Annotated in this window: 105 protein-coding genes, 2 tRNA genes, 3 rRNA genes and 8 pseudogenes (2 of these 118 only partly in view); 81 read left to right on the top strand and 37 right to left on the bottom strand. The window is 65.0% G+C overall.

Annotated elements, in window-relative coordinates; all coding sequences use genetic code 11:
• A protein-coding gene (locus tag ACX9NE_RS06925) for an alpha/beta fold hydrolase (protein WP_459360955.1) crosses the window boundary here: on the bottom strand, window positions 1-120 show its beginning. It extends 876 nt beyond the left edge of the window; the window shows 120 of its 996 coding nt (coding positions 1-120); it begins with the start codon at window positions 118-120; its stop codon lies beyond the left edge, outside the window.
• Between the two features lie 101 nt (window positions 121-221).
• Window positions 222-662, bottom strand: a complete 441-nt coding sequence (locus tag ACX9NE_RS06930) for a hypothetical protein (RefSeq protein WP_459360956.1) — start codon at window positions 660-662, stop codon at window positions 222-224.
• Between the two features lie 472 nt (window positions 663-1,134).
• On the opposite strand from ACX9NE_RS06930, the gene ACX9NE_RS06935 reads away from it, so the two are divergent.
• Entirely contained in the window at window positions 1,135-3,228 is a 2,094-nt protein-coding gene (locus tag ACX9NE_RS06935) for a PE family protein (RefSeq protein WP_459360957.1), read from the top strand.
• A 105-nt stretch (window positions 3,229-3,333) separates the two neighbouring features.
• Here ACX9NE_RS06935 and ACX9NE_RS06940 read toward each other — a convergent pair whose 3' ends face one another.
• Together ACX9NE_RS06940 and ACX9NE_RS06945 are read right to left on the bottom strand one after the other, a co-directional pair.
• Complete coding sequence (locus ACX9NE_RS06940) at window positions 3,334-3,522, bottom strand: DUF732 domain-containing protein (RefSeq protein WP_459360958.1); 189 nt, start codon at window positions 3,520-3,522, stop codon at window positions 3,334-3,336.
• Between the two features lie 373 nt (window positions 3,523-3,895).
• Window positions 3,896-4,417: an Rv2253/PknI dimerization domain-containing protein gene (locus ACX9NE_RS06945; RefSeq protein ID WP_459360959.1), complete on the bottom strand. Its 522-nt coding sequence runs from the start codon at window positions 4,415-4,417 to the stop codon at window positions 3,896-3,898.
• Window positions 4,418-4,550: 133 nt separating this feature from the next.
• Here ACX9NE_RS06945 and ACX9NE_RS06950 point away from each other — a divergent pair, with 133 nt between their 5' ends.
• Window positions 4,551-5,444: a DMT family transporter gene (locus ACX9NE_RS06950; RefSeq protein ID WP_459360960.1), complete on the top strand. Its 894-nt coding sequence runs from the start codon at window positions 4,551-4,553 to the stop codon at window positions 5,442-5,444.
• Between the two features lie 14 nt (window positions 5,445-5,458).
• Window positions 5,459-6,310 (top strand): virginiamycin B lyase family protein, encoded by an 852-nt coding sequence (locus ACX9NE_RS06955; protein WP_459360961.1) that lies wholly within the window; start codon window positions 5,459-5,461, stop codon window positions 6,308-6,310.
• An 18-nt stretch (window positions 6,311-6,328) separates the two neighbouring features.
• On the opposite strand, the gene ACX9NE_RS06960 is transcribed toward ACX9NE_RS06955, so the two are convergent.
• Window positions 6,329-6,401: transfer RNA gene (locus ACX9NE_RS06960), tRNA-Arg, on the bottom strand.
• Between the two features lie 115 nt (window positions 6,402-6,516).
• Between ACX9NE_RS06960 and argS the strand changes: the two genes are divergently transcribed.
• The 21 genes from argS (at window position 6,517) to ACX9NE_RS07065 (ending at window position 28,110) form a co-directional block, all read left to right on the top strand.
• Window positions 6,517-8,169, top strand: coding sequence for an arginine--tRNA ligase (gene argS / locus ACX9NE_RS06965; protein ID WP_459360962.1), 1,653 nt, complete (start codon window positions 6,517-6,519; stop codon window positions 8,167-8,169).
• 44 nt (window positions 8,170-8,213) lie between these two features.
• A complete protein-coding gene (gene lysA, locus ACX9NE_RS06970; protein ID WP_459360963.1) occupies window positions 8,214-9,584 on the top strand; it encodes a diaminopimelate decarboxylase in 1,371 nt (456 codons plus the stop codon).
• Window positions 9,585-9,586: 2 nt separating this feature from the next.
• Window positions 9,587-10,921 carry a homoserine dehydrogenase gene (locus tag ACX9NE_RS06975; protein ID WP_459360964.1) on the top strand — a complete coding sequence of 445 codons (1,335 nt, stop codon included), beginning with the start codon at window positions 9,587-9,589 and terminating at the stop codon, window positions 10,919-10,921.
• Window positions 10,918-12,000, top strand: a complete 1,083-nt coding sequence (gene thrC / locus ACX9NE_RS06980) for a threonine synthase (protein ID WP_459360965.1) — start codon at window positions 10,918-10,920, stop codon at window positions 11,998-12,000. Before ACX9NE_RS06975 ends, thrC begins: the two co-directional genes overlap by 4 nt.
• Window positions 12,000-12,959 (top strand): homoserine kinase, encoded by a 960-nt coding sequence (gene thrB / locus ACX9NE_RS06985; RefSeq protein WP_459360966.1) that lies wholly within the window; start codon window positions 12,000-12,002, stop codon window positions 12,957-12,959. The genes thrC and thrB overlap by 1 nt, the downstream gene beginning before the upstream one ends.
• Window positions 12,960-13,231: 272 nt before the next feature.
• Window positions 13,232-15,130, top strand: a complete 1,899-nt coding sequence (gene rho / locus ACX9NE_RS06990; protein WP_459360967.1) for a transcription termination factor Rho — start codon at window positions 13,232-13,234, stop codon at window positions 15,128-15,130.
• A gap of 118 nt (window positions 15,131-15,248) precedes the next feature.
• Window positions 15,249-15,500, top strand: coding sequence for a 50S ribosomal protein L31 (gene rpmE / locus ACX9NE_RS06995; protein ID WP_459360968.1), 252 nt, complete (start codon window positions 15,249-15,251; stop codon window positions 15,498-15,500).
• An 88-nt stretch (window positions 15,501-15,588) separates the two neighbouring features.
• Window positions 15,589-16,665, top strand: coding sequence for a peptide chain release factor 1 (gene prfA, locus ACX9NE_RS07000; RefSeq protein ID WP_459360969.1), 1,077 nt, complete (start codon window positions 15,589-15,591; stop codon window positions 16,663-16,665).
• A complete protein-coding gene (gene prmC, locus ACX9NE_RS07005; protein ID WP_459360970.1) occupies window positions 16,662-17,507 on the top strand; it encodes a peptide chain release factor N(5)-glutamine methyltransferase in 846 nt (281 codons plus the stop codon). The genes prfA and prmC overlap by 4 nt, the downstream gene beginning before the upstream one ends.
• On the top strand, window positions 17,507-18,160 hold the full coding sequence (locus tag ACX9NE_RS07010; RefSeq protein WP_459360971.1) for an L-threonylcarbamoyladenylate synthase: 654 nt from the start codon (window positions 17,507-17,509) through the stop codon (window positions 18,158-18,160). Before prmC ends, ACX9NE_RS07010 begins: the two co-directional genes overlap by 1 nt.
• 101 nt (window positions 18,161-18,261) lie before the next feature.
• Window positions 18,262-19,470: a UDP-N-acetylglucosamine--decaprenyl-phosphate N-acetylglucosaminephosphotransferase gene (rfe, locus tag ACX9NE_RS07015; protein WP_459361113.1), complete on the top strand. Its 1,209-nt coding sequence runs from the start codon at window positions 18,262-18,264 to the stop codon at window positions 19,468-19,470.
• 227 nt (window positions 19,471-19,697) lie between these two features.
• On the top strand, window positions 19,698-20,192 hold the full coding sequence (locus ACX9NE_RS07020) for an ATP synthase subunit I (RefSeq protein WP_459360972.1): 495 nt from the start codon (window positions 19,698-19,700) through the stop codon (window positions 20,190-20,192).
• Window positions 20,185-20,937, top strand: coding sequence for a F0F1 ATP synthase subunit A (gene atpB / locus ACX9NE_RS07025; protein WP_459360973.1), 753 nt, complete (start codon window positions 20,185-20,187; stop codon window positions 20,935-20,937). Before ACX9NE_RS07020 ends, atpB begins: the two co-directional genes overlap by 8 nt.
• A gap of 45 nt (window positions 20,938-20,982) precedes the next feature.
• Entirely contained in the window at window positions 20,983-21,228 is a 246-nt protein-coding gene (locus tag ACX9NE_RS07030; RefSeq protein ID WP_003406686.1) for a F0F1 ATP synthase subunit C, read from the top strand.
• 9 nt (window positions 21,229-21,237) lie between these two features.
• On the top strand, window positions 21,238-21,783 hold the full coding sequence (locus ACX9NE_RS07035) for a F0F1 ATP synthase subunit B (protein ID WP_459360974.1): 546 nt from the start codon (window positions 21,238-21,240) through the stop codon (window positions 21,781-21,783).
• Window positions 21,784-21,790: 7 nt separating this feature from the next.
• Window positions 21,791-23,131, top strand: a complete 1,341-nt coding sequence (locus ACX9NE_RS07040) for a F0F1 ATP synthase subunit B/delta (RefSeq protein WP_459360975.1) — start codon at window positions 21,791-21,793, stop codon at window positions 23,129-23,131.
• 57 nt (window positions 23,132-23,188) lie between these two features.
• On the top strand, window positions 23,189-24,856 hold the full coding sequence (gene atpA / locus ACX9NE_RS07045) for a F0F1 ATP synthase subunit alpha (protein WP_459360976.1): 1,668 nt from the start codon (window positions 23,189-23,191) through the stop codon (window positions 24,854-24,856).
• 6 nt (window positions 24,857-24,862) lie between these two features.
• Window positions 24,863-25,774, top strand: coding sequence for a F0F1 ATP synthase subunit gamma (locus ACX9NE_RS07050; protein WP_459360977.1), 912 nt, complete (start codon window positions 24,863-24,865; stop codon window positions 25,772-25,774).
• Window positions 25,775-25,797: 23 nt separating this feature from the next.
• Window positions 25,798-27,255: a F0F1 ATP synthase subunit beta gene (gene atpD / locus ACX9NE_RS07055; protein WP_459360978.1), complete on the top strand. Its 1,458-nt coding sequence runs from the start codon at window positions 25,798-25,800 to the stop codon at window positions 27,253-27,255.
• 37 nt (window positions 27,256-27,292) lie between these two features.
• Entirely contained in the window at window positions 27,293-27,658 is a 366-nt protein-coding gene (locus ACX9NE_RS07060; protein WP_459360979.1) for a F0F1 ATP synthase subunit epsilon, read from the top strand.
• Between the two features lie 8 nt (window positions 27,659-27,666).
• A complete protein-coding gene (locus ACX9NE_RS07065) occupies window positions 27,667-28,110 on the top strand; it encodes a DUF2550 domain-containing protein (protein ID WP_459360980.1) in 444 nt (147 codons plus the stop codon).
• A gap of 3 nt (window positions 28,111-28,113) precedes the next feature.
• Here ACX9NE_RS07065 and ACX9NE_RS07070 read toward each other — a convergent pair whose 3' ends face one another.
• Complete coding sequence (locus ACX9NE_RS07070) at window positions 28,114-28,695, bottom strand: cob(I)yrinic acid a,c-diamide adenosyltransferase (RefSeq protein WP_459360981.1); 582 nt, start codon at window positions 28,693-28,695, stop codon at window positions 28,114-28,116.
• 83 nt (window positions 28,696-28,778) lie between these two features.
• Here ACX9NE_RS07070 and murA point away from each other — a divergent pair, with 83 nt between their 5' ends.
• The 4 genes from murA to rrf all read left to right on the top strand — a co-directional run bounded on the left by murA (window position 28,779) and on the right by rrf (window position 35,443).
• Window positions 28,779-30,032, top strand: a complete 1,254-nt coding sequence (murA, locus tag ACX9NE_RS07075) for a UDP-N-acetylglucosamine 1-carboxyvinyltransferase (protein ID WP_459360982.1) — start codon at window positions 28,779-28,781, stop codon at window positions 30,030-30,032.
• Between the two features lie 301 nt (window positions 30,033-30,333).
• Window positions 30,334-31,863, top strand: a 16S ribosomal RNA gene (locus ACX9NE_RS07080).
• A 272-nt stretch (window positions 31,864-32,135) separates the two neighbouring features.
• Window positions 32,136-35,243, top strand: a 23S ribosomal RNA gene (locus ACX9NE_RS07085).
• 86 nt (window positions 35,244-35,329) lie between these two features.
• Window positions 35,330-35,443, top strand: a 5S ribosomal RNA gene (gene rrf / locus ACX9NE_RS07090).
• The 16S, 23S and 5S rRNA genes sit together here, the layout of an rRNA operon.
• 143 nt (window positions 35,444-35,586) lie before the next feature.
• On the opposite strand, the gene ACX9NE_RS07095 is transcribed toward rrf, so the two are convergent.
• The 3 genes from ACX9NE_RS07095 to ACX9NE_RS07105 form a co-directional block, all read right to left on the bottom strand.
• The gene (locus tag ACX9NE_RS07095; RefSeq protein WP_459360983.1) at window positions 35,587-36,129 is read right to left on the bottom strand and encodes a methylated-DNA--[protein]-cysteine S-methyltransferase; all 543 of its coding nucleotides are present in this window, start codon (window positions 36,127-36,129) and stop codon (window positions 35,587-35,589) included.
• Window positions 36,126-37,610, bottom strand: a complete 1,485-nt coding sequence (locus ACX9NE_RS07100; protein WP_459360984.1) for an AlkA N-terminal domain-containing protein — start codon at window positions 37,608-37,610, stop codon at window positions 36,126-36,128. Before ACX9NE_RS07100 ends, ACX9NE_RS07095 begins: the two co-directional genes overlap by 4 nt.
• A 63-nt stretch (window positions 37,611-37,673) precedes the next feature.
• Complete coding sequence (locus ACX9NE_RS07105; RefSeq protein WP_459360985.1) at window positions 37,674-39,311, bottom strand: adenylate/guanylate cyclase domain-containing protein; 1,638 nt, start codon at window positions 39,309-39,311, stop codon at window positions 37,674-37,676.
• Window positions 39,312-39,445: 134 nt separating this feature from the next.
• Here ACX9NE_RS07105 and nucS point away from each other — a divergent pair, with 134 nt between their 5' ends.
• The gene (nucS, locus tag ACX9NE_RS07110) at window positions 39,446-40,108 is read left to right on the top strand and encodes an endonuclease NucS (RefSeq protein ID WP_459360986.1); all 663 of its coding nucleotides are present in this window, start codon (window positions 39,446-39,448) and stop codon (window positions 40,106-40,108) included.
• A gap of 1 nt (window position 40,109) precedes the next feature.
• Complete coding sequence (locus ACX9NE_RS07115; protein ID WP_459360987.1) at window positions 40,110-40,391, top strand: hypothetical protein; 282 nt, start codon at window positions 40,110-40,112, stop codon at window positions 40,389-40,391.
• On the opposite strand, the gene mce is transcribed toward ACX9NE_RS07115, so the two are convergent.
• Window positions 40,388-40,846: a methylmalonyl-CoA epimerase gene (mce, locus tag ACX9NE_RS07120; protein WP_459360988.1), complete on the bottom strand. Its 459-nt coding sequence runs from the start codon at window positions 40,844-40,846 to the stop codon at window positions 40,388-40,390. The genes ACX9NE_RS07115 and mce overlap by 4 nt on opposite strands.
• 79 nt (window positions 40,847-40,925) lie before the next feature.
• Between mce and ACX9NE_RS07125 the strand changes: the two genes are divergently transcribed.
• Both ACX9NE_RS07125 and ACX9NE_RS07130 read left to right on the top strand, forming a co-directional pair.
• Complete coding sequence (locus ACX9NE_RS07125) at window positions 40,926-42,119, top strand: acetyl-CoA C-acetyltransferase (protein ID WP_459360989.1); 1,194 nt, start codon at window positions 40,926-40,928, stop codon at window positions 42,117-42,119.
• 167 nt (window positions 42,120-42,286) lie between these two features.
• Window positions 42,287-43,219: a tetratricopeptide repeat protein gene (locus ACX9NE_RS07130; protein ID WP_459360990.1), complete on the top strand. Its 933-nt coding sequence runs from the start codon at window positions 42,287-42,289 to the stop codon at window positions 43,217-43,219.
• 34 nt (window positions 43,220-43,253) lie between these two features.
• Here ACX9NE_RS07130 and ACX9NE_RS07135 read toward each other — a convergent pair whose 3' ends face one another.
• The 3 genes from ACX9NE_RS07135 to ACX9NE_RS07145 form a co-directional block, all read right to left on the bottom strand.
• The gene (locus tag ACX9NE_RS07135) at window positions 43,254-44,777 is read right to left on the bottom strand and encodes a PE family protein (protein WP_459360991.1); all 1,524 of its coding nucleotides are present in this window, start codon (window positions 44,775-44,777) and stop codon (window positions 43,254-43,256) included.
• A gap of 142 nt (window positions 44,778-44,919) precedes the next feature.
• Window positions 44,920-47,115, bottom strand: a complete 2,196-nt coding sequence (gene glgB / locus ACX9NE_RS07140; protein WP_459360992.1) for a 1,4-alpha-glucan branching protein GlgB — start codon at window positions 47,113-47,115, stop codon at window positions 44,920-44,922.
• A 6-nt stretch (window positions 47,116-47,121) separates the two neighbouring features.
• On the bottom strand, window positions 47,122-49,197 hold the full coding sequence (locus ACX9NE_RS07145; RefSeq protein WP_459360993.1) for an alpha-1,4-glucan--maltose-1-phosphate maltosyltransferase: 2,076 nt from the start codon (window positions 49,195-49,197) through the stop codon (window positions 47,122-47,124).
• 257 nt (window positions 49,198-49,454) lie between these two features.
• Between ACX9NE_RS07145 and ACX9NE_RS07150 the strand changes: the two genes are divergently transcribed.
• Entirely contained in the window at window positions 49,455-52,037 is a 2,583-nt protein-coding gene (locus ACX9NE_RS07150; protein WP_459360994.1) for a glycosyltransferase family 1 protein, read from the top strand.
• Window positions 52,038-52,073: 36 nt separating this feature from the next.
• On the opposite strand, the gene ACX9NE_RS07155 is transcribed toward ACX9NE_RS07150, so the two are convergent.
• Together ACX9NE_RS07155 and ACX9NE_RS07160 are read right to left on the bottom strand one after the other, a co-directional pair.
• A complete protein-coding gene (locus ACX9NE_RS07155) occupies window positions 52,074-54,074 on the bottom strand; it encodes an ATP-dependent DNA helicase (RefSeq protein WP_459360995.1) in 2,001 nt (666 codons plus the stop codon).
• A gap of 15 nt (window positions 54,075-54,089) precedes the next feature.
• The gene (locus ACX9NE_RS07160) at window positions 54,090-55,388 is read right to left on the bottom strand and encodes a nicotinate phosphoribosyltransferase (RefSeq protein WP_459360996.1); all 1,299 of its coding nucleotides are present in this window, start codon (window positions 55,386-55,388) and stop codon (window positions 54,090-54,092) included.
• Window positions 55,389-55,442: 54 nt separating this feature from the next.
• Here ACX9NE_RS07160 and clpS point away from each other — a divergent pair, with 54 nt between their 5' ends.
• From clpS to rdgB, 11 genes are all read left to right on the top strand, one after another.
• Window positions 55,443-55,748 (top strand): ATP-dependent Clp protease adapter ClpS, encoded by a 306-nt coding sequence (gene clpS, locus ACX9NE_RS07165; RefSeq protein ID WP_459360997.1) that lies wholly within the window; start codon window positions 55,443-55,445, stop codon window positions 55,746-55,748.
• Between the two features lie 25 nt (window positions 55,749-55,773).
• Window positions 55,774-56,361 carry an oxidative stress transcriptional regulator AosR gene (gene aosR / locus ACX9NE_RS07170; RefSeq protein ID WP_459360998.1) on the top strand — a complete coding sequence of 196 codons (588 nt, stop codon included), beginning with the start codon at window positions 55,774-55,776 and terminating at the stop codon, window positions 56,359-56,361.
• Window positions 56,358-57,389, top strand: coding sequence for a P1 family peptidase (locus tag ACX9NE_RS07175; protein ID WP_459360999.1), 1,032 nt, complete (start codon window positions 56,358-56,360; stop codon window positions 57,387-57,389). The genes aosR and ACX9NE_RS07175 overlap by 4 nt, the downstream gene beginning before the upstream one ends.
• Window positions 57,390-57,393: 4 nt before the next feature.
• Window positions 57,394-57,840 carry a M67 family metallopeptidase gene (locus ACX9NE_RS07180; protein WP_459361000.1) on the top strand — a complete coding sequence of 149 codons (447 nt, stop codon included), beginning with the start codon at window positions 57,394-57,396 and terminating at the stop codon, window positions 57,838-57,840.
• On the top strand, window positions 57,837-58,118 hold the full coding sequence (locus ACX9NE_RS07185; RefSeq protein WP_459361001.1) for a MoaD/ThiS family protein: 282 nt from the start codon (window positions 57,837-57,839) through the stop codon (window positions 58,116-58,118). The genes ACX9NE_RS07180 and ACX9NE_RS07185 overlap by 4 nt, the downstream gene beginning before the upstream one ends.
• Before the next feature lie 73 nt (window positions 58,119-58,191).
• Window positions 58,192-58,851, top strand: coding sequence for a rhomboid family intramembrane serine protease (locus ACX9NE_RS07190; protein WP_459361002.1), 660 nt, complete (start codon window positions 58,192-58,194; stop codon window positions 58,849-58,851).
• Window positions 58,848-59,663, top strand: coding sequence for a glutamate racemase (murI, locus tag ACX9NE_RS07195; RefSeq protein ID WP_459361003.1), 816 nt, complete (start codon window positions 58,848-58,850; stop codon window positions 59,661-59,663). Before ACX9NE_RS07190 ends, murI begins: the two co-directional genes overlap by 4 nt.
• Before the next feature lie 70 nt (window positions 59,664-59,733).
• Window positions 59,734-60,510 carry a cyclic nucleotide-degrading phosphodiesterase gene (locus tag ACX9NE_RS07200; protein ID WP_459361004.1) on the top strand — a complete coding sequence of 259 codons (777 nt, stop codon included), beginning with the start codon at window positions 59,734-59,736 and terminating at the stop codon, window positions 60,508-60,510.
• A gap of 223 nt (window positions 60,511-60,733) precedes the next feature.
• On the top strand, window positions 60,734-61,513 hold the full coding sequence (rph, locus tag ACX9NE_RS07205) for a ribonuclease PH (protein ID WP_459361005.1): 780 nt from the start codon (window positions 60,734-60,736) through the stop codon (window positions 61,511-61,513).
• Between the two features lie 296 nt (window positions 61,514-61,809).
• Window positions 61,810-62,409 carry a DUF4395 domain-containing protein gene (locus ACX9NE_RS07210; RefSeq protein ID WP_459361006.1) on the top strand — a complete coding sequence of 200 codons (600 nt, stop codon included), beginning with the start codon at window positions 61,810-61,812 and terminating at the stop codon, window positions 62,407-62,409.
• Between the two features lie 182 nt (window positions 62,410-62,591).
• Entirely contained in the window at window positions 62,592-63,194 is a 603-nt protein-coding gene (rdgB, locus tag ACX9NE_RS07215; protein WP_459361007.1) for an RdgB/HAM1 family non-canonical purine NTP pyrophosphatase, read from the top strand.
• A 4-nt stretch (window positions 63,195-63,198) separates the two neighbouring features.
• Here the strand turns inward: rdgB and ACX9NE_RS07220 are convergent, their stop codons facing one another.
• Together ACX9NE_RS07220 and ACX9NE_RS07225 are read right to left on the bottom strand one after the other, a co-directional pair.
• On the bottom strand, window positions 63,199-63,549 hold the full coding sequence (locus tag ACX9NE_RS07220; RefSeq protein WP_459361008.1) for a DUF3817 domain-containing protein: 351 nt from the start codon (window positions 63,547-63,549) through the stop codon (window positions 63,199-63,201).
• Window positions 63,546-63,929 (bottom strand): hypothetical protein, encoded by a 384-nt coding sequence (locus tag ACX9NE_RS07225; protein ID WP_459361009.1) that lies wholly within the window; start codon window positions 63,927-63,929, stop codon window positions 63,546-63,548. The genes ACX9NE_RS07220 and ACX9NE_RS07225 overlap by 4 nt, the downstream gene beginning before the upstream one ends.
• Before the next feature lie 118 nt (window positions 63,930-64,047).
• Here ACX9NE_RS07225 and ACX9NE_RS07230 point away from each other — a divergent pair.
• The 3 genes and pseudogenes from ACX9NE_RS07230 to ACX9NE_RS07240 form a co-directional block, all read left to right on the top strand.
• Window positions 64,048-64,130: transfer RNA gene (locus tag ACX9NE_RS07230), tRNA-Leu, on the top strand.
• Between the two features lie 87 nt (window positions 64,131-64,217).
• Window positions 64,218-64,458 (top strand): annotated as a pseudogene (locus ACX9NE_RS07235) (hypothetical protein); the annotation flags it as partial.
• Window positions 64,456-64,899, top strand: a pseudogene (locus ACX9NE_RS07240) (fatty acid desaturase family protein); the annotation flags it as partial. The pseudogenes ACX9NE_RS07235 and ACX9NE_RS07240, both read left to right, overlap by 3 nt.
• Here the strand turns inward: ACX9NE_RS07240 and ACX9NE_RS07245 are convergent.
• Window positions 64,896-65,114, bottom strand: coding sequence for a DUF3072 domain-containing protein (locus tag ACX9NE_RS07245; RefSeq protein ID WP_459361010.1), 219 nt, complete (start codon window positions 65,112-65,114; stop codon window positions 64,896-64,898). The pseudogene ACX9NE_RS07240 and the gene ACX9NE_RS07245 overlap by 4 nt on opposite strands.
• 122 nt (window positions 65,115-65,236) lie before the next feature.
• On the opposite strand from ACX9NE_RS07245, the gene ACX9NE_RS07250 reads away from it, so the two are divergent.
• Together ACX9NE_RS07250 and ACX9NE_RS07255 are read left to right on the top strand one after the other, a co-directional pair.
• Window positions 65,237-65,857, top strand: a complete 621-nt coding sequence (locus ACX9NE_RS07250; protein ID WP_459361011.1) for a TIGR03085 family metal-binding protein — start codon at window positions 65,237-65,239, stop codon at window positions 65,855-65,857.
• A 78-nt stretch (window positions 65,858-65,935) separates the two neighbouring features.
• A pseudogene (locus ACX9NE_RS07255) lies at window positions 65,936-66,220 on the top strand (aminoglycoside phosphotransferase); the annotation flags it as partial.
• Here ACX9NE_RS07255 and ACX9NE_RS07260 read toward each other — a convergent pair.
• Together ACX9NE_RS07260 and ACX9NE_RS07265 are read right to left on the bottom strand one after the other, a co-directional pair.
• A complete protein-coding gene (locus tag ACX9NE_RS07260; RefSeq protein WP_459361012.1) occupies window positions 66,221-66,928 on the bottom strand; it encodes a TetR/AcrR family transcriptional regulator in 708 nt (235 codons plus the stop codon). It abuts the pseudogene before it with no gap.
• A gap of 12 nt (window positions 66,929-66,940) precedes the next feature.
• A complete protein-coding gene (locus ACX9NE_RS07265; RefSeq protein WP_459361013.1) occupies window positions 66,941-67,375 on the bottom strand; it encodes a hypothetical protein in 435 nt (144 codons plus the stop codon).
• Window positions 67,376-67,533: 158 nt separating this feature from the next.
• On the opposite strand from ACX9NE_RS07265, the gene ACX9NE_RS07270 reads away from it, so the two are divergent.
• Window positions 67,534-67,896, top strand: a complete 363-nt coding sequence (locus ACX9NE_RS07270) for a ClpX C4-type zinc finger protein (protein ID WP_459361014.1) — start codon at window positions 67,534-67,536, stop codon at window positions 67,894-67,896.
• Between the two features lie 4 nt (window positions 67,897-67,900).
• Here the strand turns inward: ACX9NE_RS07270 and ACX9NE_RS07275 are convergent, their stop codons facing one another.
• Complete coding sequence (locus ACX9NE_RS07275) at window positions 67,901-69,070, bottom strand: acyl-CoA dehydrogenase family protein (RefSeq protein ID WP_459361015.1); 1,170 nt, start codon at window positions 69,068-69,070, stop codon at window positions 67,901-67,903.
• Window positions 69,071-69,189: 119 nt separating this feature from the next.
• Here ACX9NE_RS07275 and fabG point away from each other — a divergent pair, with 119 nt between their 5' ends.
• From fabG to ACX9NE_RS07305, 6 genes and pseudogenes are all read left to right on the top strand, one after another.
• Window positions 69,190-69,924, top strand: coding sequence for a 3-oxoacyl-ACP reductase FabG (fabG, locus tag ACX9NE_RS07280; RefSeq protein WP_459361114.1), 735 nt, complete (start codon window positions 69,190-69,192; stop codon window positions 69,922-69,924).
• Between the two features lie 127 nt (window positions 69,925-70,051).
• A complete protein-coding gene (locus tag ACX9NE_RS07285; RefSeq protein ID WP_459361016.1) occupies window positions 70,052-71,272 on the top strand; it encodes a CoA transferase in 1,221 nt (406 codons plus the stop codon).
• Window positions 71,269-72,462 carry an acyl-CoA dehydrogenase family protein gene (locus ACX9NE_RS07290; protein ID WP_459361017.1) on the top strand — a complete coding sequence of 398 codons (1,194 nt, stop codon included), beginning with the start codon at window positions 71,269-71,271 and terminating at the stop codon, window positions 72,460-72,462. Before ACX9NE_RS07285 ends, ACX9NE_RS07290 begins: the two co-directional genes overlap by 4 nt.
• Window positions 72,463-72,466: 4 nt before the next feature.
• Window positions 72,467-73,159 carry a GntR family transcriptional regulator gene (locus ACX9NE_RS07295; RefSeq protein ID WP_459361018.1) on the top strand — a complete coding sequence of 231 codons (693 nt, stop codon included), beginning with the start codon at window positions 72,467-72,469 and terminating at the stop codon, window positions 73,157-73,159.
• A 33-nt stretch (window positions 73,160-73,192) separates the two neighbouring features.
• Window positions 73,193-74,549 (top strand): annotated as a pseudogene (locus tag ACX9NE_RS07300) (HNH endonuclease signature motif containing protein).
• Window positions 74,550-74,624: 75 nt separating this feature from the next.
• Window positions 74,625-74,990, top strand: coding sequence for a hypothetical protein (locus tag ACX9NE_RS07305; protein WP_459361019.1), 366 nt, complete (start codon window positions 74,625-74,627; stop codon window positions 74,988-74,990).
• A 309-nt stretch (window positions 74,991-75,299) separates the two neighbouring features.
• Here ACX9NE_RS07305 and ACX9NE_RS07310 read toward each other — a convergent pair whose 3' ends face one another.
• The 3 genes from ACX9NE_RS07310 to ACX9NE_RS07320 all read right to left on the bottom strand — a co-directional run bounded on the left by ACX9NE_RS07310 (window position 75,300) and on the right by ACX9NE_RS07320 (window position 77,020).
• Entirely contained in the window at window positions 75,300-76,067 is a 768-nt protein-coding gene (locus tag ACX9NE_RS07310; RefSeq protein ID WP_459361020.1) for a TetR/AcrR family transcriptional regulator, read from the bottom strand.
• Between the two features lie 420 nt (window positions 76,068-76,487).
• Window positions 76,488-76,724 carry a microaggregate-binding protein 1 gene (gene mbp1, locus ACX9NE_RS07315; protein ID WP_459361021.1) on the bottom strand — a complete coding sequence of 79 codons (237 nt, stop codon included), beginning with the start codon at window positions 76,722-76,724 and terminating at the stop codon, window positions 76,488-76,490.
• Window positions 76,725-76,771: 47 nt separating this feature from the next.
• Window positions 76,772-77,020, bottom strand: a complete 249-nt coding sequence (locus tag ACX9NE_RS07320) for a hypothetical protein (protein WP_459361022.1) — start codon at window positions 77,018-77,020, stop codon at window positions 76,772-76,774.
• A 154-nt stretch (window positions 77,021-77,174) separates the two neighbouring features.
• Between ACX9NE_RS07320 and ACX9NE_RS07325 the strand changes: the two genes are divergently transcribed.
• From ACX9NE_RS07325 to ACX9NE_RS07340, 4 genes and pseudogenes are all read left to right on the top strand, one after another.
• Complete coding sequence (locus ACX9NE_RS07325) at window positions 77,175-77,447, top strand: GlsB/YeaQ/YmgE family stress response membrane protein (RefSeq protein ID WP_459361023.1); 273 nt, start codon at window positions 77,175-77,177, stop codon at window positions 77,445-77,447.
• 48 nt (window positions 77,448-77,495) lie between these two features.
• Window positions 77,496-77,669: pseudogene (locus ACX9NE_RS07330) on the top strand (enoyl-CoA hydratase); the annotation flags it as partial.
• A 300-nt stretch (window positions 77,670-77,969) separates the two neighbouring features.
• Window positions 77,970-78,401, top strand: coding sequence for an MmpS family transport accessory protein (locus ACX9NE_RS07335; RefSeq protein ID WP_459361024.1), 432 nt, complete (start codon window positions 77,970-77,972; stop codon window positions 78,399-78,401).
• Complete coding sequence (locus ACX9NE_RS07340; protein WP_459361025.1) at window positions 78,398-81,319, top strand: MMPL/RND family transporter; 2,922 nt, start codon at window positions 78,398-78,400, stop codon at window positions 81,317-81,319. The genes ACX9NE_RS07335 and ACX9NE_RS07340 overlap by 4 nt, the downstream gene beginning before the upstream one ends.
• 142 nt (window positions 81,320-81,461) lie before the next feature.
• Here the strand turns inward: ACX9NE_RS07340 and ACX9NE_RS07345 are convergent, their stop codons facing one another.
• Together ACX9NE_RS07345 and ACX9NE_RS07350 are read right to left on the bottom strand one after the other, a co-directional pair.
• Complete coding sequence (locus tag ACX9NE_RS07345; protein ID WP_459361026.1) at window positions 81,462-81,626, bottom strand: hypothetical protein; 165 nt, start codon at window positions 81,624-81,626, stop codon at window positions 81,462-81,464.
• 11 nt (window positions 81,627-81,637) lie between these two features.
• Complete coding sequence (locus tag ACX9NE_RS07350) at window positions 81,638-83,095, bottom strand: NAD(P)/FAD-dependent oxidoreductase (RefSeq protein ID WP_459361027.1); 1,458 nt, start codon at window positions 83,093-83,095, stop codon at window positions 81,638-81,640.
• A gap of 352 nt (window positions 83,096-83,447) precedes the next feature.
• Here ACX9NE_RS07350 and trxA point away from each other — a divergent pair, with 352 nt between their 5' ends.
• A complete protein-coding gene (trxA, locus tag ACX9NE_RS07355; RefSeq protein WP_459361028.1) occupies window positions 83,448-83,822 on the top strand; it encodes a thioredoxin in 375 nt (124 codons plus the stop codon).
• 9 nt (window positions 83,823-83,831) lie between these two features.
• Here the strand turns inward: trxA and ACX9NE_RS07360 are convergent, their stop codons facing one another.
• Window positions 83,832-85,046 carry a CaiB/BaiF CoA transferase family protein gene (locus tag ACX9NE_RS07360; protein ID WP_459361115.1) on the bottom strand — a complete coding sequence of 405 codons (1,215 nt, stop codon included), beginning with the start codon at window positions 85,044-85,046 and terminating at the stop codon, window positions 83,832-83,834.
• A 269-nt stretch (window positions 85,047-85,315) separates the two neighbouring features.
• On the opposite strand from ACX9NE_RS07360, the gene ACX9NE_RS07365 reads away from it, so the two are divergent.
• The 5 genes from ACX9NE_RS07365 to ACX9NE_RS07385 are packed head-to-tail and all read left to right on the top strand — an operon-like array spanning window position 85,316 to window position 91,326.
• Window positions 85,316-86,596, top strand: a complete 1,281-nt coding sequence (locus tag ACX9NE_RS07365; protein WP_459361029.1) for an amidohydrolase family protein — start codon at window positions 85,316-85,318, stop codon at window positions 86,594-86,596.
• 7 nt (window positions 86,597-86,603) lie between these two features.
• Window positions 86,604-88,229, top strand: coding sequence for an acyl-CoA synthetase (locus ACX9NE_RS07370; RefSeq protein WP_459361030.1), 1,626 nt, complete (start codon window positions 86,604-86,606; stop codon window positions 88,227-88,229).
• Complete coding sequence (locus ACX9NE_RS07375; RefSeq protein WP_459361031.1) at window positions 88,226-89,080, top strand: amidohydrolase family protein; 855 nt, start codon at window positions 88,226-88,228, stop codon at window positions 89,078-89,080. Before ACX9NE_RS07370 ends, ACX9NE_RS07375 begins: the two co-directional genes overlap by 4 nt.
• Before the next feature lie 3 nt (window positions 89,081-89,083).
• Window positions 89,084-90,121: an acyl-CoA dehydrogenase family protein gene (locus ACX9NE_RS07380; RefSeq protein WP_459361032.1), complete on the top strand. Its 1,038-nt coding sequence runs from the start codon at window positions 89,084-89,086 to the stop codon at window positions 90,119-90,121.
• A 5-nt stretch (window positions 90,122-90,126) separates the two neighbouring features.
• Window positions 90,127-91,326: an acyl-CoA dehydrogenase family protein gene (locus tag ACX9NE_RS07385; RefSeq protein WP_459361033.1), complete on the top strand. Its 1,200-nt coding sequence runs from the start codon at window positions 90,127-90,129 to the stop codon at window positions 91,324-91,326.
• Here ACX9NE_RS07385 and ACX9NE_RS07390 read toward each other — a convergent pair.
• On the bottom strand, window positions 91,323-91,571 hold the full coding sequence (locus ACX9NE_RS07390) for a hypothetical protein (protein ID WP_459361034.1): 249 nt from the start codon (window positions 91,569-91,571) through the stop codon (window positions 91,323-91,325). The genes ACX9NE_RS07385 and ACX9NE_RS07390 overlap by 4 nt on opposite strands.
• 73 nt (window positions 91,572-91,644) lie before the next feature.
• Between ACX9NE_RS07390 and ACX9NE_RS07395 the strand changes: the two genes are divergently transcribed.
• Both ACX9NE_RS07395 and ACX9NE_RS07400 read left to right on the top strand, forming a co-directional pair.
• Window positions 91,645-91,803: a hypothetical protein gene (locus ACX9NE_RS07395; protein WP_459361035.1), complete on the top strand. Its 159-nt coding sequence runs from the start codon at window positions 91,645-91,647 to the stop codon at window positions 91,801-91,803.
• Window positions 91,804-91,827: 24 nt separating this feature from the next.
• The gene (locus ACX9NE_RS07400) at window positions 91,828-92,364 is read left to right on the top strand and encodes a spore photoproduct lyase family protein (protein WP_459361116.1); all 537 of its coding nucleotides are present in this window, start codon (window positions 91,828-91,830) and stop codon (window positions 92,362-92,364) included.
• A gap of 220 nt (window positions 92,365-92,584) precedes the next feature.
• Here ACX9NE_RS07400 and ACX9NE_RS07405 read toward each other — a convergent pair whose 3' ends face one another.
• From ACX9NE_RS07405 to ACX9NE_RS07420, 4 genes are all read right to left on the bottom strand, one after another.
• Window positions 92,585-93,652 (bottom strand): YihY/virulence factor BrkB family protein, encoded by a 1,068-nt coding sequence (locus tag ACX9NE_RS07405; RefSeq protein ID WP_459361036.1) that lies wholly within the window; start codon window positions 93,650-93,652, stop codon window positions 92,585-92,587.
• Between the two features lie 330 nt (window positions 93,653-93,982).
• Window positions 93,983-94,354, bottom strand: coding sequence for a lipocalin-like domain-containing protein (locus ACX9NE_RS07410; RefSeq protein WP_459361037.1), 372 nt, complete (start codon window positions 94,352-94,354; stop codon window positions 93,983-93,985).
• Window positions 94,351-95,988 (bottom strand): acyl-CoA synthetase, encoded by a 1,638-nt coding sequence (locus ACX9NE_RS07415; protein WP_459361038.1) that lies wholly within the window; start codon window positions 95,986-95,988, stop codon window positions 94,351-94,353. Before ACX9NE_RS07415 ends, ACX9NE_RS07410 begins: the two co-directional genes overlap by 4 nt.
• A 78-nt stretch (window positions 95,989-96,066) precedes the next feature.
• Window positions 96,067-96,684, bottom strand: coding sequence for a PaaI family thioesterase (locus ACX9NE_RS07420; protein WP_459361039.1), 618 nt, complete (start codon window positions 96,682-96,684; stop codon window positions 96,067-96,069).
• 510 nt (window positions 96,685-97,194) lie between these two features.
• Between ACX9NE_RS07420 and ACX9NE_RS07425 the strand changes: the two are divergent.
• The 4 genes and pseudogenes from ACX9NE_RS07425 to ACX9NE_RS07440 all read left to right on the top strand — a co-directional run.
• Window positions 97,195-97,376, top strand: a pseudogene (locus ACX9NE_RS07425) (cyclohexanone monooxygenase); the annotation flags it as partial.
• A gap of 10 nt (window positions 97,377-97,386) precedes the next feature.
• Window positions 97,387-98,532, top strand: coding sequence for an alpha/beta hydrolase (locus ACX9NE_RS07430; RefSeq protein ID WP_459361040.1), 1,146 nt, complete (start codon window positions 97,387-97,389; stop codon window positions 98,530-98,532).
• Window positions 98,532-98,898: pseudogene (locus ACX9NE_RS07435) on the top strand (nuclear transport factor 2 family protein). The gene ACX9NE_RS07430 and the pseudogene ACX9NE_RS07435 overlap by 1 nt, the downstream one beginning before the upstream one ends.
• Entirely contained in the window at window positions 98,895-99,971 is a 1,077-nt protein-coding gene (locus tag ACX9NE_RS07440; RefSeq protein WP_459361041.1) for a TIGR03857 family LLM class F420-dependent oxidoreductase, read from the top strand. Before ACX9NE_RS07435 ends, ACX9NE_RS07440 begins: the two are co-directional and overlap by 4 nt.
• Before the next feature lie 34 nt (window positions 99,972-100,005).
• Here ACX9NE_RS07440 and ACX9NE_RS07445 read toward each other — a convergent pair whose 3' ends face one another.
• Window positions 100,006-101,502, bottom strand: a complete 1,497-nt coding sequence (locus ACX9NE_RS07445) for an acyl-CoA carboxylase subunit beta (RefSeq protein WP_459361042.1) — start codon at window positions 101,500-101,502, stop codon at window positions 100,006-100,008.
• A gap of 111 nt (window positions 101,503-101,613) precedes the next feature.
• On the opposite strand from ACX9NE_RS07445, the gene ACX9NE_RS07450 reads away from it, so the two are divergent.
• The 5 genes and pseudogenes from ACX9NE_RS07450 (at window position 101,614) to ACX9NE_RS07470 (ending at window position 105,007) form a co-directional block, all read left to right on the top strand.
• Window positions 101,614-102,633: an LLM class F420-dependent oxidoreductase gene (locus ACX9NE_RS07450; protein WP_459361043.1), complete on the top strand. Its 1,020-nt coding sequence runs from the start codon at window positions 101,614-101,616 to the stop codon at window positions 102,631-102,633.
• A gap of 109 nt (window positions 102,634-102,742) precedes the next feature.
• Window positions 102,743-102,928, top strand: a pseudogene (locus tag ACX9NE_RS07455) (hypothetical protein); the annotation flags it as partial.
• Window positions 102,891-103,724, top strand: a complete 834-nt coding sequence (locus ACX9NE_RS07460; protein WP_459361044.1) for an SDR family NAD(P)-dependent oxidoreductase — start codon at window positions 102,891-102,893, stop codon at window positions 103,722-103,724. The pseudogene ACX9NE_RS07455 and the gene ACX9NE_RS07460, both read left to right, overlap by 38 nt.
• Before the next feature lie 12 nt (window positions 103,725-103,736).
• The gene (locus ACX9NE_RS07465; protein WP_459361045.1) at window positions 103,737-104,228 is read left to right on the top strand and encodes a VOC family protein; all 492 of its coding nucleotides are present in this window, start codon (window positions 103,737-103,739) and stop codon (window positions 104,226-104,228) included.
• On the top strand, window positions 104,225-105,007 hold the full coding sequence (locus ACX9NE_RS07470; RefSeq protein ID WP_459361046.1) for an SDR family NAD(P)-dependent oxidoreductase: 783 nt from the start codon (window positions 104,225-104,227) through the stop codon (window positions 105,005-105,007). The genes ACX9NE_RS07465 and ACX9NE_RS07470 overlap by 4 nt, the downstream gene beginning before the upstream one ends.
• 73 nt (window positions 105,008-105,080) lie before the next feature.
• Here ACX9NE_RS07470 and ACX9NE_RS07475 read toward each other — a convergent pair whose 3' ends face one another.
• Both ACX9NE_RS07475 and ACX9NE_RS07480 read right to left on the bottom strand, forming a co-directional pair.
• On the bottom strand, window positions 105,081-106,238 hold the full coding sequence (locus tag ACX9NE_RS07475) for a Zn-dependent alcohol dehydrogenase (protein WP_459361047.1): 1,158 nt from the start codon (window positions 106,236-106,238) through the stop codon (window positions 105,081-105,083).
• Window positions 106,235-107,470, bottom strand: coding sequence for a cytochrome P450 (locus ACX9NE_RS07480; protein WP_459361048.1), 1,236 nt, complete (start codon window positions 107,468-107,470; stop codon window positions 106,235-106,237). Before ACX9NE_RS07480 ends, ACX9NE_RS07475 begins: the two co-directional genes overlap by 4 nt.
• Window positions 107,471-107,601: 131 nt before the next feature.
• Between ACX9NE_RS07480 and ACX9NE_RS07485 the strand changes: the two genes are divergently transcribed.
• The 4 genes from ACX9NE_RS07485 to ACX9NE_RS07500 are packed head-to-tail and all read left to right on the top strand — an operon-like array spanning window position 107,602 to window position 111,185.
• On the top strand, window positions 107,602-107,961 hold the full coding sequence (locus tag ACX9NE_RS07485) for a Rieske (2Fe-2S) protein (protein ID WP_459361049.1): 360 nt from the start codon (window positions 107,602-107,604) through the stop codon (window positions 107,959-107,961).
• Complete coding sequence (locus tag ACX9NE_RS07490; RefSeq protein WP_459361050.1) at window positions 107,958-109,019, top strand: amidohydrolase family protein; 1,062 nt, start codon at window positions 107,958-107,960, stop codon at window positions 109,017-109,019. Before ACX9NE_RS07485 ends, ACX9NE_RS07490 begins: the two co-directional genes overlap by 4 nt.
• Entirely contained in the window at window positions 109,016-110,182 is a 1,167-nt protein-coding gene (locus tag ACX9NE_RS07495; protein ID WP_459361051.1) for an amidohydrolase family protein, read from the top strand. The genes ACX9NE_RS07490 and ACX9NE_RS07495 overlap by 4 nt, the downstream gene beginning before the upstream one ends.
• A 43-nt stretch (window positions 110,183-110,225) precedes the next feature.
• A complete protein-coding gene (locus tag ACX9NE_RS07500; RefSeq protein ID WP_459361052.1) occupies window positions 110,226-111,185 on the top strand; it encodes an alpha/beta hydrolase in 960 nt (319 codons plus the stop codon).
• A gap of 31 nt (window positions 111,186-111,216) precedes the next feature.
• Here the strand turns inward: ACX9NE_RS07500 and ACX9NE_RS07505 are convergent, their stop codons facing one another.
• Both ACX9NE_RS07505 and ACX9NE_RS07510 read right to left on the bottom strand, forming a co-directional pair.
• The gene (locus ACX9NE_RS07505; RefSeq protein ID WP_459361117.1) at window positions 111,217-111,819 is read right to left on the bottom strand and encodes a hypothetical protein; all 603 of its coding nucleotides are present in this window, start codon (window positions 111,817-111,819) and stop codon (window positions 111,217-111,219) included.
• Between the two features lie 137 nt (window positions 111,820-111,956).
• Window positions 111,957-112,113: the final stretch of a hypothetical protein gene (locus tag ACX9NE_RS07510; RefSeq protein ID WP_459361053.1), read on the bottom strand. Its footprint extends 701 nt past the window's final position; 157 of the gene's 858 nt are visible here — the last part of the coding sequence; the start codon falls outside the window, past its right edge — the gene reads right to left on this strand; the stop codon is at window positions 111,957-111,959.

Genomic DNA, 112,113 nt, shown 5'->3' on the forward strand with positions numbered 1-112,113 from the left:
GACGGGACCCGAACCGGCGATACGGAATGCGCGACGGTGTCCGTGGATGGTGCGGAACTGCAGCGCCGGTGCGGCGACGTCGCGTACTGGCCGCAGGTGGCGGTGTGAACGGTTCGTCATGGTCTCGTCCCCTCTGAGTGCGTCTCCACCGCCGAAGCGGGGCATTGCGGAGAAGCTTGCCGGCGGGCTCTTGGAGGATTCTTGAAGAGCCGAAGGCCCTGCTAATTGACCCGGGTCAGGGTGAATGTGTCGTGCTGATTGGCAACGCCGCACGGCGCCGGGGTTTCCAGGTAGTTCACTTCGCCGGTCAGGTTGCGCGCGTCCCAGGTCTGACGCACGACCACCGGATAGGTGCCGCCACCGAAGAGTGATTCGCCGACCGGGTACAGGGGGCATGTGACACCGTCCGGGACCGTTCTGGTCACGATGTAGCTTCCGTTGATCAGAGCTGCGGTGAAACCGTGGCCCGGCGACGTCGTCACGTAGGCAAGGCAGCCGTGCGCGCAGTCAGTCCTGATGAGCCACGTTGTCGCGTGGCCGTTTTCGTCTGAGTAGCGGTAAGTACCGTCCAGCACGGGTGCGTCGGACCACGCCAGGGGTGCTGCGCCCAGCGCGGCGCCGAATACTATGGCGATCGTCGCTAGGGCCGTTTGTATTCGCATGTTGCCGCCTTGAGTCGAATTGGTGCTGGTGAAAACCGCAGCTATGTCTGGATATAGCGGCGGGTTACAGACCGGATCGCGACGGGTCGGCGGCATCGGGAATGCGCGCCAGTCGCATTCAACTCAGCCCGTGCGAGACGGGCCTGACTAATCACGCCCTCCGGTCCACGGCCGTTCTGTCGTAGCGTTCGCTTTGTCCTCTGCCACAGCGCTTTACGCGCTCGCCGGTGTGCTAAGCGACCACCATAGAAAGGGTTGAGGACAGGGCGATTCAGCGATAGCCCGACAATCAGGTCCCTCTCGACGTCGCCGGCGGACGCGCCGGCACGGGTTGACCGCCGCGAGCATGACGCCTGCCGTGTGACCCTCCAAGCCTGTTGACCAGCGCATTCATTGTCTGTGCCAAAAACGTTCAACAGTGACGGCGCACAGTTCCCGGATCCGGCGGTCGGTCTAGCAAGAGGGTTGAACAGTGGCTTTTGTCATCGCGGCTCCAGAGATTCTCACTGCTGCGGCGGCCGATCTGGCCAGGATAGGGTCCACTGTCACTGCGGCAAACGCGGCAACGGCGGTACCGTCGACCGGGTTGGCTGCCGCGGCCGCCGACGAGGTGTCACAGGCGATCGCGGCGCTGTTCGGAGCCCACGGCGAGGCCTATCAGGCTGTCAGTCAACGAGTTTCAGGGTTTCACGACAGGTTTGTGCAACTTCTGACGGCCGGGGCTAACGCCTACGGAAGCGCGGAGGCCGCTAACGCGTCGCCGCTTGAAGCGGTGTTGGACGCGATCAACGCACCTTCGGTCGCCGTCGCAGGACGTGCGCTGATCGCCGACGGCGCGGATGCGACGACCGCCGGGGGCAACGGGCAGGCCGGCGGCTGGTTGTTCGGCGACGGCGGCCGGGGCGCCGACGGCACGGCGGGTCAAAATGGTGGCAATGGCGGCCAGGCGGGCTTGCTCGGTAACGGTGGTGCAGGCGGTAAGGGCGGGTTGAGTACCGGTGACGGCCCCGGCGGTAGGGGTGGGACCGGCGGGGCGGCCGGCCTGATCGGCAACGGCGGCGCCGGTGGTGCCGGAGGAACCGGCGCGTTCCTCACCCGTGGTGGTGCGGGCGGCGACGGCGGGGCCGGCGGCACCCTGTATGGCACCGGTGGCACCGGGGGATACGGGTCCCCGTTCTCGTTGGGCGGGGTGGGTGGCAAGGGCGGATCCGCGGGCCTGATCGGCAACGGGGGTACCGGCGGCCTCGGTGGCCTAGGCGTGGCCGGCGGCGACGGTGGGGACGCCGGGCACTGGTATGGCAACGGCGGCGACGGCGGGCAGGGGGGCGCCGGCCAATATCTCAACCCCAACCCCGGTGGTCTGTTCGACTTCCCGGTCAGCCCCGGCCAGGGCGGCCACGGCGGCAATTCGTATCTGTTCGGCAACGGGGGCAACGGCGGACAAGGCGGAACGGGCTGGGCCGGCGCCGATGGAGTCAACCCGGTGGTAACGGTCCAGCAACCGGCGGGGGCACCCGGAGCCGACTACGGCACCCAGGAGCAACTCGTCCTCTACCCGCAGCATCCGCCGGGCAACGGTGTCGACGGTGCGGCGGGCGACCGGTGGACCAACGGCGGTAACGGCGGCAACGGTGGCACCGTGTGGGCGAACACCACGCACGTCGTGGCCGGCGGTAACGGCGGTAACGGCGGCGATGGTGCAAACGGCGGCAACGGCGGGGCCGGGGGCTGGGCTCACAACGGCGGGCCGGCGTACGGCGGCAACGGGGGCAACGGGGGCAACGCCATCGTCGCCGGCGGTGCGGGCGGCAGTGGTGGGTCCGGCGGCGCAGCCTTGGACATCGAATCCTACGCAGGGCTCGGAGGTGACGGCGGCAACGGCGCCAACGGTGTCGGCGCCCGCTACCACGGCGGCAACGGTGGGATTGGCGGCGACGGCGGGTACGCCGGTCTGATCTTTGGCAACGGCGGCCACGGTGGTGCCGGCGGGGCGGGCGGCGTCGGCGGTTCCGGTGCTGCCGGCGGGGGTGGTGGTGTCGGCGGGGCGGGCGGTGCCGCGACCGCCAACTATCTGGCTCAGGGGTATCCCGCCGGGGACAACCCGGTGTCGGGCGGAACCGGCGGTGCCGGAGGTGATGGTGGGGACGGCAACACCGGAGGTAATGGGGGCGCTGGCGGGCACGGAGGTAACGGAGCGGCCTTCATCGGTTGGGGTGGTGATGGAGGGCCAGCGGGCATCGGGGGTGCCGGAGGCGCGGGAGGCGCCGGGGGATCCGGCGGCAACGGCGGCCACGGCGGTGACGCGATCGACGATTCGTGGCTCGGCGGGACGGATCTGCGCCCCGGCGCCGGTGGCGCCGGAGGGACAGGCGGCGCTGGTGGCGACGGCGGGAACGGCGGTCAGGCCGGAGTCGCCGGCGCCGGCGGCACAGGCGGAGTGATCGGCGGGGCCGGGAACGGGGGCGGTATCGGTGCGGCCGGTCTGAGCGGTGCCCGCGGCACCCACGGAACCGATGGTGACTACGGGACCGACGGGAGCGTTCACCATGTGACGTGGCAGCAATGAGCGCCGTCAATACCATTGAGCCACAAGAGGAATTTGATCCGCTGCGGGAGCGTGCCCGCTTGACTCCCGTCGGCCGGCTGCTGCAAGCGGGCCGGCTGATTCCCGCTACGGGCAGTAAGCCGACACCGCCGCGCTGACAGCGGCGGTGGCGTCCTGGTAGCTCGCATTTCTGAACTTGGTCTGGACGACCTTGGCCAGCTCGTCCGGGGTGCAACCCTGACTGCGGTCAGCGCAGATTGCGTGGCCGAGCGCGATCATCGTGTCTTTATCGCCGGTGAAGCCCAGCTTGCCCATCGAGCTAGGTATGCATCATCGTCTGCGAGGGCAATCCCGCTACTGAGCGAAAAAGCCGTGGCAACGATGGCAGGGATACACAGCAGGCGCAGTCCGCGAAGCGACAACATGTCCGCCTCCGTCTGTCGGTAGGGGTTTGCGACCAGCACAGTAATGGGGTCCACCAGACCGCAGTGCGTGGCGAACGACTGAAGTTGGTCCTCACGCGCAGCATCGGGCGGTGCGTCGCACGACCTTCGCCCTTCGCCACGCGCTCCGGTGCGGGCGGCGTCCGTTGCGCCGCGCTGCGGGTACCGACGGTCAACCCCGCTCGCCGGGTTGACGCGAATTTCGTTGCTGCTCAGTACGTTTCGAAGTCTTCGGATGCCAAGGCTCACGCAGCGTTGGGATCGGCTACCTGGACGTCCGGCGATACGTCGCCCACCCGGGTCGCGGTGAACGGGATGACGATCGGGGCGCACGGCGCCTCCAACTGGGTACTCACTCCCACGAACGTTCCGTCCGGTTTCACCTGAAAAGACAGCGTTTCGGTGCCCTGCTTCATGGCGTTGTTGCAGGTGAACATCTTCCACCGGGTCGCCACCCACTGTCCGCGGTTCTCGTGGAAAACGAGCGCTCCTTCCTCGGGCGGCTGCAGCCACGTCGGACCGATCGAGGTGTCCCATGCCGTCGCGACGCATCCAGCGGGCGGGCACGCGGAGCGCATCGCGATCAGCGTGGAATGGGAGCCGGTCGGTTTCGGTACGCCATCGATCGTCTGCTTGCTCCCGTCGAAGTCGAACCGGTAGGTGCCGTCAGCTAATGCTGACGCCGAGGCGACCGGCATCGCCAACGTGACGACCAGCGCGAGGCTGAAGGCGATAGTGGCCGCTAGAAGTACGCGAAACAGGGTCATGATGTCGGCTCTCAGTCACTTGCCCGGACATTAATCGTGAGCGGGCGGGCAAACTTTTGCAAGGGGGAAAGCGGCCCGTGGGCCGGCCCGGGACCGGCTCGAACGCGAGAATCCGCTACCCACAACCGTTTTGATGGGGTGCGACGCGACCAGCCGTCGGCTTCCGTATTGTCGGTTTGTGCTGATCGGAGTGTTGTTCGCCCTGGCGTGCTCGGTGTGTTATGGGACGGCGTCGGTGTTACAGGCCGCGGCCGCCCGGTCGGTGGAAGCCGGCAGCGGTTCGGGTGTTGACGCAGTCCTGCTGATGCGCGCCCTACGGAAGTGGCGCTACCTGCTGGGCGTCGCTCTCGATGGCCTCGGCTTCGCCTTTCAGGTCGTGGCGCTGCGGTTGGTGCCCATTTACGTGGTCGCCGCCGCGTTGGCCGCCTCGATCGCCGTGACCGCCGTCGTGGCTGCATGGCTGCTGTCGACACGCCTGTCGCGAGCCGAATGGACGGCGGTGGGCGTGGTGTGCGCGGGGCTGGCGATGCTCGGAATCGCGGCCGGACCGGAGGGCGAAGCGCACGGCCCGGCGGGCCTGGGTTGGGCGCTGTTGGGTGTCGTCGCGGTGGTGTTCATCGCCGGTGCCGTTGCCGGTCGGCTGCCCGACCGTCCGCGCGCCCTTGCCCTTGGACTGAGCGCCGGCACCGGCTTCGGCCTCGTCGAGGTCGGCGTCAATCTGATCGATTCGATCGATCCCACCAAGGCCGCCTTCTACGGCAATCCCGCACTGTACGCCAGCATCGCCGGCGGCATCGCGGGTTTTCTCCTGCTTACCTCCGCCTTGCACCGGGGATCGGTGACCACGGCAGTCGCCGGGATGGTGGTGGGCGAAACCGTTCTGCCGGCGCTCATCGGCGTTGCGTGGCTCGGTGACCAGACTCGGGACGGGCTGGGCTGGATGGTGGCCGCAGGCTTGGCCATTGCCGTCGCGGCTGCGCTGGTGTTGGCGCGATTCGGCGAAACACCTGTTGCCGAAGCGGTTTAGGTGTGGGAATCCGGATGAGCCGCATCCTCGATATTCCCATCGCCGGCGGGCCCTATGCGTTGACCGCTGGATCCGACGGTGCGATGTGGGTGACGCTGGTGCACAGCGGCGAGATCGCCCGGGTGACCGACGACGGTGGCCTTGACGTGTATCCGGTTGCGCCGGACAGCAAGCCGTCGATCGTCGTCGCCGGACCGGACGGCGCGTTGTGGTTCACCCGGGCCGGCGACGACCGGATCGGGCGGATCACCACCGACGGCGAGCTGTCTGAGTTCGAAATGCTCTGTGGCAGGGCACCATTCGGTCTCGCCGCAGGTCCGGACGGGGCGCTGTGGTTCACGGCGATGACGTCGGGCGTGCTGGGCCGCATCGATGTCGACGGGATCGTCACGGACGTGGCGTTCCCGGGCGGCGCGCCCTCGATGATCACTGCGGGGCCCGACGGCGCGCTGTGGTTCACGCTGAATCAGGCCAACGCGATCGGCAGGTTGAAGCCCCCGGCCGACCTGACGGTGCGCGATGTGCCCACGCCGCGCGCCGGGCCCGTCGGCATCGCCGCTACGCACGACGACGCGGTGTGGTTCACCGAGATTCTGGCCGGAAAGCTCGGCCGCATCCCGGTCGACGACGCCCTCCAGGAACTCGAGCTGCCCGGCAAACCCCATGCGGTGGTTGCCGATCCCCTGGGTGGCGTGTGGGTGAGTTTGTGGGGCTCCGACCAGATCGCCCGCGTCAGCGCTGACGGTGAGGTCTCATTGATCGACCTGCCGGCAGGCAGTGAGCCGCATGGCCTGGCGATCGGACCCGACGGCGCGTTGTGGGCGGCGCTGGAAGCCGGATATGTGATGCGATTTCCCACCGTGTGAGGCGACTTGGTGGCAAAGTGCCCCCGGCAGGATTCGAACCTGCGGCCTTCTGCTCCGGAGGCAGACGCTCTATCCCCTGAGCTACGGGGGCGCACTAGCGGAACGCTGCGCCATTGGGCCCCGCCAGACTAGCGCATCCCGGTGACCACCCGAGCACCGGCAATGGATTCGGGGCGCGGGCACCCCAGCCAATAGGATGGACGCTCGTGACCCCCGCCGACCTCGCTGAGCTGCTCAAAATCACCGCTGCCGCGGTGCTTGCCGAGCATGGCCTCGACGTGTCCGCGTTGCCGCAGACGGTCACCGTGGAGCGTCCGCGCAATCCCGAACACGGCGATTATGCCTCCAACCTGGCCCTGCAACTGGGCAAGAAGGTCGGCGCAAACCCGCGTGAGCTGGCCGGATGGCTTGCCGAGGCGCTGACCCGGGCCGATGGCATCGCCTCGGCTGAGGTGGCCGGTCCCGGCTTTATCAACCTGCGTCTGGAGACCTCGGCGCAGGCCAAGATCGTCAACAGCGTCATCGATGCCGGCGACACGTTCGGCCACTCGCAAGTGCTGGCAGGCCAGAAGGTCAACCTCGAGTTCGTCTCGGCCAATCCCACCGGACCAATCCACATCGGCGGCACCCGGTGGGCCGCCGTGGGCGACGCCCTGGGCCGGCTGCTCACCACGCAGGGCGCCGACGTGGTCCGCGAGTACTACTTCAACGACCACGGGGCACAGATCGACCGGTTCGCCAACTCCCTGGTCGCCGCGGCCAAGGGCGAGCCGACTCCCGGGGACGGCTATGCCGGCACCTACATCAACGAGATCACCGCACAGGTGCTGCAGAAGGCGCCCGAGGCGTTGAGCCTGCCCGACGCCGAGATGCACGAGACCTTCCGTGAGATCGGCGTCGATCTGATGTTCGCCCACATCAAGGAGTCGCTGCACGAGTTCGGCACCGATTTCGACGTGTACACCCACGAAGATTCGATGCACACCAGCGGACGCGTCGAGCAGGCCATCGAACGGCTGCGCGGCACCGGCAATGTCTATGAGAAGGACGGTGCAACCTGGTTGCGCACCAGCGCTTTCGGTGATGACAAAGACCGCGTGGTGATCAAGAGCGACGGCAAGCCCGCCTACATCGCCGGCGACCTTGCCTACTACCTGGACAAGCGCCAACGCGGTTTCGATCTGTGCATCTACATGCTGGGCGCCGACCATCACGGCTACATCGCCCGCCTGAAGGCCGCCGCGGCAGCGTTCGGCGAAGACCCGGACACCGTCGAGGTGCTGATCGGGCAGATGGTCAACCTGGTCCGCGACGGCCAGCCGGTCAAGATGAGCAAGCGGGCGGGCACCGTCATCACGCTGGACGACCTGGTCGAGGCCATCGGCGTCGACGCGGCACGCTACAGCCTGATCCGCTCGTCGGTGGACACCCCGATCGATATCGATCTGGCGTTGTGGTCCTCGGCCTCCAACGAAAACCCGGTCTATTACGTGCAGTACGCGCATGCCCGGCTCTCGGCGCTGGCGCGCAATGCCGCCGAACTCGGCCTCATCGCCGATACGGGTCACCTCGAATTGCTCAGCCACGACAAAGAAGGCACGCTGCTGCGCACCATCAGCGAGTTCCCGCGGGTGCTCAAGGCTGCGGCGGCACTGCGTGAACCGCACCGCATCTGCCGCTACCTGGAAGACCTGGCCGGTGACTACCACCGGTTCTACGACGCCTGCCGCATCCTGCCGCAGGGCGACGAACAACCTACCAACCTGAACGCCGCGCGGTTGGCGCTGTGCCAGGCCACCCGCCAGGTGGTCGCCAACGGCCTTGGCATCCTCGGAGTCAGTGCCCCGGAGAGAATGTGAACGTCCACCCCGCCGGACCCCGGCACGCCGAGGAAACCCGGCCCGTGAGCAGCCCGGCGCGCCCGCAGTCGGCCGAGGAGCTGTTGCGGCTGGCGCCGAATGTGTGGCCGCGCAACACTATTCGTGACGAAGACGGCATTGCCTCCATCGCCGGGGTCAAACTGACCGATCTCGCCCGTGACTACGGTACGCCGTTGTTCGTCATCGACGAGGACGACTTCCGCTCCCGCTGCCAGGAGACAGCCACGGCGTTCGGTGGCGGCGCGAACGTGCACTACGCCGCGAAAGCGTTCCTGTGCAGTGAAATTGCGCGTTGGATCGAGCAGGAGGGTCTGTCGCTGGACGTATGCACCGGCGGCGAGCTGTCCGTAGCCCTGCACGCCGACTTCCCGCCCGACCGAATCACGTTGCACGGCAACAACAAATCCGTCAACGAACTGACCGCGGCGGTGAAGGCCGGTGTCGGCCACGTGGTCCTGGATTCGATGGTTGAGATCGAGCGCCTCGACGCGGTCGCCGGTGAAGCCGGTGTCGTGCAGGACGTGCTGGTCCGGCTCACCGTCGGTGTCGAGGCACATACCCACGAGTTCATCTCCACCGCACATGAAGACCAGAAGTTCGGGTTGTCGGTGGCCAGTGGCGCGGCGATGGCGGCGGTGCGGCGGGTGTTCGCCGCCGGCAATCTCCGGCTGGTGGGCCTGCACAGCCACATCGGTTCGCAGATCTTCGACGTCGCCGGGTTCGAGATCGCCGCGCACCGCGTCATCGGGCTGTTGCGCGACATCGTCGCCGAATTCGGTGTCGAGAAAACCGCGCAGGTTTCCACGGTGGATCTCGGTGGCGGTCTGGGGATCTCGTACCTGGCATCCGATGACCCGCCGCCGATCGCTGAACTAGCGGACAAACTGAGCGCCATCGTGCACAACGAGTCAGCTGCCGTCGGGCTTCCCACGCCCAGGCTGGTCGTGGAACCCGGTCGGGCCATCGCCGGGCCGGGCACCATCACGCTCTACGAGGTCGGCACGGTCAAGGACGTCGACGTGAGCGCGACCGCGCACCGTCGGTATGTCAGCGTCGACGGCGGCATGAGCGACAACATCCGGACCGCACTCTATGACGCGCAATACGACGTACGCCTGGTCTCCCGGCTCAGCGATGCGCCGGCCACCGCGGCACGTTTGGTCGGCAAGCACTGCGAGACCGGCGACATCATCGTGCGCGACGCGTGGGTGCCCGACGACGTGGGACCGGGTGACCTGGTGGCCGTCGCGGCGACCGGCGCCTACTGCTATTCCCTGTCGAGTCGTTACAACATGGTCTGCCGTCCCGCGGTGGTGGCCGTGGCAGCGGGCGAGTCCCGCTTGATCCTGCGCCGCGAAACGGTCGACGATCTGCTGAGTCTGGAAGTGAGGTGACCGTGCCAGATAACGACAAGGACGACAAGGTGGTCGGCGTAGCGGTGCTCGGGTTGGGGGTCGTCGGCAGCGAAGTCGTGCGCATCATCAACGAGAGTGCCGAGGATCTGGCCGGCCGCATCGGCGCCCCGCTGGTGTTGCGCGGCGTCGGGGTACGCCGCCTCGGGGGCGACCGTGGCGTACCGCTCGAACTGCTCACCGACGATATCGAGGAGCTCGTCTGCCGCGACGACGTCGACATCGTGGTAGAGGTGATGGGTCCGGTCGAACCGGCGCGCAAGGCCATCCTTTCCGCTCTCGCCCACGGCAAGTCGGTCGTGACGGCGAACAAAGCCCTGATGTCCATCGCCAGCGGCGAACTCGCCGCCGTCGCCGAAAGGGAGGCCGTCGACCTGTACTTCGAGGCGGCGGTCGCCGGAGCGATCCCGGTCATCCGCCCGCTCACCCAGTCACTGGCCGGCGACACCGTGCTGCGGGTGGCCGGCATCGTCAACGGCACCACCAACTACATCCTGTCCGAGATGGGTAGCACCGGAGCCGATTACCAACAAGCGCTGGCCGACGCGAGCGCGCTGGGTTACGCCGAAGCCGATCCCACCGCCGACGTCGAGGGATATGACGCCGCAGCCAAGGCGGCGATCCTGGCGTCCATCGCCTTCCATACCCCGGTCACCGCCGACGACGTCTACCGCGAGGGCATCACCAAGATCACCCCGGAGGACTTCGAGTCCGCCAAATCGCTGGGCTGCACCATCAAGCTGCTTTCCATCTGCGAGCGCATCACGACCGACGAAGGGCAGCAACGGGTTTCGGCTCGGGTATATCCCGCGCTGGTGCCCCTGACGCATCCGCTCGCCTCAGTCAACGGCGCGTTCAACGCGGTGGTGGTGGAGGCCGCGGCGGCCGGGCGGCTGATGTTCTACGGCCAGGGCGCCGGTGGTGCGCCCACCGCGTCGGCCGTCACCGGCGACCTGGTGATGGCGGCGCGCAACCGGGTGCTCGGCAGCCGCGGGCCGCGCGAGTCCCGCTACGCTCGGCTTCCCGTGGCGCCCATGGGATTCATCGAAACCCGCTATTACGTCAGCATGAACGTCGCCGACAAGCCCGGCGTGTTGTCCGCGGTGGCGGCCGAATTCGGCAAACGCGAAGTGAGCATCGCCGAGGTACGTCAGGAAGGCGTCGTCGACGAGGAAGGGCAACGGGTGGGCGCCAGGATCGTGGTGGTCACCCACCGGGCGACCGACGCCGCGCTGTCGGAAACCGTTGACGCACTGTCCGACCTGGACGTCGTGCAGAGCGTGGAAAGCGTGCTGCGCCTGGAAGGTACCGACGAATGAGCGCCCCCCGTACGGCGGTCCACCAACCCTGGCCGGGCCTGATCGCGGCCTACCGGGACCGGTTGCCGGTGGGTGACGACTGGACCCCGGTGACTCTGTTCGAGGGTGGCACCCCGTTGATACCGGCACCGCGACTTTCCGAGAGAACCGGCTGCACAATCCATCTCAAGGTCGAAGGTCTCAACCCGACCGGCTCCTTCAAGGACCGCGGCATGACGATGGCCGTCACCGACGCACTCGCGCGTGGTCAGCAGGCGGTGCTGTGCGCGTCCACGGGCAACACGTCGGCGTCGGCTGCAGCCTACGCCGCACGGGCCGGTATCACCTGTGCGGTGCTGATCCCGCAGGGCAAGATCGCGATGGGCAAGCTGGCGCAGGCGGTCATGCACGGCGCCAAGATCATCCAGATCGACGGCAATTTCGACGACTGTCTGGAACTGGCCCGCAAAATGACCAACGACTTCCCGACGATCTCGCTGGTCAACTCCGTGAACCCGGTCCGCATCGAGGGCCAGAAGACGGCAGCGTTCGAGATCGTCGACGCACTGGGCACCGCACCGGACGTGCACGCACTTCCCGTCGGCAACGCCGGAAACATTACGGCCTACTGGCGTGGCTACACCGAGTATCACCGCGACGGAATCATCGACAAACTGCCGCGCATGCTGGGCACCCAGGCGGCCGGCGCGGCGCCCCTGGTGCTCGGTGAGCCGGTACCCCACCCCGAAACCATCGCGACGGCGATCCGTATCGGCGCTCCCGCGTCGTGGACCGCCGCGGTCGAGGCGCAGCAGCAGTCCGCAGGACGCTTCCTGGCCGCCACCGACGAGGAGATCCTCGAGGCGTACCACCTGGTGGCCAGCGCCGAGGGCGTCTTCGTCGAGCCGGCCTCGGCGGCCAGCATCGCCGGCCTGCTCAAATCCGTCGAAGATGGTTGGGTGGCGCGCGGGTCGACCGTGGTCTGCACAGTCACCGGCAACGGGCTGAAGGATCCCGACACCGCGCTGCGTGACATGCCGCAGGTGTCCGCGGTGCCCGTCGACCCCGTCCTCGTCGTCGAGCAGCTGGGGTTGGGATAGTGAAGCCCGGTTCGGCCGGCCCGGTTCTGCCCGCGGGGCTGGTGGCCAGCGCCGTGGTGTCGGCTTCGAGCGCCAACCTCGGTCCCGGCTTCGACAGCCTGGGTCTGGCTTTGCGGCTCTGCGATGAAATCGTAGTCGAGACAATGGATTCCGGCCTGGAGGTGCTGGTCGACGGCGAAGGCGCCGGCCAGGTACCGCTTGGACCGGAGCATCTGGTGGTGCGGGCGATCCAGCGCGGGCTGCAGGCGACCGGGGTCCGTGCCGCCGGGCTGAGGGTGCAATGTCGCAACGACATTCCGCACTCCCGCGGTCTCGGCTCCTCCGCGGCGGCTGCGGTCAGCGGGCTCGCCGTCGTAAATGGCCTTGTCGCGCAAACGGATTCGGCTCCGCTCGGCGAGAACCGGCTGATTCAGCTGGCATCGGAGTTCGAAGGTCACCCGGACAACGCTTCGGCCGCGGTGCTCGGTGGTGCTGTGGTTTCCTGGGCGGACGACAGCAAGGGCTGCCCGGAATACTCCGCGGTGCGGCTGTGCCTGCATCCCGACATCCACCTGTTCGCAGCGATACCCGAGGAGCGGTCCTCCACCGCGGAGACCCGGGTCCTGCTGCCCGCTCACGTCAGCCACCGGGACGCGCGCTTCAACATCAGCCGCGCCGCATTGCTCGTCGTCGCACTGACTCAGCGGCCCGATCTGCTGATGGCGGCCACCGAAGACGTCCTGCATCAACCGCAGCGTGCACCGGCGATGCCCTCCTCGGCGGAATATTTGCGGCTGCTGCGGCGTCATAGCATTGCGGCAACGCTTTCCGGGGCTGGTCCTTCGCTTATCGCGTTGAGCACCGAGCCGGAGTTGCCTGCTGAAGCGGTCGAGTACGGAACCGCGAATGGATTCATCATCAGGAAGATGACGGTTGGCGAAGGAGTTCGCTGGAAGCCCGGCGTAACCGTTGCCGGTTGATCCACGGCGTGGCGGCGGGGTTTGCTTGCTTCCGGCCAGGAAGCGGGCTATCCTCGGACCCGTCCAGCAATTGCAGCTCTGCTCTGCACAAACTGCCTTGACGCTGAGACAACCACCAATTCTTCTCGTGAACGCGGTTCGCTGTTTCGTCGCCGATCCTGGCGATCACCGTTTCAGAGTCGATTATTGGGCGCACTCAGCAATTGCCTGAATGCTTGACCTGATGCAGGAATCCCCGTTTGACATGATCAGCGGGGCAAGAAAGGAAATCCGTGACTGATACGGACCTCATCACGGCTGGCGAAAGCACCGACGCCGACAAGGTGTCGCACTCCGTGACCTCAGACGCTGCCGATGTTTCGGACGTCAAATCCAATGCACCCGCCAGCTCGCTAGCCACCATGGTGCTGCCCGAATTGCGCGCACTGGCTAATCAAGTCGGCGTCAAGGGGACGTCGGGCATGCGGAAGAACGAACTGATCGCCGCCATCGAGCAGAGCCGGGGGCAGGCCAACGGCAAGTCCTCCGGTGACGCCGCGCCGCAGGAATCGGCCAAAGCCGACGCGCCGGCGCAGGGCGACAGCCTTCAGCAAGCGGCGCCTGCCCAGGAGCCTCCGGCGGCTCAGACCCCGGCCCCCGAGGCCGCTGCTCCCGAGGCGCAGCACGCTACCGAGACTCCGCGCCGGGAACGACGCAGCGCCTCCCGGCAGGCGGGAACGGCCAGCGCCGACACCGCCGAAAACACCGGCGAAGCCACCAAAGAAGCCGCCAAAGAGCATGGTCAGGATAAAGGCGAACGCGGCCAGGGCGAGCGGCGCCAAGCCAAGAGCGAGGAGCGCTCCGCAGACTCCGGCAACGACCAGAGCAGCGACCAGCAAGGCGGCGGCCAGCAACGCAGCGGTGGCGGCGACGACGACGGTGACGGGCGTGGGGGCCGGCGGGGACGCCGCTTCCGCGACCGCAGGCGTCGTGGTGAGCGCACCGGCGAGGCCGGTGAAGCCGAACTTCGTGAAGACGACGTCGTACAACCGGTAGCCGGCATCCTCGACGTCCTGGACAACTACGCCTTCGTCCGCACCTCCGGCTACCTGGCCGGTCCGCACGACGTCTACGTGTCCATGAACATGGTGCGCAAGAACGGGTTGCGCCGCGGCGACGCGGTGACCGGGGCGGTTCGGGTGCCCCGAGAAGGAGAAGCGGGAGACAAAAATCCGCGGCAGAAGTTCAACCCGCTGGTGCGGCTGGACAGCGTCAACGGCGGACCGGTCGAAGACGCCAAGAGGCGGCCCGAATTCCAAAAGTTGACGCCGCTGTATCCCAATCAGCGGCTACGGCTGGAAACCACGCCCGACCGGCTGACCACCCGCGTCATCGACCTGATCATGCCGATCGGCAAGGGTCAGCGTGCGCTGATCGTGTCACCGCCCAAGGCCGGCAAGACGACCATCCTGCAGGACATCGCCAATGCGATTACCCGCAACAACCCCGAATGCCACCTGATGGTCGTACTCGTCGACGAGCGACCCGAGGAGGTCACCGACATGACGCGCTCGGTCAAGGGCGAGGTCATCGCCTCGACCTTCGACCGGCCGCCCTCAGATCACACCTCGGTCGCCGAACTGGCCATCGAGCGTGCCAAGCGATTGGTGGAGCAGGGCAAGGACGTCGTGGTGCTGCTCGACTCGATCACCCGGCTGGGCCGCGCCTACAACAACGCCTCACCGGCGTCGGGCCGGATTCTGTCCGGTGGTGTGGACTCGACGGCGCTGTATCCGCCCAAGCGATTCCTGGGCGCGGCGCGCAACATCGAGGAAGGCGGGTCGCTGACCATCATCGCCACGGCGATGGTCGAGACCGGTTCCACCGGTGACACCGTCATCTTCGAAGAGTTCAAGGGCACCGGCAACGCCGAGCTCAAGTTGGACCGCAAGATCGCCGAGCGGCGGGTGTTCCCCGCGGTCGACGTCAACCCCTCGGGTACCCGTAAGGACGAGTTGCTGCTCTCACCCGACGAGTTCGGCATCGTGCACAAGCTTCGCCGGGTGCTGTCGGGTCTGGACTCGCACCAGGCGATCGACCTGCTGATGTCGCAGTTGCGCAAGACGAAGACCAACTACGAATTCCTCGTCCAGGTGTCCAAGACGACACCGGGAAACATGGACAACGACTGATTCGTCAGGAATACCTGCGGGCATCCCGCTGTTTTGGGGAGACAGCAGTTGACCTGGCATAATGAGCGCTCGACTTCAGGCCCCGGGGCACGAGCGGCCGACGATTGAAGAGGACAGCATGAAAACTGACATTCATCCCGCCTACGAGGAGACCACCGTGGTCTGCGGTTGCGGGAACACCTTCACCACGCGCAGCACCAAGCCCGGCGGCCGCATCGTGGCCGAGGTCTGCTCGCAGTGCCATCCCTTCTACACCGGCAAGCAGAAGATTCTGGACAGCGGCGGCCGGGTGGCCCGCTTCGAGAAGCGGTACGGCAAGCGCAAGAGCGGAGCCGACCAGGCTTCCGAAACGGGTCAAGCCGACAAGTAGCTGACTTTCCGACGCCCGAACTGTGCGATCCGAGCACAGGCCGGGCGTCGGTTCGCGTTCGGGGTAGAACAGGCCGTAGGGAGGTGACATGACGCAGCCGGTGCAGACGATTGACGTCTTGCTCGCCGAGCACGCGCGACTCGAGCAGGCCCTGTCCGATCCCGACTTGCACAGCAGGCCCGACGAGGCACGCAAAGCGGGCCGTCGTTTTGCGCGGTTGGCGCCGATTGTGGCGACCCACCGCAAGCTGGTATCGGCGCGCGAGGATTTGGAGACCGCGCGTGAACTGGCGGTCGACGACTCATCGTTTGTCGACGAGGTCACTGAGCTGGAAGCCAGGGTCGCCGAGCTGGACACCCAGCTCACCGACATGCTGGCGCCCCGGGATCCGCATGACGGCGATGACATCGTGCTCGAGGTCAAATCCGGTGAAGGCGGCGAGGAGTCGGCACTGTTCGCTGCTGACCTGGCCCGGATGTACATCCGCTACGCCGAACGGCACGGCTGGACGGTTACGGTGTTGGGTGAGACCACCTCCGATCTGGGCGGCTACAAGGACGCGACGCTGGCCATCGCCAGCAGAGGCGACAGCGCCGACGGCGTGTGGTCTCGGATGAAGTTCGAAGGCGGCGTGCACCGCGTCCAGCGCGTTCCGGTAACGGAATCGCAAGGGCGCGTCCACACTTCGGCCGCCGGGGTGCTGGTTTATCCGGAGCCCGAGGAAGTCGGCGAGGTGCAGATCGACGAGTCCGATCTTCGGATCGACGTCTACCGGTCGTCCGGAAAGGGCGGGCAAGGTGTGAACACCACCGACTCGGCGGTGCGGATCACCCACTTGCCCACCGGGATCGTCGTCACCTGCCAGAACGAACGATCACAGCTGCAGAACAAGACCCGCGCGCTACAGGTGCTGGCTGCGCGCCTGCAGGTGCTGGCCGAAGAGCAGGCTCTCGCCGACGCCTCGGCGGACCGCGCCAGCCAGATCCGAACGGTCGATCGCAGCGAACGCATCCGGACCTACAACTTCCCGGAGAACCGCATCACCGATCACCGGATCGGTTTCAAGGCGCACAATCTCGACCAAGTTCTCGACGGCGATCTTGATCCGCTGTTCGATGCGTTGAGCGAAGCCGACAAGCAGTCCCGACTGCAACAGGCGACATGACCCCGCTCCGACAGGCGATCGACTCCGCTGCGGCCCAACTGGCCGAAGCGGGCATCGACTCCGCGCGCGTCGACGCCGAGCAGCTGGCCGCACATCTGGCCGGCACCGAGCGCGGCCGCCTGGCGTTTGTGGAATCACCCGGCGACGAGTTCTTCGGGCGCTTCCAGCGAGCCGTCGCCGCGCGATCCGCACGGGTGCCGCTGCAACACCTCATTGGGACGGTGGGGTTCGGGCCCGTGCTGCTGCACGTCGGCCCCGGAGTTTTCATACCGCGGCCCGAGACCGAATCGATATTGGAATGGGCGACCGCACAAGCACTTCCGGCGCGACCGGTGATCGTCGACGCTTGCACGGGTTCGGGGGCGCTGGCGGTCGCATTGTCCCGGCGCTGGCCGGCCGCCCGGATCATCGGCATCGACGATTCCGAGGCGGCACTGCACTATGCCCGGCGCAACGCCGAGGGCACCTCGGTCGAATTGGTGCGTGCCGACGTCGGCAGCCCCGGCCTGCTGGCGGAACTCGACGGTCAGGTGGACCTCTTGGTGGCCAATCCGCCCTATGTGCCCGACGATGCCCTGCTGGAGCCCGAAGTGCGACGACATGATCCATCGCATGCGGTATTCGGCGGTCCGGACGGGATGGCAGTGATACCCGCCGTGGTAGCGCTGGCGGGGCGGTGGCTGCGGTCCGGTGGCCTGTTCGCCGTGGAACACGACGACACCACTTCGGCGTTGACCGTCGAATGTGTCCGCCACACAGGTCTTTTCGACGACATTGAGGCCCGGAGCGATCTGGCTGGACGGCCGCGATTCGTGACGGCTCGAAGGGGGAGCGGCGCCTGATGAGTGACGTCTTCAACTGCGCCGACTCCGCCCAGCGGGCGCGCGGGATCACCGCGGCGGTCGGAGCGCTCAAAGCCGGCCGGCTGGTCGTCATGCCGACCGACACCGTCTACGGCATCGGTGCCGACGCGTTCGACCGCACCGCGGTGGACGCACTGTTGGCGGCCAAAGGGCGGGGGCGCGACATGCCCGTGGGTGTCCTGGTCGGTTCCTGGCACACGATTGAGGGGCTGGTCTACGGCATGCCGGACGGTGCGCGCGAGTTGATCCGCGCGTTCTGGCCGGGCGCGCTCAGTCTGGTGGTGTTGCAAGCGCCGTCGTTGCAATGGGATCTCGGTGATGCGCACGGCACCGTGATGCTGCGAATGCCGTTGCACCCGGTCGCCATCGAGTTGTTACGCGAGGTGGGGCCGATGGCGGTATCCAGCGCCAACGTTTCCGGCCAGCCGGCCGCCGTCGACGCGGAGGAGGCCCAGCGCCAGCTCGGCGCGCTCGTCGACGTCTACCTCGACGCAGGACCTTCCGCGGAGCAAGCCGCCTCGACGATCGTCGACCTGAGCGGCAACACCCCGCGAATTTTGCGCGAGGGCCCGGTAAGCACCGTGCGCATCGCCGAGGTCCTCGGGGTCGACGCGGCCAGCCTGCTCAGCTAGAGCACTCCCCTCGCCGAACGTGCACTGACGGCGAAAGTCCGGCCTGGATTTCATCGTGGCTGCACGTTCGGCGAAGAGGCGTGGTGTCCGGTCTCAGGTTGGTGAAGTACGGTCTCGAGGTGTCCAGCAATGTGGCCAGCCTTGCCGGTGGTTTGCTCGCACTCTCCGATCGCAGCGCCGGTGTGCCGTTGCGTGAGCTGGCTCTGGTGGGCCTGACCGCCGCGATCATCACCTATTTCGCCACCGGGCCGGTGCGCGTGCTGGCCACGCGCCTGGGCGCGGTCGCCTACCCGCGGGAACGTGATGTCCACGTCACGCCGACCCCTCGCATGGGCGGATTGGCGATGTTCCTGGGCGTTGGCTCGGCTGTGTTCCTGGCCTCGCAACTCCCGGCGCTCACGCGGGGATTCGTCTATTCCAGCGGCATGCCGGCGGTGCTGGTGGCCGGTGCGGTCATCATGGGTATCGGCCTGATCGACGACCGCTGGGGACTGGACGCGCTGACCAAGTTCGCCGGCCAGATCACCGCCGCGAGTGTGCTGGTCACCATGGGTGTGGCCTGGAGCGTCCTGTACATCCCCGTCGGCGGTGTCGGAACGATCGTGCTGGATCAGGCCTCCTCTATTCTGCTGACCCTGGCCCTGACGGTCTCGATCGTCAACGCCATGAACTTCGTCGACGGCCTGGACGGTCTGGCGGCCGGTCTGGGCCTCATCACCGCCCTGGCGATCTGCATCTTCTCGGTCGGCCTGCTGCGTGACCACGGCGGCGACGTGCTGTACTACCCGCCGGCGGTGATATCCGTGGTGCTCGCCGGCGCCTGCCTGGGTTTTCTGCCGCACAACTTCCACCGCGCCCGGATCTTCATGGGCGACTCCGGTTCGATGTTGATCGGCTTGATGCTCGCTGCGGCCTCCACGACCGCAGCCGGCCCGATCTCGCAGAACGCTTACGGCGCTCGGGACGTGTTTGCTCTGCTGTCACCGTTCCTGCTGGTTGTTGCCGTGATGTTCGTGCCGATGCTCGACCTGCTGCTGGCCATCGTGCGTCGGACAAGAGCGGGTCGCAGTGCTTTCACACCCGACAAAATGCACCTGCATCACCGGCTGTTGCAGATCGGCCATTCGCATCGACGGGTGGTTCTGCTCATCTACCTGTGGGTGGGCATCGTCGCCTTCGGGGCGGCCAGCACCATATTCTTCGACCCCCGCCACACCGCGGCGGTGATGCTGGGCGCGATCGCGGTCGCGGGCGTTGCGACCATGATTCCGTTGTTGCGACGCCGCGACGAGTACTACGACGATCAGTAGTAGGTCCGTTCACCGTATGGTACGGTGCTGGTAGAACCCCGAATTAAACCTCGCGGGTTGCCGGCTCCCCGGCCCGTCGGATGGGTTTCCGGTGCTGCCGGATGACGACCGACACAGGGAGCTACCCCTTGGGTAAGTCCAGCGTGACCCTTGCGATACGCTCGGCGGGCCACGGATCAGTCGGTCGCGTGGTTTCCGCCCCGTCAACCTGGGATTGAGGTGCTGCAGTGACGACACCAGCGCAGGACGCGCCGTTGGTGTTTCCCGCTGTTGCGTTCCGTCCCGTACGGCTGTTTGTCATCAGTCTGGGAGTGACCGCGCTGGCGACGTTGGTCGCCGGCTACGCCGGTCACCCGGTAGTCGGGGCGTTCTTCGGAATCGGGCTGCTGCTGGGTTTGCTCAACGCTCTGCTCGTGCGGCGTTCGGTCGAGTCGATCACCGCACGCGACCACCCGCTGAAACGGTCGATGGCCATCAACTCGGCCTCACGCGTCGCGATCATCACCATTCTGGCGCTGATCATCGCCTTCATATTCCGGCCCGAAGGCTTGGGCGTGGTGTTCGGCCTGGCACTCTTCCAGGTGCTACTGGTGGCGTCGACGGCGCTGCCGGTTTGGAAGAAGCTGCGGACCGGCGAGCCGGACGCGCCGCTGCAAGGCCAGGAAGGTGCAGCAGTGACCGGATCGGAAGCCACGGAAGGGAGGAGCGCCGGCGATGACTGAGTCGATCCTGGCCGCCCAGATCGAGGTAGGCGAGCATCACACCGCGACCTGGTTTGGTCTGACAGTCAACACCGACACCGTGCTGTCGACGGCGATCGCGGCGCTGATCGTGATCGCGCTGGCTTTCTATTTGAAGTCCAAGGTCACCTCGACCGACGTGCCCGGCGGTGTGCAGCTGTTCTTCGAAGCCATCACCATTCAGATGCGCAGCCAGGTTGAACAGGCCATCGGCATGCGGATCGCTCCTTTTGTGCTGCCGCTCGCGGTGACCATCTTCGTGTTCATCCTGATCTCGAACTGGCTGTCGGTGCTGCCGCTGCAGTACAGCGACAAAGAAGGCAAGACCACCGAACTGCTCTCGTCGGCCGCGGCCGACATCAACTACGTGCTGGCGCTGGCGCTGTTCGTGTTCGTCTGCTATCACGCGGCAGGGATCTGGCGTCGCGGCATCATCGGACACCCGGTCAAGGTGCTCAAGGGGCACGTGGCGATCCTCGCGCCGATCAACGTCGTCGAAGAACTCGCCAAGCCGATTTCGTTGTCGCTCCGGCTCTTCGGCAACATTTTCGCCGGCGGCATTCTTGTCGCGCTGATCGCGCTCTTCCCGCCTTACGTGATGTGGCTGCCGAACGCGATCTGGAAGTCGTTCGACCTGTTCGTCGGCGCGATACAGGCCTTCATCTTCGCGCTGTTGACGATCCTGTACTTCAGCCAGGCGATGGAACTAGAAGAGGACCACCACTAAAAAAATCCTGGTAAACCGCTACCAGAGTTATCAAGGAGGATGTAAATGGACCCCACTATCGCAGCCGGCGCCCTCATCGGCGGTGGACTCATCATGGCCGGTGGCGCCATCGGCGCCGGTATCGGTGACGGTGTGGCCGGTAACGCGCTGATCTCCGGTGTCGCCCGTCAGCCCGAGGCGCAGGGACGGCTGTTCACCCCGTTCTTCATCACCGTCGGTCTCGTTGAGGCCGCCTACTTCATCAACCTGGCGTTCATGGCCCTGTTCGTCTTCGCCACGCCCGTCAAGTAATTCGTTCTGATGGGTGACTCGACCACTCTTGTTCTGGCGCTGAGCCAGGCGGCCGGCGGAGGTGAGGGAGGCGGCCAGAGCAACTTCCTCATCCCCAACGGCACCTTCTTCTTCGTACTGGCCATTTTCCTGGTGGTGCTCGGAGTCATCGGTACGTTCGTCGTACCGCCGATTCTGAAGGTGCTCAAGGAACGCGACAACATGGTCGCCAAGACTCAGTCCGACAACAAGAAGGCCTCCGAGCAGTTCGCCGCCGCTGAGTCCGATTACGAAGAGGCGCTCAAGGAAGCCCGGGTCGAGGCGGGGTCCTACCGGGACAACGCCCGGACCGAGGGTCGCAAGCTCATCGACGAAGCGCGAAGTCGGGCCGAGCAGCAGGTGGCGGAGACGTTGGCCCAGGCCAACGAGCAACTGAAGCGGGAGCGTGACGCCGTGGAACTGGATCTGCGTGCCAACGTCGGCGCCATGTCGGCGACGTTGGCTTCCCGAGTGCTGGGCGTCGAAGTCGCCCCCGCCGCTGCCACCTCAGCAGCGACCTCAGAAGCGGCAAGGTAGCCCTTACATGTCGACATTTATCGGACAGCTGATTGGCTTCGCGGCCATCGTGCTGCTGGTCTGGCGGTACGTTGTACCGCCAGTCCGCAATCTGATGACCGCCCGTCAAGAGACTGTGCGTCAGCAGTTGAAAGACTCGGAGAAGGCAGCCAAGCGCCTCACCGAGTCGACGACGGCGCACAGCAAAGCCGTCGAAACCGCGAAGGAAGAAGCCGAGCGGCTTGTCGAGGAGGCCAAGGCCGACTCCGAACGCATCGACGAACAGATGCGTGCTCAGGCCGAAAGTGAGGCGGAGCGCGTCAAGGCGCAGGGCGTCCGGCAAACCGAACTCTTGCGTGCGCAGCTCACCCGGCAGCTCCGGCTGGAACTCGGTCACGAATCCGTGCGCCAGGCAAGCGAATTGGTGCGCAGCTTTGTGGCCGACGCGAAGCAGCAGGCTTCCACCGTCGATCGCTTCCTCGACGAACTCGACGATATGGCGCCCGAGGCCGTTGAGGTCGTGTACCCGCTGCTGGTCAAGATGCGCTCGGCGAGCCGCAACGCGGTGAGCAATCTGGTGGACCGTTTCAACGCCATCGCGGACGACCTCGACAACCAGGGCTTGACCACGCTTTCCGATGAGTTGGTGTCGGTGGCGAAGATGCTGGACCAGGAGATCGTGGTCACCCGGTATCTCACCGTGCCGGCCGAAGACGCGGCGCCCCGGGTCAAGCTGATCGAACGACTGGTCGAGGGCAAAGTCGGCGAACCCACCCTCGACCTGCTGCGAACCGCCGTTTCGGAGCGCTGGTCGGCTAACGCGGACCTGGTCGATGCAATCGAGCACGTCTCCCGTCAGGCGTTGCTCGCGGTCGCCGAGAATGACGGCAGCGTCGACGAAGTCGAAGACCAGTTGTTCCGCTTCTCGCGCATCCTCGACGCGCAGCCGCGACTCGGCATCCTGCTGGGTGACTACACCACTGACGCTGAGCGGCGGGTCGGGTTGCTGCGCAAGGTACTGGAGAGTTCGGGCAGCGACGTGAACCCCGTTGCACTTTCCCTTCTGTCCCAGACGGTGGAGCTGTTGCGTGGTCACCCGGCCGAGGAGGCCGTGCTGCTGCTGGCCGAAGTGGCGGTAGCCCGGCGTGGTGAAGTCGTCGCCCGAGTCAGCGCAGCAGCGGAGCTCAGCGACGCCCAGCGCACTCGCCTCAGCGAAGTGTTGAGCCGCATCTACGGACACCCGGTGGCGGTTCAGCTGCAGATCGACCCTGACTTGCTCGGCGGCCTCCTCATCTCGGTGGGTGACGAGGTGATCGACGGCACGCTCAAGTCCCGGTTGGCCGCTGCTGAAGCCCAGCTACCCGACTAACCAAAGCACGACGGATACCCGACCTAGTCACACAACGAAGTAGGAAGACGAAAAGCCATGGCCGAGTTGACAATCTCCGCTGATGCCATCCAGAGCGCCATCGAGGAATACGTAGAGTCCTTCACCGCTGACACCTCGCGCGAGGAAGTCGGTACGGTGGTCGACGCCGGGGACGGCATCGCGCACGTGGAGGGTTTGCCGTCGGTGATGACCCAGGAGCTACTCGAGTTCGCCGGCGGGGTCCTCGGTGTCGCGCTCAACCTGGACGAGCACAGCGTCGGCGCGGTGATCCTGGGTGACTTCGAAAAGATCGAACAGGGCCAGCAGGTCAAGAGGACCGGTGACGTGCTGTCGGTGCCCGTCGGTGACGCCTTCCTGGGCCGGGTGGTCAATCCGCTCGGCCAGCCGATCGACGGAGCCGGCGACATCGAGACCGACGAACGGCGCGTCCTGGAGCTTCAGGCGCCGTCGGTGGTCGAGCGCCAGAGCGTGAAAGAGCCGCTGCAGACCGGTATCAAGGCCATCGATGCGATGACCCCGATCGGGCGTGGCCAGCGTCAGTTGATCATCGGCGACCGCAAGACCGGCAAGACCGCCGTCTGCGTCGACACGATCCTCAACCAGCGGCAGAACTGGGAGACCGGTGACGAGAAGAAGCAGGTTCGCTGCGTCTACGTAGCAATCGGGCAGAAGGGCACCACGATCGCTTCGGTCCGGCGCGCGCTGGATGAAGGTGGCGCGATGGACTACACCACCATCGTCGCGGCACCCGCTTCCGACGCTGCCGGCTTCAAATGGCTTGCCCCATATACCGGTTCGGCCATCGCCCAGCACTGGATGTACCAGGGCAAGCACGTTCTGATCGTCTTCGACGATCTGACCAAGCAGGCCGAGGCATACCGTGCGATCTCGCTGCTGCTGCGCCGTCCGCCCGGTCGCGAGGCCTACCCGGGTGACGTCTTCTACCTGCACTCGCGGCTCCTCGAGCGTTGCGCCAAGTTGTCCGACGAACTCGGTGGTGGCTCGCTGACCGGGCTGCCGATCATCGAGACCAAGGCCAACGACATCTCGGCCTACATCCCCACCAACGTCATCTCGATCACCGACGGGCAGTGCTTCCTGGAGAGCGACCTGTTCAACCAGGGCGTCCGGCCCGCAATCAACGTCGGTGTGTCGGTGTCCCGCGTCGGTGGCGCGGCGCAGATCAAGGCGATGAAAGAGGTGGCCGGCTCGCTGCGTCTGGATCTGTCGCAGTACCGCGAACTGGAATCCTTCGCCGCGTTCGCTTCCGACCTGGACGAGACGTCCAAGAAGCAGCTGTCGCGCGGTGAACGACTGGTCGAGTTGCTCAAGCAACCGCAGTTCTCGCCGTTGCCCGTTGAGGAGCAGGTGGTTTCGATCTTCCTGGGCACCGGCGGTCATCTGGACTCGGTGCCGGTGGAGGACGTCAAGCGGTTCGAAGCCGAACTGCTTGACCATATGCGGGCATCGGAAGAGAAGTTCCTCGAAGGCATCCGCTCCAGCGGGAAGCTCGGCGAGGACGACGAGCAGAAGCTCACCGAGATCATCAACAAGTTCAAGAAGGGCTTCGCGGCTACCGGCGGCGAGTCGGTGGTGCCCGACGAGCACGTTGAGCCTATGGACGAAGAGGAATTGGGCAAGGAGTCGGTGAAGGTCAAGAAGGAAAAGCCCAAGAAGAAAGACGAAAAGAAGGACAAGAAGTAGCTAACAATGGCTGCCACACTTCGCGAATTGCGCGGGCGTATCAAGTCGGCGGGCTCGATCAAGAAGATCACCAAGGCTCAGGAGTTGATCGCCACCTCGCGTATCGGTAAGGCCCAGGCTCGGCTGCACGCGGCGCGACCGTACGCATTTCAGATTACGTCGATGCTCACCACGTTGTCCGCCGAAGCCGCTCTTGACCATCCGCTCCTTGTCGAGCGGGAGGACCCGAGGCGGGCAGGCGTGCTTGTGGTGTCCTCCGACCGCGGTCTGTGTGGTGCATACAACTCGAGCATTTTCCGTCGCTCCGAGGAGCTCTTCTCGCTCTTGCGGGAAGAGGGCAAGCAACCCGTGCTCTACACGGTCGGGCGAAAAGCATTGAACTACTTCTCATTCCGGAACTGGGATATCAAGCAATCGTGGACCGGGTTCTCCGAGCAACCCAAGGTGGAAAACGCCTCCGAGATCGCCGAGACGTTGGTCAGCACTTTCATGGCCGGCACCGGAGATGACGAGAATGACGAAGAACAGGGCGTCGACGAACTGCATATCGTCTTCTCCGAGTTCAAGTCGATGATGTCGCAGACCGCCGTGGCTCACCGGATCGCTCCATTGGTGGTGGAGTACGTCGAGGAGGACACCGGTCTGCACACGCTGTATTCGTTCGAGCCGGATGCGACGACCCTGTTCGAGGCGTTGCTACCGCGGTATCTGACTACCCGCGTGTATGCGGCGCTGCTGGAATCGGCGGCCTCAGAACTGGCGTCGCGCCAGCGCGCCATGAAATCGGCAACCGATAACGCCGACGACCTCATCAAGGACCTGACGCTGCAAGCCAACCGGGAGCGGCAGGCCCAGATCACCCAAGAGATCAGCGAAATCGTCGGTGGCGCAAATGCGCTCGCCGACGCCGCCAAGTAGGCCCCACGAGGAAGCGATTAGATATGACTACTACCGCAGACGAGAAGACCGAGAAAAAGTCGGGCGGCTCCGACACCAACGGCCGCGTGGTTCGGATCACCGGTCCCGTCGTCGACGTCGAGTTTCCGCGGGGCTCCATTCCGGAACTGTTCAACGCTCTGCATGCCGATATCCCGTTCGAGTCGCTGAAGAAAACGCTTACCCTGGAGGTGGCACAGCACCTCGGTGACAACCTGGTGCGCACCATCTCGATGCAGCCCACCGACGGATTGGTGCGCGGCACCGAGGTCACCGACACGGGCGCCTCGATCTCGGTGCCGGTGGGCGAGAAGGTCAAGGGTCACGTATTCAACGCGCTGGGTTACTGCCTGGATGAGCCGGGCTACGGAGAAGACTTCGACCACTGGTCGATTCACCGCAAGCCGCCGGCCTTCGAAGACCTGGAGCCCCGCACCGAGATGCTCGAGACGGGCCTCAAGGTCGTCGACCTGCTGACCCCCTACGTACGTGGTGGCAAGATCGCGTTGTTCGGCGGTGCCGGCGTGGGCAAGACGGTGCTGATCCAGGAGATGATCAACCGTATCGCCCGGAACTTCGGTGGGACTTCGGTGTTCGCCGGCGTGGGGGAGCGCACCCGTGAGGGTAACGACCTGTGGGTCGAGCTGAAGGAAGCCGACGTCCTCAAGGACACCGCGCTGGTGTTCGGCCAGATGGATGAGCCGCCCGGCACCCGTATGCGGGTGGCGCTGTCTGCGCTGACCATGGCCGAATGGTTCCGCGACGAAGCCGGCCAGGACGTTCTGCTGTTCATCGACAACATCTTCCGTTTCACCCAGGCCGGTTCGGAGGTGTCGACCCTGCTCGGTCGTATGCCCTCCGCAGTTGGCTACCAGCCGACGCTGGCCGACGAGATGGGCGAACTGCAGGAGCGCATCACCTCGACACGAGGCAAGTCGATTACCTCCATGCAGGCCGTCTACGTGCCTGCCGACGATTACACCGACCCGGCGCCGGCCACCACGTTCGCGCACCTGGACGCCACCACGGAGCTGTCCCGTAATGTGTTCTCCAAGGGCATCTTCCCCGCGGTGGACCCTCTGGCATCGAGCTCGACCATCCTGGACCCCAGCGTCGTCGGTGACGAGCACTACCGCGTAGCGCAGGAAGTCATCCGAATTCTTCAGCGCTACAAGGACCTTCAGGACATCATCGCGATTCTGGGTATCGATGAGCTGTCCGAGGAGGACAAGCAGTTGGTCAACCGGGCGCGCCGTATCGAGCGCTTCCTGTCACAGAACATGATGGCGGCCGAACAGTTCACCGGCCAGCCCGGATCGACCGTGCCGGTCAAGGAGACGATCGAGGCGTTCGACCGGTTGTCGAAGGGCGACTTCGACCACGTGCCCGAGCAGGCATTCTTCCTGATCGGTGGACTCGACGACCTGGCGAAGAAGGCCGAGACCTTCGACGTCAAGCTATGACGCGGGACTTCCGGCTGACTCGAGAAGGTGTTGTGGCATGGCTGAATTGAACGTTCAGATCGTGGCCGTCGACCGTGAGATCTGGTCGGGTGAGGCGACGTTTCTCTTCACCCGCACCACTGCCGGGGAAATCGGCATTCTGCCCCACCACATTCCGCTGGTGGCGCAGTTGGTCGACGACGCCATGGTGCGGGTGGAACGGGAAGGCGAAGACGACTTGCGGATCGCGGTCGACGGCGGCTTCCTGACGGTCACCGAAGAGGGCGTCAGTGTGCTCGCCGAGTCCGCCGAGTTCGAGAAGGACATCGACGAGAGTGCTGCCAGGCAGGATTCCGAGTCGGACGATCCCCACGTTGCCGCCCGAGGGCGCGCGAGGTTGCGCGCCGTCGGCGCGCTCGACTGATTCACACGATGAGCGCGCCCATGGTCAGCATGGTCGTGCTCGTCGTCCTGCTGGGAGCCGCCGTCCTCGCCCTGAGCTTCCGGTTGTGGAAGTTGCGCCGCGGTGGCACGGCAGCCATCATGCGCGACATTCCGGCGGTGGGTGGCCATGGCTGGCGGCACGGGGTGATTCGTTACCGCGGTGGCGAAGCGGCCTTCTACCGGTTGTCCAGCCTGCGTCTCTGGCCGGATCGCCGGCTGAGCAGGCGCGGCGTGGAGGTCGTTGCGCGGCGAGCGCCGCGTGGCGACGAATTCGACATCATGACCGCCGAGATCGTGGTGCTGGAACTGCGCGACACCACCCAGGAGCGCCGGCTGGGATACGAAATCGCTTTGGACAGAGGGGCTTTGACAGCGTTCATGTCATGGCTGGAGTCACGGCCGTCACCACGCGCCCGTCGCCGCAGCGTGTGACGCTCAGCTGTCAGACCTACCGCCGCCCGGCTGCCACAGGACGTCCCCGTCGGGGTTAGTGACTCGCGAAAGGATGAACAGCAGATCGGAAAGTCGGTTCAGGTATTTTGCGGGCAACACGCTGACGTCGTCGGGATGTGCCTCCACGGCAGCCCACGCCGCGCGCTCCGCGCGCCTGACCACCGTGCGGGCCACGTGCAGCAGCGCCGAAAGTGGTGAACCACCAGGCAGCACAAATGAATTCAACGCCGGCAGGTGTTCGTTGTAGCTGTCGCACCACCGTTCGAGGCGATCGATGTAGGCCTGGGTGATACGGAGCGGCGGATGCTCAGGGTTTTCCACCACCGGGGTCGAGAGGTCTGCGCCGGCGTCGAACAGGTCGTTCTGAATCTGCCGCAGGACGCCGGCGATCTCCTCCGCGGGGCCGCCCAAGGCGACGGCGACTCCGATAGCGGAATTGGCCTCGTCACAATCGGCGTAGGCCACCAGTCGCGGGTCCGTCTTGGCCACCCGTGAGAAATCGCTCAATCCCGTCGTGCCGTCGTCACCGGTCCGGGTATATATGCGGGTCAGATGGACTCCCATGAGCCAAACGGTACTCGGCTTGCGCGACCTGGATGAGGGTTGGCTGACTGACAAGGCGTTGCCGCTTCACTAGACTGACCCGGGTGGCGGAGCGATTCGTGGTGACTGGTGGCAACCGGTTGTCCGGCAGAGTCGCCGTTGGGGGCGCCAAGAACAGCGTGCTCAAGCTGATGGCCGCGACGCTGCTGGCCGAAGGCACCAGCACGATCACCAACTGCCCGGACATCCTCGACGTGCCGCTGATGGCCGAGGTGTTGCGTGGTTTGGGGGCGACCGTGGAACTCGACGGTGACGTCGCGCGCATCACCTCACCGGACGAGCCTAAGTACGACGCCGACTTCGCCGCGGTGCGCCAATTCCGGGCGTCGGTGTGTGTGCTGGGACCCTTGGTTGGCCGATGCAAGAAGGCCAGGGTGGCCTTGCCGGGCGGTGACGCGATCGGATCGCGCCCCCTGGATATGCACCAAGCGGGTCTGCGGCAACTGGGCGCTCAGTGCAACATCGAGCACGGGTGCGTCGTGGCCCAGGCAGATACGTTGCGCGGGGCTGAGATTCAGCTTGAATTCCCCTCCGTAGGGGCAACGGAGAATATCCTGATGGCCGCGGTGGTGGCGGAGGGGGTCACCACCATCCACAATGCGGCGCGCGAACCGGACGTGGTCGACCTGTGCACCATGCTGAATCAGATGGGTGCGCAGGTCGAAGGCGCCGGCTCGCCGACCATGACCATCACCGGCGTGCCGCGACTGCACCCGACCGAACATCGCGTCATCGGGGACCGCATCGTGGCCGCTACCTGGGGTATCGCCGCGGCGATGACCCGCGGTGACATCACTGTGACGGGAGTAGATCCCTCGCATCTGCAGTTGGTTTTGCACAAGCTGCACGATGCGGGCGCCACGGTCACTCAGACCGACGACAGTTTCCGGGTCGTGCAATACGAGCGTCCGAAGGCGGTCAACGTCGCAACGCTGCCGTTCCCCGGGTTCCCTACTGACTTGCAGCCGATGGCGATTGCGTTGGCTTCGATCGCCGACGGTACCTCGATGATCACCGAGAACGTGTTCGAAGCGCGGTTCCGGTTCGTCGAGGAAATGATCCGGCTGGGCGCAGACGCCCGCACCGACGGACACCACGCGGTGGTCCGCGGATTGCCGCAGTTGTCGAGCGCGCCGGTGTGGTGTTCGGACATCCGGGCCGGTGCCGGCTTAGTTCTCGCCGGGCTCGTCGCAGACGGAGACACCGAGGTCCACGACGTGTTCCACATCGACCGCGGCTACCCGTTGTTCGTTGAGAACCTGGCGATTTTGGGAGCTGAGATTGAGCGGGTACAGTAGCCGAGTCACGTCCGATCGGCGCGATCACCTCCTCAAGAAGTTTGATCGAAACCAGGGCTTGACTCTCCTGCCGGATCTGTATTAAGCTGGCAGGGTTGCCCCGAAACGGGCGAAAACATTGCGAGAAGTGTTGTTTGAGAACTCAATAGTGTGTTTGGTGAATTGTTTGTTGTTGTTTTTTTGACTGCACCTAGCACTCCCCGTGTGTGGGTGTAGTCGCAATTTATAGATGCCAGTTTTGGTGTCTTTGTTAGGTCAGATTTTCTCTGATTGTAAATTCACCTCGTTATCGAGGGGTCTTTGTTTGGAGAGTTTGATTCTGGCTCAGGACGAACGCTGGCGGCGTGCTTAACACATGCAAGTCGAACGGTAAGGCCCTTCGGGGTACACGAGTGGCGAACGGGTGAGTAACACGTGGGTAATCTGCCCTGCACATCGGGATAAGCCTGGGAAACTGGGTCTAATACCGAATAGGACCACGGGATGCATGTCCTGTGGTGGAAAGCTTTTGCGGTGTGGGATGGGCCCGCGGCCTATCAGCTTGTTGGTGGGGTGATGGCCCACCAAGGCGACGACGGGTAGCCGGCCTGAGAGGGTGTCCGGCCACACTGGGACTGAGATACGGCCCAGACTCCTACGGGAGGCAGCAGTGGGGAATATTGCACAATGGGCGAAAGCCTGATGCAGCGACGCCGCGTGGGGGATGACGGCCTTCGGGTTGTAAACCTCTTTCACCATCGACGAAGGTCCGGGTTTTCTCGGATTGACGGTAGGTGGAGAAGAAGCACCGGCCAACTACGTGCCAGCAGCCGCGGTAATACGTAGGGTGCGAGCGTTGTCCGGAATTACTGGGCGTAAAGAGCTCGTAGGTGGTTTGTCGCGTTGTTCGTGAAATCTCACGGCTTAACTGTGAGCGTGCGGGCGATACGGGCAGACTTGAGTACTGCAGGGGAGACTGGAATTCCTGGTGTAGCGGTGGAATGCGCAGATATCAGGAGGAACACCGGTGGCGAAGGCGGGTCTCTGGGCAGTAACTGACGCTGAGGAGCGAAAGCGTGGGGAGCGAACAGGATTAGATACCCTGGTAGTCCACGCCGTAAACGGTGGGTACTAGGTGTGGGTTTCCTTCCTTGGGATCCGTGCCGTAGCTAACGCATTAAGTACCCCGCCTGGGGAGTACGGCCGCAAGGCTAAAACTCAAAGAAATTGACGGGGGCCCGCACAAGCGGCGGAGCATGTGGATTAATTCGATGCAACGCGAAGAACCTTACCTGGGTTTGACATGCACAGGACGCCGGCAGAGATGTCGGTTCCCTTGTGGCCTGTGTGCAGGTGGTGCATGGCTGTCGTCAGCTCGTGTCGTGAGATGTTGGGTTAAGTCCCGCAACGAGCGCAACCCTTGTCTCATGTTGCCAGCGGGTAATGCCGGGGACTCGTGAGAGACTGCCGGGGTCAACTCGGAGGAAGGTGGGGATGACGTCAAGTCATCATGCCCCTTATGTCCAGGGCTTCACACATGCTACAATGGCCGGTACAAAGGGCTGCGATGCCGCGAGGTTAAGCGAATCCTTTTAAAGCCGGTCTCAGTTCGGATCGGGGTCTGCAACTCGACCCCGTGAAGTCGGAGTCGCTAGTAATCGCAGATCAGCAACGCTGCGGTGAATACGTTCCCGGGCCTTGTACACACCGCCCGTCACGTCATGAAAGTCGGTAACACCCGAAGCCAGTGGCCTAACCCTTTGGGAGGGAGCTGTCGAAGGTGGGATCGGCGATTGGGACGAAGTCGTAACAAGGTAGCCGTACCGGAAGGTGCGGCTGGATCACCTCCTTTCTAAGGAGCACCACGAAGAGCACTCCAATTGGTGGGGTGCGAGCCGTGAGGGGTCCTCGTCTGTAGTGGACGAAGACCGGGTGCACGACAACAAGCAAGCCAGACACACTATTGGGTCCTGAGGCAACACCCTCGGGTGCTGTCCCTCCACCTTGGTGGTGGGGTGTGGTGTTTGAGAACTGGATAGTGGTTGCGAGCATCAAAATGTATGCGTTGTCGTTCGCGGCAACGTGTTCTTTTTGTGCAATTTTATTCTTTGGTTTTTGTAGTGTTTGTAAGTGTCTAAGGGCGCATGGTGGATGCCTTGGCATCGAGAGCCGATGAAGGACGTGGGAGGCTGCGATATGCCTCGGGGAGCTGTCAACCGAGCGTTGATCCGAGGATTTCCGAATGGGGAAACCCAGCACGAGTTATGTCGTGTTACCCGTACCTGAATATATAGGGTGCGGGAGGTAACGCGGGGAAGTGAAACATCTCAGTACCCGTAGGAAGAGAAAACAATTGTGATTCCGCTAGTAGTGGCGAGCGAACGCGGAAAAGGCTAAACCGCATGCATGTGATACCAGGTAGGGGTTGTGCGTGCGGGGTTGTGGGAATGATCTTCTCAGCTCTACCTGGCTGGGAGGCAGTAAAAAAGTGTCGTAGTTAGCGGAAGTGGCCTGGGACGGTCTGCCGCAGACGGTGAGAGCCCGGTACGCGAAAACTCGACACCTGCCTTGATCAATCTCCCGAGTAGCAGCGAGCCCGTGGAATTTGCTGTGAATCTGCCGGGACCACCCGGTAAGCCTAAATACTTCTCGATGACCGATAGCGGATTAGTACCGTGAGGGAATGGTGAAAAGTACCCCGGGAGGGGAGTGAAAGAGTACCTGAAACCGTGTGCCTACAATCCGTCAGAGCCTCCTCGTGGGGTGATGGCGTGCCTTTTGAAGAATGAGCCTGCGAGTCAGGGACATGTCGCGAGGTTAACCCGCGTGGGGTAGCCGCAGCGAAAGCGAGTCTGAATAGGGCGTATCCCCGTAAGGGGTGTAGTGGCATGTTCTGGACCCGAAGCGGAGTGATCTACCCATGGCCAGGGTGAAGCGCGGGTAAGACCGCGTGGAGGCCCGAACCCACTTAGGTTGAAGACTGAGGGGATGAGCTGTGGGTAGGGGTGAAAGGCCAATCAAACTCCGTGATAGCTGGTTCTCCCCGAAATGCATTTAGGTGCAGCGTTGCGTGGTTCACCACGGAGGTAGAGCTACTGGATGGCCGATGGGCCCTACTAGGTTACTGACGTCAGCCAAACTCCGAATGCCGTGGTGTCAAGCGTGGCAGTGAGACGGCGGGGGATAAGCTCCGTACGTCGAAAGGGAAACAGCCCAGATCGCCGGCTAAGGCCCCAAAGCGTGTGCTAAGTGGAAAAGGATGTGCAGTCGCAGAGACAACCAGGAGGTTGGCTTAGAAGCAGCCACCCTTGAAAGAGTGCGTAATAGCTCACTGGTCAAGTGATTGTGCGCCGATAATGTAGCGGGGCTCAAGCACACCGCCGAAGCCGCGGCACATCTACTTTGTAGGTGTGGGTAGGGGAGCGTCCCTCATTCAGCGAAGCCATCTGGTAATGGATGGTGGAGGGTGGGGGAGTGAGAATGCAGGCATGAGTAGCGAATAGGCAAGTGAGAACCTTGCCCGCCGAAAGACCAAGGGTTCCTGGGCCAGGCCAGTCCGCCCAGGGTGAGTCGGGACCTAAGGCGAGGCCGACAGGCGTAGTCGATGGACAACGGGTTGATATTCCCGTACCCGTGTGTGCGCGCCCGTGATGAATCAATTGTGCTAACCACCCAAATGGTTGCTGATCAATCCCTTCGGGGTGCGACGGTGACCGGCTGCGTGGGACCCCGGTTGGTAGTAGTCAAGCGACGGGGTGACGCAGGAAGGTAGCCGTACCAGTCAGTGGTAATACTGGGGCAAGCCCGTAGGGAGAGCGATAGGAAAATCCGTCGCTCATTAATCCTGAGAGGTGACGCATAGCCGATTGAGGCGAATTCGGTGATCCTCTGCTGCCAAGAAAAGCCTCTAGCGAGTTCACACACGGCCCGTACCCCAAACCAACACAGGTGGTCAGGTAGAGAATACCAAGGCGTACGAGATAACTATGGTTAAGGAACTCGGCAAAATACCCCCGTAACTTCGGGAGAAGGGGGGCCGGCATGTCGTGAACACCTTTTCGGTGGGAGCGGAAGCCGGTCGCAGAAACCAGTGAGAAGCGACTGTTTACTAAAAACACAGGTCCGTGCGAAGTCGCAAGACGATGTATACGGACTGACGCCTGCCCGGTGCTGGAAGGTTAAGAGGACCCGTTAACTCGCAAGGGTGAAGCGGAGAATTTAAGCCCCAGTAAACGGCGGTGGTAACTATAACCATCCTAAGGTAGCGAAATTCCTTGTCGGGTAAGTTCCGACCTGCACGAATGGCGTAACGACTTCTCAACTGTCTCAACCATAGACTCGGCGAAATTGCACTACGAGTAAAGATGCTCGTTACGCGCGGCAGGACGAAAAGACCCCGGGACCTTCACTATAGCTTGGTATTGGTGTTCGGTACGGTTTGTGTAGGATAGGTGGGAGACTGTGAAGCTTCGACGCTAGTTGAGGTGGAGTCGTTGTTGAAATACCACTCTGATCGTATTGGACTCCTAACGTCGAACCGTATATCCGGTTCACGGACAGTGCCTGGTGGGTAGTTTAACTGGGGCGGTTGCCTCCTAAAATGTAACGGAGGCGCCCAAAGGTTCCCTCAACCTGGACGGCAATCAGGTGTTGAGTGTAAATGCACAAGGGAGCTTGACTGCGAGACCTACAAGTCAAGCAGGGACGAAAGTCGGGATTAGTGATCCGGCACCTCTGAGTGGAAGGGGTGTCGCTCAACGGATAAAAGGTACCCCGGGGATAACAGGCTGATCTTCCCCAAGAGTCCATATCGACGGGATGGTTTGGCACCTCGATGTCGGCTCGTCGCATCCTGGGGCTGGAGCAGGTCCCAAGGGTTGGGCTGTTCGCCCATTAAAGCGGCACGCGAGCTGGGTTTAGAACGTCGTGAGACAGTTCGGTCTCTATCCGCCGCGCGCGTCAGAAACTTGAGGAAACCTGTCCCTAGTACGAGAGGACCGGGACGGACGAACCTCTAGTGCACCAGTTGTTCCACCAGGAGCACTGCTGGATAGCTACGTTCGGACAGGATAACCGCTGAAAGCATCTAAGCGGGAAACCTTCTCCAAGATCAGGTTTCTCACCCTCTAGGAGGGATAAGGCCCCCAGCAGAACACTGGATTGATAGGCCAGACCTGGAAGCTCAGTAATGAGTGCAGGGAACTGGCACTAACCGGCCGAAAACTTACCAACACAACCAATCGCAACCACTATTCGTTCCTCGACCATACGGTCGAGTTACACCGCATCCCGCCACCAAACACAAATTTAAATAGAGTTACGGCGGCCACAGCGACAGGGAAACGCCCGGTCCCATCCCGAACCCGGAAGCTAAGCCTGTCAGCGCCGATGATACTGCCCTCTTCGGGTGGAAAAGTAGGACACCGCCGAACATACACAAAAACACCCCCATTCATTTGGGGGTGTTTTTGCATCCCGGACTGCGCGCGCGGTTCCCCCGAGGGGGACGTGCCCCGAGCCCGCAAACCCCCAATTCGCACCGAAATGCCGGCTGGGACTGCCTGCGCTGTTATTGCTAGTCGAACAACGTCAGATCGGCCGGTGCCCGTCGCTGCTCCAGGGTCAGCAGCGTTTTCAGATCGGCCGGTGCCCGTCGCTGCTCCAGGGTCAGCAGCGTTTGTTTGCGTTCGAGGCCACCGCCGTATCCGGTCAATTTGCCGGCCGACCCGATGACGCGATGGCACGGCACGATGATTGCGACGGGATTGTGTCCGTTGGCCAATCCGACGGCGCGTGCGGCGCCGGGCGCGCCGATTTGCTCGGCAATCTGTCCGTAGGATCGTGTTTCGCCATAAGGAATGGTCAGCAGCGCGCGCCACACTCGTCGCTGAAATTCAGTGCCGCGCAAATCCAGCTCAACGTCGAAGTCGTACAGATCGCCGGCGAAATAGGCGTCGAGTTGACGGACAACCTCAGAGAACACACTGTTGTCCCGGGTCCAGTCGGCGCGGCTCGGTTCGTAGGTCTGATCGACCATTCGGAGATTGGTCAGCACGTCGTCGTGTCCGGCCAGGGTTAGTAAGCCGATGGGGCTGTCGATGGTGCGATAGTGGATCATGCGACCTCCTGGGGTGGCCATTGGTTTACCGAGTGTTCGAGTGTGGTCCAGAGATGCTGGGTGGCGTAGGAGCGCCAGGGCCGCCACCGGGCGCTGTGCTCCATCAACGCTCGTTCCGGGGCCGGCAATCCCAGCCGTTCAGCCGCTAGTTTCAACCCGAGGTCACTGGCCGGGAACGCATCCGGATCGCCCAGCCCACGCATGGCAATCACCTCCGCGGTCCAGGGGCCGATTCCCGGGAGTTCCAGCAGCTGGCGGCGTGCCCGGGACCAATCACATCCAACGTCCAGGGTGACGTCGCCCGCCGCGAGACCCTCGACAAGCGCGCTCAACGTCCGCTGCCGCGACTTGGGGACGGCGAGATGAATCGGATCGATTTCGGCCAGCTGCTCGACCGAGGGGAATGTATGGGTCAAGGCGCCCGAGCCGTCGTGCACCGGTTCTCCGTAGGCGGCGACGAGCCGGCCGGCGTGGGTACGTGCGGCCTTCGTGGACACCTGCTGTCCCAGCACCGCCCGCACTGCCAGCTCTGCCTCATCGACGGTACGGGGGATGCGCTGTCCCGGCGCCTTGGCGACCACGGGGGCCAGGTCCGGGTCAGCGCTGAGGGCTTCCACCACCGCTTCGGGGTCGGCATCTAGATCGAGCAGCCGTCGACACCGCGCCGTGGCGGTCGCGAGGTCCCGCAAGTCATCGAGCACCAGCACGCACCGCACGTGATCCGGGGCGGGGGCCAGCGAAACCACACCGTTGCCCGTTGCCAGCCGCAGCGTGCGACGGTAGACGCCGTTGCGAACCTCCTCACAACCCGGGACCGCGCTAGCCGCCAGATGTCCGAAAACTCCTTCAAATGCGAATGGAGTGCGCACCGGCAACCGAAGCGACAGCACACCCGGTGAGGTATTGGATCCGAATCGGGTGCCCGCTCGCCTGCGCAATGCCGTCGGGGTGCTGTCGCACACCATTCGGACGGTGTCATTGAACTGGCGGATGCTGGAGAATCCGGCGGCGAACGCCACATCAGCGAATGGCAGGTCGGTGGTCTCGATCAACACTCTGGCGGCCTGCATCCGCTGAGCACGGGCCAGCGCGAGCGGACCCGCTCCGACCTCGGCCTGCAACAGCCGTTCCAACTGGCGGGTGGTATAGCCGAGGTGACCGGCCAACCCGGTGACCCCGTCACGGTCGACGGTTCCGTCGGCGATCAGTCGCATGGCGCGCGCGACGACGTCACCGCGCATGTTCCACTCCGGGGAACCCGGCGAGGCGTCAGGACGGCACCGCTTGCAGGCGCGGAAGCCCTCACGCTGTGCGGCCGCGGCCGTCGGGAGGAAGCGCACGTTGCGGGCGAAAGGGGGCCGGACTGGGCAGCTGGGCCGACAGTAAATCCGAGTGGTGAGAACCGCGATCACGAACCAGCCGTCGAACCGGGCGTCCTTGGCCTGGACCGCCCGGTAGCAGCGTTCGAAATCTTCATGCACGCTTCAACAGTTACACCCCGGCACCGACAAGACTGGCGGAAAAACGACATCAACGTGTGGGTGCTACTTGCGACGCGTGGCGGGCTCGGCCGGCGAAGCCAGCTTGGTGCGCTGATCGTGCCCGCGGAGTTTTACGCTCCTACCCAACGTCCAGAGCGCCCTTTCCTCCTCACCGGCCCCCTCCAGGGTCTGCGCCGACGTCAGCAGTTTGCCGGGACGGGATTTGGCCAGTTCGCACAGGCGGGCCGCCTCGTTGACCGGCTCGCCGATCACCGTGTATTCGAACCTCTCTTTGGCACCCACGTTGCCGGCGACGACCGTTCCGGCCGCTACTCCGATGCCGGCCTGTAGTTCGGTCATCTCGTCGGCCAGTCGGTCGGCGATGGCCCGGGCACAGGCCAAGGCCTCGTCTTCGGGGGAGTCCAGGTAATTGGGAGCGCCGAAGATCGCCAGCGATGCGTCACCCTCGAATTTGTTGACCAGCCCGTGGTGACGGTCGACTTCCTCGACGACGATCGTGAAGAACTGATTGAGCAGATGAACGACCTCCGCCGGCGGGCGGCTGGTCACCAATTTCGTCGAGCCGACGATGTCGATGAAGACGACAGCCACGTGGCGTTCTTCGCCGCCGAGTTTCGGGCGCTCGCGTTCGGCTGCGAGCGCCACGTCGCGTCCGACGTGCCGCCCGAACAGGTCACGGACTCGTTCGCGCTCGCGCAGCCCGTCGACCATGGCGTTGAAGCCTCGCTGCAGCTCACCTAGTTCCGTTCCGTCGAACACCACGAGATCGCCGCGGAGGTCACCCTGCTCGACGCGCTTGAGTGCGGCGCGTACCACCCGCACCGGTGTCGCCGTCAGCCAGGCGAAAATCCACAACAGGATGAAGCCGAAGATAAGCGTGGCTGCCGAGATGATCAGCACCCCAACCGCGAATTGGGTCTGAGTCAGGTTCTTCAATGTCATCTCGAAAAAAGCCATCAGGCCGATGCCGACGACCGGCACCCCCGAGCCGAGCAGCCACACCATCATGGTTCGGCCCATGATTCCCGGCGCGAGCCGCCGCGGCGGCGGCCCCGCCTCCAGCGCCTGCGCGGCTATCGGCCGCAGAGCGAACTCGGTAAGCAGGTAGCTCCCGGTGGACACCAGCAGACCGCAGAAGCTCACCGCTACGAGGAAGCGGGGGATGAACATGGTGTTGGCCATGCCGTAGAGGGTGGTCGTCAGCACAGTGCCGATCCCCCACAGGACGAGGTGGCCGACCGCGACTCGCCACGGCGCCATGAAGGTGTTCCGCTCGTCCCTGTCGGTGGGCTTGCGCTCCTCGATCGCCCACCGTAGCGCTTCGACCGTGCCGCGGGTGATGGTAAAGGCGCCGACGATCAGGGCGGCCACGATGTAGGCCGGGACCGCGACGAAGGAGACCCAGAGCGGGGCGTCGTCGAACACGCTGGGTACGGGGACGGCAACCGTCACCACCAGCACGGCGACGGCGATTCCGATCAGATTCGCGGCCATGATCAGGACGGTCATGATGACCTGAATGCGGACCCGTCGGCGGTGTTGATCTTCAGACACCCGCCCCAGAAGCCACGAGCCATACGCGGGTGTGTCCGGCAGCCGACCGCTCTGACGGGTCACCTTCTCGAGGACCCGGCCCAGACGCTGCGCGAGGCTTTTCCTGGGGGCCGTATTGGGCGACATGGTGGCGTCAGCCTAATTCTCGAGTGGCGATCCTGATGAAGTCGGGTATGACTGGCCGGGCCGTTGAGGTGAGTGGCCGTCGTCGCGCATACGTCGCGCGCCTCGCGCTGCCGCCAACGTTTTAAGGTGAGCGGGTGCGTCTCGTCATCGCTCAGTGCACGGTCGACTACGTCGGCCGTCTCACCGCGCATCTGCCGTCCGCGCGGCGGCTACTGCTGTTCAAAGCGGACGGCTCGGTCAGCGTGCACGCCGACGACCGCGCATACAAGCCGCTGAACTGGATGAGCCCACCCTGCTGGCTAACCGAAGAGCCGGGTCCGGTATGGGTGGTCGAGAACAAGACCGGCGAGCAGCTGCGCATCACCGTCGAGGCGGTGGAGCACGACTCACGCCACGATCTCGGTGTCGATCCGGGTCTGGTCAAGGACGGGGTCGAGGCCCACCTGCAGGCGCTGCTCGCCGAGCACGTCGGATTGCTCGGGCAGGGCTACACGCTGGTGCGCCGGGAGTACATGACCGCGATCGGGCCGGTCGATCTGCTGTGCCGCGACGAAACGGGCGGCTCGGTCGCCGTCGAGATCAAGCGACGCGGCGAGATCGACGGCGTAGAGCAGCTCACCCGTTATCTGGAACTGCTCAACCGCGACACCGTCCTCGCACCGGTAAAGGGCGTATTCGCCGCGCAGCAGATCAAGCCGCAGGCCCGGACCTTGGCCACCGATCGCGGAATCCGTTGTCTGACATTGGACTACGACAAGATGCGCGGTATGGACAGCGACGAGTACCGGCTGTTCTGACATGGCTCGGCGTCGCAAACCGCAGCCCCGGCAGCCGTTGCGGCTACCGAGCCGAGTTGAAACGGGACCGGACGGTTACGACTACGAAGTTCGCCCGATCGCGGCCGCGCGTGCCGTCAAGACCTATCGCTGTCCCGGTTGCGATCACGAAATCCGTTCCGGCACAGCGCATGTGGTGGTGTGGCAGGTCGGGATTTCAGCGGCGATGGACGACCGCAGGCACTGGCACACGCCGTGTTGGACCCACCGAGACAATCGCGGTCCGACCCGGAAATGGTCTTAGTGCGCCGGCTCCACCAGCTCGATCAGCACGCCGCCGGCGTCCTTGGGGTGGATGAAATTGATGCGCGAGTTCGCAGTGCCACGGCGTGGCTGCTCGTAGACCAGTCGTACACCCTGGGCGCGCAATTGCTCGCACATGGCATCCAGGTCCCTGATCCGGCAGGCGAGCTGCTGAATGCCGGGTCCGCGCTTGTCGATGAACTTCGCGATGACCGACGTCTCGTCGAGCGGAGCCATCAGCTGGATCTGCGCGCTGGTGCCCGGCACCGCCAGCATCGCTTCGCGAATGCCCTGGTCGTCGTTGATTTCCTCATGAACCAGGATCATGCCGAGGTGATCGTGATACCACTCGATTGCAGCATCCAGGTCGGCGACTGCAATGCCGACGTGATCGAGCCCGGTCACCAGTGAGGTGGCCAGCGTTGGACGGGCCTCAACTTGATCGGTCGTCATCACTTAACGGTAACCTCATAAGAAAGAATCCGCTTCTGCGGGTTGGCCCGATCGGCCGTTCCCGTGCGGTGTAGGAGGTTTGATGACGACGTCGGTGATCGTTGCTGGGGCGCGGACGCCTATCGGCAAATTGATGGGCTCGCTCAAGGACTTCAGTGCCAGTGACCTCGGTGGCATCGCGATCAAGGCCGCGCTGGAGAAGGCCTTTCCCGGCGTGGAAGTGCCGCCGTCGCTGGTTGAGTACGTGATCATGGGCCAGGTGCTGACCGCGGGTGCCGGGCAGATGCCGGCGCGCCAGTCTGCCGTCGCCGCCGGTATCGGTTGGGACGTGCCCGCGCTGACCATCAACAAGATGTGCCTGTCCGGCATCGACGCGATCGCCCTGGCTGATCAGCTGATCCGTGCCGGCGAGTTCGACGTGGTGGTCGCCGGCGGCCAGGAGTCCATGACAAAGGCGCCCCACCTTCTGATGGACAGCCGGGCCGGGTACAAGTACGGCGATGTGACGGTGCTCGACCACATGGCCTACGACGGCCTGCACGACGTGTTCACTGATCAGCCGATGGGTGCGCTCACCGAGCAACGCAACGACGTCGACAAATTTACCCGCTTGGAGCAGGACGAGTACGCGGCACGGTCGCACCAAAAGGCCGCGGCCGCATGGAAAGACGGCGTGTTCGCCGACGAAGTGGTTCCGGTGGACATCCCGCAGCGCAAGGGTGATCCGCTGCAGTTCAACGAGGATGAAGGTATCCGTGCGAACACCACCGCCGACTCGCTGGCCGGCCTCAAACCCGCCTTCCGCAAGGACGGCACCATTACGGCCGGGTCGGCGTCGCAGATCTCCGACGGCGCTGCCGCGGTAGTGGTCATGAACAAGGAGAAGGCCCAGGAACTGGGTTTGACCTGGTTGGTCGAGATCGGTGCGCACGGCGTGGTGGCCGGACCGGACTCAACGCTGCAATCGCAGCCCGCCAACGCCATCAAGAAGGCGCTCGACCGGGAGGGCATCTCCGTCGACCAGCTCGATGTCGTGGAGATCAACGAAGCGTTTGCGGCGGTGGCTTTGGCGTCCACGAGGGAACTCGGGGTCGATCCGGAGATCGTCAACGTCAACGGCGGCGCGATCGCCGTCGGGCATCCGATCGGTATGTCGGGAGCGCGGATCACGCTGCACGTGGCGCTGGAACTGGCGCGGCGCGGGTCGGGCTACGGGGTGGCGGCGCTGTGCGGCGCCGGCGGACAGGGCGACGCCTTGATCCTGCGGGCCGGGTAACCGGCGCCAAGGGGTTTGCTGGCTGGACTGGTGAACCTTCCGTCGAGATTACTGTGAGATTGGTCATAGCCGCTGGCGGCGAGCTTCGACGTGCGAATTCCGTTCACTCTATTCGGTCATAGGAGGTCGGCGCGAGCAGGGCAGAACGGCGTGACAGACTTGACGGCGTGACACGTCCCCGACCCTCGATGGGGCCAGCGTTGGCCGGTGCGGTCGACCTGTCCGGCCTCAAGCAGCGCGCTCAACAGAAGGCCAGCGAGGCGTCGCAAGGACCTCCCGGCGAACGCGTCGGCCCGGGCGGTCCCGGTGGCCAGGAGATCATTCAGGTCACCGAGACAAATTTCGAGCACGAGGTGATCAATCGGTCCGATGAGGTACCGGTTGTGGTCTTGCTGTGGTCCCCGCGCAGTGAGGTGTGCGTCGACTTGCTTGAGACGCTGGCCGGGCTGGCCGCCGACGACAACGGCACCTGGGCATTGGCGGCGGCCAACGTCGATGCCGCGCCGGGAATCGCCCGGATCTTCGGTGTACAGGCAGTCCCCACCGTCGTGGCACTGGCCGCAGCGCAACCAGTTTCAAGTTTTCAAGGTCCACAGCCGGCCGATCAGCTGCGGCGCTGGATCGACTCGCTGATCGACGCGACGGCGGGCAAACTGCGAGGCGCGCCGGGCTCGGGGCAACCGGAAGAGGTCGATCCGGTGGTCGCCCAAGCGCGCCAGCAACTGGAGGCCGGCGATTTCGAGGCGGCCAGAGAGTCCTATGAAGCGGTCCTGAGTGCCGATCCGGGGAGTGTGGAGGCCAAGGCGGCCATCCGCCAGATCGAATTCCTCACCCGCGCCACAGCGCAGCCGCCGAACTCGGTTGCGTCAGCCGATGCGGCACCTGATGACATCGATGCCGCTTTCGCGGCTGCCGACATCCAAATCCTCAACCAGGATGTCGCGGCGGCCTTCGAGCGGTTGACCGCGTTGGTGCGCCGGACATCCGGGGACGACCGCAGTCGGGTGCGTACCCGGCTCATCGAGCTGTTCGAACTCTTCGACCCGGCCGACCCGGAGGTGGTCGCCGGACGGCGCAACCTCGCCAACGCGCTGTACTGACCGGTCCTTCCGCGAGCCACGCGGCCCAGGCCGGCTACAGGCCCGGTTGGCCATTGACGCCGGGCAGTCCGATCAGGCCGGCGGCGCCACCGACCCCGCCCTTGCCCGGCGTCGTGGCGACGAAGCCGCCGCCGCCGTTGCCGCCGTTGCCGCCGTTGCCGTAGAAGACGGCGTTGCCACCGGCTCCGCCGGCCCCACCGGCAGCGCCGGCGACGAAGGTCGCACCGCCGGTACCGCCGACGCCGCCATTGCCGAACAATCCGGCCTTGCCGCCGGCGCCGCCGGCGCCACCGTCGCCGTTCTGACCGAGCCCGCCTGCGCCACCGGTGCCGCCGTTGCCGGCCAAAAGGCCCGCTGCGCCGCCCGCCCCACCGACTCCGCTGGTATCGGCGGCGCCCCCGACGCCGCCGTATCCGCCGTCACCGAAGAACAAGCCCCCGGCCCCGCCGACTCCGCCCGTTCCGCCAATGGAGCCGGCTTCGAAGCCGTTGCCCCCCCTGCCGCCAGATCCGCCGGTGCCGAACCAACCGCCGTTGCCGCCGTTGCCGCCGGCGCCGGCGGCGGATTTGAAGCCGAAGCCCCCGTCGCCGCCGCTGCCGCCCGGGCCGGACAACACGCCGGCGTTACCGCCCGTACCGCCGGCACCACCGGCCGCGCCGAGGAAGCCTTCGCCGCCGGTGCCGCCGGCGCCGCCGCCACCGACCAGCAGACTGGCCCCGCCGGCGCCACCGGCGCCACCTGCGGTACCCCCGACCCCACTGCCGCCGGCGCCGCCGGTGCCGCCGGAGCTCAACAGCCCGAGCACCCCGTTGGCTCCACCGGCGCCGCCGGCTCCGCCGCCGGCGCCGACGCCCCCGTCGCCGCCCGCCCCGCCGCCGCCGAACAGCACGCCCGCGCCGCCGGCGCCCCCTGCTCCACCGGTTCCGGTGCCCGTCCCGCCGATTCCGCCGCCGCCTCCGGCACCGCCGTTACCGAACAGCAGGCCGCCGGCACCGCCTGCACCACCGGCGCCGCCGGTGCCATTGATAAGTGCAGCGGTACCACCGGCCCCTCCCGGCCCTCCGTTACCTAACAGGCCCGCGTTGCCGCCGGCGCCGCCGGCTTGGCCGATGCCGCCGGACCCACCGGCTCCGCCATTGCCGATCAAGAGTCCACCATCCCCGCCCCTGGCCCCGGTCCCCACCCCCGCGTCGGTGCCGTTTCCGATCAGCGGACGTCCCAACAACAGCTCCGTGGGTGTGTTGATCAGGTTGAGCAGCTGCTGAATTGGCGATGCGTTCGCAGCTTCGGCCGCGGTATATGACGCCGCGCCCGTGGTCATGTTCTGGACGAACTGAGCGTGGAACGCCGCGGCTTGAGCGCTGAGCGTGTGATAGGTCTCGGCGTGCGCGCCGAATATCGCGGCGATGGCGGCCGATACTTCATCAGCACCGGCGGCCATTACGTTCGTGGTGGCGGCGGCGGCCGCGGCGTTGGCCTCGCCGAGAATCACTCCGATGTTCGCCACATCCGTAGCTGCCCCCGACACCATTCCCGGCACGGTGAATACAAAAGACATCTTGCCACCCTTCAACGGCCCGACCGCCATCGATGGGTGGCGGCACGGAAGCATATCGCGATCCGGCGCCACAGGTTTGCCGATTCGGCGACCAAACTTGGAGTTTGGTAAGCGATTTCGGTTCCGGGTCAGGGAAACGAAATCAGGCGGGTTCCAGCCAGATTGCCGAAAGCGGCGGCAACACAAGTACCGCGGACGCCGGACGGCCGTGCCACGGGTCGTCGGTAGCGTCGACGCCGCCGAGGTTGCCGATTCCCGAACCGTTGTAGACGGTCGCGTCGGTGTTGAGCACTTCCCGCCAGCGGCCGGCCTGCGGCAGGCCCAGGCGGTAGTTGCTGTGTTCAGCTCCGGCGAAGTTGAACACGCATGCGAGCACCGAGCCGTCGCTGCCGTAGCGCAGGAAGCTCAACACGTTGTTGGCCGAGTCGTTGGCATCGATCCACGAATAGCCCTCCGGTGTGGTGTCCCTGCTCCACAGCGCGGGGTGGCTCGAGTAAATCCCGTTGATGTCTCGCACCAGGCGCAGCACGCCGTTGGAGAAGCCCTGCTCGTCCAGCTGCCACCAATCCAGTCCGCGTTCCTCTGACCACTCGGCGCGCTGGCCGAATTCCTGGCCCATGAACAACAACTGCTTGCCGGGGTGTGCCCACTGGTAGGCGAGCAGACTGCGTAATCCGGCCGCCTTGGCGTGGTTGTCGCCGGGCATCCGCCCCCACAGCGTGCCCTTGCCGTGCACCACCTCGTCGTGGCTGAGCGGCAGCACGTAGTTCTCGCTGAACGCGTACAGCATCGAGAACGTCATCTCGTGGTGGTGGTAGGTGCGATAAATCGGATCGCGGCTGAAGTAGGCGAGCGTGTCGTGCATCCAGCCCATGTTCCACTTCATCGAAAAACCCAGGCCGCCAAGGCTGGTCGGCCGCGTGACACCGGGCCACGACGTCGACTCCTCGGCGATGGTGACGATGCCCGGTGCGGCCTTGTGGGCGGTGGCGTTCATCTCCTGCAGGAATTGCACCGCCTCGAGGTTCTCACGCCCACCGTAGATATTGGGGGTCCAACCCCCTTCGGGACGCGAATAGTCCAGGTACAGCATCGACGCGACCGCATCGACCCGCAAGCCGTCCATGTGGAACTCCTTTAGCCAGTACAAGGCGTTGGCCACCAGGAAGTTACGCACCTCCGGACGTCCGAAGTCGAAAACGTATGTTCCCCAGTCTAATTGCTCGCCACGCTTGGGGTCGGAGTGTTCATAGAGCGGGGTTCCGTCGAAGCGCCCCAACGCCCAGGCGTCTTTGGGGAAGTGCGCCGGTACCCAGTCCACAATGACGCCGATGCCGGCTTGGTGCAGCGCGTCGACCAAGGTCCGGAATTCATCGGGGGTGCCGAAACGCGACGAGGGCGCGTAGTACGACGTCACCTGATAACCCCAGGATCCGCCAAACGGATGCTCGGCGACGGGCAGTAGCTCTACATGGGTAAACCCTTGCCCGACAACATATTCTGTGAGCTGTGCGGCGAGCTCCCGGTAGCCGAGTCCGGGTCGCCAGGAGCCGAGGTGGACCTCGTAGGTGCTCATCGGCTCGAACACCGGGTTGCGCTGAGCGCGCTGCTGCAGCCATTGCTCGTCGTTCCAGGTGTACCCGCTGACCGTGACCCGCGACGCGGTCTGCGGCGGCACCTCGGTACCGAACGCGAACGGGTCGGCACGATCGGTCACGACACCGTCGGCGCCGTGAACCCGGAACTTGTACAGGCCGTTGATCGGGAAGTCGGGCCAGAACAGTTCCCAGACTCCGGACGAGCCCAGCACCCGCATCGGGGCGTCGGCTCCGGTCCAGCCGTTGAAGTCGCCGATCAGGCTGACGCCCTTGGCGTTGGGCGCCCATACCGCGAACGAAACCCCGGTGACCATGCCGTCGGGTGTGGTGAAAGAGCGGGGATGGGCGCCCAGCACCTCCCACAGGCGCTCATGGCGTCCCTCGGCGAACAGGTGCAGATCCACCTCGCCCAGCGTGGGCAGAAAGCGGTAGGCGTCGGCCACCGTGTGCGGGTCCGACCCGTCGTAGGTCACCTCGAGCCGGTAGTCGATGAGGTCGACGAAGGGTAGTGCGACCGCGAACACGCCGGAGTCGATGTGCTGAAACGGAAATCGATCCTCGCCCACCAGCGCGACGATGCTCGCCGCATGCGGCCGAAACGCCCTGATCACCGTGTGATCGCCGTACTCGTGGGCGCCGAGAACGCCGTGCGGATTGTGATGCGTTCCCGCGGTCAGGCTGGCTATTTCAGCGGGGTCGGGTGCCAGATCTGTTCCGGCGAGTTGGTCGGTGCGATTCACTTGCCCTTACCTCCTGCGCAGCAGCGTGACTCGGGATTCCTCCGGTACGAGCGGCATGTTGATGACGTGGGCGACCGCTCGGCCCGGGTCAATGCGGATGTAATTGGATTGCCCCCATTGGTATTCCTCACCGGTGATCTCGTCGCGCACCCAGAACCGCTCGTAGGGCTCCATCCCCAGCGCCGCCATGTCCAACCACAGCGTCGCCTCTTCGGGCCCGAATGCGTTGAGCGTCACCACCACCAGAACACAGTCGCCGGTTCCCGCGTCAAACTTGCTGTAGGCCAGTAACGCGTCGTTGTCCACGGTGTGAAAGTGGATGGTACGCAACTGCTGCAGCGCCGGGTGCAATCGTCGAATTTCATTGAGCCGCGCGATGAACGGCTCCAATGACCTTCCTTCGGCCAGCGCTGCCTCGAAGTCGCGGGGCCGCAATTCATACTTCTCCGAATCCAGGTACTCCTCGCTGCCCTCCCGCACCGCGCGGTGCTCGAACAGCTCATAGCCGGAGTACACCCCCCACGACGGACTCATGGTGGCCGCCAGCACCGCCCGGATGGCGAACATGCCCGGGCCGTTGTGCTGCAACACCTCATGCAGAATGTCCGGGGTGTTGACGAACAGGTTCGGGGTGCGGAAGTCGGCGAGCTTGGCGATATCGTTTCCGAACTCCGTCAACTCCCACTTGGCGGTGCGCCAGGTGAAGTAGCTGTAGGACTGGGTGAAACCCAGCTTGGCCAGACCGTACTGGCGGGCCGGCGGGGTGAACGCCTCGGACAGGAACACGACGTCGGGGTCGGCGGCTTTCACCTGACCGATCAGCCAGGCCCAGAAGTCCGGCGGCTTGGTGTGGGGGTTGTCGACACGAAACACCTTGACACCGTGTTTGATCCAATGCCGCACCACCCGCAGTACCTCGTTGTAGAGACCGGCCGGATCGTTGTCGAAGTTGAGCGGGTAGATGTCCTGATACTTCTTGGGAGGGTTCTCCGCGTAGGCGATGGTGCCGTCCGGCAACTCGGTGAACCAGTTGCGGTGTTCGCGCGCCCACGGATGATCCGGAGCGCACTGCAGCGCCAGGTCCAGCGCCACCTCCATACCCAATTCCTTTGTAGCAGCAACGAAGTCATCGAAGTCGTCGATCGTGCCCAGCGCCGGATGGACAGCATCGTGCCCACCCTCGTCGCTGCCGATCGCCCACGGGGAGCCCACATCGCCGGGTGCGGCGGTCGGGTTGTTGTTGCGGCCCTTGCGGTGCACCTTGCCGATCGGGTGTATCGGCGGCAGATACACCACGTCGAAGCCCATCTCGGCGATCCGGGGCAGGGCCGCTACCGCTGAGGTGAAAGTCCCGTGCACCGGGCGCCCATCGGCGTCCCGTCCGCCGGTGGACCGGGGGAACATCTCGTACCACGAGCCGAAGCGCGCCAGTGGCCGGTCCACCCAGATTCCGTATTGCTGGCCGCGGGTCACCAGTTCCCGCAGCGGGAACTGGGCGAGCAGGTCCTCGATCTCGGGGGCCAATGCCAGGGCGGTGCGAGTCAAGGGATCACCGGGCTTGCGCAGGGCGGCGGCGGCGTCCAGGAGCGGGCGGCGCTGCTGGCGGGGGACGCCTGTGGCGGCGCGCTCGAACAGCGCCGCGCCCACCAGAAGATCGTTGGACAGCTCTTTTTCGCCCTGACCCGCATCGAGTTTGGCGACCAGGCCGTGGCGCCAGGAATGAATCGGGTCACCCCAACCGTCTACCCGGAAAGTCCACAATCCCACCCGATCGGGGGCGAACTGGCCGTGAAAAACGAACGGCTCCAGACCGGTCGTCATCGCAAAATGCCGGGGTTTCACTTTTTCGGCGACCGCGGCATCGGGCTCAGTGGCGTGTACGGCCTTCATTCCCCGGGCGTCGGCGAGCTGCGGGTAACGCGTCCCCAGATGCCGCACCACCAACGTCGCCGCCACGGCCTCGTGCCCTTCGCGCCACACCGCGGCGCTGACCGGGATCACCTCACCGACCACCGCTTTGGCGGGATACGTACCGCACGAGACCACGGGCTGAACGTCATCGATCTCGACACGACCGGGCACCAATCACTCCATTTCGATTGCCCGGCTCTTCCTCGGCTCAGCGTTGGGCCGTATCGTCGCCGGGGCGTTCCGGGTTGGTCACCCCGGCGGCCGCACCGGTCGTCGTCGGGGTTTCATTCGTCAGCTCGTCGTCCGTCGCCTCTGTGCGCCCCATACCCACCCTAGTGTCCGGCTACACCGAAGGGTGCCGAAGCGCACCGAGCAAGCGGTCCCTGTAAACCGCGCATGCAGCGAAAACCGCACTAGTGTTGAGACGCGTGAAAGCCCTTCGCCGCTTTACCGTCCGTGCTCACCTTCCCGCGCGGCTCGCCGCGCTCGATCAGCTGTCCACCAACCTGCGCTGGTCGTGGGAGAAACCCACCCAAGACCTGTTCGCGACGATCGATCCTGAACTTTGGTCCAAGTGCGGTAAGGATCCGGTTGCGGTGCTCGGGGCGGTGAAGCCGGCACGGCTGGACGAGTTGGCGGGCGACGGGGAGTTCCTGCGCCGGCTCGATGAGCTCGCGGCCGACTTGCACGACTACTTGACCCGTCCGCTGTGGTATCAGCAGCAGGAAGCTGCGGGCGTCGAGATGCCCACCGGAATCGCGTACTTCTCGATGGAGTTCGGCGTCGCCGAAGTACTGCCCAATTACTCCGGCGGCCTCGGGATCCTGGCCGGTGACCATCTGAAGGCCGCCTCGGATCTGGGTCTGCCGCTGATCGCCGTAGGTCTGTACTACCGCTCCGGTTACTTCCGGCAGTCATTGACCGCCGACGGTTGGCAGCAGGAGACCTACCCGTCGCTGGATCCGCAGGGATTGCCCTTGCGGCTGCTTACCGACGCCATGGGAAACCCGGTGCTGGTCGCGTTGGCGCTTCCGGATTCCGCGCAACTGCGGGCGCGGGTCTGGGTGGCGCAGGTCGGTCGGGTGCCGCTGCTGCTGCTCGATTCCGATGTGCCGGAGAACGAGCACGAACTGCGCAGCGTCACCGACCGCCTTTACGGCGGCGACCAGGAACACCGCATCAAACAGGAGATACTCGCCGGCATCGGCGGCGTCCGGGCGATCCGCGCTTTCACCGCTGTCGAGGGCCGGCCCGCCCCCGAGGTCTTCCACATGAACGAGGGCCACGCGGGATTCCTCGGCGCCGAACGGATTCGCGAGCTGGTCACCGACTCCGGATTGGACTTCGACACCGCCCTGACGGTGGTGCGATCGAGCACCGTTTTCACCACCCACACTCCGGTGCCGGCCGGCATCGATCGATTTCCGGTGGAGATGGTGCAGCGCTACTTTGACGGCTCCAGCGACGCCGTGACCACTCTGCTGCCGGGCGTACCGACGGCCCGGATCCTTGCCCTGGGCGCCGAGGACGATCCGACGAAGTTCAACATGGCACACATGGGGCTGCGATTGGCGCAGCGAGCCAACGGCGTTTCGTTGCTGCACGGCCAGGTGAGCCGTGAGATGTTCAACGAGCTCTGGCCCGGCTTCGACCCGGGCGAGGTGCCGATCGGTTCGATCACCAACGGCGTGCACGCCCGCACCTGGGCCGCGCCCCAGTGGCTGCAGTTGGGACGCGAGTTGGCCGGGTCGGACTCGTTCAGTGAGCCGGCGGTATGGCTGCGGCTGCAGCAGGTCGACCCCGGGCATTTGTGGTGGATCCGATCCCAGCTGCGGGCGTTGCTGGTAGAGGACGTCCGCGTGCGGTTGCGCCAGTCGTGGCTGGAGCGCGGTGCGTCTGAAGCTGAACTAGGTTGGATTGCAAAGGCTTTCGACCCCGATGTGCTCACCGTGGGATTCGCGCGCCGGGTCCCGACATACAAGCGGCTGACCCTGATGCTGCGCGACCCGGATAGGCTGGAGCGACTGCTGCTCGACGAGGAACGGCCGATTCAGCTGATCGTCGCGGGAAAGTCGCACCCGGCCGACGACGGAGGCAAGGCGCTGATTCAGCAGGTGGTGCGGTTTGCCGACCGGCCGGAGGTGCGGCACCGGATTGCCTTCCTGCCCAACTACGACATGTCGATGGCTCGGCTGCTCTACTGGGGCTGCGACGTCTGGCTGAACAATCCGCTGCGGCCGCTGGAGGCCTGCGGCACATCGGGAATGAAGAGCGCGCTCAACGGCGGGCTGAACCTGTCGATCCGCGACGGCTGGTGGGATGAGTGGTACGACGGCGAAAACGGGTGGGAGATACCGTCGGCGGACGGCGTCGCCAGTGAAGACCGTCGTGACGACCTGGAGGCCACCGCGCTCTATAACCTGCTGGAGCAGGCCGTGGCACCGAAGTTCTACGAACGCGACGATCACGGGGTGCCGCCGCGCTGGATCGAGATGGTGCGGCACACTCTGCAGACGCTCGGCCCCAAGGTGCTGGCCTCGCGGATGGTCACCGATTACGTCGAGCACTACTACACGCCGGCGGCGCAGTCGTTGCGCAACACCGTGACGGGTGGGGCCTTCGAGCCCGCCCGTGAATTGACCGCTTACCGGAGGCGGGCCGAGGCCGCTTGGCCTCGGATCGTGGTGACCGACGTCGACAGCACCGGCCTCCCGGATACCCCGCTGCTCGGATCGAAGCTGACATTGACAGCGACCGTGCAACTGGCCGGTATGGCGCCCGAGGAAGTGACGGTGCAGGCCGTACTGGGCCGGGTCGACAGTGGCGATGAGCTGTTGGATCCCGTCACCGTAGAGATGACCTATACCGGTAGCGCCGAGGGCGGCAACCAAGTGTTCTCGACGACCACGCCATTGCCGCTGGCCGGGGCGCTCGGCTACACCGTGCGGGTGCTGCCACGCCATCCGATGCTCGCCAACAACAGCGAGCTCGGCCTGGTCACGCTGGCCTGAGTCTCCCTGCTTGAGCAGACGCAAAGTCGCACGATCTCAGGGAGAATCGTGCGATTTCGCGTCTGCTCGCGCCAAGCGCGCCAAGCGCGTCAGCGCGGCGCGGACCTGCTCGGCGTTGGTGGTCTGCCAGAACGGCGGGAGCGATGCGCGAAGGTATTCGCCGTACCGGGCGGTGACCATGCGCGAGTCGAGCACCGCGACCACACCACGGTCGGTGACGCGCCGCAGCAGTCTGCCCGACCCCTGCGCCAGTAGCAGTGCCGCGTGGCTGGCCGCGACGGCCATGAAGCCGTTGCCGCCGTGCGCCGCGACCGCGCGCTGACGCGCGCTCAGCAGCGGGTCGTCGGGCCGGGGAAACGGGATCCGGTCTATCAGCACCAATGACAACGACGGGCCCGGTACATCCACGCCCTGCCACAGCGACAGCGTGCCGAACAATGACGTCTCGGGATCGCCGGCGAACTGCTCGACCAGCGCCGAGGTGTTGTCGTCGCCCTGACACAGCACCGGTGTGGACAGGCGGTCGCGCATGGCATCGGCGGCTGCCCGCGCCGCGCGCATCGACGAAAACAGGCCCAGCGTCCGTCCACCCGCCGCAGTGATCAACTCCGCAATCTCGGTCAGTTGTTCGGCCGAGCCGGTGCCTTCGCGGCCCGGGCGTGGCAGATGCGCGGCGACGTACAAGATCCCCGATTTCGCATGGCTGAACGGCGACCCCACATCGAGACCCCGCCAGGCGGTGTCCGAGCCTGCCAGACCCCACGCCTCGGCCATCGCGTCGAAAGCCCCGCCGACGGTCAGAGTCGCCGAGGTCAGTACCGCGGTAGACCGGGAGAAGACCTTGGCACTGAGCAGCCCGGCCACGGACAGGGGCGCCACACGGAGCACCGCGCGCTGCGTTCCCCGGTTGTCCTCGTGATCCAGCCAGACGATGTCGACGCGATCGGGTATCGCAGGCACGAACGAATCAAGTACTCGGGCGGCTGTATCGGAGATCTCGACCAACGCCGCGGCCGCTTCCGCGCGGGCCGCCGCCGCGCGCGGATCGTTGGTGCCCTCGATCGCCGAACGCGCCGCGCTGGCAGCGTCGCGCAACGCGGTCAGGTAGGTCGCCAACTCGTCGTCGAGATGATCGATGCGGCCGGGTCGGAAGTCATGTATCGCCGAGGAGAAAGTCGCCGAAGCGGCCTCCAGACGTTCCACCAGTTCCGGGCGGACCAGGCGGGCGATGCGCCGCGCAGCCGCGCCCAAGGTGGCCGACGTCAGCTCTGCAGTGGCCACCGATGTCACCCGATCAGCCAGTTCGTGCGCCTCGTCGACCACGAGCAAGGTGTGTTCGGGTAACACCGCCGAGTCCGAAACCGCGTCGATCGCCAGCAGCGCGTGGTTGGTGACGACCACATCGGCGCTCCCGGCGTGCGCCCGCGCTCGTTCGGAGAAACACTCGGCGCCGAAAGGGCAGCGCGCGACGCCGATGCATTCCCGCGCGGAAACGCTGACCTGGGACCACGACCGGTCCGGCACCCCGGGCTTCAGGTCGTCGCGGTCACCGGTGTCGGTGGCCGCCGACCATTCGGTGAGGCGCTGCACGTCGCGGCCCAGCGCGGTGACCGCCATCGGGTTGAACAGTTCCTCCTGTGGGCGGTCGTCGGCCTCTTCGCCAGCGCCGCCGTCATAAATCTTGTTCAGGCACAGATAGTTTCGGCGTCCTTTGAGCAACGCGAAGGTCACGCGGCGGGGCAACGCGCCGGCCAGTGACTCGGCCAGCCGCGGCAGGTCGCGGTCGACGAGTTGGCGCTGCAACGCGATCGTTGCGGTGGACACCACGACCGGCGCGTCATCGCTGATCGCCCGGACAATCGCGGGAACCAGGTAGGCAAGTGATTTGCCGGTGCCGGTGCCGGCCTGCACGACAAGATGCTCACCCGTTTCGAAGGCCTGCGCGACTGCAGTCGCCATTTTCCGCTGGCCGCGCCGTTCGCTGCCGCCCAGCGCGGCGACGGCGATCGCCAGCAGCGATTCCACGGACTCAGCCACAGCACCTACTACCGGTCAGGACGGGATGGTCTGCGTCGGGATCGCCGGTTCGCCCGGCGACAATTTCAAGCCCTCCCACGGCAGACTGCGCAAACCCGACGTCACCAACTCTCGCGCCGCCGCCAGATCGGTCTGAACGACGACTTCTCCGGCGCGCACCAGCGGCGTCGTCAGCAACCGGTGCGGTTCTCCCACGGCAGGCGGCCGCTGGAAGGGGTGCACGATCTCCTCGGTGATGGTCCCTGTCGGACGAGCCAGCCGCAGGGCCGCCTTGCGGCCGCCGCTGGACTGCTTCTGGCTACTGCGTTTCTGTACTGCGATGCCGTCCACCTCAACCAGTTTGTAGACCATGCTTGCTGTCGGCGCGCCCGATCCGGTGACCAACGACGTGCCGACACCGTAGCTGTCGACCGGAGCGGCGAGCAGTCCCGCGATGGAGAACTCGTCGAGATCGCCGGACAGCACGATACGGGTTTTGCCGGCACCCAGTTCGTCGAGTTGGGCACGAACCCGGTGGGCCAGTACGGCGAGGTCGCCGGAGTCGATCCGGACGGCGCCCAATGGCGGACCTGCGGCGGCCACGGCGTTGGCCACGCCTGCCGTCACGTCGTAGGTGTCCACCAACAACGTGGTGTCGGGCCCCAGCGCATCGACCTGCGCGCGAAATGCCGCCAGCTCGTCAGGCCCGTGCACCGTGGTATGCACCATGGTGAACGCGTGCGCTGCGGTGCCGACGGTCGGCACGCCGTAGCGGCGCTGCGCCTGCAGATTCGAGGTGCCGGCGAAACCGGCGATGTAGGCGGCACGGGCCGCCGCCACGGCGGCACGCTCGTGAGTGCGTCGCGACCCCATCTCGATCACCGGGCGGTCGCCGGCGGCGCTGACCATGCGGGCAGCGGCCGATGCGATAGCGGTGTCGTGGTTGAAGATGGACAGGACCAGGGTTTCGATCAGCACGCACTCGGCGAAGCTTCCGTGCACCGACAACACCGGCGAGTAAGGGAAGTACAGCTCGCCCTCGGCGTATCCGTCGATGTCACCCCGAAAGCGGAACTCCCGCAAAAATCCCACCGTGTCCGCATCGAGGAACTCGGACAGCAACTCGCAGGCGTCGTCGTCGAACCTGAACTGCGACAAGGTTTCCAGCAGTCGGCCGGTTCCCGCGACCACCCCGTAGCGCCGGCCCGCCGGCAGCCGCCGCGCGAACACCTCCCACGAGGTGCGCCGGTGCGCGGTGCCGTCGCGCAGGGCTGCGGCCAGCATGGTCAACTCGTATCTGTCGGTCAGCAGGCCAGCCAATACCGAGTCGTTCACATCGCCAAGGTATCGGCTGGCTGCAAGACGGGTCGGGCTCGGTATCCTTGGCGCATGGTTGTAGCGATAGCGCCGGCCAAGCCGGGCAGCACCGGGCAACGCGAATCGACACCGGTCGAAGCTACGACGAGTCCGTGGGTCACCATCGTCTGGGACGACCCGGTCAACCTGATGACCTACGTGACGTACGTCTTCCAGAAGCTGTTCGGCTACAGCGAGCCGCACGCCACCAAACTGATGCTGCAGGTGCACAACGAGGGAAAGGCCGTGGTGTCCTCGGGTAGTCGGGAATCGATGGAGATCGACGTGTCAAAGCTGCATGCCGCGGGCTTATGGGCGACGATGCAGCAGGACCGGTGAGTTCCGTAAGTATCCGGGACTGACAGTGCGCAAATGGAAGCGCGTCGAAACCCGCAACGGTCCCCGTTTCCGGTCGTCGCTGGCGCCGCATGAGGCGGCCCTGTTGCAGAACCTGGTAGGCGCCATGGTCGGCTTGCTCGACGAACGCCAGTCCACCTCGCCGTCCGACGAACTCGAGGAGATCACGGGAATCAAGACCGGCCACTCACAGCGCCCGGCCGACGCGACGCTCGGGCGTCTGCTACCGGATTTCTACCGCAAAGACGAAGGTGATCCACTGACCCTCGAGGCCTCGGAGGCGCTCAACTCGGCGTTGCGCAGCCTGCACGAGCCGGAGATCATCGAGGCCAAACGGGTTGCGGCGCAACAGTTGCTGGACACCCTGCCTAACAACGGCGGCAGATTCGAGCTGACGGAGGACAACGCCAACGCCTGGGTATCGGCCGTCAACGACCTTCGGTTGACCTTGGGCGTGATGCTCGAAATCGGCCCGCAGGGCCCCGAACGCCTGCCCGCCGACCACCCGCTGGCCGCGCACTTCGACGTCTACCAGTGGCTGACGGTGTTGCAGGAATACCTGGTCCTGGTGCTGATGGGTAAGCCCGCCGGATGAGCTCCATCACCGACGTCGGCGGGATCCGCGTCGGCCACTTTCACCGGCTGGACCCGGACGCGACCCTGGGAGAAGGATGGGCATGCGGTGTCACCGTCGTGTTGCCGCCGCCGGGGACGGTGGGTGCAGTCGATTGCCGTGGCGGTGCGCCGGGAACCCGGGAGACCGATCTGCTCGACCCCGTCAACAGCGTGCGATACGTGGACGCGGTGCTGCTGGCCGGCGGTAGCGCCTTCGGCCTCGCGGCCGCCGACGGCGTCATGCGCTGGCTGGAGGAACAGCAGCGAGGCGTGGCGATGGGCGCCGGAGTGGTACCGATCGTGCCCGGTGCGGTGATCTTCGATCTGCCGGTTGGAGGTTGGGGGTGCCGGCCGACCGCGGAGTTCGGGTATGCGGCATGCCAAGCGGCGGACGGCTCGGGCCCGGCGGTCGCAGCGGGGACGGTGGGTGCCGGCGTCGGGGCCCGTGCCGGAGTGCTCAAGGGCGGCGTTGGGACGGCTTCGGTCACGCTGCCATCGGGCGTCACCGTGGGCGCGCTGGCGGTGGTGAACGCCGCCGGCGAAGCCGTCAACCCGGGCACGGGGCTGCCGTGGATGGCCGAGTTGGTCGATGAGTTCGCGCTTGTACCGCCGCCGGCCGAACAGATCGAGGCGCTGGCGCAGTTGCCCAGTCCACTCAGCGAGCTCAACACGACGATCGCGGTGGTCGCCACGGACGCGGCCTTGAGCCCCGCGGCATGCCGCCGGGTGGCGATCGCCGCGCACGACGGCCTGGCCCGTACGCTGCGACCCGCCCACACGCCGCTGGACGGCGACACCGTCTTCGCGTTGGCCACCGGCGCGGTTGAAGTCCCCCCGTCGGCCGAGACCCCCGCCGCGTTGTCGCCGGAGACGGGTCTGCTCACCACGGTGTGTGCAGCCGCGGCCGACTGTCTGGGCCGTGCGGTGCTGGACGGAGTGATCGCAGCGCAGTCGGTGGCCGCAATCCCCGCTTACCGTGACGTGTTGCCGGGGGCGTTCGGGCGATGAAGGCATGTTCGTGTTGGTGATACGCGCCGACCTGGTTGATGCGATGGTCGCTCATGCCCGCCGCGACCACCCCGACGAAGTCTGCGGTGTACTGGCCGGACCGTACGGTTCTGGCCGCCCGGAGCGGCATATCCCGATGACCAACGCCGAGCGATCGCCGACGTTCTACCGATTCGACTCCGGCGAGCAACTGAGGGTGTGGCGGGCGCTGGAGCGTGCGGATGAGGCGCCCGTCGTCATCTACCACTCACACCCGAGCGGCGAGGCATATCCGAGTCGCACGGATATTGACCTGGCGGCCGAACCCGACGCGCACTATGTGGTGGTGGCCACCCGCGATCCGCACCGGCACGAGCTGCGCAGCTTCCGCATTGTCAACGGCATCGTGCGCGAGGAACCTGTTGACATCGTCGAGCAGTACGGAGCACGCCCGACAGGAAGGCCAGCATGACCGTCACCGTCACCATTCCGACCATTCTTCGACCCCACACCGGTGGCGAGAAGCGCGTCTCGGCCAGCGGCGAGACGCTGGGTGCCGTCATCAAAGACCTGGAAGCCAACTATTCGGGCATCTCGGATCGGCTCATCGACAAGTCTTCCCCGGGCCGCCTGCACCGCTTTGTGAACATCTACGTCAACGACGAGGATGTGCGGTACTCCGGCGGTTTGGACACTGCCGTCGCGGACGGCGACTCGGTCACCATCCTGCCCGCGGTCGCGGGCGGGTGATCGAGCAGCCCGTGGCGGCCACGCCGGTAACCTGGATGCTCAGAAACAATGCAATCGACAAGGAGCCGCGCAGATGAACAAGCGAGCGCCGGCGACGCAGTCGAATAAGAAGCCGGGGTGGGTGGTCGGTGCGACGACCATCATCACCTTCGTGGCGCTGCTGTACGTCGTCGAGCTGCTCGACCAGCTCAGCGGTGGCCGTTTGGACCGCAACGGCATCAGACCACTGACCACCGATGGCCTGTGGGGCATCGTCTTCGCCCCGGTGTTGCACGCCAACTGGCAGCATCTGATCGCCAACACCGTCCCGATGCTGGTGCTGGGCTTTCTGATGACATTGGCCGGGTTGTCCCGGTTCGTATGGGCCACGGCGATCATCTGGATCCTCGGCGGCCTCGGGACCTGGCTGATCGGCAACGTCGGTAGCAGCTGCGGTCCCACCGACCACATCGGAGCCTCCGGCCTGATCTTCGGCTGGCTCGCCTTCCTGTTGGTGTTCGGAATTTTCGTGCGCCAGGTCTGGGACATCATCATCGGTCTGGTGGTGCTGTTCGCTTACGGCGGTGTCCTGCTCGGCGCTTTGCCGGTGCTCGGGGTATGCGGCGGGGTGTCTTGGCAGGGCCACCTGTGTGGTGCGATCGCCGGTGTGATGGCGGCATATCTGTTGTCGGCCCCCGAACGCAAAGCCCGCGAGCGGAAGAAGGCTCTCCGCGCGCCACACTCGAAGATATGAGTTCGCCGCTGGCTCCTGTCGGAGTCTTCGACTCCGGAGTCGGGGGGCTCACCGTCGCTCGGGCGATCATCGACCAACTTCCCGACGAGGACATCATCTACGTCGGGGACACCGGCAACGGACCGTATGGACCGCTGACTATCCCGGAGATCCGCGCACACGCACTGAAGATCGGTGACGACCTGGTTGGCCGGGGAGTCAAGGCGCTGGTGATCGCGTGCAACTCCGCCTCGGCTGCCTGCCTGCGGGATGCGCGGGAGCGTTACGACGTTCCGGTCATCGAAGTGATCCTGCCGGCGGTGCGCCGGGCGGTCGCAGCCACCCGCAACGGCCGCATCGGGGTGATCGGCACCCGGGCCACCATCACATCGCACGCTTACCAGGATGCGTTTGCGGCCGCACGCGACACCGAGATCACCGCCGTGGCGTGCCCGCGCTTCGTCGACTTCGTCGAGCGCGGCGTCACCAGCGGTCGTCAGGTGCTGGGTCTTGCCGAGGGATACCTGGAGCCGCTGCAACGGGCCGAGGTCGACACCCTTGTGCTTGGTTGCACGCACTATCCGTTGCTGTCCGGACTGATCCAGCTCGTGATGGGGGAGAACGTCACGCTGGTCTCCAGTGCCGAGGAGACCGCCAAGCAGGTGCTGCGTGTGCTCACCAAGCTCGACCTGCTGCGGCCTCATGACGGGCCGCCCGCCACCCGCGTGTTCGAAGCCACCGGAGATCCCGGGGCGTTCACCAAACTTGCCTCACGATTCCTCGGGCCGGCCGTGGTCGGCGTCGAACCCGCGCGCCAGACCTCCGTCTCATGAACGCACCGGTGATTCTGACGGCCCAATGCGGCGATGTTTTCCCCATCGCCAGAACGGGCATGGCACAGTGGTGTCCGTGCGACTAACCGTGCTCGGATGCTCCGGCAGCGTCGTGGGTCCGGATTCGCCCGCGTCGGGTTATCTACTTCGGGCACCGGACACTCCGCCGCTTGTCATCGACTTCGGCGGGGGCGTGCTAGGGGCCTTGCAAAGGCATGCCGATCCAGGGACAGTTCATGTCTTGTTGTCGCATCTGCACGCGGACCATTGCCTGGATGTGCCCGGGCTGTTCGTCTGGCGCCGATATCACCCGACGGCGAAGCCCGACGGCAAGGCGTTGCTGTACGGCCCGAGCGATACTTGGTCGCGGCTGGGGGCTGCGTCGTCGCCGTATGGCGGCGAAATCGACGACTGCTCCGACATCTTCGACGTGCGTCACTGGGTCGATGGCGAGGCGGTGACCATCGGGGCGCTCAGCGTGCTGCCGCGGGTCGTGGCGCATCCGACCGAGTCGTTCGGACTGCGCTTCACCGACCCGAGCGGGGCTTCATTGGCGTACAGCGGCGACACCGGCGAGTGCGACGAACTCGTCGAGCTGGCTCGCGACGCCGACGTCTTCCTGTGTGAGGCTTCCTGGACGCATTCGTCGGAGCATCCACCCGCTCTGCACCTTTCCGGCACGGAGGCCGGCCGGGCCGCGGCGCGGGCCGGGGTGCGCGAATTGTTGCTGACGCACATCCCGCCGTGGACCTCTCGCGAGGACGTCATCAGCGAGGCCAAGGCCGAGTTCGACGGGCCGGTGCATGCGGTAGTGCCCGGTGAGACTATTGAGGTCCGGCGGACATAGCGGCGCTTTGGGCAGTCGCGCCCGTTCAGTGTGCATACACGGTGTTCAGTCTGCGGTGACGGCGGGGTTTTCGGACTTTCCGCCACCATGAGTGCACTCTGAAAAGCGGTGTCGTCACACTGAACGTGGTCCGTGCATACTCGATCATCCGGGCGAGGGTTGCGCTGCCGAGCTATCCCTCACGCCCTGCGGGCGTGCACCGCGACCGGACTAGGGTTGGTTCGTGTCCAAAAGAGAAGACGGCCGCCTCGACGACGAGCTTCGCCCGGTAACCATCACCCGGGGTTTCACCGACCATCCGGCGGGTTCGGTGCTGATCGAATTCGGCGGAACCAAGGTCATGTGCACCGCCAGCGTCACCGAGGGGGTGCCGCGCTGGCGCAAGGGATCTGGCTTGGGCTGGCTCACCGCGGAGTATGCGATGTTGCCGTCGGCCACCCACACCCGCTCCGACCGGGAATCCGTGAAGGGTCGAGTTGGCGGGCGCACCCAGGAGATCAGCCGGTTGGTGGGCCGGTCCCTGCGGGCCTGCATTGATCTGGCGGCGCTCGGTGAAAACACCATCGCGGTCGACTGTGATGTGCTGCAGGCCGACGGCGGTACCCGGACGGCAGCGATCACCGGCGCCTACGTCGCGCTCGCCGACGCAGTCACCTACCTGTCGGCGGCGGGTAAGCTCTCCGACCCCAGGCCGCTGTCGTGCGCGATCGCGGCGGTGAGCGTGGGCGTGGTGGACGGCAGGGTCCGCGTCGACCTGCCGTACGAGGAGGACTCGCGCGCAGAGGTCGACATGAACGTCGTCGCCACCGACACCGGCACGCTGGTCGAGGTGCAGGGCACCGGCGAGGGCGCGACCTTCCCTCGCTCGACGCTGGACAAGCTGCTCGACATGGCGCTGGGTGCCTGCGACAAATTGTTCGCAGCCCAAGGCCAGGCGCTGGCATTGCCGTACCCCGGCGTGCTGCCGGAGGGGCCGAAAGCACCGAAAGCGTTCGGGAGCTGATCGGGCCGATGGTAATCCGCCCAAACGGAACGCTAACGGCTCGGGGCGCCATCCCGGTGTCAACGTGCGCCGTATCTGGTTATGTACCATCGGCTAGCGGACCGGGTCAGGCAGTTCGAGTCCGTGGGCGCTGTCGTGTTGGTCATGGAGTGGGCATTGGCCGGCCGTAGCGTTTTGCCATTGTCTCGACTCAAAGTGGCTGGTCAGAGCCGCACACACGACCGTTATGGTAAACTAATCCACGTCCAATTTAGTTTTTACCAAAACTAATGTTTCGCCACTTTTTAGGATCACTGATGGATAGTCGGCGAGTCTCACTTGAACATTCTTTTCTCAATACGCCTTGGTGGGCAATGGGGCAGATGACGCATACACATGCGGAGCCGCGTATTAACGAAGTTGCGACCCGCGCAAGGGCGGGTCTGCTAAATGTTGTCTCGGCGGTCACGATTGCATTGTTGCTTATGCGTCCGGAAACCGATCCGGTGATCATTGTTGGTCCGTTCGTGCTTTTTGACATGTTGGCTGCGGCGGTTACCGGGTTAACTCCATTCAGCCCCACTGGCATTCTGGGCACAGCCTTGACAATGCACATGCGTCCGGTGTGGAAACCAACGCGGCCGAAGCGGTTTGCCTGGTTGCTGGGTGCCGGTTTAGCAGCGACGTGTCTTGCCATGCGCCTGCTGGGGGCCTCGCCCGTAGCGATGGCGGCTGTTGTTGCGGTCTGTTTTGTGCTGACGTGGTCGGAGGCCACGCTGGGATTTTGCGTGGGCTGTTACATGCACAAATTGATTTGGGGTTGTGAAGACTGCGAAGTCCCTTATGTCAGGGGAGTAGAATCACGACCAGCACTAATCCAGGAAAGTTCAGAAATAAACCTGGAAAGTCGCGCCTAGGTACGCGTCACAGTCGGTGCGGCTCAGGCAATTTTCGTGGCGCGCAGATGTGCGCCACGGAGGTCATGGCAAGTGACGATGACGCTGAGGATTCGACAACAGCCCGCGTTGCGGGCCGATACCTGCGACACGAGAGCAAGGCGAGATATTTCCTGCAGAGGTGAAACCGTGTTTTGGATTGAATGGTGACTCGCCTATTGGTGGCCAGCCGCAACCGCAAGAAGCTGGCCGAGTTGCAACGGGTACTCGACGGCGCAGGAATGTCCGGGGTGACGCTGGTGTCGCTGGATGACGTGGCGCCCTTCGACGAGGCGCCGGAAACCGGTGCCACGTTTGAGGACAACGCGCTGGCCAAGGCGCGTGACGCGTTCGCCGCGACCGGGTTGCCGAGCGTCGCCGACGACTCCGGGTTGGAAGTCGCCGCGTTGAACGGCATGCCCGGCGTGCTGTCCGCGCGGTGGTCGGGCAGGCACGGCGATGAGGGCGCCAACACCGCACTGCTGTTGGCGCAGTTGCGCGACGTGCCCGACGAGCGGCGTGGCGCGGCGTTCGTCTCGGCCTGCGCGCTGGTCTCCGGTGCACACGAGGTGGTGGTGCGCGGCGAGTGGCCCGGGACGATCGCCCACGAGTCGCGTGGGGACGGCGGGTTCGGTTACGACCCGGTCTTTCTTCCCGCCGACGCCGACGGCCGGACGGCCGCGCAACTCAGCCCGGCAGAGAAAGACGCGGTGTCGCACCGAGGTCGCGCGCTGGCTCTGTTGTTGCCGGCGCTGCGGGCGCTTTAGGCGGTCAGACGCCGAAGTTCGCCTTGACCTCTCTGGTCTGACGGTGCTCGACGATGATTCCCAGCAACGGGATGGTGCCGGCGAGCAGCACGCCGATGGTCTTGCCGATAGGCCAGCGGACTTTGATCGCGAGGTTGAACGCGGCCAGCACGTAAACGAAGTACACCCAGCCGTGTACGACTTCGATCCACCGGATCTCATGGTGGTAGACCAGGTGCGAGACGACTTCTCCGCACAACACGATGAGCCAGACACCCGTCGTCCACGCCATCACCCGGTATGCCAGCAACGCTGTGCGGATCTTTTCGGCGGGGAACGCCGAAGCGCCGCGCTCGGGTGTCTCGGGCGTGCTCATGCGGTCGTCCTTCTCTGCTTTGCAGCGTCGTCCTTGGCGAGCTCGGCCAGATAGGCGTTGTACTCGCGCAGTGCGGGATCATCAGGCGGTTGCGGTTCGGGCTTCGGTCGCTCAGGAAGCAGGCCGGGTGGGATCTCGGTGACGGTGGCCCGCGGGGCGGGCGGCGTATCTTCGTAGCGAACGAACTTGCGGTATGCATAGATGCAGAACGCGGCGAACATCGGCCACTGCAGGGCGTAGCCGAGGTTCTGGTACGTGCCCGACACCGACTGGAATCGGGTCCACTGCCACCAGCCCAGCGCCAGGCAGCCGCAGGCCGCGAAGATCACCAATGCGATCGCTGCGGGCCGTCGGCGTCTGGTGCGGACCGGGGTGGACACCCTACGACGGTACCGCGTGGGCGTTTCGGGTCACCGGTCCTCAGGCTCCACAGGGCCGCACCGTGGTGAGCGTTCGGCAGAGTTTGTCACCTTCGCGTGCCGGTAGGATCGCTAGCGCGCGGGCGTGGCGAAATGGCAGACGCGCCGGCTTTAGGTGCCGGTGCTCGAGAGAGCGTGTGGGTTCGAGTCCCTCCGCCCGCACCGTCACCGCCGCGGTTCGGAGTTTCAGCGAACAAGTGTTTATCGAAAGCCTTATCGGGAAGTCCGTGACTTGCCGCGTTTTGAATGATGCGCGGAAAACCCTCGATACCGACGGAGCAGAACTATGGTTCGACACTTCCCACTGTCCTGCGATGGAGCAAAGCGCCCGCAGAGGGCGTTTCAACAGCGTCAACGCCGGGGGCGAACATGGCGCGTGGGCTGGCTGCCCGAGCGACCACGCCACTGCTGCCCGATGACCTCTGAAATTCTCAACCCGCTCTGGTCGGCGCGCGCGCTGCGTGGCCTGATCGTCGATGTACACCCGGAGTTCGAGAACGAGACGCACGGGGAAAGGTGTCTGCGTCAGATGCTCGGGTCGGCGAACTTCAACGCCGGACCGATCTTCATCAGCGGCTACCTGTTGTCACGGACACCTGTGCTACCAGATCGGGCACCACCTCTTCTCGGATCTCCCCGGCAACCGCTGTGCCGAGATCTCCGTGCGAGTGCGCGAGCTTTGTGAGAAGTACGACCTGCCCTACACGACGGGATCCATTGGCCGCCAGTACTTCCAGTAATTCTGGACGATCCTCAAAGTCGCGTCGCCGGACCGCTCGCTCACCGCGACATCCGATGACGCACCGGAACCCGCTCGGCGTCGAAGTTCCGCGTGCGCGCCGGCCTGAAAGGGAGCTTCGCCGATACCGAGACAGGCCGACGCCGTGGTTTGCGCACCGCATTGCGCGAATTGCGTTCGACCGCAGCCTAACCCGTACCGCGGCCGGTCCTCTGCTGCAACTCCTCGATTACCTGGGACGCCTGAGCTTTGGTCAGGTCGTCGGGAACATCCGCGCCGACCTCTTGGGCCAGGGTTTGTAGGTAACTGCGCTGGGGACCCGTCATCGGTTCATCGCCGGTCACCCAGTCGGCGGGGTCCTTCTCCGGGTTCTCCTGGGGGGCCTGCGGTGCTTCGTTGTTGCTCATGTTTGTCACCTCCGGACCTCGGATAGCCATCGCACAAACTTTCGAAACCTGCGTGCCGGCGGTGAATCGATACGATCACAGGGGCGTTCGCGCAATGCGCCCTGGAACTGACAGGAGATCACGTGTCCATTGCACAACGCGAGCGAGCTGCGCTGGTCGAGACCATCCGTGCCGCGGGGCCCGAGGCGCCCACTCTGTGTGAGGGGTGGAAAACCCGCGACCTGGCGGCTCATCTGGTGATCAGGGAGTACCGGTTGGACGCCGCACCCGGCATCCTCATACCGTTCTTCGCCCGGCACACCGAAAAGGTGCAGAATGAGGTCGCTGAGCACACCGATTGGGACGAGTTGGTGGGCAAAGTCGCGTCCGGCCCGCCGACGTACTCTCCCTTCAAGGTGCTCGACCCGGTGATCAACGTTGCGGAGATGTTCATTCATCATGAGGACGTTCGCCGCGCCGCCGCGAGCTGGGAGCCCCGTGAACTCGAGCCGGGCCTGAAAAGCCGGCTGGCCCGGACCGTCCCGCTTATGGGCCGGCTCACCTTGGCGAAGGTTCCGGGCCGGGTCGCGCTGCGCACCGCCGAAGGCAAGACGTTGTTGACCGCCGGTAGCGGACCGGCGGTCACGGTCACGGGTGAGCCTGAGGAACTGCTGCTGTTCGCGGTGGGCCGGGCGGCCCGAGTCGACTTCGACGGCGACGAGTCGGCGGTGCGGGCGGTCCGGGAGGCACCCAAGGGCTTGTAGCTCCGGAAGTGCAGAAGCCGATGCCGTATGCCTTACAGTCTCCTACCTAGCTCGTAACCTGGCTGGAGGCGGTGTCGTGCGTACTTCACGGCCACCAGTCTTGATTCGCAGCTGCGTGCGACCATCGAGCAGAGCCTGGTCGACGATTATCACCAAGCGCTGCTGGGCCACGGCGTCACCGGCTATGACCGCGAGACCTGCTGGCGTGACTACCACCTGGGAGTCGTTCAGGCCCCGCTGATCTCGGCGTTGGGGTTCGCGTTCGCCTCCTCAACCGACCGCGGCGACGACATGGTGCTGACCATGCTCAGTCGTGGGTCTCGGGCGATTCGCGACCTGGGGGCCCTGGACCCGATCGGTTGATCACCACGGGTGCTTCGTGAGCGGTGCGACCATCTTCTCTACCTGCTTGCGGTCGAGCACCACCGTTGACCCGTCGGGTAACCCCAGAATGCGGTCCGTTGCAACGCCATACAGCTTCAGCCGTCTGACTGCGTCATCGATGGCCGCGCGGCGCGTCCGCGCGTTCGGGGCGTCCATGATGCGAATCACGTGAGTGTCCATGCTGGCTGCGAACCCCTGAATCATGTCACCTACCCCCTCGGGGTCGAAGGTGTCGAACACGCCCTGTCGGACTCCATCAGTGATGAGCTCGGTCAATACCGGCCGAAACAGGTCCTCCCAGATGGTGACGATCCTTCGCAACAGGGCCCGGTTCTGCGGTTTCAGCAGTGATCTCATCGCTGCGATCTGTTCCGGAGCTCCCATGGCCATCTTGACCTGATAACTCGCCGCAAGTCCGGCATTGAGACGTTCCAACGCATTCTTGCCCGGCTGGGCGAACACGGGACGCAATGCCTCGAAGGCTTCTTCAGCGCTGCGTTGAGCCAGCGCTTCGACCAGCGCCTCCTTGGACGGGAAGTAGTGATAGAAGGCGCCTTTGGACGTTCCGGCCATAGTCAGCAGATCGTTCAGACTGACATTCGCGTAACCGCGTTCGAGGAAGAGCGTGAGCGCCTGGTCCAGCACTTCGGCTTGCCGGACATCCTTACGTTTCACGACACGTGCCATTGCCGTGGCGACTCAGTCGGACTTCACCCACCCCACGTATGCGAGATAGAGACCGCACAATGCGAGCAGTCCGAATCCGATCCGCACGAAGTCTAGGGCGGATCCGGCGGGTTGAGTTGAGGCTGCGGCGGCGTTGACGATCAGCTGCGGCATGGCGAGTAACGCGAAACCGCGCAGCAGCAAGAACCAACCGAACAGGGAGATGATCACGGCGGCGACGTTGCGCCAATACTGGTGGAAGGCAATGATGAACAGCCCGCAGAAGAACAGCAGGGCGCCCGCCGCCCATGGCCACATGGGGTCCCTCGCGAAGGTGGACAACAGGCTGCCGAGGTCTGCGGCTCGGATTGCCACGATCGCGGGGACCACGGCGATGAACGGTCCGAGTACGCGCGCGAAAGAGCGGGTGCGTTGGCGGCGATCGGTCGGGATGGCAAGGCTGTTCATCGTTATCACTCCGGGTGCTAGTGCTCAGCAGCGGCCCTAAGTTAGACCACTGGTCTAATAGATTAGACCACCGGTCTAAATTCCGCGAGAACGTGCTTGTCAGGACGAGCCTGACACGGCTATAGTGTCAGGGTGGCCCTGACAAGGAGCGTGAACCCATGTCGGCAATGACAGCTCAGATCTGGTGCTCGTTCTGCGGTAAGCCGAATACCAAAGTCGACAAGTTGGTCGGCGGTCCGGGAGTGCAGATCTGCGACGAATGCGTCGCCGCCGCCGGCGCGATCATTGAACAGTCCAGGGGCAAGCCGGCCGAACTGCGACTGCCGGTATGGGAGCCCATGAGCGACAAGCAGATGCTCGATCACATACCGCGGATTGCGGTGGTCGCCCGGCAGGTGGAAACCGATCTGCGTTCGTGGGTGCAGGAACTGCGCCGGCGCGGTGTCACATGGGCGAAAATCGGTGCAGCCCTGGGCATCACGCGTCAGTCCGCCTGGGAACGATTCGCGGGGGAGGAATAGACCGCTACCGCTGCGCAGCTTTGACGAGGTTGGATCCGATTATCAGTTGCTGGATCTCGCTGGTGCCCTCGTACAGCCGCAGTAGTCGGACGTCACGATAGATGCGTTCCACCGGGACCCCGCGCATGTAGCCACTGCCACCGTGTACCTGCACCGCGAGATCTGCGACCTTGCCGGCCATTTCGGTGCAGAACAGCTTGGCCGCCGACGGCGCGATACGCCGGTCGGAATTGTCGACCCACCGTCGTGCGGTGTCGCGCACCAACGCGCGCCCGGCCAGCACTCCGGTTTGCTGCTCGGCCAGCATTGCCTGCACCAACTGGAAGGTGCCGATCGGTGTACCGCCCTGCGTCGCGGTCGCGGCGTAGGCCACGGATTCGTCGAGCGCGCGTTGGGCCGCACCGACTGCGATTGCGGCGATGTGGACCCGTCCGCGCGCCAAGGACGTCATGGCTGCGCGGTAACCGATGTCTTCGTTGCCGCCGATCAGCGCGCTGTCGTCGACGCGCACCTCGGTGAAGCTGACGTCGGACGTCCATGCGCCTTCCTGGCCCATCTTGGCGTCCTTGACGCCCACTTCCACGCCAGACGTGTCGGCCGGGACCAGGAACACGGCGATGCCCGGACCCTTGTCGTCGGCGGGCCGGGTGCGGGCAAAGACGATGAACAGGTCGGCGACGGGGGCGTTGGTGATGAAGCGCTTCTGTCCGTCGATCACCCAGTGTTGGCCGTCGCGAACCGCTTTCGTTCTCAAGCCGGCTGGATTGGAGCCGGCCCCGGGTTCGGTCAGAGCAAAGGAGGCGACGGTATCGCCCGATGCGATCGACGCCAGCCACCGAGCCCTTTGTTGGTCGGTGCCGAAGCCGACCAGGACCTGGCCGGCAATGCCGTTATTGGTGCCGAACATCGACCGCAGCGCCAGCGAGGTGTAGCCCAGTTCCATCGCCATTTCGACGTCCTGCACCAGGTTCAGGCCCAGGCCGCCGAACTCCTGCGGAATCGCATAGCCGAATAGGCCCATCTTCCTGGCCTGGTCACGCAGATCGTCGGGCACCCGGTCCTCGTCGAGAATCTCCTGCTCACGCGGGACGACAGCGGTCCGGATGAAGTGGCGGGTTTGCGCCAGGATTTCCTGGAAGTCCTCGTCGCCAACTTCGGCGACCTCTGACGTCATGGTGAGGATCTCCTTTGGACAGGCTTGGCGTCGCAGGGCCATATCTTATATGAAATATGATATTGCATGATGCGTGCCCGGCTGCGGGCCATGACGAAGGATGCGTGGTATCGGTGGCGATGCTGGACGGTCAGACCGCGGTGGTCACGGGCGCGGCTCAAGGACTCGGATTCGCCATCGCCGAACGGTTCGTCGCCGAGGGTGCCCTGGTGGTGCTCGGTGACGTGAATCTCGAAGCCGCCGAGGCGGCTGCCCGGAAACTCGGTGGCGATGACGTCGCGGTTGCCGTGCGGTGCGACGTTACGAAAGCCGTTGAGGTGCAAGCGCTTCTGGATACCGCCGTCGTGCGGTTCGGCGGGTTGCACATCATGGTCAACAACGCCGGCATCACCCGCGATGCGACCATGCGCAAGATGACAGAGGAGCAGTTCGACCAGGTGATCAATGTGCACTTGAAGGGAACGTGGAACGGCACCCGGCTGGCTGCGGCGATCATGCGGGAGAACAACCGCGGCGCCATCATCAACATGTCGTCGGTGTCGGGCAAGGTCGGGATGGTCGGCCAAACCAACTATTCGGCGGCCAAGGCCGGCATTGTCGGATTGACAAAAGCCGCCGCCAAAGAGCTTGCCTACGTTGGTGTTCGGGTAAATGCTATTGCCCCCGGGTTGATCCGCTCGGCGATGACCGAAGCCATGCCGCAGCGCATCTGGGACTCCAAAGTCGCCGAGGTTCCGATGGGCCGCGCGGGTGAACCCAGCGAGGTGGCAAGCGTCGCCCTCTTCCTGGCCTCAGACCTGTCCTCGTACATGACCGGCACGGTCATGGAGATCACCGGGGGCCGGCACCTGTGATCAGCGGCGCTCGGCAGGAGGCGGTGATCTGCGAGCCCGTGCGGACACCGATCGGCCGCTACGGCGCAATGTTCACGTCGTCGAGCGGCGGCGGTCAGGGATTGGCGGCCGTGTTCGAGCGGGTGACATGAACGGTCCCGCATTGCCGCTGGCCGGCACGACCGTCATCGAGGTGTCGAGTTTCGTCGCCGCGCCGCTGTGCGGTATGACCCTGAACCAGTTGGGCGCGCGAGTGATTCGCATCGATCCGATCGGCGGCGCGGCGGACGTGCGGCGCTGGCCGCTGGCCGCCGACGGCACCTCGATCTACTGGACCGGGCTCAACAAAGGAAAGCGTTCGGTCACCGTCGATCTGCGCTCAGAGCAGGGACGGGAGCTGGTCCAGCGGCTGGTCGTCGAGTCCGACGGGATCATCGTCACCAACGCCGCCGGTATGACCTGGCTGGGGCACGAGGCGCTGGTGGCTAAGCGGCCGGACGTCATCCATGTGCAGCTGCTCGGGCGCGGGGACGGGTCCACCGGCGTGGACTACACCGTGAATGCGGCCGCGGGCTTTCCGCTCGTCACCGGGCCGGCCGAGCACGCCGGCCCGATCAACCACGTGTTGCCGGCCTGGGATGTCAGTTGCGGCCTCTATGCCGCGCTTGCCGTCGTCTCCGCGGTGCGCCGCCGGGACCAATCCGGGCAGGGCGCGCGCGTCAGCATCGCGCTCGAAGACGTCGCGCTGGCCACCGCCGGCAATCTCGGCCTGCTGACCGAGCCCCAGGTGCTCGGGACCCAGCGGCCACGGGTGGGTAACTCCATCTTCGGCCAGTACGGCCAGGACTTCATCAGCCGGGACGGAGTCAGATTCATGATTGTCCTGTTGACGCGACGGCATTTTGGTGACCTGGTGGAGGTGACCGGCACCGGCGCGGCGGTATCGGCACTGGCCGCGGCGTTGGAGGTGGACTTCGGCTCCGAGGGCGACCGCTACCGGTACCGCGACGTGCTCTCGGGCCTGTTCGCCACCTGGTTCACCGACCACGACGCCGAGCAGATCAGCGCGGCGCTGGCTGCTACCACGGTGCTGCACGAGAGGTACCGCACCTTCGCCGAGGTTGCCAGAGATCCGAAAGTGACTGCCAATCCAGTCTTTTCCCGGCTGCAACAGCCGGGGGTTGGAGACTATCTGGCCCCGGCGATGCCGGCCGCGTTCGACGGCGTGCACCCGGGCAGCGCGCCCGCGCCGGCGCTCGGCGCGGATACCGCCGACGTGTTAGCCGAGTACCTGGGTTTGACAGCCGACGACATCGCGCGGCTGGCCGGCGCGAAAACCATCGCAGGCCGAGAGGAATCCAGCGCATGACCAAAATCGCCCAGACACTCGGTCTCACCGACGTCCAGACCGAGATTGTCGCAACGGTGCGCCAATTCGTCGACAAGGAAGTCATTCCGCACGCGCAAGAACTCGAACGCACCGACACATACCCTCAGGCGATCGTCGACGGATTGCGCGACATGGGGCTGTTCGGCCTGATGATCCCGGAGGAGTACGGCGGCCTGGGGGAGTCACTGTTGACCTACGCGCTGTGTGTCGAGGAGCTCGCACGCGGCTGGATGAGCGTATCGGGCGTGCTGAACACCCATTTCATCGTGGCGTACATGCTCCGCCAGCACGGCACCGACGATCAGAAGCAGCGATTCCTGCCGCGGATGGCCACCGGAGAAACGCGCGGCGCCTTCTCGATGTCGGAACCGGAACTGGGTTCGGATGTGGCGGCGATCCGCACCCGGGCCACTCGCAATTCCGATGGCACATACACCATCGACGGTCAGAAGATGTGGCTGACTAACGGCGGCAGCTCGACGCTGGTGGCCGTGCTGGTGCGAACCGACGAAGGCGCGGACACGCCACACCGTAACCTGACCGCGTTCCTGGTAGAGAAGCCAACGGGTTTCGGTGAAGTGCTACCGGGCCTGATCATCCCCGGCAAGATCGACAAGCTGGGTTACAAGGGCATCGACACCACCGAACTCATCTTCGACGGCTTCGGGGCGGGCGCCGACGACATCCTCGGCGGCAGGCCCGGGCAGGGCTTCTTCCAGATGATGGACGGCATCGAAGTCGGCCGAGTCAACGTGTCGGCCCGCGCGTGCGGGCTCGGCATTCGGGCCTTCGAGCTTGCGGTGCGTTACGCCCAGCAACGCCAGACCTTCGGCAAGCCGATCGCCGATCACCAGGCCATCGCTTTCCAGCTGGCTGAGATGGCCACCAAGGTCGAAGCTGCCCACCTGATGATGGTCAATGCCGCCCGGCTCAAGGACTCCGGAGAACGCAATGACGTGGCCGCCGGAATGGCCAAATACCTTGCCAGCGAGTTCTGTTCGGAGGTCACTCAGCAGAGCTTCCGTATCCATGGAGGCTACGGTTACTCCAAGGAATACGAGATCGAGCGGCTGATGCGAGATGCACCGTTCCTGCTGATCGGCGAGGGGACCAGCGAGATCCAGAAATCCATCATCAGCAAGCGACTGCTCGACGAGTACCGAGTGTGATGCCATGACGGTGCCCGATTTCGGCGCACGCCCCCAGCTCTCCGAAGACGTTGCCAGCTTCGTCCGCAAGCGGATTTTCGAGGGCACCTACGCCGCGGGACAGTATGTGCGGCTGGACCAGTTGGCCATTGAACTGGGCATCAGCGTTACGCCGGTACGTGAGGCATTGTTCGCGTTACGGGCGGAAGGCCTTGTCGCCCAACAACCTCGTCGCGGGTTTGTGGTATTGCCGTGGACGCAGCGCGACCTCGCCGATGTCGCCAATGTACAGGCTCACGTCGGTGGCGAGCTTGCGGCGCGCGCCGCGCTGAACATCACCGACGACCAGCTGCGCGAACTTCAAGAGATCCAAAGTCAACTCGAGGCAGCCTACGCCGCCGATGACGACGAGCGTACGGTCCGCCTGAACCACGAGTTCCACCGGGCCATCAACATCGCCGCGGACTCGGCGAAGTTGGCGCAGCTGATGTCACAGATCACCCGCTATGCGCCCGAATCGGTTTTCCCGATGATCGAGCACTGGCCCGAGCAGGCCGTCATAGATCACCGGCGGGTGCTCGACGCGCTGGGCAAGCACGACGGGGAGCAGGCCCGCGCCGCAATGTCGGAACATCTGGCCGCAAGCGCTATTCCACTGATCGACCACCTCATCGACCGGGGCGTGGTGCTGCGGGCGGCGCCGTCGGGTGAGCACTGAATCGATGTCGGTACCCCTCAATAGAATTCGGGTATGCGATGCAGCACCCCTGAGGACTTGGCCGAGGCGTTGGAGGCGCTTCGCGGGTCGGTGTCGCGGCTGCTGGAGCTGACTTCGGGTATGCTGACGACCCCGGAAGCCCTGGCCCAGCTGGGCGACCTGGAAGCGGAGTTGCGGCGGATACCGGTGGCCGGGCACGCGTTGATCAATGACCTTGCCGCACAGTCCACCCCGGCAGAACTGGGCGGCACTCTTGGCCAGGCGCTGGCCGATCGGCTGCGGATCACCGAGGGCGATGCGGATCGGCGCATCGCCGACGCTGCCGAACTCGGCCCGCGCCGCGCCCTGACCGGGGAAACGTTGGCGCCGCTGTTGCCGGCCACCGCGGCCGCGCAACGCCGGGGCCTCGTCGGGGACGCACACGTGAAGCTGATCCGCAAATTCATCAAGAAGCTGCCCGACAGCATCGACGCGCCCATCCGGGACGAAGCCGAAGCTGACCTGGCCGGCAAAGCCGCCGCCGGATACCGGCCCGATGAATTAGGTTTCTACGCGCGGCTTCTGCATAACTACCTCGCACCCGAGGCCTCGCCGACGAACAACGCGCCCGTTCGCGCGGCATCACGATCGGCGCACAACAACCCGACGGCATGTCGCCGATCAGCGGCCACCTGACACCCGAGTGCAGGGCCATCGTGGAACCCGGTACTGGCCAAACTCGCCGCCCCCGGTATGTGCAACCCCGCCGACGAGACCCCTGTCACCGAGGGGAAAGCGCCCGTGGACGCGGTCGACCGCGACACCCGCACCCCAGCCCAACGCAACGATGACGCCATCGCAGCCGGCCTGCGAAAGCTACTGGCAGTCAAAGCGTTAGGTCGCCACCACGGATTACCCACCTCCATCATCGTCACCACCACCCTGGCCGAGTTGGAAGCCGGTGCCGGGCGGGCACTGACCGCCGGAGGCACCCTGCTGCCCATGTCCGACGTCATCCGGCTGGCCTCCCAGGCGCACCACTATCTGGCCATCTTCGACAAAGACAAAACCCTGGCCCTCTACCACGGCAAGCGCCTGGCCTCCCCCGAACAACGCCTCGCTCTCCTGGCCAGGCATCGTGGCTGCACCCGCCCGGGATGCACCGTGCCCGGCTATTGGACACAGGTCCATCATCTCGAAGGCTGGTTCAGCACCCGCCGCACCCACATCGACGAACTCACTCTGGCTTGTGGCACCGACAACCGGCGGGATCACCCGCAGAAACGCTCACGGCGACACCGAATGGATACCCCCGGAACACCTGGATAACAATCGGCCGCGCGTCAATTGTCTGCATCATCCGGAGAAACTCCTCCAACCCGGCGATGACGACGACGACGAGAGTAACTGACCGCGGCAGCTCTATTGCTGGTCGAACGGGGCTGGGCCTACTGTGCGATAGGGGGCCGTACGCCGGGAGAAAAACATGCCGCGCACATTGGCCCGCGCTATGGCAATAGCGACCGCCTGCCTGTCAGCGATTGCGGTGGCGCCGCCGGCCTCTGCTGAACCACTGGACCCCATTCCGGGCAACGGTGTCTTCGTCGTCGGGACCGACATCGCGCCCGGCCTCTACCGGACGGCCGGGTCCGCCTCGACGTTCGGAGTGTGGATCAACAACGTGCCGACCCAGGACTCGATGTGCGCATGGTTCACCTACAGCACGCCCGACGCGAACAAGGAGCATGTCCTTCAGACGAATATCTCTGTCGGCCCGATGTTCGCCAATATCAACACCTCGGTGAAGGCGTTCGAGTCGCAGAACTGTCAACCGTGGACACGGGTGCCCTGAGCATTCAGCAGCTGCAGGGATGCCGACCTTTCCGGTACCGCCACCGGGCAGGTCGTCATCGGAGCAGCAGCCACACGGCATCGAGGCCGAAACAGACCACCGCAGCACCCACCTGGCCTTCGACGTCCCGTGTTCTTTCATCGGTTGGGTCCGGTGCTACCCCAGCGCCTACTGCTGACCGGCGACATCATCGCGCCCGTCGATGTCGAACACCGCGGAATCTTCGTTGAGCGCGGAGCACGGCGCCAAAGATGCGTTCCGGTTGCGCGACGAACACTTACACGTTCGGAGCCCGAGGCGTCATGACCTTCAGCGAGGGGTCGAGGTCTTGGCGCGGGCCCGACTCGGGGTGGACTTCGTTGCTTTCGACGGCGACTTGCCCGCCTCGATCAATTGACTCGCATGGTCGAGGATGCACTCGAGCCCGTACTCGAAGTTGGTTTCGTCGGGAGCCGCGATGCGGTGCCCCTTGCCGGTGACCTGAGCGATCAGCGGCGTAGTCTGCGGATCCACGGCCACCGCTTCTTCGATGGAGCGTATCCCGTCCTGCGACGACTGGTTCTTCTCGTGCAGTCGATGCAGCACTACGGATCCGCGGACGTGCAGCGATATTGCGGAGTAGGTGTCGAACGCATCCTCGGGTGAGAGGCCCGCCTCGACCAGATTGGCGATGGCCTTCTCCATCTCCTGTGCGCCGACGCGGGCCGCCTTCGGGCTCAGCGCCGCCCGAATCAGAATCAGGTCGCAGAGGATGGGGTTGCCCATGAACGTCTTGCGCATCAAGCGCGCATGGTTACGCAGCGTTTCGCGCCAGTCCTTGGCCTCGACGTAGGGTGTGGCGAACACATACTTGCTCAGGGCGCGGTCGGTCATCGCGTTGAGCAGATCGTCTTTCTTGCGGAAGTACCAGTAGATGCTGGTGACTCCGACGCCGAGGTGCTTGCCGAGCAGCGGCATGCTCAGGTTGTCGATCGAAACCTGTTCTGCCAGTTCGAAAGCGCCGCTGATGATGTCATCGGGATTGATGGAACCGCGTTCGCGCCGCTGCCGCTTCTCCGCAGTCGCCTGCTTTGCCACTCCCGGATACCTCCACTGAAATCCACCCCGCGTACGGGTTTCTGTCTGCTACTGTAATGCCTATCGTAGGCTTTTTGATATAGATCGCCGGGCGGGCGGACATGAAGGTGACGCGGCCATCGAATCAGCCACAGGCTAGGCCATCGAGCCGGGTGTGGCGAGTGCTGACGCGGTCAGATGCCGCTGAGGGGGCGGTGATGGCGACGATATCGACTGGGACACTTACCGAGACCTGGTCCGGTACTGCGTCGGCGAGCTCGGGCATCCGATGTACCGGGCCGGGTGCCTTCTGAGGCCAAACGCAGATCGAGTTCGCAGATCGGCGGTTGGGACTGTTCGGGTAGCTCAGACGCTCTGCCGCACAAGGATTTACATATGACGAAGGCCCGGTCGTTGACCGGGCCTCCAACATACGGCTAACTACTGGTGTGCCTCTTGGCGCGCCTCTTGAACCTTTGCCTCGCCGCGTGCCTTCTCGGCCTCGGCCTCGTGCTTCGCGGCATCGCGCTGGGATTCGGCCTTGTCCTGCTGGGCCTTACCCTCGTTGACCAGGTCGTTGCGGCCGGTCACCGTACCGATGACCTCCTTAGCCTTGCCCTTGACGTCTTCCACGACACCCTTGACGGCCTCGGCCGGCCCACTGTTCTCGTTCGCCATTGCGCTCTCCTTTTTCGTTTGTAGCCCCTGTCTTCCCTGTCGGAGGGTCAGTGCAAACGGTTTAGTGCTGTGTCACTCGTCACGACGTCGGTGGGCGACGCCGGCGGGGGTGTTGAGGAGGCAGCCGTCTGCGCGCCGGAGGTGAGCCGACGGCGAGCCCATAGGGCGACCGCGACCACCCCGCCGATCAGCGACAGCCAGAACAACAGCTGGGTCACCATCCACGCAAGCTGAGCGCGCAACGCCAACCCGCGCGCCTGCCCGACGCGATGAGCGACTGCTTTCGTGGTATTCATCGAGTCCTCCCATGGGCCGTGATTCCTGGCGGAGCCTGCTATCGGTAACCCTGCCACTGACGTATTCAAACCACCCGGATTGCCACCGGGAGATGACGGGCATACCGGTGCGGACCACCGCGACGGCAGTCGTCGCTATGGAAAGGACTGAAGAATGCTCACTCTCGGAATCATCGGCTGGATCATCATCGGCGGTCTGGCCGGCTGGATCGGCAGCAAGATCATGAAAACCGACGGGCAGATGGGGCTCGTGCTCAACATCGTGGTCGGCATCGTTGGAGGCCTGTTGGGCGGGTTCCTACTGCGCGGCTTCGGCGTCGACGTGGCCGGCGGCGGACTCCTGTTCTCGTTCCTCACCTGTCTGCTGGGGGCGGTTATCCTGCTGGGGATCGTCAAGCTGGTGACCGGGCGGCGGGTGTCCCGCTAGCCTGTCCCGCGCGCTGCTCGCCCGACGCCCGGCGGCGCAACCCGCCCGATGGCGGTGATCAAACGCCAGGCCTACAGCGACGCTGCGCGCGATGTCGTCACAGCGGCCGCGAACGCGGAGGCACCCATGTGGGAGGCATTGCCGCTACCCGATGTCGTCGAACGGATTATCAGCTTCCTGCAGAAACGGCCACCGCAATTCCCCTCGCTAGCCGACGCTTGACCCCCGTGCGGCGAACGCCGCGCGGTGTTCTGATCCCGGGTCCCCTCCAACTTCGACGCTCGCCGGGCTGATACCTGCTGCGTCCGACCGCATGCACATTGCTGAACGCTTGCTCGATACAATACCCGGTAGGGTATATTGGGCGGCCAGGACGGATCCTGCGCTGAACCAGGAGGTCGGGGATGAGGGAGGCAGATTCCGCCGGTGCGACGGAAGGCCATCGGAATGGGTGTCAAACGACCCTTACGATGTCGCGGCGTCGTCACGAGAATCGCTAAGACGAGGGAAGGAACAGACGCCATGCTGACCTTGCTCAAGCGAGCCTGGATACCGCTTGTCGTCGTAGTGGCTGTCGTGCTGGGCGGCGTCGCCGTCCAGCGGCTACGCGCTGTCTTCGGCTCTGACAAACTGTTCTCGACGACCGGGAGCGCCGCGGAGACGATCGTGCCCTTCAACCCAAAGACTGTGACTTACGAGGTCTTTGGGCCCAGCGACACGACGGGAAGCGTCAGCTACTTGAACAAGAACGCCGAGGCTGAGGAAGCGAGATTCAGCAGTCTGCCCTGGACGTACACGATTTCGACGACGATCCCGGCCGTGATTGCCAACATCGTGGCACAAGGGAACAGCGACCGCATCGGATGTCGCATCACGGTGAACGGCGATGTCCGCGATGAGCAGTCGTCCAGCGGCCACCACGCCCAAACCTTCTGTCTGGTGAAAGCGGCATGAACACCGATACTGAGCGGCGTCCGCGCTTCATGCGCTTTGTCCGCGCGTTCGCCATCCCGATCATTCTGGTGTGGCTGCTCTTAACGCTGGCCGTCAATCTGTTGGTGCCGCCTATCGAGTCGGTCGCCAGAACCCATGCGGTGACAATGTCGCCGCAAGATGCACCCGCGATGATCGCCGCGAAACGAATCGGTGCCACGTTCCACGAGTCCGATTCGGACAGCATGGTCATGGTCGTCCTGGAGAGCGGCAAAGACCTCGGTGACCAAGCACACGCCTACTACGACGGTCTGGTCAGGAAACTGGCAGAAGACATCAAACACGTTCAGCACGTGCAAAATCTCTGGGGTGACCGCATCACCGCGGCGGGGTCGCAGAGCGGGGACGGCAAAGCGGCCTACGTCCAGGTCAATGTGGCCGGCAATCAAGGCAGCACCTTGGGAAACGAGTCCGTTGACGCGGTCCGAAAAATCGTCGACGAGTCAAAGCCACCTCCCGGCATCAAGACATATGTGACCGGCCCGGCAGCGCTGACGACGGACATGAACGAGGCCGCCGACAAGAGCATGTTCAAGATGATGGGCGTGACCGGTGTGGTCATCATGATCATGCTGTTCGTCGTTTATCGTTCCGTCGTCACGGTGCTGCTGGTCCTGGTGATGGTCGGCTTCGAGATGGGCACTGCCAGAGGGGTTGTCGCGATCCTTGGTAACTACAACCTGCTGGGTTTCTCCACGTTCGTCGTCGCCATGCTGTCGTCACTGGCCATCGCGGCCGGGACGGATTACGCGATCTTCCTGATCGGGCGTTATCAAGAGGCGCGGCAGTCTGGCCAGGATCGGGAAACCGCCTACTACACCATGTTTCGCGGCACCTATCACGTCATCCTGGGGTCGGGGCTGACGATCGCCGGTGCGTCATTTTGTCTGCACTTTGCTCGGTTGTCGTACTTCAAAGCCCTCGGCATCCCATCGGCACTGGGTTTGCTCGTCGTGATAGCGGGAGCGCTGACCGCGGCGCCGGCTGTCGTCGCGGTGGCTACTCGATTCGGCTTGCTCGATCCCAAGCGGATGATCAAGACGCGGGGATGGCGGCGGATAGGGACAGCAACCGTTCGCTGGCCGGGGCCGATTTTCGTCGCGTCACTGCTCATCGCCCTGGTGGGTCTGCTCGTCGTGCCGACCATGTCGATCAGCTACAACGACCGCTACTACATCCCGTCCAATCTGCCGTCGAACGTCGGATACAACGCCGCGGAAAAGCATTTCAGCGCGGCCCGGCTCAATCCCGACATTATGATGATCGAGGGCGATCATGATATGCGGAACTCGAGCGACATGATCATCCTTGACCGCATCGCCAAGGACATCTTCCGCACTCCGGGAATCGCCCGGGTGCAAAGCATTACCAGGCCGTTGGGCGGGCCGATCGAGCACAGCTCGATCCCGTTCCAGGTCAGTATGCAGTCGCTGCCGATCCAACAGAACTTGCAATTCATGAAGGACCGGATGGCCGACATACTCACCATGAGCGATGATCTCGGCGTCATGGTCGGTTCCATGCAGCGGATGCAGGGCCTGATGCAGCAGATGAGTGGCACGACTCATCGCATGGTCGGCGACATGGGTGCGATGAAGGCCACCCTGGACGAGATGAGGGACCACTTGGCCGACTTCGACGATTTCGCTCGGCCGTTCCGCAACTATTTGTATTGGGAGCAGCACTGTTTCAACATTCCCGCCTGCTGGGCGGCGAAGTCGGTGTTCGAGGCGATCGACGGAGTGGACAAGTTCAGTGCGGACATGACCACCCTGCTGGGTGACATGAAAAACATCGACGCCCTGCTACCCAAGATGCTCGCCGAGTTTCCCCCGATCATCGCGGTCGCGCAGTCCATGCAGGGAACCCTGCTGACCCTGCACAGCAGCTTCTCCGGCCTGGTGACTCAGATGTCCCGGATGACCGACACCGCAAGCGCAATGGGTCAGGCTTTCGACTCGTCCAAGGCCGACGATTACTTCTATCTGCCGCCGGAGGCGTTCGATAACCCCGACTTTCAGCGGGGGCTGAGGTTGTTCTTGTCGCCGGACGGTAAGGCGGCCCGGTTCATCATCACCCACGACGCGGATCCGGCGACGCCCAAAGGCATTGCGGCCGTCAAACCGGAACTCAACGCCGCGCACGAAGCGGTGAAGGGCACGCCACTGGCCAACGCCAAGTTCTACCTCACCGGCACCGCCGCGGTGTACAACGACGTCCAGACCGGCTCCCAATTCGATCTTTTGATCGTCGGAATCGCCGCGCTGACACTGATATTCGTGGTGATGGTGGTTATCACGCGGGCCCTGGTCGCCTCGCTGGTGATCGTCGGCACGGTGTTGCTGTCGCTGGGCGCGGCGTTCGGACTCTCCGTGCTGGTGTGGCAACACATACTCGGCCTCGACCTCAACTGGATCGCACCGGTGTTCGGGCTGATCATCCTGCTGGCTGTCGGATCCGACTACAACTTGTTGCTCGTCTCGCGGTTCCAGGAGGAGATTGGCGCAGGCCTGCGGACCGGCATCATCCGCTCGATGGGTGAAACCGGTGGCGTCGTCACCGCCGCCGGCCTGGTGTTTGCCTTCACCATGATGTCCATGGCAGCCAGCGATCTGAGTTCGATCGGCCAGGCCGGCAGCACGATCGGGCTCGGCCTGTTGTTCGACACGCTGATCGTGCGGTCGCTGATGACACCCTCGATCGCCGCCCTGCTCGGCAGGTGGTTCTGGTGGCCGCTCAAGGTGCGGCCGCGTCCGGCCAGCTACATGCTCCGGCCGTTCGGGCCGCGGCGGCTGGTCCGCTCGTTGCTGCTGGGTGAGGAGTCCGATGCGGTGAAGCCTGTCGAACGCCGTGAGCAGGTTGGGGCAAGCGCCTCGTAGCGTGCTGCATTGGATGCCGCGTGGCGGGGCCGGTTGCCCGTGGTTCTCCGGTTGACTTCAAATCAGTATCACAGAGCGCCGCTACCCCTACCGCCTCGAAGCAATCGAAATCTCCCACGCTCCTTGCGGTATGTCGTGAAGACTAATGAGCCCGGATTATCCGCATCATCCGGAGATTAATTCGGACGAAGCGCCACAACTGGATGGCAAGGTTCTGACGTTTGCGCAGTGTCGCGTCGGTCGGTAGAGGGGCATCCGCGATGCGCTCGGCGGTCTGGACGTTGACCTGCGAATCAATGTCGGTCATGGGCCTACCTTTCATTCGGGGATCAGCCACCAGAACGGCCGTGCTTTGGCTTTGTAGATAAAGAGATAGTGCAGCAGCACCTTGATCCAGTGACCCGCCAATCCGAGTTCACCTGAGGTGCCCGCGATGTCGCGGCCGGTCTGTGGGTACTTCGCAGGGTTCGGCACCACCGGGAACATCGTCATCGCGGCCGCGGACCCCTCACGAAGACCGGTGCCTGCCGAAGCGACGCATGCGGCCCCCATGCTCGCCATCGAGGCGCGGTTGGCAGGAGTGTTGATACCCTTCACGATGCGGTCCCGGATGGTTTCAGCAACCGTCTTGGCCATGATGCCTGACGGCATGCCGGTACGCGGCGGGCTCGGGGTGATGACAGTCCCGTTGGGACTCTTGCGTGGTTTGGAAATCGGGTGGGGAGGCGCAAATGCGATTCCCGGGGCGAAGATGTTCGGATAGGCGGTGGACTCGTAAGTGTGCGGCCAGTCCTCGGCAGTCCACTCGTCGTAAGGTTTGGCCGAGTAGTCGGCGTCCACCTTGAGGAAACCTGAGGCGGCGAACAGGTCGGAGGTGATGTCGTTGCCATCCCTGTCGTACGCAGCGAGGCTTGCGCCCTTGAACGGCGGCAGCAGCATGGCGAAGTCAAAGTCCAGATCATGCTCTTTGCCGTCGAGTTGCTCGTAGCGCAATTTGCCGTCCATAACCTCGTGCACGGCTGCCTGGGTGATTGCCGTGACCCCGCGCTCACGGAATAGCGACTCCGTCCACAAACGGCTGGACTGGACGAAGCCCTTCTCGACGAAGCTCATGCCGCCGACACCGAAGTCGCCAAGTTCGTATTCATTTGTCAAGTAAACGATTTCGGCGAGGTCGCGGACCCCGGCGGTACGCAGGGTGTGCTCGACATTGAAGGCGTATTCAAAGGCCGCGCCTTCACACGTGCAGGTGCCGTGCCCGACCCCGATCACCAGTCGCTGCTTGTGACCGGCTTTCAGCCTGGCGATGACCCGGTCAAGCGCGTGGGCGGCTTCGATGGCGTGGGCGGCGGTGCACACCGAATAGGAGTGTCCCTCAGGCCCGAGCCCGGGTGTTGCCGCGAAGTTCAACTGCGGGCCGGTGGCGTTGATGAGGAAGTCATAGGTGAGGTTGGCGTCCTCGCCGTGGTGTTCCTCGTCTGTGTAGGTGAAGTCCACCGACGCCGTCGACTGGCCGCTCTTTCCCTCGGGGTGGATCGCCTTTGCGAGCCCTTGGTGGAAAACGATGCCCTTGCGGCGGTATATCGGCCTCAGTGGAATGAGTACCTTGGCCGCGTCCATGCGACCAACGCCGACCCAGATGTTCGATGGGATCCAGTTCCAGTCGGGATTCGGAGAAATGACGACCACTTCATGGTTTCGGTCTAGCCATCGACGCAGATGCAACGCGGCGGTGTGCCCCGCGATACCCGCGCCGAGGATGAGGACTCGTGCCATCGGACTTCCTTTGTTTCTCCGCCGACATGAGGCGGGCGTCCAATCAGTATATACCTATAGGGGTATATGAGAAGCGTGCACTTCGACTGCTCTGCTCTCAGAATGTCTCTGCCGGAGCGGCTTTCCTAGGGTCCAATGGCCTCCGCTACGTGGGTACCGACCGCCCCGTCGGCCGATACGGGCGTGCGGCGGAATACGGGAGGGGGTATTCATGTTATGAGAGGCATGAGCGAACGCCACCACTACCACCGCGGTCGCGGACGCGACGGCCGACAACGCCGATGGTTCGACTCGCTGATCAGTTCAGAACTTCTCCAGAGCAGTGTCCCTACCAGAGATAAAGGAAAGAACAATGACCGTCAAATCCCTCACCGCCACCGATTTCGAGACAACGATCGTCGCTAATCCTATTGTGCTGGTTGACTTCTGGGCGCCGTGGTGCGGACCGTGCCGGGCGTTTGCGCCGGTGTTCGAGCGGTCCGCGCAGCAGCACGCCGATGTCGTGCACGCCAAGGTTGACACCGACGCGCAGCGTGATCTCGCCGCCACGGTCGGCATCCGATCGGTGCCCACCATCATGGCATTCCGGGACGGGATCCTGGTCTACAGTCAGGCCGGGGCGATGCCGCCCGCCGTCTTGGAGGACCTGATCGGCAAGGTCAAGGCTCTCGACATGGAGGCGGTGCGCGCCAAGATCGCACAACGCAAAACTGCGGCCAGCGCGTAACCAACCCGGTCAGGCAATTGCGCCGGCGTCTTTCAGTTCGGCGATGCGGTCCCAGTCCATGCCGATCTCCATGAGAACGATCTCGGTATGTTCGGAGGCTTGCGGGGCGCGGGTGGTCTGCAACGGTTCGTGGTTGAACTGGACGGGCCCGCGCACAACCTTGAACGGCGCTCCGCCGCTGGCTACTTCGACTTCGGCGATCATGTCATTGGCGATCGCCTGCTCGTCTTCGGCCAGGTCGAGCAGGCTCTGAAAAGGTGCCCATTGACCCTTCATGGTCTTCAGATGTTGCCGCCAATAGTCGAACGGCTTCCCGGCGAACGCCTCGCCGATGAGCTTGCCGGCGGCATCGGCGTTCTGTATCAGCGGCAGCACCTCGGAGAAGCGGGGATCGTCGGCGGCCTCCGGGATCCCCAGGTGTTCGAAGGTATCCCGGATCAACCCGGTGGGGCTGATGATGCAGAGGTTGATGGTCCCGCCGTCGGACGTCAGGTAATTGCCCATGAAGGGATTCACCGAGGGCGCCGGCGAGCCGGGCATGGGTGTCCGCATCACCTCGCCGGTCTCCATGCCCTGGGTGACGCTCGCACCCGCTGCCCACCATGCGGTGCTCAGCAGCGATACGTCGAGTTCAACGGCCTCACCGGAACGTTCCCGGTGCAGCAGTGCCGCCGAAATGCCCCCGGCGATGAACATGCCGCCGATGGAGTCGCCGAACGCGGGAATGCCTTGTCCCAGTGCGCCGCCCAGTTCTGCCGGGGTCAGGGCGTACCCAACGCCGCTGCGGGTCCAGAACGCCGTGCCGTCGTACCCGCCGGTGTGCCGCTCGGGGCCCTTGTCGCCGTACGCCGAACCGCGCGCGTAGATGATGTCGGGGTTTGCCGCCCGGATGTGCTCCACATCGAAGTTGTTCTTCTGCCGCTGTGCGGGCAGGTAATTGGTGAGGAAGACGTCGGAGACCTTGGCCAGTTCGTAGAGCACTTCCTGACCGCCGGGCGTGGACACGTCGATACCGACGCTGCGTTTGCCGCGATTGGGATGCTCCATGAGGGGATGGCGGTCCGGATTGACCTGGATGCCACCCATATTGAGGAAGCCCCGCTGGGTGTCTCCGCGCGCCGGGTGCTCGACCTTGATGACGTCGGCTCCCCAGTCGGCGAGGATCGCCCCCGCTGCCGGAACGAAGGTGAATTGTGCAACCTCGAGGACCCGAATGCCCTCCATCACCCTGATCATCGGCAACCTCTTTCGGCTGGGCGCATCGAACGTGAGACCTACTGTAGTCAGTACGGTATAACGCTACGCGTATCCCGGGTGCCCCGCCGACCTTGCGGTACCGTTGAATCGCACACTCATACGCCCTTTGATCAGGCGTTCTTCGAGTTTGGGTAACCTCGGCGGTCATTGTAGAAAGCAGTACCGATAGGTATACAGTATGTACTGGGCGGCCGCGCGTCGGCGGGTCAGCAGCTTACTGGGGAAGGACGTCCACGATGGCAACGCTGGGCTACCGGGCGATAGACGTCGACAATCACTACTACGAACCGATCGACTCGTTCACCAGGTATCTGCCAAAGGCGTTCACGCGGCGCGGCGTGCAGATGCTGCGCGACGGCAAACGTACCTGGGCGGTGATCGGCGAGCGCATCAATCAGTTCATCCCGAACCCCACCTTCGATCCGATCATCGAACCGGGTTGTCTGGACCTGCTGTTTCGCGGCGAGATTCCCGACGGCGTCGACCCGGCCTCGCTGATGAAGGTCGACCGGCTGGAGAACCATCCCGAATACCAGAATCGTGATGCGCGGGTGCGCGTGATGGACACCCAGAATCTCCAGACGGTGTTCATGTTGCCGACTTTCGCCTGTGGCGTCGAGGAGGCGCTGAAGGACGACATCGACGCCACCATGGCATCGGTGCATGCGTTCAACCAGTGGCTCGATGAGGACTGGGGGTTCGATCGGCCGGACCACCGCATCATCGCCGCGCCCATCATTTCGCTGGCGGACCCCGACAAGGCAGTCGAGGAGGTCGAGTTCGTGCTCGGCCGGGCCGCCAAGCTGGTGCTGGTGCGTCCGGCGCCGGTGCCGGGCCGCATCAAGCCGCGCTCGCTGGGCGATTCCCTGCACGACCCGGTCTGGGCCCGGCTGGCCGAAGCCGGCGTCCCCGTGGGGTTCCACCTCAGTGACAGCGGATATCTGGCGATCAACGCCCTGTGGGGCGGCAAGGCCACCTTCGAAGGATTCGGCAAGAAGGATCCGCTCGACCAGGTGCTGCTGGACGACCGGGCCATCCACGACACGATGGCCTCGATGATCGTCCACCAGGTACTCACCCGCCACCCGACGCTTAGAGTCGCCAGCATCGAAAACGGCTCGTACTTCGTCTACCGCTTGATCAAACGGCTGAAGAAGGCCGCCAACACCGCGCCCCACCACTTCACTGAGGACCCGGTGGAGCAGCTGAAGAACAACGTCTGGATCGCGCCGTACTACGAGGATGACGTGAAATTGCTCGCGGAGACGATCGGCGTGGAGAAGATTCTGTTCGGCTCGGACTGGCCACACGGCGAGGGCCTGGCCGATCCGATGTCCTTCACCGCCGACATTCCGCAATTCCCCGAGTTCAGTGCCGAAGACACCCGGAAAGTCATGCGCGACAATGCTCTTGACCTGTTGGGTGGGAACGTCTCAGGCGCGAGTGTGAATCCTGCGACGCGACACGCGGCTGGGCCGTCGCCGGATTCACCGTCGCGACGCACCGCGTCGGTGTAACAACCCGATGAGCGAATGGACCATCGGAGCGGTATTGGACGCGGTCGCCGCGGCCGTGCCCGATCGGGTGATGACCGTCTGCGGTAGTCGCCGGAGCACATTCGCCGAATCCGCGGACCGGACCCGTCGACTCGCCAACTATCTGGCAGGTAAGGGTTTCGGCGCGCACACCGAGCGTGCGGCGCTGGGTAACTGGGAATGTGGTCAAGACCGGGTGGCGCTCGTCATGCACAACGACCTCTACCCTGACATGGTCATTGCCTGCCTGAAGGCGCGGGTGGTGCCCGTCAACGTCAACCACTACTACACCCCACGCGAAGTGGCCGACCTGCTGGCCTACGTCCGCCCGCGCGGCGTCATCTACCACCGATCCCTCGGCGCCGAGTTCGCCGATGTGTTGCCTGGCGCCGACCTGCTGCTGTCGATCGACGACGGCAGCGAAGCTGCTGAGCTCGCCGGCTCCGTGGCGCTCGAAGAAGCTCTGGCGCAAGGCGATTGCGACCACGCTGACACGCCGTCACCGGACGATCTGCTGATGATCTGCACAGGCGGCACCACTGGCCGGCCCAAAGGCGTGTTGTGGCGGCAGGCCGACATGTATGTCGCGTCGATGAACGGTGACGACCACGCTGGAGTGGACGAGATACGCCGGCGCGCGCAACGCGCCGGCGCGCCCTGGTTCGCGGTGTCCCCGCTGATGCACGCCGCAGGTATGTGGACCGCCTTCTCGGCGATCCTGTCCGGGCAGACGGCCGTCCTCTACGACACCCGCCGGAAGTTCGATCCGGCCGCGGTGCTCGAGATCGCCGAACGCGAGCACGTCGGGCTGATGACGATGGTGGGTGATGCCTACGCGGCGCCTCTGGTCGACGAACTCGGCCGGCGCAGCTATGACCTGTCTGCCTTGTTCGCGATCGGTACCGGTGGCGCGGCCACCAACGTTCGTCATCAGCAGGCGCTGCTGAAGCACCTGCCGCATATCACGGTGATCAACGGCTACGGGTCTTCGGAGACGGGAAACATGGGTTTCGGGCACAGCCGGCAGGGCAGTCAAGCCGACACCTTCACGATCCGGACCGGCGGTCTGGTGCTGGCTGAGGATTACAGCCGGTTCCTCGAACCGGGCGAGCCGCAGATCGGCTGGGTGGCACGCACCGGCCGTATTCCGTTGGGCTACTTCGCCGATGAGGTCGCGACCGCGAAGACGTTCCCGGTCGTCGAGGGGAAGCGGGTGGTGATTTCGGGCGACCGCGCCTCGCTGGAGGCCGACGGGACACTCCGATTGTTCGGCCGGGATGCGCTGGTGATCAACACCGGCGGCGAGAAGGTGTTCGTCGAAGAGGTCGAAGAGGTGCTGCGAGCGCACCCCGTCATCGCCGATGCCTTGGTAGTGGGCCGCGCCAGCGAACGTTGGGGGCAGGAAGTGGTCGCGTTGGTCGAACCGCGCGACGGCGGCGAGCCGGACACCGACGCATTGCGCGCGCATTGTGCCGCCGAGTTGGCTCGGTTCAAAGTGCCCAAGGTGTTTATCGTGGTAGATCGGATCCGTCGGCTCGGCAACGGCAAGGCCGATTACCGATGGGCCGCCCGCCACGCCGAAAAGTTATGCACCGCAAGGACTGCGCGCCCATGACGCCACCTGATCCCCGGCCGGTCATCGACTGTCTGGTCAATGTGCATTTCGGTGAAACCGAAACCCAGCCCGAATTCATGAACAAGGTGCGCGACGACTACTTCAAGGGCCCGCAGACGATGTTCGACCCCGTCGACCTCGCCGAACTGCTCGATGAGATGGACGAACACGGGGTGCGCAAGGCCGTCTTGATGGACAACCTGGCCAAACCATCGGTCACCGCCCGCAAGTTCGTCGATGAACGTCCCGACCGGTTCGCCCTGGCCATGGGCGGGATGAACCTGCTGCGTCCGGTGAAGTCGTTGCGCGAGTTGACCGCAGCGGCAGCCGACCTGCCGGTGGCCTACGCAGTGGTGGGTCCCAGCTTCTGGGCCGACGGCCACTACCCGCCCAGCGACGCGGTGTACTACCCGCTGTACGCCAAGTGCGCGGAGATCGAGCTGCCGCTGTGCGTCAACACCGGTCTGCCCGGTCCGCCCATCCCTGGCGAGGTGCAGAATCCGATCCACCTGGACCGGGTGTGTGTGAGGTTCCCGGAGCTGAAACTGTGCATGATCCACGGCGCCGACCCGTGGTGGGACATTGCGATCCGGATGCTGATCAAATACCGCAACCTGCGGCTGATGACCTCGGCGTGGTCGCCGAAACGGCTGCCGGACAGCCTGATTCATTACATGCGTAGCCGCGGTCCGGACAGGATCATCTTTGCCTCCGATTGGCCGGTGCTGCGCCAGCATCGGGTGGTACCCGAGGCGAAAGCCCTGGACCTGCCCGCGCAGGTCCTCGACAACTACCTCTACAACAACGCCAACGAGTTCTTCTTCGGCGCCGAACAAGGTCAGGAGCGGTGACGGATGGATCGCTACGAATTACGCCGGATCGACTACAGCCTCAGCGAGGATCACAAGGCCCTGCAGGCCGCCTACCGCCAGCTGCTGGACACCCACTGCCCGATCGAAACCGTTTGGGCCGCGCAGGAGTCCGGGTTCGACAAGAGCCTCTGGGAGCGGTTGTGTGCCATGGGCGCCACCTCGATGGCGGTGGGGGAGCACGTCGGCGGTGACGGAGCGACGCTGGTCGATCTGGCGTTGGTCGCCGAGGAGGTGGGGCGGGCACTGGCGCCGGTGCCATGGATCGATCACGTGTGTGCGTCTCGCCTCGCCGCGCGGCTCGGTGCCGCGACATCCGATGTGGTCCACGGCAACCGGATTCTCGGCCTGGACATCGCGCCGGAACCTGTTGCGGGCCGGCGGCTCATCCCGTCGGCGGCGGTGGCCGACGGTGTGATCGTGCGGGCCGGTGACGACATAGTGCTGCTGAGTTTCGCCACCCACCCCGAGCGGGTGCCCAATCTCGGCCAGCTGCCGATGGCCTGGGTTGATTTCGACACGGCCGATTCGCGGAGGGTGCTGGGTTCGGGGCCGCAGGCGGTCGCGGCCTACTGCCGTGCCATCGACGAATGGCGGGTACTGACCGCCGCCGCGCTGACCGGCCTGGTCGAGCAGACGATGACGATCGCGGCCGAGTTCGCCAAGTCGCGCTACACACTCGGAGTGCCCATCTCGACGTTGCACGCGATTTCGCATCCGCTGGCCAACATGGCGATCGCCGTTCAGGGCGGCCGTAACCTCGCACGGCGCGCCGCGTGGTTTCTCGACAACGAGCCCGACGAGCGACCGGAATTGCCCGGGTGCGCCTTCGTGTTCATGGCCGAAGAGGCGCCCAAAGCGGCGACGATGGCCGTACACATCCAGGGTGGTCTTGGGGTCTCGGTGGAAGCGGCCGCGACGGCGTATCTGGTACGGGCCCGAGGCTGGGCGCTGGCCGGAGGCGATCCGGGTCGCACGGCCAGACAGGTCGGGCGGATGGTCGCCGAGCGGGAAAGCGCTTAGTGGCAATGGATTTCAGCCTCGTCGAACTCAGCGACGACGACCACGCCTTTCTCGCCGAGGTACGCGACTTTCTTGCCGAACACGTCACCGACGAGGTACGCCGGCGCGACCGGGAAACCGGTGACAACTTCGACGAGGGCGTGCATCTGGCCTTCGGCGCGGCGGGGTATCTGGACAAGGAGTGGAAGCCGTCGTCGGCCGGCGGCTTCACCCGGGTCCGACGTCGAATTTGGGAGCTCGAGAAACGCCGTGTGCACACCCCGTGGGTGACGTGGGGGACGACGGCGATGGTGGCACGAGCCGTCGCGGCCTTCGGCAAGTCCGAACTCGTCGAGGAGGTGATGCCGAAGGTTTTCACCGGCGAGGTGCGAATGTGCCTCGGCTACACCGAACCCGAGGGCGGCTCCGACATCGCCACGTGCAAGACCCGGGCAGTGCGCGAGGCGGATGGGTCGAGCTGGATCATCAACGGCTCCAAGATGTTCACCACCGGCGCACACAATTGCCAGTACGTCTTCCTCATCACCAACACCGATTCGGATGCGCGAAAGCACAAGAGCCTAACCATGTTTCTGGTTCCGCTCGATCTGCCCGGCATCGAAATCCAGGGCATCCGCACCGTCGACGGCGACCGGACCAACATCGTGTACTACAGCGACGTCCGGGTCGATGACAAGTATCTGCTCGGTGAGGTCAACGGTGGGTGGACGGTGCTGCGCGGGCCGCTGGATGCCGAACACGGCGCCGTCGCCGCCGCGTCGGACGGGTTGCAGGACGTCGCGATCATGCAGCACCAGACCGGGTTCATGTCCGCGGCACTGGACGCGGTGGCGGCCCGGGTCGGACAACGCGATGGGAACGGTGCGCGCCCGATCGACGACGGCGCGGTCGCATATCGGCTGGGCCGCAGCGTCGCTCGCCTGGAGGCGGCGCTGTCGACTCCGAGCATTTTCGGCCGTGTCGCGCAGGCGCAGACCATGCGCGACGTCGGCCCGGACCTGATGGATATCGTCGGGCCGGCGTCGGTGCTGCCCATCGAGACCGACGGTGCCGCTGACAACGGGGCCACCGAATACCTCTACCGCTTTGCTCCGCTGGCCGGGATCTACGGCGGCACGCTGGAGGTGTTCCGCAACATGATCGCCCAGCACGTGCTGGGCCTGGGCAAGCCGAACTACTCATTTCCCGCGGCAAGGCGTGGCTAGGTGTGCGATGTGGGGCTTTGCGCGGACTCCCATTTCGCTTCCAGTGACCTCGCGACGGGGGTGCCGGCGGTCAGCTCGACCTGAAACGTCTCGCCGTTGTCGCCTTCGAGTGTGACCACGTATCCCGAATCGTTGGGGTCCTTGAACACCACTTTGTAGGGCTTCTCGCCCGATCCGCGGTCGACGGCGATGACATCGCCGGGGGCGACGTCATCGATTCGGTCTTTTCCGGAGATTTCGGCCATACCTTCGACGGTAGACGATGGGCCATGGCGTTCGCCGGGAACAGTCGCGGTGGCACCGGCGTTGTATCCTGCGATGACTGCTGTTGCGCTGGCCGATGGCCTTTTGGATATCCGGCGGATCAATCATGAACCTAACATTGAGCGCTTCGCGCGCGCCCGTCAGGTTCTCGACCGCTTTCCCGACGCGCAACGCATCGAGGTGCCCACACACCAGTCGATCCCAGGTCTCTAGGGCAACGTCGACGATTGGGTACGAATCAAACGCGAAGTGCTGGTCCTGGGAGAAAAGAAGAGCTTGTCCGCGCGCCGCAACGAGCGCTCCAGCGACCTGATCGCGCCGTCGACGGCCAACGGCTGCGCCATGTCCTGCTCGTACTGCTACGTCCCTCGCCGCAAGGGTTATGCGAACCCGATCACGGTGTTCGCCAATATCGAGAAGATCACCGGCTATCTGGAGCGGCACGCCGCGCGCCAAGGGGTCAAGTCGTTCGCCAATCAGTGCGACCCCGTCGATTGGGTTTACGACATCGGCGAGAACAGCGACTGCTCGGCCGACGCCCTCGTCTCCGACAACGTCCGGGATCTCGTTGAGCTGTTCGCCCGAATCCCGAACGCCAAAGCGAGCTTTGCGACCAAGCTGGTCAACCGTGACTTGCTTGGGTACGACCCGCGTGGCGGCACCCGGATACGGTTCAGCCTGATGCCGGAAAAGACTTCTCGCGTCGTCGACATCCGCACGTCAGAGGTGAGCGAACGCATCGCCGCTCTGGACGATTTCGTCGAGGCCGGCTAAACCCACAACGAAGGCCTGCACGACGTGAACCTCGGCTGGCATCCCAAAGGCGAGGAGCTGTTGTGGCGACCGGACCTGCAGCAGCTCAAGCGCAGTCAGAGCGGCCAGAGGAATGTCCGGTACAAAACCCCGTGGAAGGGGCGCTGGGTGCAGGAGCTGACCGATCTGCTTGCCGCCAATTTGCCGAGTTGCCTTGTGCGATAAGCGTTCTGAGCCGCCGTCATTCGCGTCGGCCTCGGGTGCGGCGCAACCACCGCCCGCGTCGGATGTCCTTGCGCGCGGCGGCGGCGTTCTTGTCGAGGACACGAGTGTCTTTGGGAGGCAGCTGCAATTCGTGTTCGGCCTCGATTCCGGCTTGTAGTTGCCGTCCCCGCTCGAGCTCGGCGTCGAGTTCGGCGCCAAACAGCAGCGCCAGATTGGTGATCCACAGCCAGAGCAGGAACACGATCACGCCGCTGAGTGCGCCGTACGTCTTGTTGTAGCTGCCGAAGTGGCTGACATAGAAACCGAATCCGGCCGAGGCGGCCGCCCACACCACGATCGCCACCGCAGCTCCGATGCTGAGCCAGCGAAACCTCGGCTGCTGGACATTGGGTGTCGTGTAGTAGAGGATCGCGACCACGAGCGTGACGATCGCGAGGATGGCCGGCCACTTTGCGATCGACCAGGCTGTCTGGGCGGCGCTTCCCACTCCGATGGCGCGCCCGACGGCTTCGGCGACCGGACCACTGATCACCAGCATGAAAGCCACTGCAGCGGTGAGCACCAGCCCGGCCAGGGTCAGCGCCAACTGCAGCGGGCGCAGCTTCCATAACGGGCGTCCCTCGCCGATCTCGTACACACGGTTCATCGCCCGACCGAACGCGCCGACATATCCAGACGAAGACCACAGCGCTGCGAGCGCACTGAACACCAGCGCGAGACCGGCCGAAGGGTTGTCGACCACCTGCTGAATCGGCTGGCGCAGCATATCGACCGCAGATGCCGGTGCCACCCCGCCCACCACCTCGAGCAGTGCCTCGGTGGTACGGCGGCCCTCACCGAGGACGCCGAGGAGCGAGACCAGCACCAGGAGCGCCGGAAACAGCGACAGCACCGCGTAGTAGGTGAGGCCCGCGGCCAGGTCGAGACATTGATCTTTGTTGAACTCGTACGCGGTCTTGCGCAGCACGAACAGCCAGGACGCCTTGGTCAGGTCGTCCGGGGAGTCCGGTTTACTCGGGTCATCGGGATCGGGTGCGCGCCTGCGCTCCGTCCGCGGTGCGTCATCGGTGTCGGATCGGGTCATACCATCCCGTTCCCGCTACAGCGCCGGTCCACACTCGATACGGGTAATCGACCTACGCGGTCGCAAGAGTCGCCCAAGCATCCTTCAAGAGCACCTACCGCAGCATTGACGTCACGCCACTCGAGGCAGCGAGCGCCAGGGCGGACGTCGCGCGAGAAAGCCGACTACGCGACCCGCGAGTAGTCGCAAATTCGCACGGGAACGCCGGTTGCAGTGCGATTTTGTGTCTGCTCGGCTTCCCGCCGGGCTGCGACGTCGACTGGACAGGCTGCAAACCGGTCACATGCAGAACTTGGCCGGCTGGAGCAGCGTGCCGGTCCGGGCGTTGAATCAGCGGTCGCGGCGCCAGACCAGGATGCTGTGCGTGGTGCCCTCGGCGGAGGTCAGGCGCGCCGACAACGTCAACCGGTCGTCCTCGACCCGGGCGTACCGAATCTGCGGTTCTCGCAACAGCTCCGGCGTCGTCGCGATCATCACGTGGTGGGTGATAATTGCCGCCGCTTCGTCGACCTCGAATCGTCCTCCGTAGGAGACGAATTCGCCCTGGCCCGGCGTCAGCTGTGCGGACATGTGGCCGTCGGCGGTGTAGAGGATGAGGCCGGCGGGATGCTCGCCGAACGGATGCCGGACGGAGCCGGTGTTAGGTCGAGAGACGAAGGACTCCAACAGCCAACCGCCGAGGAGCGCTTGTCGCAGGTTCACGGATTCAGCGCCTGCTCACGCGCCCACCGGTAATCAGCCTTGCCCGACGGACTGCGCTCGATCACGCTGCGGAACACGACGGCCTTGGGCAACTTGTAGCGGGCCAACGACTGACCGGCGTGGGCCACCAGTTCCTGCGAATCGACGCTGGCACCTTCGGCCAGTGCGACGACGGCGACGACCTCCCGACCCCAGCGCTCGCTGGGCCGGCCCGCGACCACCACGTCGGCCACCGCGGGATGCGACGCGATCGCGGTCTCGACCTCCTCGGCGAAGATCTTCTCGCCGCCGGAGTTGATGGTGACCGAGTCTCGTCCGAGCAACTCGATGTGGCCGGTTTCGTGGTGGCGGGCGCGGTCTCCCGGAACGGCATATCGCACACCGTCGATCACGGGGAAGGTCGCCGCCGTCTTCGCGGCATCGCCCTGGTAACCCAGCGGGACATAACCGCGCTGGGCCAGCCAGCCGATGCCGTCGTGGCCCGGCGTCAGGATTGACGAAAGGTCCTCGGCCGCAACGACAGTGTCCGGACCGGCAGTGAAGGTGCCGGTCGACACCGCGCCCGAGGTGGACATGTGGTGCATCTGGGCGCCGGTCTCCGAGGACCCGACGCCGTCGACGACCATGGCGTTGGGCAGCGCATCGATCAGGCGCTGCTTGACGTACGGCGTGAGCAGGGCGCCGCCGTTCGCGACGACGAACAGCGACGACACGTCGGCGATCCCTTTCTCGATCGCGGCGACCAACGGACGTGCTATGGCGTCGCCTACCACCGTCACCACCGCCACGCGCTCGCGCTCAATGGTGCGCACCACGTCGTCGGCGTCCAGATGGTCGACGACCGTGGGGAAGACGATGGTCTGCCCGGTGGTCGCGGCCATCATCACCGTCCATTGCGCGGCACCGTGTATCAGCGGTGGCAGCACCAGCACTTTGGTGCCGGCGCCTGCCGTCACGCGCGCCACGATCTCGTCGACGGAACTCACGAATTGGCCCGTCATCAGATCGCGACCGCCGAAGGAGGTCATGAAGATGTCGTGCTGACGCCACAGCACGCCCTTGGGCATGCCGGTCGTGCCGCCGGTGTACAGGACGTACAGGTCGTCGGGGGAGTGCTGCACCGGCGGCGGGTCGGCGGGCTCGGCGACAATGCTCTCGTAATCGACTGCCCCGTAAACCAGTTCGTTGTCCGAGTCATCGGCGATCTGAATCAGCACCCGCAGCTTCGGCAGGTCGGGCAACACTTCGGCAACCCGCGGCGCGAACGCCGCATGGTAGAGCAACGCGGTCGCCCCGGAATCCGCCAGCAGGTACTGCAGCTCGTTCTTGACGTAGCGGTAGTTGACGTTGAACGGAGCAACGCGCGCCGCGAAGCTGCCGAACAGCGCCTCGACGAACTCGTTTCCGTTGTAGGCGTACAGCCCCAGCAGGTCCTGGCCGGCTTCGTGACCGGGCAGTTCCGAGCGTTCGGTGTGGCAGCCCAGCCCACGAGAGTGCAGGTAGGCCGCCAGCCGGTTCGAACGTTCGACGATCTGCGCGTATGTAAAGCGCTCGTCGCCCTGGATCACCAGTTCGCGGTCGGGTATGGCGGCGGCAACGGCCGCTACGACAGCAGGCACAGTGAATTCAGGCACGTCGGTCCTTCCTGCCGAGCAGTCGCAAAATCGCACGTGCGGGCCCCAACGGGTGCGATTCTGTGTCTGCTCGCGACATTACGGTTGGTGGGGGAGCAGGCGGACCATCAGGCCGGTCGCCTCGGTGAGCGCCACACCATCGGAGCTTGTCATGCTCGCGGTGGTGAACACCTTCCGGCCCTCGATTCGGTCGATGCGCCCACGGGCGGTCAGCCGTTCGCCGATCGGGGTGATCTTGCGGTAATCGACATGCAGGTACGCCGTTCGGGTGGGACGGATGTCGGCGGCAGTGACCACCATGCCGAACAGCCAGTCGTAGAACAGCGGGATCATGCCGCCGTGCACCGCGTAGTTTCCTCCGACATGGGACTGGGTGAAGTGTCCGTGCATAACGACTCCGTCGGACCGCAATGCGGTGAGGGTCCACGGCGGCATCAGCGGATGACCCAAACCGGGGATTTCCAGGACGCGGCCGGCCGGCACCTCGATCTCGGGCACCCGATGTGATTCGACAATGGCACAAGCGCTTTCGAGGTGCTCGCTGGCGGCATCCCACGCTGCGGCGTCCGGATTGGTGGAAACGGTCAGGTCCTGCAGGCGTCGCAGCGCGGTGATGTAGCGCTCCAGCCCGGGCGGTGCGGCCAGTGGCCGGACGTCGGGGAAACCGCCGCGGATCTCGCTGGTCGTTTCTGTCATGATGTCCCATCAGCCCAGGCTTGGAGCGACCGGTGGGTGGCCAGTGACGCGTGTTGGTAAAACAACGCAAGGGGCTTCGGCTGCCAGTAAGGCCAGTCCGGCATCCGAGCCCATCACCGCAGCCTGGCACTCCCGGAGGACGACGGCCGTGTGCCCGGACGCCGCCAGCTGCGCAAGAGCGGGCTTCATGCGGAGGCGGACTCCGGCGACCAGCCGCTCATGAACCTACCGATGAACGTCCAGGTGAACACAAACCTCATGTCGGGCACCTCCGGTCGTCTGATACTAAATTCGTTACAGTATAGATTTCAGCAGTTCGGCACTACTGATCCGGTGTGGCGAGGAGCGAGATGACCGAAGCGGTTGCCGGTGCCGGGGCGCCGGCCGACCCGGACGTCGTGGTGATCGGCGTGGGGTTCTCCGCGTTGTACATGCCGCACCGCCTGCGTCGGTTCGGACTTGCCCGCGTACCTGAGGCAGCCGAAAACGTTGCAGCACATGGCTTGTCGACCGATCGAGCACACCACGGCGCTGGTGGCGCCGACGGTGCTTGTTCACCCATGCTGGTACAACGGGGGCAATGTGCTCGGCAAGAAGCGGATGCACATGGGCTATTCGGCGGAATCCCCGAATACCGGCGGCGCTGCGAGGAGATCGCGGCCACCGGCTACACCGGTTTCAGGCTGAGGTAGGTGATAAGTCATGTCATGGGCACAGCGTGGACTCGGGATCACCCGAGAATTGGGCATGGTGTTGCCGCGGACCGTCGCCGGCTTCAATGAGTCGGCCCGACTGGCACCGTCGGGCCCGCGCGGTGTCCGCCAATTCGGTGAAGTGTTCCTGGACGAGCTTGTGCTGAGCGGGTTTTCGGTGCTCGGCGGAAGTGTTCCCAGCAACATCCGGTCGCTGGAGGCCTGCGCCCCGGCGGCGGAGGAGTTGTCGGCGCTGGGCATCGACGGTGCACACGCCGCACCGGCTCCGCTGCGGGTGCGCGCCATCAAGCGCCGTCGGATCGCCGGACTGTCCTACGAACGCATGTCCTTCGAGCATGATCCCGCGCTGCCGCAAACGCTGATCGACGAAGGATTCGGCGGCCCATCGCGGGCCGCGGTGCACCTGTGCCGCCACCGCTCACCCGGACCGCATGGTCCGCGGCCCTGGCTGATCTGGATTCACGGCGCCGGGCAGGGCGGGGCCGAAGACATGCTGATGTCGCGCCTTGACCGCATCTACCGGGACCTGGGGTACAACGTCGCGATGCCGATACAGCCCGGCCACGGGAGCCGCCGGGGCTACTGGCCGAGCTACCCAAACATGGATCCACTGGGCAACGTCGCTGGCATGATGCGGTCGGTCTCGGAGATCCGCGCGGTGCTGCGCTGGGCGCAGCGCCAAGCCGGCGCCGTTGTGGTGGCCGGGGTTTCGATGGGCAGCCCGGTGGCCGCGCTGGTGTCGCATCTCGAGCGGGAGGTCGACGCGGTGGCGCTCTACACGCCCATCCTGGGACTCAACGCGATGATCGCGCGACACCTGGGCCGTTCGGGGTCCGCACACCGCGAATGCCGGCGGCTGCTGCGGTCCGAGGTGGTCTCGCGGCTCACCTCGGTGATCGATCCGCTGATGGCCGACCCCGCGCCCCCACCGCGGCGCCGGCTGATCGTCGCCGCGCGCCACGACAGGATGGCGATGCCGGAGCCGGCGCTGGTGTTGCAGGAGAAATGGGGCGGTCAGCTGCACTGGTACGGCGGCGGCCACGTCAGCCATGTGTTCTCCCCTCGCGTCCAGAGGATCTCGGAGCGGTTTCTGCGGGAGGTCCGAGACGATATGGCGCCGCGGACGGCCGATTGATGGGCGCGGTGCGTACCGCGCGCGAGGTGGTGGAGCTCTACAACCTGGTGGTGTGGAACGAGCATGACCTGCAGCTCGCTGGGGAGTCGTTCGCCAACAACGTCATTCGGCACGAGGTTGGTGCGGCTCATATCTTGACCCACGACCGGGCGGTGCGACGTGTCGCCGACATGTGGCAGGTGCGTGACTCGCTGCACTTCGACCTGAATATCGGCATTGCAGGTGATGACCGTGAGCACGTGGCCATCGTCTATGACTCCACGGTCAGGGCCCACGGCGAAGAAACCAACGTGGCCAGCGTCGAGGTGTTCCGCGGTGTCGACCGAGGTCTGGAATTGCGGCTACCAGCAAGGGGTTTGGAAATGAGTGAACGGGTGCTTGATGAACTGGGCTACTACCTGCTGGCCGGGGCGGGGGGTGAGGGGCCAGCGACGCTGATGGACGAGGCGCGCCGCGGCGAAGAGCTCGGCCTCGGCACCGCCTTCATCTCCGAGCGCTGGAACATCAAGGAGGCGTCGTCTCTGGTCGGCGCGGCGTGCGCGGTGACCAGCAGGATGCAGATCGCCACCGCCGCAACGAATCACAACACCCGTCATCCGCTGATCACCGGCTCCTGGGCCACTACGATGCACCGGCTCTCCGGTGGACGCTTCACCCTGGGCATCGGTCGCGGCATCGCCGCCATCTATGGGGCGTTCGGTATACCGGTTGTGACCACGGCGCAGATGGAGGACTGGGCAGCGGTCATGCGCCGGTTGTGGCACGGGGAGATGATCTTCAATCACGACGGGCCGATGGGCAAATATCCCATCCTGTTTCTGGACCGGGACTTCGACGAGGACATACGCCTGGCGCTGGTGGCCTTCGGCCCGAAGACGCTGGCGCTGGGGGGACGCGCGTTCGACGACGTCATCTTGCACACCTATTTCACGCCGGAAACGTTGCGGCGCTGTGTGACAACGGTGAAATCCGCGGCCGAGGAGGCGGGCCGGGACCCGGCCGGCGTGCGGGTGTGGTCGTGCTTGGCCACCGTCGGGGATCATCTGCCCGAGCCGTTGCGCCTGAAGAAGACCGTCGCCCGGCTGGCCACCTACCTGCAGGGCTACGGCGACCTGATGGTGAAGACCAACGATTGGGATCCTGCCGTGCTGCAACGGTTCCGGGAAGACTCGGTGGTCACGTCCATCGCCGGCGGGATCGATCACAAGGCCACGCCGGAGCAGATCGAGCACATCGCCACCCTGATCCCCGAGGAATGGCTGGAGCCGTCGGCGACGGGGTCGGCCCAGCAGTGTGCACAGCGGATCCGTCGCGAGTTCGACTACGGCGCCGACGCGGTGATCCTGCACGGCGCCACGCCCGACGAGCTGGAACCCGTGGTCGCGGCCTACCGCGCCCAGCCCCGCGAGCAGACACAAACTCGCACGAATTCAGGATGAATCGTGCGAGTTTGTGTCTGCTCGCGCAATGAAATCAGGGCCATATCACGGTGCGGGTCACCGGCTCCGCAGCCACCTGCCGTGTGGACAGAGCTCGCCGCAGCGAGGCCAGCAGCGCGTCACGGGTCTCGCTCGGGTCGATGAGTTCGTCGAATCCGAAGCCCTCGGCCGAGCGGAAGGAAGCCTGCAATTCCGCGTCGCGCAGCTTGGCCGTCAGGTCCTCACCGGCGTGAGAGGCGCGACTGAGTGCTGCCGCACTCATGGCGCCCATGGTGGCGCCCGGATAAGCGAACGTGGCGGACTGGTGGTCAAAGCCGAGCAGCGACATCACCATGGAGCCGAAGCCGTAGGCCTTGCGCAAGGTCAGATGCAGCTTGATCGTCGTCGCGGCGGTCTGGGCGGCGAACATCCGCCCGCCGCTGCGCAGCACGCCGCTGCGCTCGGAGCGGCTGCCGGGCAACATCCCCGGATTGTCGGCCAGAAACACGATCGGCAGGTGGAAGGAGTCGGCGACCAGGATGAAGTGGGCCGCCTTGTCCGCGGCGTTGGCATCGATCGAACCGGCCAGCACCTGCGGCTGGTTGGCGACGACGGCGACGGGATGCCCGCCCAGGTGCGCCAGTGCGCAGATGATCGCCTTACCGAATGACGGCTGGACTTCGAACCAATCGGGGCGATCGAAGACGACGTCGAGCACCGCGCGCATGTCGTAGACGCGACGATTGTCGCGGGCAACGATGTTCAGCAACTCCGGCGTCGCCCGCGGCGCAGTCGTTTCGTCGGCGGGCAGGCCGGCAGGGTAGGACCAGGCGCTCGTCGGGAAATAGGACAGATAGCGGCGGATCTCGTCGAGCACGGTTTCGTCGTCCTCGGCGACATTGTGAATGACCCCGCTGGGCAGCGCCACACCGGGACCACCCAGGTCCTCCTTCGAAATGTCCTCTCCCGTGGACTCTTTCACTACCGGCGGGCCGGCAGTGAAGATGGTGCCATGACGGCTCATGACGCGGAAGTCGCAAACCGGAGCCACCAGGGCGCCATGTCCGGCCGAGGGCCCGAGTACCGCGGCGACCGTCGGCACCCGGCCCGAACACCGCGTCTGGGCGAGCAGGTCGGTAGGTGTGCGTCCGTAGTGCCCGCCGGTGGGCCGGAAGCCGGCGCCGTCGAGCAGCATCACCAGCGGAACCCGGTCGCGCAGCGCCAGTTCGGCGATCCGGTAGCGCTTGGAATTGCCTCCGGGCCCGATGCTTCCGGCCAGCGTCGTGAAATCCTCGCTGCCGACCATCACCGGGATGCCGTTGATCAAACCTGAACCCGTGATGATCGCGTCGGCGGCGACATCACCGCCGACCAGGGTGCCGATCTCCCGGAACGTGCCGGGGTCGAGGAGCCGCTCGATGCGGGCCCGGGCGTCCAGCCTGCCCTTGCCGCGGTGCTTGTCGAGACGTTCCTGCCCGCCCATGGCCCGCGAGCGTTGACGCCGGCGATCGAGGTCGTCGAGCGTCTCCTGCCAGTCTTCAGAGTTGCCCATGCCTGCGGTCCTTACTCGCTGCGGGGATGCTACTGAATGTAGCTGCCTGCGAACGCCGGGGCGCCGCCCTGACGTTGACCCTACCGAATCGCTTACTGTAGCTTTTGCCTCATGGTGCGCGGGGGCCTCAAAATCGATGGTGGCATACCCAACAGACTGGATCGGGTGGTCGAGGCGGCCGGCACCCTGGAAGAGCAGGGTTACGACGGCGGCTGGACCGCCGAAACCAGCCACGACCCGTTCCTGCCCCTGTTGCTGGCCGCCGAACACACCTCGCGTATCGAGCTGGGAACCAACATCGCGGTGGCCTTCGCCCGCAACCCGATGACCGTCGCGAACTTAGCCTGGGACTTGCAGGCCTACTCACAGGGCCGCTTCATCCTCGGATTGGGCACCCAGATCCAGGCACACATCGAGAAGCGATTCAGTATGCCCTGGAGCCATCCGGCACGCCGCATGCGGGAGTTCGTGGCGGCGCTGTACGCAATCTGGTCAGCGTGGAACGAGGACACCAAGCTGCGTTTCGAGGGTGAGTTCTACACGCACAAGATCATGACCCCGATGTTCACGCCGGAGCCGCACCCGTACCCGCGGCCGAAGATCTTTCTGGCGGCGGTCGGTGAGGCGATGACCGAGATGTGTGGCGAGGTGGCCGACGGGCATCTGGGTCACCCGATGGTGTCCAAGCGCTACCTGACCGACGTGACAATGCCGGTACTGCTGCGCGGACTGGAGCGTTCGGGTCGTGACCGTAGCGCCTTCGAGGTGTCCGCCGAGGTGATGGTCGCGACGGGCATGGACGACGACGAGTTGGCCGCCGCCATGGCGGCCACCCGCAAGCAGATCGCGTTCTACGGTTCTACGCCGGCGTACCGCAAGGTGCTCGACTTGCACGGCTGGGGTGACCTGCATGATGAACTGCACCGCCTTTCCAAGCGGGGCGAGTGGAACACCATGGGTTCGCTGATCGACGACGAGATCCTCGGTACGTTCGCCGTTGTCGCCCCGGTCGATGACGTGGGTGCCGCGCTGCGCAGCCGGGCGGAAGGAGTGGCCGACCGGGTGCTGCCCATCTTCTACTCCGCCACACCGGATTGTATTGCCGCCGCGCTCAAAGAGTTTCGCCGATGAGTGCCAACGATGGCTGAAGCGGCGCAGATGCCGGCGGACCCACAGGCCCATACCGCCGAGCGGCGACTGCACCGAGCTCTGTCCTATCTGCGTGCCAAAGCCCCGGTGTGCCCGGATCGCGGTCGGCAACTTCTTCACCGAATTGCTGCCGCGGCTGAAATCCCTCGAACTGGCCGGCGATCCGCAACCGGTCGCCGCCATGTTCGTGGGGCGCCTCGAGCACCTGCCGGTTCGGTACTCGCTGTGCCAGGATCGGTATGACGCACAAGACGATCATCATCACGGGCGCCAGTGACGGCATCGGTGCCGCAGCGGCGCGGCGGCTGAGTCGCAGCGGCGAAAACGTTGTCGTGGTGGGCCGTTCGCAGCGCAAGACCACTGCGGTGGCGAAGGAACTCGGTGCGGATTATTTCGTCGCCGACTTCGCCGACCTGTCTCAGGTGCGGGCGTTGGCGGACAAGATTCGCTCGGAGTACCCGCGCATCGACGTGCTGGCCAACAACGCGGGTGGCATGTGCAGGGAACTCGAGATGACGGCGGACGGGCTGGAGAAGACGTATCAGGTGAACTATCTGGCGCCCTTTCTGCTCACCACGGAGTTGATTGACCTCCTCGTCGATTCCCGCGCGAGCGTCCTCAACACCACCAGCTCATCGCAGCGGCTGCTGCCCGGGGTCAAGGTCGCCGACCTCGAACGCACCGGCCAGCGCCGGCCCATTGTCGCCTATGCTCTCGCCAAACTGGCGATCGTGTTGTTCACCAAGGAATTACATCGCCGCTACCACGACAGCGGACTGGCTGCAGCCACCTTCCACCCGGGGTATGTCAACTCCAACTTCGGCGATGCCTCAGGATCGCGATTTCTGCTGTTCATGAAAACCCGCGTCCCGTTGACCACCCGCTTCACCGCCACACCGGAGCAGGGAGCAGAACAACTGATCTGGCTGGCGACGAGCACCCCCGGAGTCGACTGGCGGCCGGGGGAGTACTACGCCAAGCACACGGTCTCCAAGGCCAACCGCACCGCCTACGACCCCGCCCTCGCCGTCGACCTATGGGACCGCACGCTTGCCACGCTGGCCCGGAGGTAGGATCGCTGTTCGGTGATCCCCGCGGCAGCGGTAATACTGGACACGCTACCGGAAGGGGAATTCGTGCTGGGTGTTCATCACGCCGCGATCTGTACCGCCGATGTCGGACGCTCGCTGCGTTTCTGGCGGGATGGGCTCGGATTGACCGAATTGTTCGATCACACCTTCACCGGTGACTGGCCAGAACTGTTCGGAGCCAAGACGGATCAGTTGCGCTCGATCTTCCTGGGGGATCCGCGGGCGCCCGACGCCGGCATCGTCGAGTTGGTGGAGTTGTCCGGGGCCGGCGAGGCGACCGGTGAGTACTCCGGACCCCGGCACGGCTTCTTTCTCCTTTCTCTGCAGCGCGAGGTGGACGCCACTCTGGCCACGCTGGCGGGCCTGGGCTTCACCGATGGCGTCCGTCAGATCACCATGCCCGCTCCGGCGGGCAAGACCGTTCCGATGGCGGTGATCACCGCGCCGGACGGCGTGCTGGTCGAGTTGATCGGGCCCGCGGCATGACCGCCTCGGTGGCCCTGGTGACCGGCGGCGGGTCCGGGATCGGCCGGGAAACCGCCGTCATGCTGCGCGATGCCGGCCACGACGTCGTCGTATGGGACGTGGCCGGCGGCGACATCGATTGCGATATAAGTGATCTCAACTCCGTGACCGCGGCGATGGAGCACACCGTCCGCCAGCACGGGGTGCCAACCCGGGTCGTGGCCTCGGCCGGCATCGGCTCGTCCGGGCTGCTGCTGGCGATCGATCCCGCCGAATGGCAACGGGTCCTGGCGGTGAACCTGACCGGCACCTTTCACACGATCCGGGCCGCCGCCCAAGCAATGGTCGATGCCGAACTGGAGGGCTCGATCGTCGTGGTCTCCAGCATCAGCGGCACGGTAGCGGACCGGGACATGGGCGCCTACTGCGTCTCGAAAGCCGGCCTGGACATGCTGGTGAAGGTCGCCGCCGTGGAGTGGGGCGTGCACGGCATCCGCGTCAACGCCGTCGGGCCCGGCGTCACCCGAACCCCGATGCTGCCTGACGCCGAGAAGTGGCCCGCCTGGGTCGAGGGCATGTCCAAGCGGACCGCGTTGCGTCGGCTCGGGGAGCCCGGCGACGTGGCGCAGGCTATCGTCGGTGTGCTCGAAATGTCTTGGGTGACAGGCCAAGTGCTGCATGCCGATGGCGGGTTGTCGCTGCACAGCCCGATCGACGCCTATGGGCAGGTCGAAAAACTCATGAGGCTGAAGAGGCTGCAGGAGCTGCACAAGGCAAAGCAGCAGGCAGACGGTACCTAGCCCCGACGGTGAACCTCACGACGCCCCAGCGGCGTGTCGCGTCGCCCAATTCACAGTCGGTGCAGAGGCGGATCTACGAAAGCCCGTAATCGATGATGCCTCTGATGATTTCACCGTTGAGTAGGTCGGTGTAGGCCTGATTGATATCGTCCAGGCGGTAGCGCCTGGTGATCATCTCGTCGAGCTGGAGCTGACCGGTCTGGTAGAGCCTGGCCAGCCGCGAGATGTCGGCCTTGCCGTTGCACGAACCGAAGAGGGTGCCCGCCAGCGTCTTGTTCATCAGGATGAAGTCCTGCAAGTTGATGTTGACCGCGTGTGTCAGTTGCGACGTCATGCCGGTCAGCACGCAAGTGCCACCCTTGCGGGTCAACTGCACCGCGTCGCGTACGTCGTCGGCGGTGATCAGCGACGGCGAGACCACGACCGAGTCGGCCATCACGCCGTAGGTGAGACCGCGCACCAGGTCCAGCGCTTCGGCCACCGACGCGACGCTGTGGGTGGCGCCGAACTGCAATGCCGACTTCTGTTTGAACTCGACCGGGTCGACGGCAATGATCTGTGCGGCACCGTTGATGCGGGCGCCTTGAATGGCGCCGGTGCCGATGCCGCCGGCACCGATGACGACGACGGTGTCCCCGCCGCGAACCCCGGCCCGGTTGGCGGCCGAACCGTAGCCGGTCGGAATTGCGCAGGACAGCAGGGCGCTGGGCACCAGCGGCAGGTCGCGCTCGATTTTGATCAGCGAATTCACCGACACCACAGTGTGTTTGGCGAACGCGCCGACCTTCGCCAGGTGACCGAGCGGCTTGCCGTCGGCGGTGTGATGACGGAAGGTGCCGTCGGTCGGCATGCCCGGGATCATGGTGCCCATGCCGGTGTCGCAGAGGTACTCCATGCCGGTGGCACACCAGCGGCACTGGCCACAGACGGCGACGAACGACATCACCACATGGTCGCCCACCGCGAAATCGGTCACACCGGGGCCGAGTTCGCGCACGATGCCCGAGCCCTCGTGGCCGCCGATCATCGGGAACATGCTCGGCAATCCCATGGCCTTCATCACCTCATTGGGCGCCGACATGTCGCCCTTGAGGATGTGGTCGTCGGAGTGGCACAGTCCCGCGGCGGCCATTTCGACGAGGGCCTCGCCTGCCCGCGGCGGGTCCAGTTCGAAGTCTTCGACCGACCACGGCCCGCCGATGCCGTGCAGGATCGCCGCGCGGCTTCTCATGCTCGGCTGTTCAAGGGGCTGAACGTGACGGGAAGTTTGTTGGGGGAGCGGAAGACCAGGCCGACGATCTTGGACTCCGCACCGGTGCCGTCGTCGTCGACCAGAGTCAAATCCTTCACGCGGTCGAACAAACTGTTGAGCATGACCCGTGTCTCCAGTCGGGCCAGGTGCATGCCGAGGCACATGTGGATGCCGCCGGCGAAGGCGATGTGAGCCTGGCGGGGCCGAAGGATGTTGAAAGTGTTCGGATCGGTCCAGCGAGCCCCGTCGCGGTTGGCCGACCCCATGCACATGTCGATTTGCGCATCGGCCGGGATTGTCTTGCCGCCCAACTCGATTTCCCTGGTAGTGGTGCGCATGACCATGGTGAGCGGGGTTTCGTACCGCAGCCCCTCTTCCATGGCCAGCGGTATCAACGAACGGTCCCGGTAGACCATCTCCAGCTGCTCGGGATGTGTGAGCAGCGAGTGCAGCAGGTTTCCCGACGAGCGGTAGGTGGTTTCCAGTCCGGCCGGCAACAGCAGGCGCAGGAACGCGATGATGGCTTCGTCGGTCAGTTTCTCACCGTCGATCTCGGCGGCCACCAGGTCGCCGATGATGTCGTTGGTGACCTTGCGGCGCCGCTGTTCCACCTGATTGAGGAAATAACCGTGCAGTTCTGCCGCGGCCGTCAGTCCCGCCACGATGTCGGTCGAGATGGAGATGAGGTCCAGTGACAGCCGGCGGAACATGTCGAGATCCTCTGGCGGCAACCCGAGCAGCGACGAGATGATCCGGGTGGGAAATTCGAAGGTCACCGCCTTGACCAGATCGGCCTCACCCTGTTCTTTGATCTCGTCAACAAGTTGATCGCACACCGGACCGATTACCGACGGCTCCCACCGCTCGAGTGCGGTGGCGCGGAACGCCTTGGCCACCAGGTTGCGGTGGTCGTGGTGCTCTCGGCCGCCCATGGCAAGGATGGTGTGACCCATCACCAATCCGATCGTGTTGTCGTACTTCTCCGAGGTGAATGTGCCGTCGTCGCGGAAGGCCTGGAAGAGGTCGTCGTAACCGAACAGGGTCCACTCGTCGCTCGGCCTGAGCTCGTCGGGTATCTGGTCGGGGTCCGAGAGCCCGCCGTGCCAGACCGGGTCGGTGCGCCGCATGTACTCGAAGAACGGGTACGGACTGGTTTCGCCGGTGAGATCGAGGGCGACGGGCGCGTCGTCCTGATCGGTGCTGAGCGTCATCAGCGCTCCTCCCTGAGCAACCGAGTTTGCCCGTGCACGCGGGCCCGAAAGTGGAATGTCGCTATCATAATATAAATAGCAACCTAGACAACGGTGGGCCCGCAGACCCGCGGCGAGAGGTGGTGATCTGGGTGCCTGAGCGCCGGTTCGTGTGCTCCCTCGACGAACTACCGCCCGGCGCGATGAAGCTGGTGGATGCCGGGAAATTCGGGATTGGCGTCTACAACGTGCGCGGGGAGCTGTATGCGATCGTGAACTACTGCTCGCACGAGGGCGCGCCGCTGTGCCTCGGCCCGGTGGGCGGCACCAACGAACCCGCACCTGAGCAGCCCGACGGCGTGCGCCGGGTACGGGACGGCCAGATTCTCCGATGTCCTTGGCATAACTGGGAATTCGACATCACCACGGGACGCAATGTGGCCGATCCAACCCGGCGGGTCCGTACCTACCAGGTCGACGTCACCGACGGGGAGGTGTTCGTCACCGCATGATTATCGATACGAATGTGCAACCGCACTTCCGCTACAACGCCGAGATCCGGCGGTATCTCCCCGCTGCCCACAAGCTGCGATCGATCCCCGACGTCGAACAGCAGTGGTACCAGGCGCCCGGCGGGGACTACCGCGCCGACCTCTACGGCGAGGGATACCCGGGATCGGATCCAGAAATCGTCAGTCGGCATCTGTTCGACGAGGGCCCACCGGATATGCGGGCGAGCTACGCCATCCTGAACCCGCTGACCCGGGGAAACATCGCCGACTACCTGCTGAACAGCCGGATCTGTGCCGCGGTCAACGACTGGCTGCTGGACCGGTGGCTCGAAACCGACAGCACCGACCGGTTTCGAGGCACCATCCGAGTCAACCCCGAAGACCCCAGGGGTGCGGTCGCCGAGATCGAACGTCTGGCCGGCCACCCCAAGCTGGTGCAGGTCGGCGTGCCGATGCAGTCGCGAGAGCCGTTCGGCAAGCCGATGTTCGAACCCATCTGGGAGGCTGCGGCCGCGCTCGGACTGCCGGTGGCGGTGCACATCAACGGCGGCAACGGAGTCGACCATCCGCCGACCTTCGCCGGGCACGCGCACACCTATCCGGGCTATGCGTCGTTCATGCCGCTGAACTACTTTGTGCACCTGGCCACGTTGATCGTCGAGGGGGTGTTCGGCCGGCACCCGGGTCTGAAGTTCGTGTTCGCCGACGGCGGCTACGACATCCTCACCCCGCTGATGTGGCGGCTGGACACCTTTTGGCTGTCCATGCGCGACCAGACGCCGTGGGTGGACCGCTATCCCAGCGACTACCTGCCCGGCCACGTGCGGTTCTGCTCGTCGGCGTTGGACGGATCCGTCGACACCTCCCATGCGGTGAGGTGGATGGACTTCTCTGCGAAAGCGGACCTGGTGATGTACGGGTCGAGTTACCCGCACTGGTCGACGACCCCGGCCAAGGCTGCAGCCGACGGTCTGAATGCTGAGCAACGCGCGAAACTCTTGTGGCGCAACGCCAGTGAGTTGTACGGGTTGACGGTGAGGGAAGGAAGCGCGCCATGACTGTGGTGGAACGGCTCGAGTCGGGGCCCGCGCAGGAGATAGCGGTGACGGTCGTCGATACCGACGTGCACCCGGTGCCCGTGTGCGCCGACGTGCTCAAGTCCTACGCGCCCGCGGACTGGGTGACCAAGATCTGGCCGACCGGCAACGCGGTGACGCCAGTACCGCATTTCTACGACACCCCGGACTCCTACAAGACGATGTCGATGCGGATGGATGCGGCCCGGCCGGGCGGCGGATTCGCCGGCAGCGACCCCGACTACGCCGCCCAACAACTTCTGGTCGACGCCGGAGTCAGCATCGCCTCGTTGGAACCGATGTGCGACGCGCAATTGCCACAGGCCGAGCACGTGCTGAAATCGACCTACAACGACTGGCTAGCCGACGTCTGGCTGGACAAGCACAACGGGCACGGCCGCTGGCGTGGATCGATCAGTGTCAGCGCGCAGACGCCCGCGCAGGCAGCGCGCGAGGTCGAGCGGTGGGCGGGCCACCCGTATATGCATCAGGTGTTGATGACGCCGCAGACCCGCGGAATCCCGTTCGGCAGTCCGCATTTCGACCCGCTGTACGCGGCGGCAGCGCGCAACGGCCTGCCGGTGGCCACCCACCTGATGGGGCAGACGCCGTTCGAGTTGATCCCGCTGTACCCGGTCGGCAACCCCGCACACTGGCACGATTTTTTCGCGTCATGGCCGTTGCTCTACGTCTCGCATCTGATCAGCCTGGTGTTCGACGGTGCGTTCGACCGTCATCCCGATCTGCGGGTGGTGTTCATTGAGGGCGGCTTCACCTGGGCGATGCCGGTGATGACGCGCATGGACCGGGTCTGGGAGGCTCGCCGTGGCGACCTGCCGCACGTGCGCCGGCGTCCCTCGGACTATGTGCGCGAGCACGTCCGGTTCACCACCCAGCCCCTCGAGGACGTCGACCCGGTGCAGTTTCGCGAGTACCTGGACATGATGGATCTGGGCGACAACCTGATGTTCTCCACCGACTACCCGCACTGGAGCTACGACTCCCCGGTGTATGCGATCAATCGCTTTCCCCGCGATCAGCGGGAACGGATCATGCGCGGGAACGCGACTGCGCTGTACGGCCTGCCCGCCACCGTCAAGGCCCTGCCCGGCGAGCGCGTCAACGACGGTACGGTTCTCGATTAACCGTACAGTCCGTTTCCAGGTCGAGCCGGAAGATACAGAGGGCATGACACAAACGAATCTCAAGCGGCCACAGGGCCTCGGCCGTATCGATCCCGAGCTCAGGGATGCAGCCACTGCACTGGGCTTCGTCGAGTTCAGCGCCGAATCTCTGCCGGCTGAGCGCGAGAGTGCCGACCGGGCCGCCGCGGAGCGGGCCGCGGCGGCCCACACCGCCGGGGTCACCATCGAGTCGCGAGCGATTCCCGGTCCCGACGGCCGTGAGCTGGAGTTAAGGCTGTACCGCGGCGCCACGCCCACAGGCGTGCCGCTGCTGATCTACGCCCACGGCGGCGCATTCGTCACCGGCAACCTGGACACCGATCATGCGCACTGCGTGGAGCTGGCTCGCGACACAGACTGCCTCGTGGTGTCGGTCGGATACCGACTCGCTCCCGAAAACCCTTGCCCCGCAGCGCTCGACGACGTCGAGGCGGCGCTGTGGTACGCGGTCGGGCACGCCGGCGAACTCGACGCCGATGGCGGTCGCCTGGCGGTCATGGGCCGCGATGCCGGCGCCGCACTGGTCGCCGGAGTGGCCCAACGCGTGTTCGACGCGGAAGGGCCGAGAATCGCCGTACAGATTCTGCATCAGCCCATGCTCGACTCCGACGCGACACCGTCGCGGCGGGAGTTCCAGCGCACGCCGGGGCTCAACGGTCCCGCGGTCAGCCGAGCCTGGGGCCACTACCTCGGGCATTCCACAGCCACCGGTCAACTGGTGCCCGCGCACCGAGCGAACCTGGAAGGTCTGCCGCCGGCGTTCGTCAGCTGCTCGGACGTCGACCCGTGCCGCGATGAAGCCATCGACTACGCCAACCGGTTGCTGCATGCCTACGTGCCCGCCAGCCTGCACGTGGTCGCTGCCACCTTCCATGGCTTCGATTCGGTGGTGCCCGATTGGATTGTCTCTCAGGAGAACCGGGCACTGCACGCCCAGACGCTGCGGCGGGCGTTCGCTGTCTGATCCGGTGCCCGGCGATACCGGTGCAGTGCGGCTACACCGGTGTGAACTTGGTGATCAGCCACTTTCCGTCGACCAGCGCCAGATTCACCAGAGCGCTGCTGGCCGCGGTAGAGGGTTCGGGGTTGTCCTTGCTGGTGGTGCTCTGGTCGACGAAGACCAGCACCACCGCCGAGTCGGGGTGCAACTCCTGTACCGCCGCGCGCATGACATGAGCGGACGTTTTCAGCGACTTCTGCTTGGCCGCCGGAGCGACGATCTGCTGGGTGAACTGGTCGTAGTACGAGAGGAAATCCCCGGACAGGTGCGATCTGGCGCTGGCGAAGTCCTTGTCGAGGCTGTCCGGAGAGTAGGACAGCAACGCGACCGTTCCGTCGGAGGCGGCGTTGAGCGCCGCGCGGGCCACGCTGGGGCTGGTCCGCTGATCCGGTTGGTGGTAGTGGACGTAGAGCCACGCGGTCACACCGCCGGAGATCAACACCAGGATGAAGAGGATCACCGGAATGGGCCGGACGGTGATCTTTCGGCTCCAGATGTCGCGCCACCCACTACGCGTGGGCTGCTCCGGCTCGGCGGCGGCGTGCACCTCGGTGGCGTCTTCGCGGTCCCCGTCCTCGTCTTCTTCAGGGACGTCCACGTCGGCATCGTCCACGACATCACCGTCTGCGTAGTCGGCGATTTCGGGGTCGGGCTCCTCGCCGACGGTGTCAATCACCGAGGTTTCGGTGTCGTCGTCCGGGTGCTTGGCCGTGGCCTGGCCGCTCTCGTCCTCGCTCACGGCACGAACTCAACTTTCGACATCCTGTACTGTCCGTCCTCTTCGGTCACGGTCACCCGCAGCCGCCACGCGCGTGGCTCGTCCTTGGCGCCTGCGGAATTGGTGACGCGCGAGGTCGCCGAGACCAATACCTGCGCGGAATGCCCGTCCATG

It is taken from the genome of Mycobacterium sp. ML4 (assembly GCF_054515735.1).

What these genes read in the sequence shown, in the direction of transcription:
- ACX9NE_RS06930 (WP_459360956.1), bottom strand. Translation starts at nt 662, where the DNA reads ATGCGAATACAAACGGCCCTAGCGACGATCGCCATAGTATTCGGCGCC.
- ACX9NE_RS06940 (WP_459360958.1), bottom strand. Translation starts at nt 3,522, where the DNA reads ATGGGCAAGCTGGGCTTCACCGGCGATAAAGACACGATGATCGCGCTC.
- ACX9NE_RS06945 (WP_459360959.1), bottom strand. Translation starts at nt 4,417, where the DNA reads ATGACCCTGTTTCGCGTACTTCTAGCGGCCACTATCGCCTTCAGCCTC.
- ACX9NE_RS06950 (WP_459360960.1), top strand. Translation starts at nt 4,551, where the DNA reads ATGGGGTGCGACGCGACCAGCCGTCGGCTTCCGTATTGTCGGTTTGTG.
- ACX9NE_RS06955 (WP_459360961.1), top strand. Translation starts at nt 5,459, where the DNA reads ATGAGCCGCATCCTCGATATTCCCATCGCCGGCGGGCCCTATGCGTTG.
- thrC (WP_459360965.1), top strand. Translation starts at nt 10,918, where the DNA reads ATGAGCGCCCCCCGTACGGCGGTCCACCAACCCTGGCCGGGCCTGATC.
- rpmE (WP_459360968.1), top strand. Translation starts at nt 15,249, where the DNA reads ATGAAAACTGACATTCATCCCGCCTACGAGGAGACCACCGTGGTCTGC.
- prfA (WP_459360969.1), top strand. Translation starts at nt 15,589, where the DNA reads ATGACGCAGCCGGTGCAGACGATTGACGTCTTGCTCGCCGAGCACGCG.
- prmC (WP_459360970.1), top strand. Translation starts at nt 16,662, where the DNA reads ATGACCCCGCTCCGACAGGCGATCGACTCCGCTGCGGCCCAACTGGCC.
- ACX9NE_RS07010 (WP_459360971.1), top strand. Translation starts at nt 17,507, where the DNA reads ATGAGTGACGTCTTCAACTGCGCCGACTCCGCCCAGCGGGCGCGCGGG.
- atpB (WP_459360973.1), top strand. Translation starts at nt 20,185, where the DNA reads ATGACTGAGTCGATCCTGGCCGCCCAGATCGAGGTAGGCGAGCATCAC.
- ACX9NE_RS07030 (WP_003406686.1), top strand. Translation starts at nt 20,983, where the DNA reads ATGGACCCCACTATCGCAGCCGGCGCCCTCATCGGCGGTGGACTCATC.
- ACX9NE_RS07035 (WP_459360974.1), top strand. Translation starts at nt 21,238, where the DNA reads ATGGGTGACTCGACCACTCTTGTTCTGGCGCTGAGCCAGGCGGCCGGC.
- ACX9NE_RS07040 (WP_459360975.1), top strand. Translation starts at nt 21,791, where the DNA reads ATGTCGACATTTATCGGACAGCTGATTGGCTTCGCGGCCATCGTGCTG.
- atpA (WP_459360976.1), top strand. Translation starts at nt 23,189, where the DNA reads ATGGCCGAGTTGACAATCTCCGCTGATGCCATCCAGAGCGCCATCGAG.
- ACX9NE_RS07050 (WP_459360977.1), top strand. Translation starts at nt 24,863, where the DNA reads ATGGCTGCCACACTTCGCGAATTGCGCGGGCGTATCAAGTCGGCGGGC.
- atpD (WP_459360978.1), top strand. Translation starts at nt 25,798, where the DNA reads ATGACTACTACCGCAGACGAGAAGACCGAGAAAAAGTCGGGCGGCTCC.
- ACX9NE_RS07060 (WP_459360979.1), top strand. Translation starts at nt 27,293, where the DNA reads ATGGCTGAATTGAACGTTCAGATCGTGGCCGTCGACCGTGAGATCTGG.
- ACX9NE_RS07065 (WP_459360980.1), top strand. Translation starts at nt 27,667, where the DNA reads ATGAGCGCGCCCATGGTCAGCATGGTCGTGCTCGTCGTCCTGCTGGGA.
- ACX9NE_RS07070 (WP_459360981.1), bottom strand. Translation starts at nt 28,695, where the DNA reads ATGGGAGTCCATCTGACCCGCATATATACCCGGACCGGTGACGACGGC.
- ACX9NE_RS07095 (WP_459360983.1), bottom strand. Translation starts at nt 36,129, where the DNA reads ATGATCCACTATCGCACCATCGACAGCCCCATCGGCTTACTAACCCTG.
- ACX9NE_RS07105 (WP_459360985.1), bottom strand. Translation starts at nt 39,311, where the DNA reads ATGTCGCCCAATACGGCCCCCAGGAAAAGCCTCGCGCAGCGTCTGGGC.
- ACX9NE_RS07115 (WP_459360987.1), top strand. Translation starts at nt 40,110, where the DNA reads ATGGCTCGGCGTCGCAAACCGCAGCCCCGGCAGCCGTTGCGGCTACCG.
- ACX9NE_RS07125 (WP_459360989.1), top strand. Translation starts at nt 40,926, where the DNA reads ATGACGACGTCGGTGATCGTTGCTGGGGCGCGGACGCCTATCGGCAAA.
- ACX9NE_RS07135 (WP_459360991.1), bottom strand. Translation starts at nt 44,777, where the DNA reads ATGTCTTTTGTATTCACCGTGCCGGGAATGGTGTCGGGGGCAGCTACG.
- clpS (WP_459360997.1), top strand. Translation starts at nt 55,443, where the DNA reads ATGGTTGTAGCGATAGCGCCGGCCAAGCCGGGCAGCACCGGGCAACGC.
- ACX9NE_RS07175 (WP_459360999.1), top strand. Translation starts at nt 56,358, where the DNA reads ATGAGCTCCATCACCGACGTCGGCGGGATCCGCGTCGGCCACTTTCAC.
- ACX9NE_RS07180 (WP_459361000.1), top strand. Translation starts at nt 57,394, where the DNA reads ATGTTCGTGTTGGTGATACGCGCCGACCTGGTTGATGCGATGGTCGCT.
- ACX9NE_RS07185 (WP_459361001.1), top strand. Translation starts at nt 57,837, where the DNA reads ATGACCGTCACCGTCACCATTCCGACCATTCTTCGACCCCACACCGGT.
- ACX9NE_RS07190 (WP_459361002.1), top strand. Translation starts at nt 58,192, where the DNA reads ATGAACAAGCGAGCGCCGGCGACGCAGTCGAATAAGAAGCCGGGGTGG.
- murI (WP_459361003.1), top strand. Translation starts at nt 58,848, where the DNA reads ATGAGTTCGCCGCTGGCTCCTGTCGGAGTCTTCGACTCCGGAGTCGGG.
- ACX9NE_RS07210 (WP_459361006.1), top strand. Translation starts at nt 61,810, where the DNA reads ATGGATAGTCGGCGAGTCTCACTTGAACATTCTTTTCTCAATACGCCT.
- rdgB (WP_459361007.1), top strand. Translation starts at nt 62,592, where the DNA reads ATGGTGACTCGCCTATTGGTGGCCAGCCGCAACCGCAAGAAGCTGGCC.
- ACX9NE_RS07220 (WP_459361008.1), bottom strand. Translation starts at nt 63,549, where the DNA reads ATGAGCACGCCCGAGACACCCGAGCGCGGCGCTTCGGCGTTCCCCGCC.
- ACX9NE_RS07245 (WP_459361010.1), bottom strand. Translation starts at nt 65,114, where the DNA reads ATGAGCAACAACGAAGCACCGCAGGCCCCCCAGGAGAACCCGGAGAAG.
- ACX9NE_RS07260 (WP_459361012.1), bottom strand. Translation starts at nt 66,928, where the DNA reads ATGGCACGTGTCGTGAAACGTAAGGATGTCCGGCAAGCCGAAGTGCTG.
- ACX9NE_RS07265 (WP_459361013.1), bottom strand. Translation starts at nt 67,375, where the DNA reads ATGAACAGCCTTGCCATCCCGACCGATCGCCGCCAACGCACCCGCTCT.
- ACX9NE_RS07270 (WP_459361014.1), top strand. Translation starts at nt 67,534, where the DNA reads ATGTCGGCAATGACAGCTCAGATCTGGTGCTCGTTCTGCGGTAAGCCG.
- ACX9NE_RS07275 (WP_459361015.1), bottom strand. Translation starts at nt 69,070, where the DNA reads ATGACGTCAGAGGTCGCCGAAGTTGGCGACGAGGACTTCCAGGAAATC.
- fabG (WP_459361114.1), top strand. Translation starts at nt 69,190, where the DNA reads ATGCTGGACGGTCAGACCGCGGTGGTCACGGGCGCGGCTCAAGGACTC.
- ACX9NE_RS07285 (WP_459361016.1), top strand. Translation starts at nt 70,052, where the DNA reads ATGAACGGTCCCGCATTGCCGCTGGCCGGCACGACCGTCATCGAGGTG.
- ACX9NE_RS07290 (WP_459361017.1), top strand. Translation starts at nt 71,269, where the DNA reads ATGACCAAAATCGCCCAGACACTCGGTCTCACCGACGTCCAGACCGAG.
- ACX9NE_RS07295 (WP_459361018.1), top strand. Translation starts at nt 72,467, where the DNA reads ATGACGGTGCCCGATTTCGGCGCACGCCCCCAGCTCTCCGAAGACGTT.
- ACX9NE_RS07305 (WP_459361019.1), top strand. Translation starts at nt 74,625, where the DNA reads ATGCCGCGCACATTGGCCCGCGCTATGGCAATAGCGACCGCCTGCCTG.
- mbp1 (WP_459361021.1), bottom strand. Translation starts at nt 76,724, where the DNA reads ATGGCGAACGAGAACAGTGGGCCGGCCGAGGCCGTCAAGGGTGTCGTG.
- ACX9NE_RS07320 (WP_459361022.1), bottom strand. Translation starts at nt 77,020, where the DNA reads ATGAATACCACGAAAGCAGTCGCTCATCGCGTCGGGCAGGCGCGCGGG.
- ACX9NE_RS07325 (WP_459361023.1), top strand. Translation starts at nt 77,175, where the DNA reads ATGCTCACTCTCGGAATCATCGGCTGGATCATCATCGGCGGTCTGGCC.
- ACX9NE_RS07335 (WP_459361024.1), top strand. Translation starts at nt 77,970, where the DNA reads ATGCTGACCTTGCTCAAGCGAGCCTGGATACCGCTTGTCGTCGTAGTG.
- ACX9NE_RS07340 (WP_459361025.1), top strand. Translation starts at nt 78,398, where the DNA reads ATGAACACCGATACTGAGCGGCGTCCGCGCTTCATGCGCTTTGTCCGC.
- ACX9NE_RS07345 (WP_459361026.1), bottom strand. Translation starts at nt 81,626, where the DNA reads ATGACCGACATTGATTCGCAGGTCAACGTCCAGACCGCCGAGCGCATC.
- ACX9NE_RS07350 (WP_459361027.1), bottom strand. Translation starts at nt 83,095, where the DNA reads ATGGCACGAGTCCTCATCCTCGGCGCGGGTATCGCGGGGCACACCGCC.
- trxA (WP_459361028.1), top strand. Translation starts at nt 83,448, where the DNA reads ATGACCGTCAAATCCCTCACCGCCACCGATTTCGAGACAACGATCGTC.
- ACX9NE_RS07360 (WP_459361115.1), bottom strand. Translation starts at nt 85,046, where the DNA reads ATGGAGGGCATTCGGGTCCTCGAGGTTGCACAATTCACCTTCGTTCCG.
- ACX9NE_RS07365 (WP_459361029.1), top strand. Translation starts at nt 85,316, where the DNA reads ATGGCAACGCTGGGCTACCGGGCGATAGACGTCGACAATCACTACTAC.
- ACX9NE_RS07370 (WP_459361030.1), top strand. Translation starts at nt 86,604, where the DNA reads ATGAGCGAATGGACCATCGGAGCGGTATTGGACGCGGTCGCCGCGGCC.
- ACX9NE_RS07375 (WP_459361031.1), top strand. Translation starts at nt 88,226, where the DNA reads ATGACGCCACCTGATCCCCGGCCGGTCATCGACTGTCTGGTCAATGTG.
- ACX9NE_RS07380 (WP_459361032.1), top strand. Translation starts at nt 89,084, where the DNA reads ATGGATCGCTACGAATTACGCCGGATCGACTACAGCCTCAGCGAGGAT.
- ACX9NE_RS07385 (WP_459361033.1), top strand. Translation starts at nt 90,127, where the DNA reads ATGGATTTCAGCCTCGTCGAACTCAGCGACGACGACCACGCCTTTCTC.
- ACX9NE_RS07390 (WP_459361034.1), bottom strand. Translation starts at nt 91,571, where the DNA reads ATGGCCGAAATCTCCGGAAAAGACCGAATCGATGACGTCGCCCCCGGC.
- ACX9NE_RS07395 (WP_459361035.1), top strand. Translation starts at nt 91,645, where the DNA reads ATGACTGCTGTTGCGCTGGCCGATGGCCTTTTGGATATCCGGCGGATC.
- ACX9NE_RS07405 (WP_459361036.1), bottom strand. Translation starts at nt 93,652, where the DNA reads ATGACCCGATCCGACACCGATGACGCACCGCGGACGGAGCGCAGGCGC.
- ACX9NE_RS07420 (WP_459361039.1), bottom strand. Translation starts at nt 96,684, where the DNA reads ATGACAGAAACGACCAGCGAGATCCGCGGCGGTTTCCCCGACGTCCGG.
- ACX9NE_RS07430 (WP_459361040.1), top strand. Translation starts at nt 97,387, where the DNA reads ATGTCATGGGCACAGCGTGGACTCGGGATCACCCGAGAATTGGGCATG.
- ACX9NE_RS07440 (WP_459361041.1), top strand. Translation starts at nt 98,895, where the DNA reads ATGAGTGAACGGGTGCTTGATGAACTGGGCTACTACCTGCTGGCCGGG.
- ACX9NE_RS07445 (WP_459361042.1), bottom strand. Translation starts at nt 101,502, where the DNA reads ATGGGCAACTCTGAAGACTGGCAGGAGACGCTCGACGACCTCGATCGC.
- ACX9NE_RS07450 (WP_459361043.1), top strand. Translation starts at nt 101,614, where the DNA reads ATGGTGCGCGGGGGCCTCAAAATCGATGGTGGCATACCCAACAGACTG.
- ACX9NE_RS07460 (WP_459361044.1), top strand. Translation starts at nt 102,891, where the DNA reads ATGACGCACAAGACGATCATCATCACGGGCGCCAGTGACGGCATCGGT.
- ACX9NE_RS07470 (WP_459361046.1), top strand. Translation starts at nt 104,225, where the DNA reads ATGACCGCCTCGGTGGCCCTGGTGACCGGCGGCGGGTCCGGGATCGGC.
- ACX9NE_RS07475 (WP_459361047.1), bottom strand. Translation starts at nt 106,238, where the DNA reads ATGAGAAGCCGCGCGGCGATCCTGCACGGCATCGGCGGGCCGTGGTCG.
- ACX9NE_RS07480 (WP_459361048.1), bottom strand. Translation starts at nt 107,470, where the DNA reads ATGACGCTCAGCACCGATCAGGACGACGCGCCCGTCGCCCTCGATCTC.
- ACX9NE_RS07490 (WP_459361050.1), top strand. Translation starts at nt 107,958, where the DNA reads ATGATTATCGATACGAATGTGCAACCGCACTTCCGCTACAACGCCGAG.
- ACX9NE_RS07495 (WP_459361051.1), top strand. Translation starts at nt 109,016, where the DNA reads ATGACTGTGGTGGAACGGCTCGAGTCGGGGCCCGCGCAGGAGATAGCG.
- ACX9NE_RS07500 (WP_459361052.1), top strand. Translation starts at nt 110,226, where the DNA reads ATGACACAAACGAATCTCAAGCGGCCACAGGGCCTCGGCCGTATCGAT.